This is a genomic window from Micrococcus sp. UYEF5, from assembly GCF_040546065.1.
In the GTDB taxonomy this organism is placed as follows: Bacteria; Actinomycetota; Actinomycetes; order Actinomycetales; family Micrococcaceae; genus Micrococcus; species Micrococcus luteus.
Genome location: NZ_JBEPNB010000001.1, coordinates 339,876 through 436,709 on the forward strand (window position 1 = coordinate 339,876; position 96,834 = coordinate 436,709).

Consider the following 96,834-nt stretch of genomic DNA (forward strand, 5'->3'; position numbering starts at 1 on the left):
GGCCCTGGGCCCGCTGGTGCTCGGGGTCGCCCTGGTCCTGATGATGGGCAACCCGATGTTCCTGCTGTTCGGCGTGCTGTCCGTGACGGTGGCGCTGGTCATGCTGGCGATGCAGCGCCGCACCCGGCTGCGGCATGCGCGGCTGCTCGCCGCCCGCGCGGACGCGGTCGTGCGGCGGCGGGCTCGGGCGACATTGAGCCCCGGTGCGGTGGCCCGCGCCGTCCGCTCCGGCGCGACGGATCGCTTCGGGCTGACGTCGGGGGCCGACGAGGCCGTGGCGGTCTCGTGGGGTTCCGGCGTCGGGGCGCTGTCCCTGTCGCGGGACGACCCGGACGAGGCATGGGTGGAGGCCGTCACGTCGCGGCGCACCGTGATGACGACGTCACCGCCGGAGTCGCGCGTCGTCGTGGTCGGGCCGCCGCGCGATGTGGCCGGGGCCTGCCGGTGGGCGGTGTTCCAGCTCCTGCGGCACGCGGTGGCCGCCGACGGCGCGTTCGTGGTGGAGGCCGGTGGAGTCCGCCGCACCTGGTGGTCGGGCGGGTCCGGCCCGCGGCTGCTGGTGTCGGCTCCTGAGGACGCGGCACTGGATCCGGCGTGGCGAGCGTGGCGGGCCGCCATCGGCGGCGACGCGGGGACGACGCCCACGGCCCGGGCGGATCTGCCCTGGACGCGGTACGACTTCACCGGGCCGTCGCCTGCGCCGGGGGACGCCGTCGTCGACCTGCGCGGGCGCACCGTCGTGGTCCCGGCCGAACAGCAGCGCTTCGAGGACGTGACCGCCGACGGCCTCGCCGACGGCACCCTGGTCGCCTGGCTGACCGAGCTGGCCGACGACGTCGTGGACCTCGGCCTGCTGCCCACCGACGACGGCGACGGCACGCTCACACCACCGGGGCAGGTGGGCGCCCGCGATGCCGTCGACGGGCTCACCGTGACCCTCGCCCGTAGCGGCGACGAGACGGGCGTCGTCGAGATGGACCTGGCCGCCGACGGGCCGCACCTGCTCATCGCGGGCACCACGGGATCCGGGAAGTCGGATCTCCTGCTGTCCCTCCTGCTGGGGGCTGCGGCGCACCACCCGCCGGCCGAGGTCGCGTTCCTGCTGCTGGACTTCAAGGGCGGCGCGTCGTTCGGTCCGCTGGGCGCGCTCCCCCACACGATGAGCCTGGAGACCAACCACGTGGGAACGGCCTCGTTGCGGGCGCTGAGCGCCATCCGGGCGGAGCTGCATCGCCGCGAGGCCCTCTTCGCAGAGGCCGGGGTCAGCGACTATCCCGGTTTCCGTCGCCGCCATCCGGACGCGGCGCTGCCTCGGCTCGTCGTGGCGATCGACGAACTGCGCGTGCTCGTGGACGACCACCCGGACGCGGCCGCCGTCCTGCAGCGTCTGGCCGCCACGGGCCGTTCCCTGGGCTTCCACCTCATCCTGGCCACGCAGCGGGCCACGGGTGCGGTGGGCTCGGACCTGCGCTCGAACCTGGGCAGCACGATCGCCCTGCGCACCGCGACGGAGCAGGAGTCGTGGGATCTCGTGGGCACGGCCGCCGCGGCCCGGCTCGACCCGCGTCGCCCCGGCTCCGCGATCCTCTCGACGGCGGGGCGCCCGACGGTCCCGTTCCGCGCGTCCCAGTGGACGGTCGACGGCGGCACGCCCGTGTGGCGACGGCTGGGCGAGGCCGCGGCCGCCCCGGCCGTCGCCCCCTGGGAGGCCGTCGTCTCGGTCCTGGTGGAGAAGTACGCGGCGGGTGACTGGCCGACACCCCCGCCCGTGGTCACCCCCGCCCTGCCGGAGCGCTGGGTGCCGGACCGCGCTCGCCGGGCGGAGGCCACGGCCCTGGCCCTGCTCGACGACGCGGCCCACGGCCGGCACCGTCCCTGGCGGTGGCCGACCGGCGCGGAGGGACGCACCGCATGGATCGTCGAGGCCGCGGGCGGTCGCGCGGAGACGCTGGCCGCCGTCGTCGAAGTGGCGCTGCGCAGCGGCCGGCCGGTGGCCGTGCTGGACGGCACCGGGGAGGCCGCGGCGGCCGCGCGGTCCGGGTGGCCGGTGCTGACCCCGGACTCCGAGGGTGCCGGGGAGGCCGTCCTGGCCCGCCTGCGCGAGCTCGCGGCCGCCGGCGGCACGGCAGTGATCACGGGCTGGAACGCGTGGTCCGGCCTGCGCGTCGGGGACACCTACCGCACGGTCGAGGAGGACGTGCACGACTGGCTCGGCCGTCCGACCGCCGCCGGCCTGCGGTTGGCGGTGTTCGGCGGCCGAGAGCTGGCGACGGGCCGGCTGCTGCTGCACCTGCCCCACCGCTTCTTCGTGCCGGCCGGGACGAACGCCGAGCACCGGCTCATCTGGCCACGGCTGACCGAGGTCGAGCCCCTGCCGGGGCGGGCCGTGCACATCAGTCCCGCCGTCCCCGAACCCGGCATGCCCTGCCAGCTCGCGTCTCCCGCCCCGGCGTGACCGCACTGACGGCGATTCCCGTGTGACCGCAGCGGAACGGTGGACTCAGCTCCGACGTCCACCCGGCGAGACGTTCTCCCGTCCTCCGTCGAACGTGGATGCCGTGGTCGAGGTCGCCAGGAGCAGTCGGACAGGGCGCCCCTTCGTCGCCGTCCGTCCAAAGGGGACGCCGCATCGTCCGGCGAAGACGTCCCGAAGGTCGCAAGACGGATGAAGCGAGGAGGCTGCTGTCCGGTCCTGCCTCGAGTAGCCCCGTGACCGTTCGCACGAGTGCCTCGGCACTCATGCAGAAGATTCCTCGCCGCTCGCTCGCGCAGTCTCCGGTGGGCAGGAGCCTCCTTTCCGCATCCGCACCGACAGCATGCGTCCCCGAGTCTCGCCCCCACCCAGCAGAGCACGCCCGGGGAGGAGCGCTGCAACGAGAACCCAGGGCACCGGTCGGAGAAACACTGCGCTTGCCCTCCACGCAATGAGCGGCAACTCACCCGTGGCGACAGACGCGAGCCACCTCACTTCTTCGCCCCGATCACCCACCCGCACTCTGGGGCAGCCGCTCACCGCGGTCTACGCTCTGACCCATGGCGCAGATCGTCCTCTTCCACCACGCCCTCGGTCTCACAGACGGCGTGCGCGCGCTCGCCGAACAGATCGCCAGCGGCGGTCACACCGTCCACACCCCTGACCTCTACGACGGCCGCACGTTCGCCACCGTGGACAAGGGTGTCGCCCACGCCCAGCAGATCGGCTTCGAGGAGATCGGCCGACGCGGCATGCGGGCGTGTGCCGAGCACCAGGAGGCCTCCGTCGTCGCGGGCGTCAGCATGGGCGTGATGCCCGCCTGGCGTGCCGCCCAGGTGGTGCCCGGCTTCCGCGCGTGCATCGCCATGGCCGGCGCCCTGCCCCTCGATGCCTACGCCCCGCTCTGGCAGCCCCACACCGCCCTGCAGATCCACCTCGGCACCCGCGACCCCTGGGCCCTCGAGGGCGACCTCGAGACCGCCCGTTCCTACGCGGCCACCGCCGAGCACCCGGACCGCCCCGCCGACCTCTTCGAGTACGACACGGACCGGCACCTGTTCATGGACCCCTCCACGGCGGACTTCGACGCGGACCTCACCGCCGTGCTGGTCCGCCGCATCCACGAGCTCCTGGCCTGAGTCGCGGAGCGGGCCCGGCTCAGGCGGGACGCCGCCCGCGCATCACCGTCGCCAGGGCGGCCAGCAGCACGAGCACGAAGCCCGCGGCCGCCGCGAACACGTAGCCCGCGGACGGGGCGACGCCGTCGATGAACACGCCGGCCAGCGGGGCGCCCATGGCGGCGCCCGCGGTCATGGCCGAGCCGTAGAAGCCCATCGCCTCGCCGCGCCGCTCCTCCACCACGAGATGCGAAAGCCGGGACGAGGCCGAGGCCAGGGTCGGCGCCGTCAGCAGACCCGAGGGGATCGAGGCCAGCGCGAGCGCCCACACCCCGTCCACGAGCGCGAGCGGCACCGTCGCCACGGCGAACAGCGCCATCAGCAGGTACGGGTGCACCTGGCGGCCCCACGCCCCGTAGAAGAGCCCGCCCACGGCGGAGGCGCCGCACCAGAACGCATACACCAGACCCACCGACGCCGCGGCGCCCTGCGACTCCAGCTCGGCCACCATCGAGACCTCGGTGCCGACCATGACGATCCCGGCCGCCATCGACACCACGAGCACCCCGAGCACCTCCGACCCGACCCAGGAGAAGTGGGTCCGCCGCCACTGCCGCAGCCGCTCGGCCCGGGCCCGGCGCGGCGCCGTCGTCGGCCCGGAGCCGTCCGCGGCGATGACGGGCAGCGCCCCGGTGACCAGGGGGATGGCCTCCGTGATGGCCGGAAGCGCGCCGGTCGCCAGGCTGGGGGCGGCCATCTCCACGTGCATGGGCGCGGCGGTCACCGCCTGGGCGATCGCCTCCTGACGGTCCTGCTCCTCGGTGTACGGGTCCTCGGTCGCCGGTCCGACGACGGCCAGCTGACTCGACCGTGTCGGCGGGTTGAACCACATCAGCAGGATGCCGCCCAGCGCGCTGGAGAGGCCGACGATGGTCAGGCCGAGGGCACTCGACCACGTGGCCGCGACGACGGCGCCCAGCGCCGGGCCCATCATGAAGATCGTCTCCGTGACGATGGAGTCCAGGGCAAACGCCGTCTGCCGGTCCTTGCCGTGGGTGAGCACGCCGAGTCCCTGCCGGACGACGGAGAAGATCGGCAGCGAGAACACGCCGCCCAGGAACACGGCCAGGAGCATCGGCCAGAACGGCAGCCACGGGACGATCGGCCAGATCACCGCCTCCGCGATCACGGAGGGCAGCAGTGCACGGCGCAGCCCCTTCGCGTCCACCACGCGGCCCCGCCACGGCGAGCCCACCGCGATGCCCAGCGTCATCGCCGCCCCAGCCAGGCCGGCCTGGCCGTAGCCCAGGCCCAGCGTGAGCGCCACGTGCAGGGTGAGGATCACCCCGGCCGCAGTGTGCGGGAAGCGGGCGATGAACCCCACCGCCAGCAGATGGCGGATCCGAGGGTCCTGCAACAGCCGTCCGTACGCTCCGAAGTCCACCGTCGAATCCTACGGGAGGGGTCAAGGCACGCCCCGGAGGCGCCGTCGAGACGGCCGCGCGCTCGGCGGACTCAGCCGTTGCTGCGCCGGTCCTTGGCCCGGATCAGGTCGAGGGCGATGGCCGTGCCGAGCACGGCGCAGCGCACCACGGGCGGCATGCCGGGGTCCAGGCGCATCTCGTACCGCGAGCGCCCGGCCAGGGCGTTCATGACACCTCCGAATTGCGCGGTCACGCGGGCGATCGGCCGCTGCCCCACGGTCATGGCGTAGTCGTGGTCCCACAGGTCGCCGGTCACCGCGAAGCACGTGCCGTCCACAACCTCGACGCTCACGGACGTCCGCAGGAACGCGAACTGGCGGACGAGGTGGGCGAAGGGCAGCCCGTCGGCGTCCAGGATCGCGAAGCGGTCGCGGCCGAACGTGGCCGGGTCGGCGAGGCGGAAGAGCACGCGGCCGTCGTCACCGTCGACCACGTCGAAGCTGCGGTTCCCCATCAGCATTCGGCCCAGGCCCCCGCCCGTAGTGACCACCGAGACGACGGTGCGCCCGTCCGGGTCCGTCACCTGGATGTCGTTGGACAGGAAGCTCGTCACCTGCTGCAGGATGAGGACGTCCGTGTGGGCGAGGCGACCGGCGTCGAAGGCGGGGCTCATGGGACCAGTCTGCCGTGTCGGGCCCTGCGGAATATTCAGGACGGGGCGGCTCGTTGTGCGGTATAGTTCATTTTTGAAGAACACGGCGACGGCGCGGCCGGCACCGTGAGACCCGCCCCCGGGCACACTGAGGAGCACACCATGCAGTTCGGCGTCTTCACGATCGGCGACATCACCGCCGATCCGACGAACGGGACCGCCCCCACCGAGCATCAGCGGATCAAGGACACCGTCAAGATCGCCCGCCACGCCGAGCAGGCGGGCTTCGAGGTGTTCGCGACCGGCCAGCACCACAACCCGCCCTTCGTGGCCCCGGGCAACCCGCCCACGCTGCTGGCCTACCTGGCCGCGCAGACCGAGACCCTCCAGCTCTCCACGGCGACGACCCTGATCACCACCATGGACCCGGTGCGTCTGGCCGAGGACTACGCGTACCTGCAGCACCTCGCCGACGGTCGCGTGGACCTGACGATGGGCCGCGGCAACACCGGCCCCGTGTACCCGTGGTTCGGCAAGGACATCCGCCAGGGCATCCAGCTCGCCGTGGAGAACTACAACCTCCTCCACCGCCTGTGGCATGAGGAGACCGTGGACTGGAGCGGCACGCACCGCACCCCGCTGCAGGACTTCACCCTCACCCCGCAGCCCCTGGACGGCGTCGCCCCCTTCGTGTGGCACGGCTCCATCCGCTCCCCCGAGATCGCCGAGCAGGCCGCCTACTACGGCGACGGCTACTTCCACAACAACATCTTCTGGAACAAGGAGCACGTCATCCAGATGGTGCGCCTGTACCGCCAGCGCTACGAGTACTACGGCCACGGCAAGGCCCATCAGGCGTACGTGGCCCTGGGCGGCCAGGCCTACATGGCGAAGAAGTCGCAGGACGCCGTGGCGGAGTTCCGCCCCTACTTCGACAACGCGCCGGTCTACGGCCACGGCCCGTCCCTCGAGGACTTCTCGAGGATGACGCCCCTGACGGTCGGCTCGCCGCAGCAGGTCATCGAGCGCACGCTCACGTTCCGCGACTGGGTGGGCGACTACCAGCGTCAGATGTTCCTCATCGACCACGCCGGCCTGCCCACGGACACCGTCCTGCGGCAGATCGACCTCTTCGGCGAGGAGGTCCTGCCCGTGCTGCGCAAGGAGTTCGACGCTCTGAAGCCGGACGACGTCCCGGCGGCCCCGACCCACGAGTTCCTCGTGGCGCGCGCCCGCCGCGGCGAGGCTCCCGTGCCCGGCGGCAAGGAGGGATCGCCGGCCCAGCTCGACCGCGCTGCGGCCGCCGAGCAGCGCGCCGCCGCCGATGCCGCGAAGGGCGGTGCCGCGAAGTGACCACCCCCGGCGCCTTCGATGCCTCCGACCCGTTCACGCCGCAGGCCCGGCACCTCGCCGTGGTCTCCGGCGGGTCCGGGGACCCGTCCCAGACCCGCATGCTCGCCGAACGCATGGCGGAGTCCGCCTCGGCGGCGCTCTCCGAGCACGGCGTGGTCCCGCAGATCCACCTGATCACGCTGCGGGAGCTCGCCGTGGACATCGCGCAGGCCCTGGTGACCTTCGCATTCTCCCCGGCCCTGCGCGCCGCCCTGGACGAGGTCGCCCAGGCCGACGCCGTCATCGCGGTCTCGCCCACGTACAAGGCCTCCTACTCGGGCCTGTTCAAGTCCTTCTGGGACCTCGCGGAGCCCACGTCCGTCGTCGGGGTGCCCGTGCTCCTCGGCGCCACCGGCGGCACCGCCCGCCACTCGCTCATGATCGACACCGCCATGCGGCCGCTGTTCGCCTACCTCAAGGCCCGCATCGTGCCGACCGCGGTCTTCGCGGCCTCGGACGACTGGGGCGAGGCGGCCGGCGTGCAGGCCTCGATGCGGACCGACCCGCTGCAGTCCCGCATCCGGGCCGCCGGACGCGACCTGGCCGAGATCACCCTGAGCCGCCCCCCGCGGGCACGCGCCGCCGCGCCCGCGGACCTCGACCTGGAGGTGACCCCCTTTGAGCAGCTCCTCAACCCCGGCCCCTGAGCCCGCCGCGCAGGACGCGGCGCCGGCGGAGCCCGACGGCGGCTGGTTCGGCTCCGCATCGGAGGCGCACCGCCCGGTGGACCCGCCCAAGCGCGCCTGGCGCGCCTACTTCGAGGCCACCCAGATGCTCACGGAGGTGGTGGAGCGCCGCCTGAAGCAGGACTGCGGCATGTCGCTGGCCGACTACAACCTGCTGCTGCTCCTCTACGAGTCCCCCGAGGGCCGGCTCCGGCTGGGAGAGCTGGCGTCCCGGATGGTCTTCTCCCCGTCGCGCATCACCTACCAGGTGAAGACGCTCGTGGCCCGCGGCCTGATCGACCGCCGCCCGGTGGCCTGTGACCGGCGGGGCTTCGAGGCCGTCCTCACCGACGAGGGCCGGTCCGCCTTCCGGCGCGCCGCGATCGAGCACGCCCGGCAGGTGGACGAGCTCTTCCTCGGCGACCTGGCGCCGGGCGAGGCGGAGTCCCTCACCCGGATCTTCTCCCGCCTGGGGCGGCGGCTCGAGGGGCTGTGCTGACCGCGTCCCCACCTGGCCGGGGCCGCCCCGGGACGTGACGAGGCCCGGTGATCCGTGCGGGATCACCGGGCCTCGTCGTGTCGTTCGGGGCGGAATCGATCAGCCGACCAGCTGACCGCCCAGGGTCACGGTGGCGTCCGTGGCGGCGCCGGCGGCGTCGACCACGGTGACCACCACGGAGCCGCCCGCGGGCACCTCGGCCGGCACGGGCAGCCAGGCGCGGTACTCGCCGGTGAGGTCCAGGCCGTCCTGGCCGAGGACCGTGCCGTCGGCGTCGTAGGCCGTGACGGTGACGGAGGCGAAGCCGCCCTGATCCGTCTGCGCGACCACCTGGGTGCCGTAGGCGACACCCTCGGCGGGCGCGGCCACGACGTCGGTCACGCCCGGCGCAGCGGCCTCGGCGACCGGGGCCTCAGCAGCGGGGGCCGCCTCGGCGGCCTCCTCCTCCGCGGCGGCCTCGGCGCGGGCCTTGAGCTCGGCCGCGATGGCCTCCTCCTCAGCCGGCGTGAACTCGGTCAGCTCGGACTCGTCCACGGCGGGCTCGCCGCCGGTGGGCAGGTCCTCGTCGGCCACGGGGCCCGCGACGTCGGCGATCGCCGGGGCGGTCTCGGCGGCCGGAGCGGTCTCCGCGGCCGCGGCGGTCTCGGCGGCGGGCGCCGCGGAGGCGTCCAGCGCGTCGAGGGACTCGACCGGGACCATGATCGAGGACATCGCCTGGGCGTCGCAGCCCACCACGTTGCCCTCGGCGTCGAAGGTCACCGGGGCGATGCCCGAGATGACCCCGACCACCCGCTGCTGGGCGTCATAGACGGCCCCGCCCGAGTCGCCGGCGTAGGTCGAGGCGGTGTCGAGGGCAACCTGATCCGCGTACGCGTCGTCGCAGACCGTGGCGGCCTCGAAGGTCTGCGTGTGGGACACGGTGTTCGGCGCGCCCAGCGGCACGGACGAGCCGTGGGTGTAGACGGTCTCGCCCACACCGATGGACGAGGCCGGCCGCGTGGACCAGTCGCCCACGACGTCGACGTCGTCGGCCAGGGCCACGCGGACCGCGTCCACGCCCGAATCGCCGGGCAGTGCCGAGACGGTGCCGATCGCGGTGCCGTCGACGTCGCGGACGGTCGAGCCGATCTGCCATTGGCCCGCACCACAGTGGGCCGCGGTGTAGGCGGTGGCGTCGTCGACGATGGTCAGACTGCACGCCCCGGCCGGCGCGGTGATCGCCGAGCCCTGGGTGAGCGTGGTCTGCGCGAGGGCGGGGCCGGCACCGGCCACCACCACCGCGCCCAGCGCCGCGGTGGCGACGCCGGTCAAGGTTCTGGTTCTCATGGGTACTCCTCGGAGGATGGGAGGCATGGGGCCGGCGCGCGGCGCACGGCCTCCAGGATGGGGTGGGGCCACCACGGGCCCTCCCCTCCCCCTCAACGGTACCGGACAGGCCGGGCGACCGATCAGGGTCGGCGGACCGTGATCTCCACGGAGTCGGCCCGCTCGGCCAGCAGCGGCAGGTCTGCCAGGAGGGTCTTGAGCGTGGCCGTCATCAGGCGCACCCCGGCCGCGTCGGCGTCCCGGGTGGGCATCGCGACGATCTGCAGCTCGGGCCCGGCCCCGCCTCCGTTCATCACCGCGCCGGAGCCCGTGTGCGTGGCCACCCCCGACCCGGGTGCGAGGCCCAGGTTGAGCAGGTTCGGGACCAGGTCGGCGACCTCGGCGATCTCGTCCGCGATCTCCTGGTCCCGATAGGCGGGGGTCCACTCCCTCTGCTGGGCGAGCGACCACACGGCCGGGCGTCGCACCACGTACGTGTGCTCGGCGCCGGCGTCGATGACGACGAGCTCACAGCCCTCGTCCACGGCGGACAGGCAGGCACGCGGCAGCCACACGGCCACGGGTCGGGCGACCGGGTTCCATGCCGTCAGCGCGGGCACGTTCGTGAACACCGGCAGCGCCTGCCGGCCGTCCGGCGCGCGCATGGTCACGAGGGCCACGTCCGCGGCCTTGTCCCCGTGCGCCGCGACGTCGTGCTCGTGACCGGTGTGGTCGGCGTGGTCGTGGACGTCGTCCTCGTCCACGGCAAGGGTGGGCACGACGGCGGCGAACACGCGGATGCGCGCGAGCACCTCCGTCACCTCCCGCTCACCGGCGGAGCCGTCCGTCAGGGCCGACATGACGGCGGTCCACTCGGCCGGGCTGGTGCCGTCGTCCTCGTCGAACACGTGCAACGGGTTCGCGGAGCCGTCCACGCCGGGGCCGGAGAGGTCACGGCCCTGCCACGGGACGCCCGCGGTGTCCGCGGTGTTCTCGCCCGCGGTCTTCTCCCGCATGCGGTCGAGTGCGGCCCGGATGTGCCCCGGCAGCTCCCGGGCCGCCGGATGCGGCACCGCGACCGTCTCGTCGATCGGACCGAGCCCGTCGTCGCGGGCCAGGCCGCCGTCGTCGTGCGAGCCCGTCACGGGGCGACCGGGCCGGGCTGCTCGGAGCGCGCCTGCTCCACCGTGGCGCCGCCGGCGACGGCCAGCGCCTGCTCCAGGCTGAAGCGGCCGGCGTACAGCGCCTTGCCCATGATCGCGCCCTCGACGCCCTGGCCGGTCATGGCCGCGAGCGCGGCAACGTCCTCGAGGGAGGAGATGCCGCCCGAGGCGACGACCGGCTTCGCGGTCTTCGCGCAGACCTGGGCGAGCAGCTCCGTGTTCGGCCCCTTGAGCGTGCCGTCCTTCGTGACGTCGGTGACCACGTAGCGGGCGCAGCCGGCATCCTCGAGGCGGGCGAGCACCTCCCAGAGGTCGCCGCCCTCCTTGGTCCAGCCGCGGGCGGCGAGCGTGGTGCCGCGCACGTCGAGGCCCACGGCCACCCGGTCGGCGAAGCGCTCGATGACGCGCGCGGTCCAGTCCGGGTCCTCGAGGGCGGCGGTGCCCAGGTTCACGCGCGCCGCACCCATCTCGAGGGCGTTCTCGAGCGAGGCGTCGTCGCGGATGCCGCCGGACAGCTCGATCTTCACGCCGATCTCCTCCACCACACGGCGCATGACCTCGCGGTTGTCACCGCGACCGAAGGCCGCGTCCAGGTCCACGAGGTGGATCCACTCCGCGCCGGCGCGCTGCCAGTCCAGGGCGGCGGTGACCGGGTCGCCGTACGAGGTGGCGCTGCCGGCCTCGCCCTGGACGAGGCGGACGGCCTGGCCGTCCTGGACGTCGACGGCGGGCAGCAGCTCGAGGGCGGGGGCGTTCGGGGTCATGGGGTTCCTCTCGGGTGGGGCGGCCGGCGCGGTCAGGCGCCGACGGTCAGGAAGGAGGCGGCGATGGCCATGCCGGCCAGCACGAGGACGATCACGATGGCCCACAGCGGCGCCTTCTGCGTGCGCATGGACCAGGCGGCGCCGAGCAGCAGCCCGCCGAGGGCGAGGTAGAGGACGGACCAGTAGGGCATCAGAGGGTCTCCAGCCAGTTGCGCAGCAGCTGCAGCCCGGCGTCCCCGGACTTCTCGGGGTGGAACTGCGTGGCCGACAGGGGGCCGTTCTCCACGGCGGCGATGAAGTCCGCGCCGTGGTGCGCCCAGGTGACCTGGGGCGGACGCATGGCGGAGATCGTCTGGTCGAACTCCCATTCGAGCACGCCGTAGGAGTGGACGAAGTAGAACCGCTCGTCCTCGATGCCCGCGAAGAGGGCGCTGCCCTCGGGCGGCCGGACGGTGTTCCAGCCCATGTGGGGCAGGACCTCGGCGGGCAGCTCGGCGACGACACCCGGCCACTCCCCCATGCCTGCGGTGCGCTCGCCGTGCTCGACGCCGGCGTCGAAGAGGATCTGGTGGCCCACGCAGATGCCGAGGACGGGTCGGCCCCCGGCCACGCGGCGGCCGATCCAGCGGGTGCCGCCGACCTCGGTCAGTGCCCGCATCACGGACGCGTACGCCCCGACGCCGGGCACGAGCAGCCCGTCGGCCTCCTGCACGGCCTGCGGATCGCGCGTGAGCTCGACCTCCGCGCCGGCCCGCTCCACGGCACGCAGCGCCGAGTGCACGTTGCCCGAGCCGTAGTCCAGGACGGCGACGCGCGGCCGCACGCCGGGGACGGTGGTGGGGCGGGCCATCAGAGGGCGCCCTTGGTGGAGGGCACGCCGGTCATGCGGGGGTCGTCCTCGACGGCGGCGCGCAGGGCGCGGGCGAAGGCCTTGAACTGCGCCTCGACGATGTGGTGCGGATCCCGGCCTCGCACGACGTCCATGTGGAGGCAGATCGCCGCGTGGTACGTGATCGACTCGAACACATGGCGGGTCATGGAACCGGTGAAGTGCCCGCCGATGAGGTGGTACTGCTGGCCCTCGGGCTCGCCCTCGTGCACGAGGTACGGCCGGCCGGAGACGTCGACGACGGCGCGCGCCAGCGCCTCGTCCAGCGGCACGGACGCCTCGCCGAAGCGGCGGATGCCGGACTTGTCCCCGAGCGCGGTCTTGAGCACCTCGCCCAGGGTGATGGCGACGTCCTCGACCGTGTGGTGCACGTCGATGTGCGTGTCCCCGGTGGCACGGACCGTCAGGTCGATCTGGGAGTGCCGGGACAGCGCGGTGAGCATGTGGTCGTAGAACGGCACGGTGGTGGAGATCTCAGCGCGGCCGGTGCCGTCCAGATCCATCTCGACGTACACGTCCGACTCGCTCGTGGTGCGCGTCATGCGCGCACGGCGTCCGGAGATCAACTCGGCTGCCACGGGTCCTCCTCGGGCTGGGTCCGCACCGGTCCGGGACGGGTGCGGGGGGATGCGGGTGCGCGCGGCCGGTGCCGGCGGGCCGGGGCGCCGCGCGCGCTGTCCCTATCCTAGGGAGCCGGGCGGACGCCGAGACTCCGGTGACGCCTCAGGACCGGTCCCCGGTCTCGCCGAGGACCTCCGCGAGAGCGGTGAGGAACGCCGTCGTCTCCGCCTCGGTGCCGGCGGTGACGCGCAGGTGGTGCGGGATGCCGACGTCCCGCACGAGGACGCCGCGGTCGAGCAGGCGGCGCCACACGTCGGACGCGTCCTCGAGGTGACCGAAGAAGACGAAGTTCGAGTCGGACACCGAGGGCCTCAGTCCCAGGCCGCGCAGGGTGGAGACGATGCGGTCGCGCTGGGCCTTGATGTCCTCCACGGTGCGCAGCAGCGCGTCCACGTGATCGAGGGCGGCCTCCGCCGTGGCCTGCGTGACCGCGGAGAGGTGGTACGGCAGGCGCACCAGGCGCAGGGCGTCGGCGACGGCGGGGTCCGCGGCCAGGTAGCCCAGGCGCGCGCCGGCCAGGGCGAACGCCTTGGACATGGTGCGCGTGACGATCAGCCGCTCACGGCCGGGCAGGAGGGTGAGGGCGGAGCGGGTGCCGGCGAGGGCGAACTCCGCGTAGGCCTCGTCCACGACGACCATGGCGCCGGGCCCGCCGGCGGCCTCGTTCTGCGCCTGCGCGGCGTACACGGCCTCGATGGTCGCCAGGTCCAGGGCGGTGCCCGTCGGGTTGTTGGGCGAGGCCAGGAAGACGACGTGCGGACGGTGCTCCCGCACCATGGCCGCCGCGTGCTCGGCGCTGAGGGTGTGGTCTTCGGCACGGCCGCCGTCCACGAACACGGTGTCCGTGCCGCCGGCCAGCAGCGGGTACATGGAGTACGAGGGCAGGAAGCTCAGCAGTGTCCGCCCGGGGCCGCCGAAGGCCTGGAGGATCTGCTGCAGGATCTCGTTGGAGCCGTTGCCGGCCCACACGTGGTCCGCCGTGAGGCCGTGGCCGAGGTAGCCGGCGAGCGCACGTCGCAGCCCCGTGAACTCGCGGTCCGGGTAGCGGTTCAGCCCCCCGGCGACGGCCGCGACCCGCTCGGCGATGGCGGTGGCGACCTCCTCCGGCACCGGATGCGTGTTCTCGTTGGTGTTGAGCATGTACGGCACGTCCAGCTGGGGGGCGCCGTAGGGGCTCAGGCCGCGGAGGTTCTCACGCAGGGGCAGAGAGCTGAGGTCGGTCATGGCCGCCAGTCTAGGAAGCGTGGAGGGCGAGGCCCGCCGTGCGTCACCGCGTGGCCGGGACGAACAGCTCCTCGCCCGGCGCGGGGGCCCGGCCCTCGAGCCCGTTGAGCTCGTCGATCGTGGCGATCACCTCGTAGACGTCCGCCTCCGGAGCCACCGTGGTGGCGATGGTCCACAGGCTGTCCCCGGGCATGACCGTGACGGACTGGGTGGCGGGCCCCGCGGTGTCCGCGGACACCGCGGCGGGCGACAGCAGCACACCCAGGAAGAAGGCGGCCGCCAGCGTGGCGGCCACGGCCGCGGCGATCACGGGGATCCCCCGCAGCACGAGGCGGCCGCGGCGGGTCAGACGGATGGTGGCCGGACGCGGCCGCGCCGTCGCGGGCGAGCCGGCGAACTGGGCGGTGGTGAGCGTCATGGTGTCCTCCTCCGGGGCGGATGCCCTCCAGGTGATCGAACATGTGTTCGAATCCGTTCGAATGCCTTTCTAGCACAGGTGTTCGAGACATGCCACGACGAGATCGAACATATCTTTGAAGGAGAGGTGGCTCTCCTCTAGGCTCGAGGCCATGCACGGACGCCCCGGAACGCCCCGGGACCGCCAAGACACAGGCAACCAGCGGGGGCGGACACGGTAAGCGTCCGGACGGCAGCCGGACGCCGGAACACGAGTCCGGCCACCATCACCCCGGGAGAACGGACGGCAGCCATGAGCACCACCGACGATCAGCCGGCGGCGCGCGCGCCGCTCACCGACCGCCAGCGGCGGATCGTGCAGACCATCCGGGACGCGATCGCCGACCACGGCTACCCGCCCTCCATGCGCGAGATCGGCGACGCCGCGGGCCTGGCCTCGCTCTCCTCCGTCACGCACCAGCTGGGCCGTCTCGAGCGGCACGGCTACATCCGGCGCGACCCCGGACGCCCGCGTGCCCTCGAGGTGCTGCTCGACGTGGACGGCACCCCGCTGGGCGAGGCCGCCTCCCCCACCGCTGCGCCGTCGTCGCGGGTCTCCGCGATCCCCGCGTGGCACACCGGCACAGACGAGGCGGACAGCGTGCCGGTCCCCTGGGTCGGCCGCATCGCGGCGGGCGGCCCGGTCCTGGCTGAGCAGCAGGTCGAGGACGTCATGGCGATCCCGCGACGCCTCACGGGCGAGGGCGAGCTGTTCATGCTGCGCGTCACGGGCGACTCGATGGTGGACGCCGCGATCTGCGACGGCGACTGGGTGGTGGTGCGCCGGCAGGACACGGCGGAGAATGGCGACATCGTCGCGGCCCTCCTCGACGACGAGGCCACCGTGAAGACCTTCCGCCGCCGCGACGGGCACACCTGGCTCCTCCCCCAGAACACGGCCTACGAGCCCATCCTCGGCGATCACGCCACCGTGATGGGGCGGGTCGTCACGGTCCTGCGTTCGCTCTGACCCGCTCCCTCCGGCCGGGCCGACGGCCCGAGGCCGAGCGAGGTCAATCGCCCGAGGCGAGCCGTGCCAGCACCCCGCGGACGACGTCGCGGTCCGTGGTGCGCCAGAAGTCCGGCAGGGCGCTGGTGATGTAGCCGCCGTACCGCTCGGTGGCCAGGCGGGGGTCCAGCACGGCCACCACGCCGCGGTCCGTCACGGAGCGCACGAGGCGCCCGGCGCCCTGGGCCATGCGCACGGCCGCATGCGTGGCGGAGATCCGCATGAACCCGTTGCCGCCGTGCCGGGCGACGTCCCGGGTGCGGGCCTGGGAGAGCGGGTCGTCCGGCCGCGGGAACGGGATGCGGTCGATCACCACGAGCCGCAGCGAGTTCCCCGGCACGTCCACGCCCTGCCACAGGCTCATGGTCCCGAACAGGGACGTGTCCGGCTCCTCGGAGAACTGGCGCACGAGGGCGGAGAGGGTCGCGTCCCCCTGGCACAGGATCGTGGTCTTCGGCCCGAGCCGACGGCGCATCTCGGCGGCGGCGTCCTCGGCCGCCCGGCGCGAGGAGAACAGGCCGAGAGCCCCGCCCCGCGACGCCCTCAGGAGCGCCTCGAGCTCATCCAGGGACTCGGGCGAGGCCGTCCGGCCGGGCCGGGGCAGGTGCCGGGCCACGTAGAGCACCCCCTGACGCGGGTAGTCGAAGGGGCTGCCGACGTCGAGGGCCTCGAACTTCGGGGCGTCCGGGCCGGCCAGGCCCACGTCGCCGGCCACCGAGTCGAACCGGCGCTCCCCCGAGCCCACGGTGAGCGTGGCGGAGGTGAGCACCGTCGTCGCCTTGCCGAACAGGCCCTCCCGCAGCTTGCCGGCCACCGAGAGCGGGGCCACGTAGAGCTGGGGCGGGTCGGTCTCGTCCCCCGGCTGCCAGCCCACGCCGGGCTCGAAGTGGCCGGGGCGGGTGGCCCACAGCACCTCGGGGAAGTCGGCCTCGGGCCGGGCGGCGAGCATGCGCTCCACCACCTCGAGGACCTCGAGGATCCGCGAGCGCGCCATCTGCCGTCCGCCGTCGGCGTCGGCCTCCTTGTCCTTGTCCTGGCCGAGGTCGGACAGGCACTGGCGCGCGGCCGTGAGGACGCCGGTGAGGGCCTGCTCCTGGACCTCGTCCGGGCCCGCGGCGATCAGACCGGACGGAGTGTCCGTGAACGCGCGGTCCAGGGCCGCCCCGGCCTCGATCAGGTCCTCCACGGCCACGGTGGTGTGGCGGCGCAGCGAGGTGGCCGCGCCGTGCACGATCGACCCGGACAGCTGCCCGGTGACCGCACCGGTCACCCGGTCCTGCAGCTCGTGGGCCTCGTCCACGACGACGGCCGAGTACGCCGGCAGCACCGCGAGGCCCTCGAAGGCGCTGATGGCGAGCATCGCGTGGTTGGTGACCACGACGTCCGCGTCCGCCGCGTCCGCGCGGGCACGCTCGGAGAAGCACTCCTCGGCCTGGGGGCAGCGGGACGCGCCGAGGCAGTCGACCGCGGTGACGGAGACCTGCCGCCACGCGCGGTCGGTGACGGGGACCTCGAGGTCGTCGCGGTCCCCGGTCTCGGTCTGGTCCGCCCACGCCCGCAGGTACATGACCTCCTTGCCCAACAGGGAGGAGGGCCCGGCGGCGCCGTCCGTGGCGGAGCCGATCACCCCGCCGTCGTCGGCGACCGTGAAGAGGGCCTCCTCGCCCTCATCCCCGGGGTAGCCGCCGTCCACCTTGTGGCGACAGAGGTAGTTGGAGCGGCCCTTGACCAGGGCGACGACGGGCTCGCGAGGCAGCTCGTCCTTGAGCGCCTCGACCAGCCGGGGGGCGTCCCGCTTCATGATCTGGGCCTGCAGGGCGAGCGTGGCCGTGGCGACGACGACGGGGTCCTCCTGCGTCATCGCGTGCTGGATCGCGGGGATCAGGTAGGCCAGGGACTTGCCGGTGCCGGTGCCGGCCTGCACGAGCAGGTGGCGGCGCGACTCGAGGGCGCGCGCCACCTGCAGCACCATCTCCCGCTGGCCCGCGCGGTGCTGGCCGCCGGTGGCCTGCACCGCGGCGTCCAGCAGGCGCAGTGCCTCGCGCTCGTGCTCCGTGCGGGGCTGCGCGCCGCCTGCCCCGACTTCCTCCGCCCCGCCGCTCACAACGCGTCCGCCTCCACGACGAACTCGGCGAAGTCCGGCGCGATGTCCTGACGGACCAGCACGGACAGGCGGGTGCCGCCCTCCTCGTAGCCCTCGGCCAGGATCTCCGCGTCCGCCGAGTGCAGGCGGGAGACCAGCTCACCCCGGGTGAACGGGATCAGCAGTTCGAGCCGCACGTCAGGCCGCGGGATGGTGGCCGCGATGGCGCGCTCGAGCTCGTCGATGCCCTCGCCGGTGCGCGCCGAGACCACCACGGCGTGGGGCTCCTTGGCCCGGATCCGGGCGATGACGGCCGGGTCCGCGGCGTCCGCCTTGTTCAGCACGATGATCTCGGGGATCCGGTGCGCGTCCACCTCCGCGAACACGGAGCGCACCGCGGCGATCTGGCCCTCGGGGTCCGGGTGCGAGCCGTCCACGACGTGCAGGATGACGTCCGCGTCCGCGACCTCCTCGAGGGTGGAGCGGAACGCCTCGACCAGCTGCGTGGGCAGGTTCCGCACGAAGCCGACCGTGTCCGAGAGGGTGTAGCCGATGCCGTCCGGCGTCATGGCCTTGCGCACGGTGGGGTCCAGCGTGGCGAACAGGGCGTTCTCCACGAGCACCCCGGCGTGGGTGAGGCGGTTGAGCAGGGAGGACTTCCCGGCGTTGGTGTACCCGGCGATCGCCACGGACGGCACCCGGTTGCGACGACGGTTGGCGCGCTTGGCCTCGCGGGCCGGCTTCATCCCGGCGATGTCCCGACGCAGCTTCGCCATGCGGGTGCGGATGCGGCGGCGGTCCAGCTCGATCTTGGTCTCGCCGGGGCCACGGGAGCCGATGCCCTCGCCGGCGGCGGCACGGCCGCCGGCCTGCCGGGACATGGACTCGCCCCAGCCGCGCAGGCGCGGCAGCAGGTACTCGAGCTGCGCGAGCTCGACCTGGGCGCGGCCCTCACGCGAACTCGCGTGCTGGGCGAAGATGTCCAGGATCAGCGCGGTCCGGTCGATCACCTTCACCCGCACCACATCCTCCAGCGCGCGACGCTGGGACGGGGCGAGCTCGGAGTCCACCACCACGGTGTCCGCACCGGAGAGCGCCACGATCTCGGCGAGCTCCTGCGCCTTGCCCTTGCCGAGGAACGTGGCCGGGTCCGGGGTGGCGCGGCGCTGGATGACGCCGTCGAGCACCTCCGAGCCCGCGGTCTCGGCGAGCGCGGCGAGCTCCCGCAGGGAGTTCTCCGCATCCTCCGCGGAGCCCTCGGTCCAGACGCCCGCCAGCACCACGCGCTCCAGGCGCAGCTGGCGGTACTCGACCTCGGTCATGTCCTCGAGCTCGGTGGACAGGCCCTGCACTCGCTTGAGGGAGTGGCGCGCGGCGAGCTCGTCCTGGTCGCCGTCGGCGTCCGTGTGCCCGTCCTCGCCCTCGTCCAGGGCGAGTGCGCGGCCCGCGAGCGCGCCGGAGCGGTCCGGGGCGCCGGCGTCGGGGGCGTCCCGGTGCTCGGCGGCGGCGCCGTCCGCGGAGCCGTGCCCGGTCGCCTCGCGCTCGGAGGCCCGGCGGGCGTCGTCGGCCGCGAGGATGCGGTCGATCACGGCCTGGATCTCGTCCTCGGAGCCGTGGGCGCCCTGGGGGCCGGGGGTGTGCTGGTTCTTCTCAGTCATGGTCTCCTCTGGGCCGCCGCGGTCGGATGGCCCGATGGTCTCAGGGTAAAGGGGTGCGCGGACGCGTTAGGCGGCTGTCCGCAGGGGGCGGACGTGGCGGGTGACGCGCACGGCCGTGTGGGCAGGGGTCGGCGCCGCGCTGCGACGATCTCGCGGCGGCTCCGTTCGCGGGAGGAAGGTGAGCACGCAGCACCGCAGCCACGAGGTCTCGTCGGCGGGCGTGCAGGGGCGGACCACATCGTCCATGGTGGGATCTCCATCAGGTGCCGGGGCGCGCTCGACGGCCTCATCCGAGGCGGGCGCGCGAGGGGGCGGGGGCGGGCAGCGACGCGGGGGCGTCAGCGCAGGAAGATCCACATGGGCGTCGAGTGTACCGGGCGGCGCGCGTGCGCGACAGGGGCCCCGGCGCCCGGTCCGCTGACGACGCGCACGTATCCTGCGGGCATGACCGCGTCCCCCTCCCCCGCCCCGCCGCGGCCCGGCCGGACGGGCCGGGCGACCGTCGTCGTGATCGGCGCGGGCCAGGCGGGGCTGTCCGCCGCCTACCACCTGCGCCGCCGCGGTTTCGTGGGGCTGGGTCCGAACGACGACGGCGCCGCCGGCGTCCCCGACGACGCCCCCGGCACGTTCGTGGTGCTCGACGCGGAGACCGCCCCGGGCGGCGCGTGGCAGCACCGCTGGGACTCGCTCACGATGGCCACCGTCAACCACATCCACGAGCTGCCCGGCGACCCGGTGCCGCCGGCCGACCCGGCCGCGCACGCCAACACCCTGCTGCCGGCCTACTTCGCCGATTACGAGGCACGGTTCGCCCTGCCGATCCGGCGGCCCGTGCGTGTGAGGCGCGTCGAGCGGATCGGCGAGCCGGGACGTGCGCGCGGGTTCTTCGTCCGCACGGACGGGGCGCCGGGCACGTGGCGGGCGGACTTCGTGGTCAACGCGACCGGCACCTGGACGTCCCCACGGTGGCCCTCGGTGCCCGGGATGCGCTCGTTCCGCGGCCGGCAGCTGCACACCCGTGACTACGTGTCCAAGGACGAGTTCGCCGGGCAGCGGGTGGTGATCGTGGGCATGGGCGTCTCGGCGACGCAGCTGCTGGCCGAGATCTCCACGGTCGCGGACACCCTGTGGGTGACCCGCCGCGAGCCGCAGTGGCAGGACTCGGCCGCGCCCGGCGCCCTGGCCGAGTCGGTGCGCGGGGTGGACGAACGGACCCGTGCGGGCCTGCCGCCGGGCTCCGTGGTCGGGGCGACCGGGATGCACCGCTCGTCCTGGGTACGCGAGGCCGAGACGCGAGGCGTGCTGGTGCGCCACCCCATGTTCATGGCCGTCGAGCCGGACGGGGTGCGGATGCCCGACGGCTCGTTCGAACCGGCGGACGTGATCCTCTGGGCCACCGGCTTCCGGCCGGCGATCCGGCACCTCGCTCCGCTGCGGCTGCGCACGCCCGCCGGCGGCATCCGCGTGGCGGGCGGGCGCGCCCTGGACGAGCCGCGCCTGTTCCTGCTCGGCTACGGGCCCTCCCAGTCCACGGTCGGGGCCAACCGCGCCGGGCGCGACGCAGTGCGCGCGATCCTCGCGGACCTGGCCGGGCCGGCGTCGGGCTGAGGGCCGCGACGACCCGCTGGCTACCATGGTCGCCGTGAGCTCCGCATCCCACTACTTCGACGCCGACCCCTCCGCGCCCGAGCGGCGCCGCACCCTGCGGACACGCCTGGCCGGCCGCGACGTCGAGGTCCAGACGGCCAACGGGATCTTCTCCCCGGACGGTCTGGACAAGGGCACCGCGGCCCTGTTCTCGGCCGTGCCCGCACCGCCGGCGACGGGCCGGTTCCTCGACGTCGGCGCGGGCTGGGGACCGATGGCCCTCACGCTGGCGCTGCGGTCGCCCGAGGCGGAGGTGACCGCCGTCGAGGTCAACGACCGCTCCCTGCAGCTGACCCGCGACAACGCCGCAGCGCTGGGCCTCGGCAACGTCGTGGCACTGCGGCCGGAGGACGTCCCCGAGGGCGCGGAGTTCGACCTCATCTGGTCCAACCCGCCCATCCGGATCGGCAAGCCGGCACTGCACGCCCTGCTGGAGCGGTGGCTGCCACGCCTGGCCCCCGGCGGCGAGGCCTGGCTGGTGGTGCAGAAGAACCTCGGCGCGGACTCGCTGCTGCCGTGGATCGGCCGGATGCTCGAGGAGCGCGCGCCCAGCCGGTTCACCGCGGAGCGGGCGGACAGCGTCAAGGGCTTCCGGATCCTGCGGGTGGCGCGGGCGCGCTGAGGCGCCGTTTCCCGAACGACAGCGGTCCGTGGCCTGCCGTTTCCCGAACGACAGCGGTCAGGCGGTGAGTTCGCCGTCGAAGACCAGCTCGGCCGGGCCCGAGAGGACCACGTGCTCGGCCCCCTCCGGGCCCGGCACGACATCCACGGCCAGCACGCCGCCGGGCACCTCGACGAGCCACGAGTCGGTGCCCTGGTCGCCCGACCACGCGCGCATCGCCACGGCCACCGCGCACGCGCCCGTCCCGCAGGACTGGGTCTCGCCCACCCCGCGCTCGTGCACGCGCATCCGCACGCGGCCGACGCCCTCGCGCACGAGCGGCTCGTGCGCGGCCACGAACTCGACGTTCGTGCCGAGCGGCGGAGCGGGGTCCACCTCGGGGGCGCGGCCCAGGTCCAGGCCCTGGAGGTCGGCGAAGGAGGCCAGCGGGACCACGGTGTGGGGGTTGCCCAGCGACACGCTCAGCGCCGGACGCGGATCGGTGAGGCCGTGGGCGCGGACCATCGAGTCCGACGCCGCCTCCTCCGCCAGCTCGGGGTCGAGGTAGGACCAGGGGCCCATGTCGATCGCGTAGCCGTGCTCGAGCCGGGTCACGGCCTTCACGCCGGCGCGCGTGCCGATGGTGATCGCCCGGCCGGGGGCCAGGTCCACGAAGCCCTTCTCGACCAGGAAGTGCACGAAGACGCGCACCCCGTTGCCGCACATCTCGGCGATCGAGCCGTCGCCGTTGCGGTAGTCCATGAACCACTCGGCCTCGGGGTGCTCGGCGAGCAGCGCCTCACCCTCCGGCAGGCGTGCCGAGCGCACGGCGCGGATGACGCCGTCGGCGCCGACCCCCCGGTGCCGGTCAGCCAGCCGTGCGACGCGCTGGGCGTCGAGCTGCGTGTTGCCGTCCGGGTCGGCGATCAGCACGAAGTCGTTGCCCGTGCCATGGCCCTTCGTGAACGGCACGCGCGGCGCGCTCGCGTGGAGGGGGTCCTGGGCGGCGGGCGCCGCGGGCTGCTCGGTCATGGGCCCAGTCTAGGTGGCGTCCCCGGCGACGACGGCGAGCGCCTCCGCCACGATGTCCTCGCCCTGCGCGTCGAGCCAGACGACGCGTGGGTCGGCCCGGAACCAGGTCTCCTGGCGTCGGGCGAACCGGCGCGTGGCCACGACGGTCTGCTCGGCCGCCTCCGCCTCGGTGAGCTCGCCGTCGAGGACGGCGAGCATCTGGGCGTAGCCGATCGCGCGAGACGCGGTCGGTCCCTGCCGCAGCCCCTCCGGCCCGGGGACGTCGAGGCGGCGGACCTCGTCCAGCAGACCCTCGGCCAGCATGCGCTCCACCCGGGCCGCGATCCGCTGGTGCAGCTCGGACCGGTCCAGGCGCAGGCCGAGCTGCACCACGGGGGCGACCTCCGGGGCGTACGTGCGCTCCGGCATGAACGCGGAGAACGGACGGCCCGTCAGCCGGCACACCTCCAGCGCGCGCACGATGCGGCGGGCGTCCTGCAGCCGCTCCGCCGAGACCGGGTCCAGGGCGGCCAGCTCGGCCCTCAGCCCGGCCAGGCCCTCCCGCTGCGCGCGCGCCTCCAGTTCGGCCCGCAGCGCCGGGTCCGTGGGCGGGAAGTCGAGCACGTCCAGCGCCGCCCGCACGTACAGCCCGGAGCCGCCCACGAGGATCGGGGTCCGGTCCCGCGCGCGGATCTGGTCGAACAGGTCGCGGGCCGCGGACTGGAAGGCCGCCACCGAGGCCTCCTGGCCGACGTCGAGCACGTCCAGCAGATGGTGCGGGACACCCTCGCGTTCAGCCGGGGTGACCTTCGCCGTGCCCACGTCCATCCCCCGGTAGAACTGCAGGGCGTCCCCGTTGACCACCTCGCCGTCCAGCGCGTGCGCCAGGGCGACGGCGAGGGCGGACTTGCCCGTCGCCGTCGCCCCGACGACGGCGACGACGGGCGGCCGGGCCGCGGCGGCGGGCATCAGGACCGCGGGCGCAGGGTCGGCATGCCGAGGCTCGTGGCACCGGAGCCGCCCGCCGTGCCGGGGGCGGGCGCGCCGCACGATTCGGCCTGGGCGCGGTCCCACGCGTCGCCGGCGCGGGAGCGGCGCAGGACGTAGTCCTGTGCGGTCGGGTCGGCGACGGCGAAGAACGGGTGGGCCTCGGTGACCGTCACGGTGACGAAGTCGCCGGGGCGGGGGGTCTCGGCGCCGGCGGGCACGGAGAAGTGCACGAGCCGGTTGTCGGGTGCGCGCCCGGACAGGCGGCCGCGCTCCGCGGCCTTGGAGCCGGAGTCGGCGGTGACGAGCAGCTCCTGGCGGGTGCCGACGAGCGTGGCCATCTCCTCGGCCGAGATCCGGTCCTGCAGGGCCACGAGGCGCTCGAAGCGCTCCTGGACGACGGCCTTGGGCACCTGGTGGTCCATCTCCCCGGCCGGGGTCCCCGGGCGGATGGAGTACTGGAAGGTGAACGCGGAAGAGAAGCGGGAGGCCTCGACCACCCGCATCGTCTCGGCGAAGTCCTCCTCGGTCTCCCCGGGGAAGCCGACGATGATGTCCGTGGTGATGGCGGCGTGCGGGATGCGCTCGCGCACCTTCTCCAGGATCCGCAGGAACTTCGCGGACCGGTAGGAGCGGCGCATGTCCTTGAGCACCTTGTCCGAGCCCGACTGCAGGGGCATGTGCAGCTGCGGCATGACGTTGGGGGTCTCGGCCATCGCGTCGATGACGTCGTCCGTGAACGCGGCCGGGTGGGGGCTGGTGAAGCGGACGCGTTCGAGGCCCTCGATCTCCCCGCACGCGCGCAGCAGCTTGGCGAACGCGCCGCGGTCGCCGAACTCGACGCCGTAGGTGTTCACGTTCTGGCCCAGCAGCGTGACCTCGACGGCGCCGGCGTCGACGAGCGCCTGCACCTCGGCGAGGATCTCCCCGGGGCGGCGGTCCTTCTCCTTGCCGCGCAGCGACGGGACGATGCAGAACGTGCACGTGTTGTTGCAGCCCACGGAGATGGACACCCAGCCGGAGTGGGTGGAGTCGCGCTTGGTGGGCAGGGTGGAGGGGAACACCTCGAGCGACTCGAGGATCTCGATCTCGGCCTCGGCGTTGTGGCGGGAGCGCTCCAGCAGCACGGGCAGGGAGCCGATGTTGTGGGTGCCGAAGACGACGTCCACCCACGGGGCCCTGCGCTGGATGGCGGCCTGGTCCTTCTGGGCGAGGCACCCGCCGACGGCGATCTGCATGCCCGGGTGCGCGTCCTTCACCGCGCGCAGGTTGCCGAGGTTGCCGTACAGGCGGTTGTCCGCGTTCTCGCGGACCGCGCACGTGTTGAAGACCACGAGGTCGGCCTGGGCGTCCTCGGCGACCGGGGCGTAGCCGGTGGACTCGAGCAGGCCGGAGATGCGCTCGGAGTCGTGCACGTTCATCTGGCAGCCGAAGGTGCGGACCTCATAGGTCAGGCCCTCGTGCGGGCGCGCGGCGGCGCCGTCCTGCGCGAGCGGGGTGGTGCGGGGGGTGGGGTCCGTCAGAGTCACCGCACCATTCTAGGAACTCCGGGCGCGGCCCGGGTCCGCTCACTCCTCGTGCTCGGCGAGGACCTCCTTCACGACGGCGAACGCGAGGCCGCCGCCGTAGCCCTTGCGTCCCAGCATGCCGACGAGGCGGCGGGTCACCTTGTCCCGCTCGGCCCGGGCCTCCGGCGAGGCACCGCCGGGGACGGTGCGGCCCCGCAGCCGTCGGCGCACGAGGTCGAGGGCGGCGGCCCGTTCGTCCTCGCCGTCGATGGCCTCGAGCGCCTCGGCGGCGATCTCCCGGTCCACGCCCTTCTGCTGGAGCTCGTGCCCGAGGGCACGGCGCGCCAGGCCCTTGCTTCGGTGACGGCTGCGGACCCAGACCTCGGCGAAGGCGGCGTCGTCCACGAGGCGCACCTCCTCGAAGCGGTCGAGGACGCGCTCGATCAGCTCGGGCTCGGCCTGGCGCTCGGCGAGCTTGCGTTCGAGCTGGCCGCGGGAGCGGGGGCCCAGGGCGAGCTGGCGCAGGACGACCTCGCGTGCGGCCTCCTCGCGCTCACGCGGTGCGGTGGGCAGGGGCGCCGGGCCGGGGCGACGTCGGGGGCGGTCGGTCTCGACGGCGGGGCGGGGATCCACGGCCGGGCGTCCCTCGTCGCGAGGACGGCCACGCCGCGGGGGCGTGGTGGCCCGCTGTCGGCCCCGGCGCTCGGTGTCCGCCCGGGTGTCCTCGCGCCCGGACCAGGGCAGCGTCCGGGGCCCGGCGCCGGGCGCGGGGCTGGGCAGGTCGCTCGCGCGAGTCAGCAGGGCCCCGAGATCCGGTGCCACGCCGGGGGCGGGATCCGGGACGTCCCCCGCGGGGGTCCCGGCATCGTGCGCGGGCACGGCGTTCCGCGCGGCCTCCGTGGCGTCCGCGTCGGACGACGTCGGCTCCGGTGCGCCGGCCAGATCGAGCCACATCCGGCCCACGTCCGAGTCCCGGGCGTCGTCGAACGCGGACGCACCGGGAGCGGAGCCGCTCCGGCCGGTCGTCTCCGACCGGTGGGCGGCCCCGCCTCCGACGTTCCGGCGCGATCGGGTCATCCGGCCGCGGTGTCCCCCGGAACCGCGGTCAGGGCCGGGGCCTCGTCGTCCTCGGCCTCCGGGGCCACGCCGATGCCGAGCTTCGTGAGGATGCGCTCCTCGATCTCGTTGGCGAGGTCCGGGTTGTCCTTGAGGAAGCGACGGGCGTTCTCCTTGCCCTGCCCGAGCTGGTCCCCGTCATAGGTGAACCACGCGCCGGACTTCTTGACGATGCCCTCCTCGACACCCATGTCGATCAGGCCGCCCTCGCGGGAGATGCCGACCCCGTAGAGGATGTCGAACTCGGCCTGCTTGAAGGGCGGGGCCATCTTGTTCTTGACGATCTTCACGCGGGTGCGGTTGCCGACGGGGTTGCCGGCCTCCTTGAGGGTCTCGATGCGGCGGACGTCGATGCGCACGGACGCATAGAACTTGAGCGCCTTGCCGCCCGTGGTGGTCTCCGGGGAGCCGAAGAACACGCCGATCTTCTCGCGCAGCTGGTTGATGAAGATGGCCGTGGTCTTGGTCTGGTGCAGGCGGCCGGTCACCTTGCGCAGCGCCTGGGACATGAGGCGGGCCTGCAGGCCGACGTGGGAGTCGCCCATCTCGCCCTCGATCTCGGCGCGCGGGGTCAGCGCGGCCACGGAGTCGATGACGACGATGTCCAGGGTGCCCGAGGAGACGAGCATGTCCATGATCTCCAGGGCCTGCTCGCCGGTGTCCGGCTGGCTGACCAGCAGGGCGTCCGTGTCCACCCCGAGCTGGCGGGCGTAGACCGGGTCCAGGGCGTGCTCCGCGTCGATGAAGGCCGCGATGCCGCCGTTGCGCTGCGCGTTGGCCACCGCGTGCAGGGCCAGGGTGGTCTTGCCCGAGGACTCCGGGCCGTAGATCTCCACCACGCGGCCGCGCGGCAGGCCGCCGATGCCCAGGGCCACGTCCATGGCCACCGAGCCCGTGGGGATGACCTCGACGGGTGCCTGGGTCTGGTCCCCCAGCCGCATGACGGAACCCTTGCCGAACTGCTTGTCGATCTGGGCGAGAGCGGCCTCGAGGGCCTTCTCGCGATCCGTCACCTTGCTCATCCTTCACCCCTAGCTCTGGTGGTGCTGCCGCGGACGCTGGAGCGCCCGCCTCGGTCATGTCCGTGAATCTACGGGGGGCGGCGGACACGATAAGCGTGGCCGGCCCCGCCTGTGCACGAGATCACCCCGTCGCACTGCTGTGCAGGACTCTACCGCATTCTTCGAACACGTGTTCGAACAGGGGCAGTGCCCCGCCAGCGCGTCGCGGCGTCAGCGTTTCGGCGGCACGTCCCGACCGAGACGCCGCTCCTGCGGGATCTCATGCAGGTCGCAGACCGCCAGCCAGACCCGCCGCGGGTCCACGCCGGCGGCGAGCGCCGCCGTCGCGGTGGTGTCCAGGCCGGGCAGGTGCAGGGAGTCGGCCACGAGGCCGGCCCGGGCGGGGCCGAACTCCTCGTCCATCAGTCGGCGGAACTCGCTCTCGCGCACGGGCGGTCCTCTCTGTGGTCGGTCGCGGGGACGGGGACGCAGACGGCGCGGGCGCCCCGAGACGGGGCGCCCGCGCCGTGGGGGTGGCGGGGTCAGCGGCCGGCCAGCGAGCCCAGGCTGGGGTCCGTGAGATCGTCCGGCAGGGTGTCCGGGACGACCATGCCCTCCTGCTCCACGAGCCGGTCCGAGACCTCCCGCAGCAGGTAGGACAGCGGGATGTCCAGCGCCTGGCAGATCGAGGCCAGCAACTCGGAGGAGGCCTCCTTCTGGCCGCGCTCCACCTCCGACAGGTAGCCGAGCGAGACACGGGCGTCGTGCGAGACCTCGCGCAGGGTGCGGCCCTGGAGCTGCCGGACGTCGCGCAGGACGTCGCCGATCTCGTGGCGGAGGAGGGGCATGCTGCGCTCCTTGATGTCGGGGGCGGCCGCGCGGGGACGGGGCTGGTCATCGACCCAGCGCGTGATTCCGTGGGAATGGACGGGATGTCGCATCATGTCTATCGCCTGCTCCTGGACTTTTCCTGAAGGGCGCCGGGCCGCGAGCCTGATCCCGCGAGGCACTCTTCTTGACTCGTTACATTCAACGTCGGGCGGGGTCGCGTTCATTCCCGAGACATGGTCTCCCCCGCCGTCGGGCCCTCGGCGGCCCCGTCGCCCTCGTGCCGCTCCGAGCGCCGATGCCGTTCCCGCAGGGAGTAGGTGGCGTTCCGGATGCGGTCGGAGTCGTCCAGGCTCGAGCCGACGGCTCCGGCCATCGTGCCCATCGACGCCGCGAGCCACACGAGCCGCACGTAGTCGCCCACGCCGCCGGGCTGGTCGAGCTCCTCCTCCAGATACTCCACGGGGATGATCATGAGCGCGACCAGCAGCAGCGTGACGAAGAGCAGGACGTAGACCACGGTGCAGGCCAGACCGACGGTGAGCACGGTGGAGAGGTTGTCCAGCCGCGAGCTGTGCCGGTGGGTCGCACCGTGCGTCCACAGGCCGTTCGTGGTGACCAGCCACGCCACCAGCAGCACCACGGACAGCACGCTGACCGCCGCGAGCCGCACCGGGGACATCACGCTGGAGAGCACCCAGATGGAGCCGAAGAACACGCCGTAGGCACCGGCCGCGCTGGCCGAGGCGATCGTGAACGTCATGTCCCGCGGCATGAGCAGCGGCCGGTTGGCCATCACCATCCCGGCCAGCAGGCGCAGCGTGCCCGTCCAGCCCTTCACGTACACCGTGGACGTGCGCCGGGACCCGCCGCCCATCCCGGTGGTCGTGGTCACGTCCGCGTCGACGTCGCCCAGTGGGGCGATGCCCCGCAGCGCGGCCGTGTCGGGCTCGGGAGGCTCGTCCGCCGGGGACCGGCCGCCGTCCTCCTCCACCTCGCCGGACTCGTCGGAGGACTGCACGTCCAGCTCCCCGTCCGGCGGGTCCACGTGCGGGGCGGTGTCGATGTGCTCGACGATCCGCAGCACCGTCTCCCGCAGCCGGCGGGCCGGGGTGATGACCCCCAGCGCCGGGACGCACACGACGCCGACCCGCAGCTGCGGCACGACGTCCGCCACCACGCCGCGCCGGTCGTCGAACCGGGGCAGGTCGACGACGGCGACCACCGTGTCCCATCCCCGCCCGTCCGCGAGTGAGCGGACCGGCTCCTCCAGGACCATGCCCCCGGTCGCACCGACCGGCAGCGACTCCTGCCGTGTCTCGACCCGCCAGCCGCCGGGCTGCGGCAGGCGGTCGTCGAGCCGGTCCTCGACATCCCCGGCGATGCGGCGCACGAGGGCCCACGGGGTGCCCGGGTCGGCCACGAGGCCGATGACGCGGGGGCCCGGGGCGTCGTCGCCGTCCTGCGGCGCATGCTCGGGCGGGGTGGGAGGCGATGCGGTCTCCATCGCGCCGAACCTACGCGGCGGGGCGGGCCGGCACCAGGGACGGGGCGCCGAGGCGGGTCGGTCGGCGCCCCCATGCAGCCTCAGTGGCCGCGGCCGGCGAGCAGGCGCGTCAGGGCCTGCAGCGCCGCGGCGACGGTGGCCTCCCGGATCGCGGCCCGGTCGCCGTCGAGCCGGAGGAGGATCGCGGTGGCCGCGCCGTCGCGCTCGCCGCCGAACACGTCCAGCGCGCTCGCGTCCGCGTCGGGCACGGCCAGGCCGAGCCACACGGTGCCCACCGGCTGGCCCTGGTGCGGCTCGGGCCCGGCGACGCCCGTGGTGGCCACACCGACGTCGGCGCCCAGGGCCGCCCGGGCGCCGAGGGCCATCCGCCGGGCCACGTCCGCGTCCACCGCCCCGACCCGCGCGAGCAGGTCCTCCGGCACACCCAGCAGGCCGGTCTTCACGGCGTTCTGGTAGGCCACCACGCCCCCGTGCAGCACGGCCGACGCCCCGGGGACGTCGGCCAGGCGCGCGGCCACCAGACCGGCGGTGAGGGACTCCCCCGTCGCCACCGTGAGGCCCGCGTCCGCGAGCGCGTGCACCACGTCCCGGGCCGCCGCCATGGTCATCGCCTCAGGCCCCCCGCTGGGCGGCGAGCGCGTCCCGCCGCAGGACCCACGCGTCCTTGACGTACTCCAGGCCGGTCAGCACCGTCAGCACGGTGGCGGCCCCGATGACCACCCATCCGGCCCACGGCCACCAGCCGCCCACGAGCGGGGCCAGGGGCAGGAGCAGCAGGCCGATGCCCACGGTCTGCAGCACGGTCTTGAGCTTGCCGCCGCGGCCGGCCGGCATCACGCCGTAGCGGATCACCACGAAGCGCATCAGGGTGATGCCCCATTCGCGCACCAGGATCACGATGGTCACCCACCACCACAGCTCGCCCAGCAGGGAGAACAGCACGAGGGCCGTGCCCGTGAGCAGCTTGTCCGCGATGGGGTCCGCGATCTTGCCGAAGTCGGTGATCAACCCGCGGGCGCGGGCGATGTCCCCGTCGAGCTTGTCGGTGTACATGGCCGCCGCGAACAGCGCCAGCGCGACCCAGCGGGCGACGAGCGAGTCGCCGCCCCACGGCCCGCCGGCCCACAGCGCCCAGGCGAAGAAGGGCACCATCAGGATGCGCACCGAGGTCAGGATGTTCGGCAGGTTCCAGGCGGACACGTGCTGCGCCCCACCCGCCGTGCTCATCTGCCCGTCAGCTGCCACGCGTCCTCCGATCCCTCGTCGTCGTCCTCATCGTTCCAGTCCACGGCGGCCGGGCGCGAGTCCAGATCCTCCTGCACCAGGTCGCGCGGACCGGCCGACGCCGAGGCGTCGCCGTCGCCGGAGGTGGCCGAGGGCGGGGTGTCTCCGGAGATGGTGGCGAGCACGTCCGCGAGGTCGTCGGGCTTGACCAGCACGTCGCGGGCCTTGGAGCCCTCGGAGGGGCCCACGACGCCGCGGGACTCCATGAGGTCCATGAGGCGGCCGGCCTTCGCGAAGCCCACCCGCAGCTTGCGCTGCAGCATGGACGTGGAGCCGAACTGCGTGGTGACCACGAGTTCGACGGCCTGCAGGAGCAGGTCCAGATCGTCGCCGATGTCCTCGTCGATGACCTTCTCGGTCTTCTCGGGGATCACGTCCTCGCGGTACTGGACCTGCATCTGCGACTTCACGTGCTCCACGACGGCGTGGATCTCGGACTCGTTGACCCACGCCCCCTGCACGCGCATGGGCTTGGACTTGCCCATCGGCAGGAACAGGGCGTCGCCCTGGCCGAGCAGCTTCTCCGCGCCGGGCTGGTCCAGGACCACGCGCGAGTCCGTGACCGACGACGTCGCGAACGCCATGCGCGAGGGCACGTTGGCCTTGATCAGGCCCGTGACCACGTCCACGGACGGCCGCTGCGTGGCGAGCACGAGGTGGATGCCGGCCGCACGGGCCAGCTGGGTGATGCGCACGATCGCGTCCTCGACGTCGCGCGGGGCGACCATCATCAGGTCCGCGAGCTCATCCACGATGACCAGCAGGTACGGGTACGGGCGCAGCACGCGCTTGGAGTCCGGCGGCAGCTTCACCTGGCCGGCCCGGACGGCCTTGTTGAAGTCGTCCACGTGCTTGTAGCCGAACGCCGCGAGGTCGTCGTAGCGGGTGTCCATCTCCTTGACGACCCACTGCAGCGCCTCGGCCGCCTTCTTCGGGCTCGTGATGATCGGGGTGACCAGGTGGGGCACGCCCTCGTACGCGGTGAGCTCGACGCGCTTGGGGTCCACCATCACCATGCGCACCTCGTCCGGGGTGGAGCGCATGAGGATCGAGGTGATCATCGAATTCACGAACGAGGACTTGCCGGCGCCGGTGGCGCCCGCCACGAGCATGTGGGGCATCTTCGCGAGGTTGGCCACCACGTAGCCGCCCTCCACGTCCTTGCCGACGCCCATCACCATCGGGTGGTCGGTGCGCTGGGCGGCCTGCGAGCGCAGGACGTCGCCGAGGGCCACGACCTCCTTGTCCGTGTTGGGGATCTCGATGCCGATCGCGCGCTTGCCCGGGATGGGGCTGAGGATCCGCACGTCCGAGGAGGCCACCGCGTACGCGATGTTCTTCTCCAGCGCCGTCACCTTCTCCACCTTGGTGCCGGGGGCGACCTCGACCTCGTACCGCGTCACCGTCGGCCCGCGGGAGAACCCGGTGACCTGGGCGTCCACCTTGAACTCGGTGAACGTGGTGGTCAGCGCGGCGACGACCCGGTCGTTGGCCTCGGAGCGCTCCTTCGGCTGGGGCCCGGCCGGGAGCAGGGCCGACTGCGGCAGCGTGTAGGACACGTCCCCGCCCAGCTCGGACTGGGTGCCGCGGGCCGGCTCGGCGGTCACCGGCGGCACCGGTGCGGGGGTGCGGGCGGGCACGGCGGAGGACGACGACGGCGCGGCGGCCCCGGAGCCCTGACGTGGGGCGTCGTCCAGGGCGAACGGGGTGTCCTCCCCCGCGTCCTCCTCCGGGGCTGCGGCGGCCGGGGCGGCGGCCCCGCGCTGGGCGCGGGCGTGCTCGCGGACCTGCTCGAGGGCACGGTCCGCGGCCGTGGGCCGGCGCACTCCGGCGGGCGGCTGCGGCTCGGCGTCCGCGTCCTCGGGCGCGTCGTCCTCGTCCACCCACGGGTCGAAGTCGTCCGAGGCGTCCCGGCCCGCATCCCGCGCGTCCGCGGCGGCCTGCTCGGCGTCGAACACGCCCTGCTCCCCGCGAGCGGCTCGCCGGGGGGCGGGCCGGGGCAGGACCTGGGTGGTCTCCGCCTCGGGGGCGGCGTGGGAGCCGGCCTCGGCCTCGTGGATCACCGGGGAGTCGTAGGCGGTGCTGGCGGTGTGCTCCGGGGCGGCGTCGGCGGCCTGCTCCTCGCGTGCCCGGCGCCCGCCGAACAGGCGCGCGAACAGGCCGGGGCGGGAGGCCCCGGCGGCGTGGGCGCCGGCGGCCGGGCCGTCCAGGTAGGACTGGTCGTGGTCCGGGTGGGTGCGCCCGGTCTCCGCGTCCACGGAGAGCGGGGCGGCGAGGTCCTCGGCCTCGCGGCGCTCCTCCCGGGCCCGGCGCCGCTCGGCACGGCGGGCGGCCCGCTGCTCGGAGGCGCCCTCGGGGTCCTGGCCCGTGAGCCAGTCGTAGCCGCCCGCGATCCGCTGCGGGATCGAGCCGACGGGCGTCGCGGTGAGCACGAGCACCGAGAAGAAGGCCAGCAGGATCATGAGGACCCAGACGGGCACGGGTGTCAGCAGGGAGGCCAGCGGCGCCGTCGCCAGGTAGCCGACCATGCCCCCGGCGCCGAGCATGTCCTCGAAGGCCTCGGCGGCCGAGGGCACGCCGCCCACGAGGTGGGCGATGCCGGAGCCCGCGACGGTGGCCATGAGCAGGCCGATGATGATGCGCCCGTTGGCGCGATGGTCCGTGGCGTGGCGGAAGCAGCGCACGGCCACGACGAGCAGCGCGATCGGCACCAGGAGGGCGAACCACCCGACGGTGCCGCCCACCACCCCGTGCACCACGCGGCCGACGGCGGTGCCGCGCAGGCCCCACCACTCCACGGCCGCGATCAGCGCGGCGAGCAGCAGCAGGAGCAGGCCGGTGCCGTCACGGCGTTCCTCGCGGTCGATGCGCACGTCCGGGCCGAGCTTGCGGAAGCCCGCGCCGACCGGTGTGGCCAACCCCATCCACAGGGTGTGCAGGGCGCGCAGGGGCGCGGCGGGCCGGTCGGCCTCGGGGACGGTCGCGGTCGACCCCTTCCGTCCGGAGCCTCGGCGTCCGGCGGAGCCGGAGCGGGACGTGGCGGAGGAGGACGACGAACGCGTGGGGGAAGTACGGGTCGCCATGCCCACCAAACTACCGCGAACCGCGGACACGGCAGGCATGGCGACCCGGAGGGGTCAGGCCTCCAGGACCACCGGGATGATCATCGGGCGGCGGCGCAGCTTGCGGTTGACCCACGTGCCGACGGTCCGGCGGACCACCTGCTGGAGCTGGTGGGCGGTGTGGTCCTTGCTGGACTGCACGGCCTCCTCGAGCGCCCGGACGATCTTCGGCTTGATCTCCTCGAACACCTTCTCGTCCTCGGCGACGCCGCGGGCGTGGACGTCCGGGCCGGACACGATCGTGCCGGTCTGCCGGTTGACCACGGTGATGATCGAGATGAAGCCCTCCTCGCCCAGGACACGGCGGTCCTTGAGGTCCGAGTCGGAGATCTCGCCCACGGAGGAGCCGTCCACGTACACGTAGCCGCACTCCACCTCGCCGACGACCTTCACGAGGCCGTCGGTCATGTCCACCACGGTGCCGTTGCCGGCCAGGATGACGTTCTCGGCCGGCACGCCGGTCTTCTCCGCGATCCGGCCGTTGGCGATCAGGTGGCGGGTCTCGCCGTGCACCGGCATCACGAACTCGGGCTCGACGATGTTGTAGCAGTACAGCAGCTCACCCTCGGAGGCGTGACCGGAGACGTGCACCTTGGCCATGCCCTTGTGCACCACGGTCGCGCCGAGCTTCATGAGCCCGTTGATCACGCGGAACACGGAGTTCTCGTTGCCCGGGATCAGCGAGGAGGCCAGCACGACGAGGTCGCCCTCCTCCAGCTGCACCTGATGGTCCCCGTTGGCCATGCGGGACAGGGCCGCCATCGGCTCGCCCTGCGAGCCGGTGACCATGAGCACGATCTCGTCGTCGCGGTACTTGTCCACCTTGCGGATGTCCACGAGGATCCCGTTCGGCACGTTGAGGTAGCCGAGCTTCGCCGCGATGGTCATGTTGCGGATCATGGAGCGCCCGCCGAAGGCCACCTTGCGACCGTGCTTGTGGGCGGCGTCGAGGACCTGCTGGACGCGGTGCACGTGGGAGGAGAACGAGGCCACCACGATGCGGCGCTTCGCCGTGGCGAAGTAGCGCTCGAGGGTGGGGCCGATCTCCGCCTCCGTGGTGGTGAACCCCGGGACCTCGGCGTTCGTGGAGTCGGTCATGAACAGGTCCACGCCCTCCTCGCCGAGACGGGCGAAGGCGCGCAGGTCCGTGATGCGGCCGTCGAGCGGCAGCTGGTCCATCTTGAAGTCGCCGGTGTGCAGGATGGTGCCGGCGTCCGTGTGGATGGCGACGGCGAGCGCGTCCGGGATCGAGTGGTTCACGGCCACGAACTCGCACTCGAACGGGCCGAACTCGACGATGTCGTCTTCCTTGACCACGCGGGTGCGCGGCTTGATCCGGTGCTCCTCGAGCTTGGCCTCGATCAGGGCGAGCGTCAGCTTGGAGCCGATCACGGGGATGTCGTCGCGCAGGCGCAGCAGGTACGGCACGGCGCCGATGTGGTCCTCGTGGCCGTGGGTCAGGACGATGCCGACGACGTCGTCCACCCGGTCCCGGATGTAGTCGAAGTCCGGCAGGATCAGGTCGACGCCGGGCTGGTGCTCCTCGGGGAAGAGGACGCCGCAGTCGACGATGAGGATCTTGCCGTCGATCTCGAAGGTGACCATGTTGCGGCCGACCTCCTCGAGGCCGCCCAGCTGGACGATGCGGCAGGTGCCCCGCTTGAGCTTGGGCGGGGTGGACAGGCGGGTGCCTGCGGTCATGGAACGGGTCCCTTCTAGAAGGTGATGCCGGCCTCCGCGAGGTCGGCTCGGATGACGGAGAGCTCGTCCGGCGTGGCCTGGACGAGGGGCAGCCGCACGGCTGCGGACGGGATGACGCCCTGGGCGGCGAGGACGGCCTTCGCGGCCACCACGCCCTGGACGTGGGTCATGATGCCGCGCTGGACGGGGTCCAGCGCGAAGTGGTGATCACGGGCACCGGCCAGGTCGCCGGCGTGGACGGCGTCCACGAGCTGGCGGTACAGCTCGGGCGCCGCGTGCGCGGCCACCGAGACGACCCCGACGGCGCCGAGCGCCATGAGCGGCAGGGTCGCGCCGTCGTCGCCGGAATAGAGGTCGAGGTCCGTGTGCGCCAGGACGGTGGTGGTGGACTGCAGGTCCCCCTTCGCGTCCTTGAGCGCACGGATGTTGGGGTGCTGCGCGAGCGCGATGATCGTCGCGGGCTCGATCGGCATCACGGAGCGGCCCGGGATGTCGTAGAGCATGATCGGCAGGTCCACGCCGTCGGCCACGGCCTCGAAGTGCGCGCGGATGCCGGCCTGGTTGGGCTTGTTGTAGTACGGGGTGACGAGCAGCAGCCCGTCCACGCCCGTCTCGGCCGCGCGGCGGGACAGCTCGAGGGTGTGCGCCGTGTCGTTGGTGCCGGTGCCGGCCACGACCCGGGCGCGGTCCCCCACGGCCTCGACGACGGTGCGGAACATCGCCACGTTCTCCTCGTCCGTGAGCGTGGAGGTCTCGCCGGTGGTGCCGGTGACCACGAGGCCGTCGGCCCCACGGTCCACCAGGTGCTCGGCCAGCGCGGCGGCCGCCTCGAGGTCCACGGCGCCCTCGTCCGTCATGGGGGTGACCATGGCGGGCACGACCGTGCCGAAGAGCAGCTCGGAGGGGATGACGGCGGAACGGACGGCACTCATGGGCCCCACCCTACCTGCGAGACTGGGGGCCCGCGCCGTCCGTGGCCCCTCCGCGACGCGCGGCGACCCGAGAGGAGCCCGCCCTGCGTCCCGCCCTGCCCCCCGCCGCCGTCCGCCCGGACCGGCCCGCGCGTCGCCGGCTGCCCGGCGTCGACGCGGCCCGCGGGATCGCCCTGCTCGGCATGATCACCGTCCACGTCGTCGACCCGGCGACGGCGGACGGGGCGCCGCACCCGGCGTTCCTGTGGTTCGCCGGACGCGCCTCGGTGCTGTTCGTCCTGCTGGCCGGAGTCGGGCTGGCCCTGTCCACGGGGGGCGCGACGCCGGCCACCGGGGTCCGGCGCGCGGCGCTGCGCCGCCGGATCGCCCGACGCGCGGGCCTGCTGTTCGTGCTCGGGCTCGCGTGCGGGACGCTCGGCGTCCCCGTGGCCGTCATCCTGTGCCACTACGCCCTGCTCTTCCTGCTCGCGCTGCCCCTGCTGGGCCTGCGCGCCCGCGCCCTGGGCCTGATCGCGGGGGCGTGGCTCGTGCTCGGGCCGGTGCTGGTGTTCGCGGTGGTCGCGGCCGCGCAGTCCGCCGTGGGGCGCCAGGAGTTCTTCGTGGGCGGGCGGCTCTGGCTCTCCCCCGGCCCCGCAGACCTGCTGCGTCCCGGGCTGCTGCTGGCCGATCTCACGGTCACGGGCTACTACCCCGTCCTGTCCTGGGGCGCGTTCCTCGTGCTGGGGCTGGCCCTGGGGCGGCTGCCGCTGGACCGGCCCCGCGTGGCCGCCGGGATCCTCGGCGGCGGGGCCGCGGCGTGGGCGGCGGCCGGCGTCGTCGGCGCGGCGGTGCTGCGGGCCCCGGGCACGCTCGAGCGCGTCGCCGCGGCGATCGGCACGGACCCGGCCGAGACGGCGCTCACGCTGCGCACGGGCGAGCCGCGGCTCACGCTGCTGATCCCGGATCCGCTGTGGCTCGCCCTGCCGACCCCGCACTCCGGGTCCGTGGTGGCCGCCGTGCTCGCGGCGGGCTGGGCCGGCGCCGTGCTGGGCACCTGCCTGCTGGCCCGGCCGCTGGTCGGGCACGCCGCGCTGCGCCCGCTCGTGGGTGCGGGGCGCATCCCGCTCACGCTCTACGTGGGGCACCTCGTGGTGCTCGCGCTCGTGGACGCGACCGGACTCGACCCGGCCGACGGGGCGCTGCTCGCCGCCCTCGTCGTGCTGAGCCTCGCGGCCGGGCTGGCCGCCGAGCTCAGCGGCCGACGGGGTCCGCTCGAGGCCGTGATGGCCCGGCTCTCCCGGGCGGGTGAGGAACGGGAACGGGCCGTCGGGGGGCGCTGAGCGACGCGTGGGTAGCGTCAGCCGGCGCGGTGCAGGCGGACGGCCTCCCGGGCCGCCTCGCGGGCGCGGCGGCGGTCGCCCGAGGCGTCGTAGGCCAGGGCGAGGCGGTAGCGGGCGCGCCAGTCGCGTGGTGCGGCCTCGGCCTCCACGCGGTACAGCTCGAACTGGGCGTCGGCGGCCTCCCGGTCGATCCGGCCGCCCGGCGAGCGCGGCAGGTCGTCCTCCGGCAGCCCGCCCTCGGCCTCGAGCTGGTCCGCCAGGCGTTCGGTCTGGCGGCCGAACCACACCTCGCGGGCCAGGACGGCCACGGTCACCAGCACCACGAGGATGACGCCCACGCCGATCGCCTTGGCCAGCGGCTGCGGGGCGCGCACCAGCGCGACGGACGCGTTGAGGGCGAACCCGGCGAACAGCAGCACGAGCAGGCAGACGAAGCCGACCCACACCTTGCTCATCACGGTCGAGCGGCGGGCACGGGCGGCGGGCTCGGTCGGGCCCACGGCGCCGTCGTCGGGAGTGCGGGAGGGCTCAGCCAAGGTCCAGGTATCCGTCCAGTCCGTAGGTCAGACCCGGGCGGGAGGCCACGGTCCGCAGGCCGAGGACGACGCCGGGCATGTAGGCGCCGCGGTCGAACGCGTCGTGCCGGACCACGAGCTGCTCGCCCGGCCCGCCCAGCAGCACCTCCTGGTGCGCCTCCAGGCCACGCAGGCGCACCGCGTGCACGTGCACGCCGTGGACGACGGCGCCGCGCGCGCCGTCCGGGTCGTGCTCGGTGGCGTCCGGGGAGACGGGCACGCCGGCCGCCTCCCGGGCCGCGCCGATGAGCTCGGCGGTCCGCACGGCCGTGCCCGACGGGGCGTCCACCTTGTCCGGGTGGTGCAGCTCGACGAGCTCGACGGACTCGAAGTACCGCGCCGCCTGCGCGGCGAACGCCGAGGCCAGCACCGAGCCGACCGAGAAGTTCGGGGCGATCAGCACGCCCACCCCCGGGTGCTCAGCCAGCTGCGCCTCGAGGCGCTCGCGGCGCTCGGGCACCCAGCCCGACGTGCCGACCACGGTGTGCAGCCCGTGCTCCACGGCGAAGGCCACGTTCTCAGGCGAGGCGTCCGGCACCGTGAGGTCCAGGACGTGCGTGGCGCCGGCGTCGAGCACCGCGTCCAGGCGGTCCTGCGAGCCGAGCTCGGCCACGAGCTCCAGCCCCTCGGCCGCTCGCACCGCGGGCACCGCGTGGCGGCCCATGCGGCCACGGGCGCCCAGGATCGCGACGCGCGGGACGTCGTCGGGAGCGGACACGGCGGAGGGGGTGCGGGTCTCGGTCATGGCCTCCAGCCTACGCGGCCCGCCCCGGCGGCCGTGGCCGAGGTCAGGCCGGGGCGACGACGACGCGCGCCCGGTCCCCCGCGGCCAGGCGCGCGGCCACGGCCCGGACCTGGCCGGCGTCGACCTCGCGGACCCGGGCGAGGGAGGCCGCCAGGTCCACGTACTCCCCCGTGACCAGCTCGGCCCGTCCCAGCCGGGACATGCGGGCGCCCGTGGACTCCATGCCCAGCACGGTGCCGCCGCAGATCTGCCCGTGGGCGCGCGCGAGCTCCTCCTCGGTGACGTCGGCCTCGGCCATCCGGTCCAGCTCGGCCTCCATCAGCGCGGCCACCTCCTCCACCCGGTCCGGCTGGCAGCCTGCGTACAGGCCCCAGTAGCCGGCGTCGGAGTACCCGGCGGAGAACGAGTAGGTGTTGTAGGCCAGGCCGCGGCGCTCGCGGATCTCCTGGAACAGCCGCGAGGACATGCCCCCGCCCAGGACGGACTGCATGACGCCCAGGGCGAAGCGGTCCGGGTCCGTGGTGGACAGCGAGCGGCCGCCGACGAGGACGTTGGCCTGCTCGACCGCCTTGGTGACGGTGTGCGTGCCGGTCCGCACCCGCGAGGCCGCGGCCCCGGCGGTGTCCACGGCACGGCGCGGGGCGGGCAGGGCCCCCGGGGTGAGCTCCCAGCCCGAGGCGCGCAGGGCGGCGAGGACGAGGCGGCAGACCTCGTCGTGGTCGAGGTGGCCGGCGGCGGTGACGACGAGCTCGTCCGGGCGGTACCAGTGCGTGTAGTGCCCCACCACATGGTCGCGGGTGACGGCCCGGATCGTCTCGGGCGTGCCGCCGATCGGCCGGCCGAGGGGGTGGCCGTCCAGCATGACCTCGGCGAGCTTCTCGTGGGCCACGTCCACGGGGTCGTCCGCGTCCATGGCGAGTTCCTCGAGGATCACGCCGCGCTCGGTCTCGAGCTCGTCCGGGTCGATCAGGGAGGAGGTGAGCATGTCCGTGAGGACCTCCACGGCCATCGGCAGGTCCTCGTCCAGCACGCGGGCGTGGTAGACGGTGGACTCCTTGGCCGTGCCGGCGTTGGACTCCCCGCCCACGCGGTCGAAGGCGGCCGCGATGTCCATCGCGGTGCGCGTGGGAGTGCCCTTGAAGAGCAGGTGCTCGAGGAAGTGCGTGGCGCCGTAGCCCTCGGGCGACTCGTCACGGGACCCGACGGCCACCCAGTAGCCGATGGTCACCGAGCGCTGGTCCGGCATGGCCTCGGTGAGCACGCGGACGCCGCCGGGCAGCACGGAGCGGCGCACCACGGAACCGTTGCCCTCGTCCGCCAGCACGCCGTCGAAGTCCAGGGGGATCTCACGGTGAACACTCATGACGGCCATTCTCGCCCATGCGCGACGACGGCGCCGCACCACTCGCGGGGAGGGTGCGGCGCCGTCGTGGTCACCGGGCCGGGCGGGGCGGATCAGGCCTCGATCTGCGAGGACTCGATCGCGTCCGCGGTCTCGGCCAGGGCGTCGGACTCCGCCACCACCGGGGAGAGGGACAGCTTGCCGCGGTCGTCGATCTTGGTGATCTCGACCTGGACCTTCTGGCCCACGCCGAGCACGTCCTCGACGTCGTCCACGCGCTTGCCCTCGTTGAGCTTGCGCAGCTCGGAGATGTGCAGCAGGCCGTCCTTGCCCGGGGTGAGCGAGACGAACCCGCCGAACGTGGTCAGCTTCACCACGGTGCCGAGGTAGCGCTCACCGACCTCGGGGACCTGCGGGTTGGCGATCGCGTTCACCGCGGAGCGCGCGGCCTCGGCCGAGGCGCCGTCGGTGGCGCCGATCAGCACGGTGCCGTCGTCCTCGATGGTGATGTCCGCGCCCGTGTCGTCCTGGATCTGGTTGATCATGGCGCCCTTGGGGCCGATGACCGCGCCGATCTTGTCCACCGGGATGCGCACGGAGATGATCCGCGGGGCGGTGGGGGCCATCTCGTCCGGGGCGTCGATGGCGGCGTTCAGCACGGACAGGATGTGCAGGCGCGCCTCGCGGGCCTGCGTCAGGGCGGCGGCCAGCACGGAGGCCGGGATGCCGTCCAGCTTGGTGTCCAGCTGGATCGCGGTGACGAACTCCGCGGTGCCGGCCACCTTGAAGTCCATGTCGCCGAACGCGTCCTCGGCGCCGAGGATGTCGGTCAGGGCCGCGTACTGGGTCTGGCCGCCCACCTCGGCGGAGACCAGGCCCATGGCGATGCCGGCCACGGGCGCACGCAGCGGCACGCCCGCGTTCAGCAGGGACAGGGTGGAGGCGCAGACGGAGCCCATCGACGTCGAGCCGTTGGAGCCGAGGGCCTCGGAGACCTGGCGGATCGCGTAGGGGAACTCCTCGCGGGCCGGCAGCACGGGCACGAGGGCGCGCTCGGCGAGGGCGCCGTGGCCGATCTCGCGGCGCTTCGGGGAGCCCACGCGGCCGGTCTCGCCGGTGGAGTACGGCGGGAAGTTGTAGTGGTGCATGTACCGCTTGGTCGTCTCCGGCGCCAACGAGTCGATCTGCTGCTCCATCTTGAGCATGTTCAGCGTGGTGACGCCCATGATCTGGGTCTCGCCGCGCTCGAAGATGGCGGAGCCGTGCACGCGGGGCAGGACCTCCACCTCCGCGGTCAGCTTGCGGATGTCCGTCAGGCCGCGGCCGTCGATGCGCACCTGGTCGGTGAGGATGCGGCGGCGCACGATCTGCTTGGTGAGGGAGCCGTAGGCCTTGGCGATCTCGCCCTTGCGCTCGGCGAAGTCCTTGCCCTCGCCGGCGAGCTCCTCGAGCACCTCGAGCAGGTAGGCGTCCGAGGCCGACTCGCGCTCCTGCTTGTCGCCGATGGAGAAGATCTCGGTCAGGCGGTCCGTGGCGAGCTTCTCGACGGCGGCGTAGGCGTCGTCCTGGTAGTCCTGGAACACGGGGACGTCCACCGGGTCCTTGCCGGCGCGCTTGACCAGGTCGGCCTGGGCCTCGCACAGGGCGCGGATGAAGGGCTTGGCGGCCTCGAGGCCCTCGGCCACGATCTCCTCGGTGGGCGCCTGCGCGCCGCGCTCCTTGACCAGGGTCCAGGAGTCCGGGGTCGCCTCGGCCTCGACCATCATGATGGCGACGTCGTCGCCCACCACACGGCCGGCCACGGCCATGTTGAACACGGCGCCCTCGAGCTGGGAGTGCTTCGGGAACGCGACCCACTGGCGCGTGCCGGAGCCGTCGTCCATGAGGGCCATGCGCACGCCGCCGATGGGGCCGGAGAACGGCAGGCCGGACAGCTGCGTGGACAGGGAGGCGGCGTTGATGGCCACCGTGTCGTAGATCTCGTCCGGGGCGATCGAGGTGACGGTCACGACGACCTGGACCTCGTTGCGGATGCCCTTGACGAACGCCGGGCGCAGCGGGCGGTCGATCAGGCGGCAGGTGAGGATCGCGTCCGTGGACGGGCGGCCCTCGCGGCGGAAGAACGAGCCGGGGATGCGGCCCGCGGCGTACATGCGCTCCTCGACGTCCACGGTCAGCGGGAAGAAGTCGAAGCCCTCGCGGGGCGACTTGCCGACGGTGGTGGCGGACAGCATCGACGTCTCCTCGTCGATGTAGACCATGGCGGCGCCGGCGGCCTGCTGGGCGAGGCGCCCGGTCTCGAAGCGGACGGTGCGCTTGCCGTACGAGCCGTTGTCGATGACGGCCTCGGCGAAGGTGATCTCAGGACCCTCCATGAGGGCCTCCTTTCAGGTGGACGGCGCCGCAGGCGTCCCTGTCCCCCTGGTCTTCGATCGAGGCCCTCGGCATCCCGCCGTGCGGCGGGGTCCGGGAGCCACTGTCGAGGACCGCGAGCGATGGGCGCGGAGCCGTCGGGTGTGTCGATGATGCGGGGATGCGCGCCATGGCGCGCCGGAGTGCCGCAGGCTGCGGCGATCTCTCCCCCGGGACACACTACGTGCGTCCGGGGGCAGACGAAAGGCGGCGCCGGCGCTCGCGGGTCTCCCGCGGGCTCCGGCGCCGCCTCCTCAGGTCACTTGCGCAGGCCGAGGCGCTCGATCAGCGCGCGGTAGCGCTCGATGTCGACCTTCTGCAGGTAGCCGAGCATGCGACGACGGCGACCGACCAGGGCCATCAGGCCGCGACGGGTGTGGTGGTCGTGCTTGTGCTCCTTGAGGTGCTCGGTCAGGTCCTTGATGCGGCGGGACAGGACCGCGATCTGCACCTCGGGGGAGCCGGTGTCGCCCTCGTGGGTGGCGTACTCCTTGATGATCTGCTGCTTGACAGCGGGATCCAGGGCCATGGTGGGCCTCCTTCACTTCGGTACCGCGAACACGGGCCGCGCCCCGCCGGGGCGGACGACGCGGGGCCCACCCCACCGCGGACTGCAGGGAGGCCGAGGGTCGAGTCTACCGCATCGCCTACCCTGGCCCGGTGAGCACCCCACCGGTCCCCCACTCCCCGGCCCCGCCCTCGTTCCCCCTCCGGCCGCCCGCGCCGCCCCTGGATCTGCCGCTGATCGGCCACGGCTACCCCGCGCTGCTGCGCACGCCGCGGGCCCGATGGTGGAACCCGCTCGCGTCCTTCGGCCTCGTGCTGGCCGGCCTGGTGGGCCTCCTCGTGCTCGGGGGCGTGCTGGGCGCTCTCGCCCTGATCGCCACGTCCGGGCCCGCGCTGCTCGGCGCGGCCGACCCGACGGACGTGACCGACCTCGACCTGTACTCCGCGCCCATGGTGCTGCTGAACAACCTCCTGCTCGCCGCGCTGATCGGGGTCGCGCTGCTGGCCGTGGCGCTGGGCCACCCCGTCGCCGCGCGCTTCGTCCACTCGGTCGAGGGCCGCGTGCGCTGGCGCTGGCTGGCGCGCTGCGTCGTCGTGCTGACGCCGCTGTTCCTCGCCTACGTGCTGGGCACGTGGGCCCTCGACGGCGCCCCCACGGCCCCGCGCGCGCAGGACTGGGTCTGGCTGCTCGTCATGGCGTTCGTGCTCACCCCGTTCCAGGCCGCGGGCGAGGAGTACCTGTTCCGCGGGTGGCTGCTGCTGGCCGTCGGCACGTGGATCCGCCGGCCGGTCGTGGCTGCCGCGGTCACCGCGGTGCTCTCGGCGGCGACCTTCTCGCTCGCCCACGGCTCGCTCGACCCGTGGATCCTGCTGGACCTCGCCGCGTTCGCCGTCGCCGCCGTCCTGCTCACGTGGCGCACGGGCGGGCTCGAGGCCGCCGTCGCCCTGCACGTGGTCAACAACGTGGTGATCATCGCCGTCGGCACGCTCGTGGGCACCGTCGAGGACAGCTACGTGGGCGCGGAGACCGCCGGCTCCCCGGCGGCCACGCTGCTCTCGGTGGCGGTGGTCGCGGTGGCCACGGCGCTGCTGCTCTGGCAGGCGCGGCGGGCCGGGATCGCCCGGACGGTCCCGGTCACCGTGGGCGCCCGCCCCTGACCGGCGCCGCCCACCAGGCCACCGTCACGTAGGGCACCTGCAGGACCGCGTCCGCCGCATGGCCCAGGTGCTCGTGCAGGTACCAGTCGAGGTTGGCCGTCATCCGGGACCGGATCCGCTCGTCCGCGCGCAGCCAGTACGAGCGCGAGGCCATGAGCCCGTGCAGCCCCGCCGCGGTCATGGGCTGCGTCCACGCCCAGCGCGCGTGCTCCTCCGCCCCGAACGGGGCGGCGAACCGGCGCTGCTCCGGCCGGGCGGCGTGCACGTCCCCGGCGTGCATGATCCGGGTGAGACGGTGCACCCACGGCACCGCCGTGTCGAGCTGGTTCCACACCGCGGCCAGGCGCCCGCCCGGGCGCAGCACCCGTGCGGCCTCCGCGCTCGCCGCGGCCGGGTCCATCCAGTGCCATGCCTGGGCCGCCACCACGACGTCGGCGCTCGCCGCCGGCAGGCCCGTGGCCTCGCCCGTGCCCGGCACGGCGCGCACCCGCCCGCCCGTGCCGGCCGCGACCTCGCGTTCCAGGACGGCGCGCATCGACGCCGACGGCTCGAGGGCCGTCACCGTCCGCACCCGGTCCGCCGGGCGGGCCGCGAGCAGCCGGGTGAACAGTCCCGTCCCGGCCCCGAGCTCCACCACGTCCGCGCCGTCGGCGGTGCCCGCCAGGACGCGGTCCACCGCGGCGGCCGGGTAGGAGGGGCGGACGGCGTCGTAGTGCTCCCCGCCGGTCTCGAAGGGGTTGGGCCCGGCCCGACGGGCCCGGGCCGGGCGCCCCGGCAGGTTCGGCACAGCGGGGGGAGCGCCCGGCTCCGGGGCGCTCACCGGTCGGAGGGGGTCGTGGCCAGGATCGCCCGGGCCTCGTCCACGTCCTGCGTGATCTGCGCCACGAGCTTCTCGACGCCCTCGTAGGCGACCATCCCGCGCAGCCGGGCCACGAACTCCACCTCGATGTGCTGGCCGTACAGGTCGAAGTCCTCCACCCGCTCGTCGTGGCGGTCGATCACGTGTGCCTCCACCACGCGGGAGACGTCCTCGAACGTGGGGTTCGAGCCGATGGAGATCGCGGCCGGCCACACCCCGCCGTGCGCGTCGTGCACCCAACCGGCGTAGACGCCGTCGGCCGGGATCATGCCCTGCACATCCGTCTCGAGGTTCGCCGTGGGGAAGCCGAGCTCGCGGCCGCGCGCGAACCCGTGCACCACCTCGCCGGCGAGCACGTGGTGCCGACCGAGGACCGCCGCGGCCTGAGCGACGTCGCCCGCGGCCAGGGCCTCGCGCACCCAGGTCGAGGAGCAACGGCGCTCCGGCTCGGCCCCGTGCTCGGCGGGGAACTCCTCGACGGCCTCGACCTCGAAGCCGTAGCGGGCCCCCAGGCGCACCATCTCCGCGACGTCGCCGGTGTTGCCTCGGCCGAAGCGCACGTCGTGCCCCACGACCACGACGGCGGCGTGCAGCCCGTGCACGAGCATGCCGCGGACGAACTCCTCCGGGGACTGGTCCGCGAACTCAAGGGTGTAGCGCTGCAGGAGCACCGCGTCCAGACCCGCCTCGTCCAGGAGGACGACCCGCTGCTCGGGGCTGATGATGTCCACGTGGGGCACCTCGGGATGGTGCACGGCGCGCGGGTGCGGGGTGAAGGTCACGGCCACGGCCAGGGCGTCGCGGGCCCGCGCCAGCTCGACGACCCGGCGCAGCACCTCCCGGTGGCCGCGGTGCACGCCGTCGAAGTTGCCCAGGGTGACCACGGTGCGCGGCAGGTCCGTGGGGACCTCGTCCAGGCTGTTCCAGACCCGCATCAGAGCGCCCCCGCCTCGGCCGGGCGGGCGGGGCGGTGCGTCAGCAGCCAGATCAGGCCGACCACCGGCAGCACGAGCGGCACATAGCCGTAGCCCGCGCCGAACCGGGACCACACGGTGTCGTGGGCGAACATCCCCGGATCCAGGACGGTCCACAGGCCCACGCCCACCACGCCGGCCAGCTCCACGAGCACGGCGCCCAGCGCCACGGCCCAGGCGCGCGCGCCGGAGCGGGCGAGCGCGAACGTCGCCACGATGTACACGACCGCCGCGACCGCGGAGAGCGTGTACGCCACGGGGGCGGCGTCGAACTGCGTGAGGATCTGGAAGAGGCTGCGCGCGCTCGCCGAGAGGGCGAACACCGCGTAGACCATGACGATGATCCGGCCGAGACCCTGGTTGCGCGCGGGGGCGCCGTCGCTGGGTGCCATGTCCATCCTCCTCACCACTGCCCGAACCAGATGACCTGCATGCGATGCAGCATCACGGCGATCGTGGGCCCGACCACGGCCAGCACGAGGTTGGACCACCGGGTCTTGTCCGTGACGGCCCAGCCCACGGCGATCACCGGCACGATCAGGGCGGTGAGGATGTAGCCCCAGAACTCCCAGCCGGGGCCGTTCAGGGTGTCCCCGCCGAGCTGGCGGACGGCGGCGGCCGCCGCATAGACGAGCGTGAACAGCTCGACGGCGGCCACCGAGAGGATCGAGGCGTCCGCGGGGTGGCGGCGGATCGCCGTCATCACCACGCAGACCACGAACGAGACGGCACCGATCACCAGTCCCGTCCAGAACCAGGCGTCGAGGATCATGCGGTCCTTCCCTGTCCCGGCCCCTCGGCCGGGGCGAACACGAGCTGGGGCTTGGCGACGTCGGCGCCGCGGCGGCGCACGTCGGAGACGAGGGCGATGACGCGGCCGTCCGGCGCGCGCCCGGCGACGAGCGTCTCACCCGTGCCGGTGGGCGCCACGACCCGCCCGAAGGCGAGCTCGTGGGCCTCGTGCTCCGTCAGCTCGCGCACCGGGAAGAGCCCGGCGGCGGCCTCGGAGAGCTCGGTCATCGCGAAGCGCTCCGCGAGGGCCTCGAGCGAGAGCGCGTCGGCCACGTCGAACGGGCCGACGGCGGTGCGGCGCAGCGCCGTGAGGTGCCCGCCGGTCTCGAGGGCCTCGCCCAGGTCGCGGGCGAGCGCCCGGATGTAGGTCCCGGACGAGCAGCGCACGGTGACGTCGAGGTCGACCAGCCGGCCGCCGTCGAGCCGGCGCAGCTCGTGCACCGTGAACTCGTGCACGGTGACGGGGCGGGCGTCGAGGGTGACGTCCTCACCCGCTCGGACGCGGTCGTAGGCGCGCCGGCCCGCCACCTTGACGGCGGAGACGGCCGAGGGCGCCTGCAGGATCTCGCCCGTGAGGGCGGCGACCTGCTCGGCGACGCGCTCGGGCGTGACGGCGTTGGCCAGCCGGGTCTGCACGACCTCTCCCTCGGCGTCGTCCGTGACGGTCGACTGCCCGAGGCGGATCGTGGCCGTGTACGTCTTGTCCGTGCCCGTGATGGCGGTCAGCAGGCGCGTGGCCTTGTTGACGCCGACCACGAGCAGGCCCGTGGCCATGGGGTCCAGGGTGCCGGCGTGGCCCACCTTGCGGGTGCCCGCCAGCCGGCGGACCCGCCCGACGACGTCGTGCGAGGTCCACCCCTGCGGCTTGTCCACGAGGACGACCCCCGACGCCTCCGTTCCCGGCGCGTCGGGGGCCTGTCCCCCGGTGCTGCGAGCGCTCACCGTGCCGCGGGCCTCAGGCGCGCGGGGCGTCGTCGGCGTCGGCGTCCGGCTCCGCGCTGCGGTACGGGTCCGCGTCACCGGCGTACGACGCGCCCTCGCGCGCCTTCGCCAGCTCGGCGTCCCGCTCCTTGGCCGCGCGGAGGACGTCCTCCAGGTGTGCGGCCGCCTCGGGGACGGTGTCCGCCACGAACTCGAGCGTGGGCACCAGGCGGATGGTGAGCCCGCGGCCCACCTCGCGGCGCAGGATGCCGCGGTTGTCCTGGATGCCCTCGTGGGCGGCGGCCACCGTGGCCTCGTCGCCCAGGACGGTGTAGTAGACGGTGGCGTGCTGCAGGTCGTTGGTCACGCGGACCTCCGTCACGGTGACGGGCTCCACGCGGTCGTCCTTGACGCCGCGGCGCAGCGCCTCGGCCACGAGGACCTTGATGCGCTGGGCCAGGCGGCCGGCGCGTGCCGGATCGGCCATGGTGCGGTTCCTTCCGGTGGTGATGGTTCAGAGGGTGGGACGCGGAGGGCGGGGGCCCGTGCGGGCCCCCGCCCCGGCCGTCAGACGCGCGGCTTCTCCTGCATCTCGAAGGTCTCGATCACGTCGCCCTCCTTGATGTCGTTGAAGCTGCCCAGGCCGATGCCGCACTCGTAGCCCTCGCGGACCTCCGTGGCGTCGTCCTTGAAGCGGCGCAGCGACTCGATCTTGAGGTGATCGGAGACCACCACGCCGTCGCGCACCAGGCGGGCCTGGGCGTTGCGGCGGATGAGGCCCGAGCGCACGAGCGAACCGGCGATGTTGCCCCACTTGGAGGAGCGGAACACCTCGCGGACCTCGGCCGAGCCGAGCTCGACCTCCTCGTACTCCGGCTTCAGCATGCCCTTGAGCGCGTTCTCGATGTCATCGATCGCGTCGTAGATCACGCTGTAGAAGCGCATGTCCACGCCCTCGCGGTCGGCCAGGTCGGCGACCCGCTCGGCGGGGCGCACGTTGAAGCCGATGATGATGGCGTTGTCCACGGTCGCCAGGTTCACGTCATTCTGCGTGATGGCGCCGACGCCGCGGTGGATGACGCGCAGCTGCACCTCGTCCTCGCCGACCTCGATCTTGAGCAGCGAGTCCTCGAGCGCCTCGACGGCACCGGACGCGTCGCCCTTGATGATGAGGTTGAGCGTGTCCAGCTTGCCCTCGGCCACGGCCTGGTCGAAGTCCTCCAGGGTGATGCGCTTGCGGCGCTTGGCCAGCTGGGCGTTGCGGTCCGCGGCCTCGCGCTTCTCCGCGATCTGGCGGGCGGTGCGCTCGTCGTCGGTGACGAGGAACGAGTCGCCGGCACGCGGCACCGCGGACAGGCCGAGCACCTGGACGGGACGCGACGGATCGGCCGCCTCCACGGCGTTGCCGTTCTCGTCGAACATGGCGCGCACACGGCCGTGGGCGGAGCCCACCACCATGGTGTCGCCCACGCGCAGCGTGCCGGTCTGCACCAGCACGGTGACGACGGCGCCGCGGCCCTTGTCGAGGTTGGCCTCGATGGCCACGCCGCGGGCGGCCTTGTGCGGGTTCGCCGTGAGCTCGAGGGCGGCGTCCGCGGTGAGCAGGATCGCCTCGAGCAGCTGGTCGATGTTGATGTTGTTGCGCGCGGAGACGTCCACGAACATCGTGTCGCCGCCGTACTCCTCGGGCACGAGGCCGTACTCGGTGAGCTGACCGCGGATCTTGTCCGGGGCGGCGGTGTCCTTGTCGATCTTGTTGACCGCCACCACGATCGGCACGCCGGCCGACTGGGCGTGGTTGAGCGCCTCGACGGTCTGCGGCATGACGCCGTCGTCGGCCGCCACCACCAGCACGGCGATGTCGGTGACCTTCGCACCGCGGGCACGCATGGCGGTGAACGCCTCGTGACCCGGGGTGTCGATGAAGGTGAGGCGACGCTGCTCGCCCTCGTGCTCCACGGGCACCTGGTAGGCGCCGATGTGCTGCGTGATGCCGCCGGCCTCGCCCTCGATGACGTTCGAGGAGCGGATGGCGTCCAGCAGACGCGTCTTGCCGTGGTCCACGTGGCCCATGACGGTGACGACCGCGGGGCGCGGCTCGAGGTCGGCCTCGTCCTCGTTGGCCGCCTCGGCCTCGAGGTCGATGTCGAAGGCCTCCAGCAGCTCCTTGTCCTCGTCCTCCGGGGACACGATCTGGACCTTGTAGCCCAGCTCGTCGCCGAGCAGCTGGAAGGTCTCCTCGTCGAGGGACTGGTTGGCCGAGGCCATCTCGCCGAGGGTGAAGAGCACCTTCACCAGGTCGGCGACGTCGGCGCGGATCTTCTCGGCGAAGTCGGCCAGGGACGCGCCGCGGCGCAGGCGCAGAACGGTGGTGCCGTCACCCTTGGGGACCTTGACGCCGCCGATCTCACGCGTGTGCTGCTGCTCGAACTCCTGGCGCTTCGCGCGCTTCGACTTGCGTCCCTTGCGCGGGCCGCCGCCGCGCCCGAAGGCGCCCTGGGCGTTGCCGCGACCGCCACGGCCGCCCGGGCCGCCGGGACGACCCGGGCCGCCACCGGGGCCGCCGCCCGGACGGCCACGGCCGCGGGCCGGCTGCGGGGCCGGGGTGATCTGCTTGGGCATCATGCCCGGGTTCGGACGCGGCCCACCGGGGCGGGGACCGCCGGCGCCCGCGGCCGGGCGCGGACCGCCCGGACGGGGACCGCCGGCACCGGCCGGCGGACGGGGGCCGCCCGGACGAGGCGCGCGGTCCTCACGACCGGAGCGCATGCCCTGCGAGGGGGCGAACGGGTTGTTGCCCGGACGCGGAGCACCGCCACGGCCGCCCGGGCGGGCGCCCGGGCGAGGCCCGGCGGAGCCGCCCTTGGGGCTGAACGGGTTGTTGCCGGGACGCGGGGCGCCCGGCTTGGGCGCGGAGGCACCCGGCTTGGGCGCGGCGGCGCCCGGCTTCGGCGCGGCCGACCCCGGCGTGGCCGGCGGCTGCGGGGCCTTCGGCTCGGCCGGGGCGGCCGGCGTCGGTGCGGCGGGGCCGGGGGTCGGGGCGGCGCCCGGCTTGGGCGCGGCGGTGCGGCCCGCGGCGGGACCGGGCGCCGGGGCGCCGGCATTCGACGTGGGGGCCGCGGCGCGCGGCGACGGGGCGGCCGCCGGCTTCGGCGCGGCGGAACGGCCCGGGGCGGCGGGCGTGGAACCGGGCTTGGCGGCGGACTTGCCGGCACCCGGGTAGGCGTTGCGCAGCTTCTTGACCACCGGGGGCTCGATGGTGGACGAAGCCGAGCTGACGAACTCGCCGAGGTCCTTGAGCGTGCTCAAGGCCTCCTTCGAGGTGATGCCGAGCTCCTTGGCGAGCTCATGGACGCGGACCTTGGCCACGGTTCTCCTGTTCTGGCCCCACGGGCCGGAACGGAGCCGCTCGGGCTGTCCGTCTCAGCGCGTCCTGGGACCGTTGACGTTGCTCCAGGCCGTCGCGCGCGCCACCAGGGCACGCGCACCACGGCCTGCCTGATAGCAGGGGGTGAAGTTCATCGCTGGGCACTCATGCTTCAGTGCTCATCGGGTACGCATCAGATCTCTGACCCGCCTTCATCTGTCGGTCTGTCAGCCGGTGCCTCCGCGGTGCGGCCCAGCGCGTCGGCGTCGACGGCGGACCGGAAGGCCCGCCCGAACGCGCGGCGGCGCAGGGCGAGGTGGAGGCAGTCCTCGCCGGGATGCAGCCACGCACCCCGGCCGGGACGGCGTCGTTCCGGGTCCCAGACGACGGATGGGGGTTCCGTCGAGGAGTCCAGGGCGACGCGCACCAGCTCTTGCTGGTCCGCCCTCGATCGGCATCCGATGCAGGTGCGCACGACCGTCCGAGACGTCATGCGTTCACCCCTCACGGGCGTCGGATCGAGAAAGGACCTCATCCATCCTAGCGCGTCCGGGCCCGGATCTGTTCCCGGGGACGGTCAGCGGCCCGGGGCGGAGGTGGTGACCCCGTCGCCGACGATGTCGATCCGCCAGCCCGTGAGCTTGGCCGCGAGGCGGGCGTTCTGGCCCTCCTTGCCGATGGCCAGGGACAGCTGGTACTCCGGCACCACGGCGCGGGCCGAGTGCTGGTCCGCGTCGAGGATCTCCACCGAGACGGTCGTGGCGGGCGAGAGGGCGTTGGCGATCATCGCGGCGGGGTCGTCCACGTGGTCGACGATGTCGATCTTCTCGTCGTTGAGCTCCGTCATGACGGCGCGCACGCGGCTGCCCATCTCCCCGATGGAGGCGCCCTTGGCGTTCACCCCGGGGCGGGTGGCGCGCACGGCCATCTTGGTGCGGTGGCCGGCCTCGCGGGCCAGCGCCGTGATCTCGACCGAGCCGTCCGCGATCTCCGGGACCTCGAGCTCGAAGAGCTTGCGCACGAGGCCGGGGTGCGAGCGGGACACCGTGACGGACGGGCCCTTGGCGCCGCGCGTCGCGGAGACCACGTAGGCGCGGATCCGGCGGCCGTGGGCGTAGTCCTCGCCGGGCACCTGCTCGGGCGGCGGGAGGACGGCCTCGAGGGTGCCGAGGTTCACCTGGACCATGTGGCGGTTCAGGCCCTGCTGGATGACGCCGGAGACGAGCTCGCCCTCCTTGTCCTTGAACTCGCCGAGGACCTTGTCGTCGTCCTCCTCGCGCATGCGCTGGATCATCACCTGGCGCGCCGTGGAGGCGGCCACCCGGCCGAAGCCGTTCGGGGTGTCGTCGAACTCGCCGATGGGCGTGTCGTCCTCGTCCAGCTCCGTGGCCCACACGGTGACGTGGCCGGTCGCGCGGTCGATCTCCACGCGGGCGCGCTTCAGGGCCCCCGGGGTGCGGTGGTACGCCATGAGCAGGGCCTGCTCGATGGTGGGGATGAGGCGGTCCATCGGGATCTCCCGCTCCGCCTCCAGCATGCGCAGCGCGCTCATGTCGATGTCCAACTCATGCCTCCGTGTGCTCGGCCGTGTCCTCGCCCGCGGCGGCGTCGGCGTCGCCGGCCTGCTGAGCGGGGCTCCACTCTACCTGCACGATCGCCGGACCGAGGCGGTCGAGGGCGACCCGCTCGGCGGGCAGCTCCTTGGCCTTCATGCCCTTCTTCGCGGGCGGGCGCACCACGGCCAGCTCGACGTCGTCGTCCGTCACGTCCTTCAGGCGGGCGGTCACGGGCGCGGCGCCGTCGACCGAGACCTCGACGAGACGGCCGACGTTGCGGGCGAAGTGGCGGGGCTCGGTGAGCGGGCGGTCCACGCCCGCGGTGGTGACCTCCAGCAGGTACTCCCCCGCGCCGACGCCGGGCACGTGGTCGCCCAGGGCGTCGAGGGCGGCGGAGACCCGGCCGGAGAGGCGGGCGACGTCGTCCAGGCTCAGGCCCTGGGTGCCCGAGGCGCGGTCGAGGACCACCTCGACGGTGCGGTGCTCGGCGGTGCCCGTGGCGCGCACCTGCTCCACCACCACGTCGTCGGCCGCCAGGGCCTCCTCGACGCGGGTGCGCAGCTCGGCGAGGTCGTCGCGGCGGTCGGTGCTGTCCATGGGGTGCCTCACTCGTCGGGTCGGGGCCGCCGCGCCACGCGGGCGGGGGCCGGGGTCGGGATCCGGGGCCGAGCCTACCGGCGGCCCACGGCGGGGCCGAGTGCTCCCGACCGGGTTGGACGGGGCGAGCTCAGCGCAGCAGCGGGGCGAGGGTGTCCGCGCCGACCTTGACGATGAGCGCGGTCACCACCATGAGGTACACCACGCGGATGAAGCCGGTGCCGCGGGCGATCGCCATGCGGGCCCCCACGTAGCCGCCCATGAGGTTGGCCGCGCCGAGCAGCAGCCCCAGGCCCAGCACCGCGTGCCCCGAGGGCACGAAGTACGCGAGCGCGCCGAGGTTGGTCGCGAGGTTGACCACCTTCGCCTGTGCCGAGGCGTGCAGGAAGTCGAACTTGAGCAGCAGGACCAGCCCCAGGATGAGGAACGTGCCCGTGCCGGGGCCGAGGACGCCGTCGTAGAAGCCCACCGCCGCGCCGAGCGCCACGGCCCGGGCCAGCGCGGTGCTCCGCCGCGGCCCCACGCCGGCGACCTGTCCGAGGCCCGGGCGCACGGCCGTGAACACGGCGACGGCGATCAACGCCGCCAGGATCACGGGCCGGATCACGCCGGCCGGCAGATGCGCGGCGACCACGGCCCCGCCCAGGGCCGCCGCGAAGGCGACGGCGGCCATCGGCAGTGCGGTGGACAGATCCTGCCGCAGGCGCCGCCGGTAGGTGAGCGCCGACGTCGCCGTGCCGAACACCGAGCCGAGCTTGTTGGTGGCCAGGGCCTGGATCGGGCTCAGCCCGGGCACGAGCAGCAGGGCCGGCAGCTGCAGGAGCCCGCCCCCGCCCACGACGGCGTCGATCCAGCCCGCCGCGAAGCCCGCGGCGAGCACGAGGACGAGCAGCCCGGCGGTCAGCTCGACGGCGCCGAACCACTCAGCGCCCGTCGCGCACCTCCGCGAGCACCGCCGCGACGGCCCCGTCCACGGGCACGGGGCGCGCCTCGCCGGTGGCACGGTCCTTGAGCTCGAGCTCGCCGTCCGCCAGGCCGCGGCCGATCACCACGGTGGTGGGCACGCCGATGAGCTCGGCGTCCTTGAACTTCACGCCGGGGCTGACCTTCGGACGGTCGTCCACGAGCACGGTCAGGCCCTCGGCCTCGAGGCCCGCGGCGAGGGTCTCGGCGGCGGCGAGGCCGTCCTCGCCCTTCGTGGCGACGACGACGTGCACGTCCGCCGGGGCCACCGCGCGCGGCCACGCCAGGCCCTTGTCGTCGTGGTAGCGCTCGGCGATCGCGGCGACGGCGCGCGTGATGCCGATGCCGTAGGAGCCCATGGTCACCACGACCTGCTTGCCGTGGACGTCGAGGACCTTCAGGTCGAGGGCCTCGGCGTACTTGCGGCCGAGCTGGAAGATGTGGCCCATCTCCATGCCGCGGCGGGTGTGCAGCGGGCCGGAGCCGTCCGGGGCCTGGTCGCCCTCGCGCACCGCGGTGGCCTCGAGCACGCCGTCCCACGTGAAGTCGCGGCCGGCCACGAGGCCGAACACGTGGCGCTGGTCCGCGTTCGCGCCGGTGATCCACGCGGTGCCGGGGGCGATGCGCGGGTCCACGAAGAAGGGCAGGCCCGAGACGGAGCCCTCCGCGCCGAGGACCGGGGTGCCCTCGACCGCGTCGGCCGCCGCGGGGCCGATGTAGCCCTTGACCAGGGCGGGGTGCGCGGCCAGGTCCGCGGCGGTCGCGGCCTCGAGCGTGGGCTCGCCGACCACGCCGAGCGCCGGGCCCACGGAGGCCTCGAGACGCTTGAGGTCCACCTCACGGTCGCCGGGCACGCCCACGACGAACGGGCGGCGCTCGCCGCCGTCCACCACCGCGGTGACCACGACGCACTTGAGCGTGTCCGCGGCGGTCCACGGCTCGCCGTCGCGCGGGGCCAGCCGGTTGGCGACGTCCACGAGCGCGGCGATGGTGGTGGAGACCGGGGTGTCCTTGACCTCGGCGGCGGGCAGGACCGCCATGGCCGCCTCGTCCAGCGGGGCGGGGGCCACCGTGGTGACGGCCTCGACGTTGGCGCGGTAGCCGCCGTCGGACTCGACGAAGGTGTCCTCGCCCACCTCGGTGGGGTGCAGGAACTCCTCGGAGCGGGAGCCGCCCATCGCACCGGAGGTGGCCCGCACCGGCACGACCTCGAGGCCGAGGCGGTCGAAGATCCGCAGGTAGGCGGCCCGGTGGGCCTCGTACGCGGCGTCCAGGCCGGCGTCGTCCACCGTGAAGGAGTAGGAGTCCTTCATGATGAACTCGCGCCCGCGCAGCAGGCCGGCGCGCGGGCGGGCCTCGTCCCGGTACTTGGTCTGGATCTGGTACAGGTACGCGGGCAGGTCCTTGTACGAGGAGTACAGGTCCTTCACCAGGAGCGTGAACATCTCCTCGTGTGTGGGGGCCAGGAGGTAGTCGTTGCCCCTGCGGTCCTGCAGGCGGAACAGCCCGTCGCCGTACTCATCCCAGCGCCCCGTGGCCTCGTAGGGCTCCCGCGGCAGCAGCGCCGGGAAGTGCACCTCCTGGGCGCCGATCGCGTCCATCTCCTCGCGCACGATCCGCTCCACCTTGGCCAGCACCTTGAGGCCCAGCGGCAGCCACGAGTAGATGCCCGGGGCCGCGCGACGGATGTAACCGGCACGGACGAGGAGCCTGTGGCTCGCCACCTCGGCCTCCGCCGGGTCGTCGCGCAGGGTGCGCAGGAACAGGGTGGACATGCGCAGGGGCATGACGGGGCCTCCTCGGACGGGCTCGCGCGGTCGGGGCGGCGCGCGGGACGGGACGACGCCGGCACGGGGTGCCCGGCGTCCTGACCGCCGATCCTATCGCCCGCGCAGGGCCCGCCGGGTCAGTACAGGACGGTCGCGAACGTGCCGCGCCGCTCGAACCCCACGCGCTCGTACGTGCGCAGCGCGGGGGTGTTGTACGCGTTGACATAGAGGCTGACCACGGGCGCCTGGAGTCGCACGTAGTCCACGACGGCGGCCATCGCCGACGCCGCCAGTCCTCGGCCGCGCGCGGCGGGGGCCATCCACACGCCCTGGATCTGGGCGCACCGGGAGGAGAGCAGCCCGATGTCCGCCTTGAAGCGCAGCGGGCCGCCCGCGTCGCGCGGTCCCGGGTCGATGAAGACGCGTCCGGTGTGGATCAGCCGCTCGACGCGGTCCCGGTACTGGGCCGCGCCCCCGGCGAATGGGGAGAAGCCGAGCTCCTCCTCGAACATCGCCGCGCTGGCCGGCAGGACGCGCGCGAAGTCGTGTGGCTGCGCCTGCACCACGTGCGGGTTCGGGTCGATCCCCCCGGCCGTGCCCAGCACGAGCAGCGGCTGGTCGGGGCGCACGGACCGGGACCGGTGGCCCGCGGCGGCGAGGGCCTCGCCGGCGGCCAGCACGGGACCGGCCGGGCCGTAGATCGACCCGTACCGGCGGCGCAGCGCGGCGGCCGCCGCGCCGAGCGCCTCCGCGTCGCCCGGCGCCCAGCCGGCGTCCGGGGCCTCGGACGCGGCGACCGGCACCACGTTCGAGCCGATCCAGACGGCCGCGCGCAGCGCGCCGGCGCCCGGGGCGTCGTCGTCGATCCCGAGGAACAGGGTGCCCGCCGCTCCCCCGCGCGGGCCGGCCAGGCGGCCCGCCTCGAGCAGGGAGTCCACGAACACGTTGGACACGGGGGCACGGGCGGACAGGGCCGCGAGCGCGGCGGTGTCCGCGTCGGTCAGCAGGCGGACGCGGTCACCCGTGGCGGCCCGGACCTCCCGGTCAGTGGACGGAGACCACCGGGGCACCGGCGGCAGCCTGGTCACCGCCGTCCTCCCCCAGGTCCATCTCACCGGCGATCCGGTTGGCCTCCTCGATGAGGGTCTCCACGATCTGGTCCTCGGGCACGGTGCGGATGACCTCGCCCTTGACGAAGATCTGGCCCTTGCCGTTGCCGGAGGCGACGCCGAGGTCGGCCTCGCGGGCCTCGCCCGGCCCGTTGACGACGCAGCCCATGACGGCCACCCGCAGCGGGACCTCAAGGTCCTGGAGGCCCTCGGTGACCTGCTCGGCCAGCGTGTACACGTCCACCTGGGCGCGGCCGCACGAGGGGCAGGAGACGATCTCGAGCTTGCGCTCACGCAGGTTCAGGGACTGCAGGATCTGCAGGCCCACCTTGACCTCCTCGACCGGCGGCGCGGAGAGGGAGACGCGGATGGTGTCACCGATGCCCTGGCCGAGCAGGTAGCCGAAGGCGGTAGCGGACTTGATGGTGCCCTGGAAGGCCGGGCCGGCCTCGGTGACCCCGAGGTGCAGCGGCCAGTCACCCTGCTCGGCGAGCAGCTCGTAGGCGCGGGCCATGATCACCGGGTCGTTGTGCTTGACGGAGATCTTGAAGTCCTTGAAGCCGTGCTCCTCGAAGAGGGAGGCCTCCCAGACGGCGGACTCGACGAGGGCCTCCGGGGTGGCCTTGCCGTACTTCTGCAGCAGGCGCGGGTCCAGGGAGCCGGCGTTGACGCCGATGCGGAGGGAGGTGCCGTGGTCCGAGGCGGCCTGCGCGATCTCCTTGACCTTGTCGTCGAACTTCTTGATGTTGCCCGGGTTCACGCGCACGGCGCCGCAGCCGGCCTCGATCGCCGCGAACACGTACTTCGGCTGGAAGTGGATGTCCGCGATCACGGGGATGGTGGACTGCTGGGCGATGACCTTGAGGGCCTCGGCGTCCTTGTCCGTGGGGCAGGCCACGCGGACGATGTCGCAGCCGGCGGCCGTGAGCTCGGCGATCTGCTGCAGGGTCGCGCCGATGTCGTGCGTCTTGGTGGTGGTCATCGACTGCACCGAGACGGGGTGCTGCGAGCCGACGCCCACCGAGCCCACCTGGATCTGCCGGGTGGTGCGGCGCGGGGCCAGCACGGGCGGCGGGGCGGACGGCATTCCAAGGCTGACGGGCACGGGGGCGCTCCTCATGGGTTCTCGGGGTCGACGGCGCGGGGCCGCCGGGTTCTCCGGTCCATCCTAGGCGCGCGGGCGCCCCGGGGCGCGGGGCGACCGCCCACGGCGAACGGGCCGGGCTCAGAACAGCCGGACCGGCTCCACGATGTCCGCCACGATCAGGATGACGCCCATGAGCAGCATCGCCGCGCCCACCGCGTAGGTCAGCGGCAGCATGCGGGCCAGGTCGAACGGCCCCGGGTCCGGGCGGCCCGTGATCCGGGCCCAACCGCGGCGCACCGCCTCCCACAGGGCGCCGGCCACGTGGCCGCCGTCGAGCGGGAGCAGCGGGATGAGGTTGAACACCATGAGCGCCACGTTCACGCCCGCCAGCAGGGACAGCAGCAGGGCGGCCTTGTCCGTCAGCGTGGCCTCCTCGAGCGCCGCCGCCTCCCCGGCGATCCGGCCGACTCCCACCACGGACATCGGGCCGTCCGGGTCGCGCTCGGCCGGGGTCACCACGGCGACGGCGGTGTCCCACAGCCGCTGCGGCAGCACGAGGACGACGTCGACGACGCCCCGCACCTGCTGGGTGACGAGCGGGCCGGCGTCGAGCGGGGTGCCGCGGACCGTCTTGAGCTGCGCGCCCATGCCGATGAACCCGACCTCGTGGGTCGCCACGGTCCCGTCCGGGGCCCGCTCGGGCCGGCCCAGCGCGTCCGTCACGGGCCGTTCCGTCAGGCGCGGGGTCAGGGTGGCGCTCATCCGCTCGCCGTCGCGCTCCCACTCGATCCGGGTGGGCTGTCCGGCGCGGTCACGGATCGCGGCGGAGAGGGCGTCCCAGTCGGAGACCGGCCGCCCGTCGAAGGCGAGCACGGTGTCCCCGGGGCGCAGTCCCGCCTCGTGGGCGGGCGCGGCGGGATCGCCCGGGCGGCAGTCCTCTGTCCCGCCGGAGGCGGCGCGGGCCTGCTGCTCCTGCATCGTGACCACGCACCGGTAGACCTCGGCGACGGTGGTGCTGGGCTGCGAGGTGCCCACCGTGGTGACCAGCAGGGCGGTGGCGCCCAGCGCGATGAGCAGGTTCATGAACGGCCCGCCGAGCATGATCACCACCCGCTTCCACACCGGCAGGGCGAGGAAGCGGCGGTGCTCGTCGCCGGGGCGGACCTCCTCGGCGGCCTGGGCCCGCGCGTCGTCGGCCATGCGGCCCAGCTGCTGGACGAAGCCCGTGGACGCCGCGCGGGGCGTCTGCCCGGGCCGCGGCGGGGGCAGCATCCCGATCATCGCGACGTAGCCGCCCAGCGGCACGGCCTTGAACCCGTACTCCGTCTCGCCGCGGCGCCACGAGACGAGCGTCGGGCCGAAGCCGATCACGTACTGCGTGACGCGCACGCCGAAGAGCTTGGCCGGGACGAGGTGGCCGACCTCGTGCAGGGCGATCGAGACCGCCAGGCCCAGCGCGACCGCGAGGACGCCCGCGACGTACCAGAGGATCTCCACGACGGTCACCAGCGGGCCCGCGCCGCACGGCGCGCCCAGGCCTCGGCGGCGAGCACGGCATCCACGGTGAGCGCCGCGGGTGCGGGGTCGTGGCCGGCCTCGGCGAGCACGTGCTCGGGGGCGTAGTCGGCGACGACGGCGCGGACCGTGTCCACGATCCCGTCGAAGGGCAGGGCGCCGGCGTGGAAGGCGTCCACCGCCTCCTCGTTGGCGGCGTTGAACACGGCCATGTGGGTGGGCGAGGCGGCCGCCGCCTCCTTCGCGGCCCGTACCGCGGGGAAGGCCTCCTCGTCGAGGGGCTCGAACGTCCAGGTGGCCGCCCGCGTCCAGTCGCAGGCCGGGGCTGCGCCCGGGAGACGGCGCGGCCAGCACAGCCCCAGGGCGATGGGCAGACGCATGTCCGGCGGGGAGGCCTGGGCGAGCGTGGACCCGTCGACGAACTCGACCATCGAGTGGACCACGGACTGCGGGTGGACCACGACGTCGATCCGGTCCAGGGGCACGTCGAACAGCAGGTGGGCCTCGATCACCTCGAGGGCCTTGTTCACGAGGGAGGCGGAGTTGGTGGTGACGACGCGGCCCATGTCCCACGTGGGGTGGGCGAGGGCCTGGGCCGGCGTGACGGCGTGCAGGGCGGCGCGGTCCAGGCCGCGGAACGGCCCGCCCGAGGCCGTGAGCACGAGGCGGCGGACCTCGTCCGCCGTGCCCCCGCGCAGCGCCTGCGCGAGCGCGGAGTGCTCGGAGTCCACCGGCACGAGCTGGCCCGGGCGGGCGGCCGCCTTCACGAGGGCCCCGCCGACGATGAGTGACTCCTTGTTGGCCAGGGCCAGGCGGTGGCCGGCGTGCAGCGCGGCGAGGGTGGGCCGCAGGCCGATCGAGCCCGTGATCCCGTTGAGCACGGTGTCGGCGCCGGGCCACGCCGCGATCTGCTCGGCGGCGCGTGGCCCGGTGAACAGCACGGGTCGGGGGGCCGGGCGCCCGAGGCGGGCGGCGGCGTCGGCGAGGGCGGCGCGCAGCTCCTCCTCCCCCGCCGCGGCGGAGCCCACCGCCTCGACCTCGAAGCGCACGGCCTGCTCGGCCAGCAGGGTCGTGTTCGCCCCGCCCGCGAGCGCGACGGCCCGGAGCCGGGCGGGGTCCTGGGCGATCACGTCGAGGCCCTGGGTGCCGATCGAGCCCGTGGAGCCGATCAGGGCGACGGCGCGCGGGGCGCCGTCGTCGTCCGCCGGGGCGGGGGCGGGCAGCGTGTAGTCGGTGAGGGATCCGTGCGTCACCCCGCCATGATGCCAGTCGGGCCTGGACACGGACGGGGGGCCGGCCGGACGGACGCCGCACCCCGACGTCCCGCCCCGCCGGCCCCCGTGGGACCGGGTCAGCCGCGGATCAGTGCTGCACCGGCTTCTCGGCGCCGATGCCGGTGAGGGAGCGGACCTCCATCTCGGCCTGCTTGTCGGGGTCCTCGGCGCGCGACGAGGTCACCGAGCCGAGCCAGCCGAGGAAGAAGGCCAGCGGGATGGAGACGATGCCCGGGTTCTTCAGCGGGAACACCGCGAAGTCCGCGCCCGGGATCATCGAGGTCGGCGTCCCGGACATCACCGGGGACAGGACGATCAGGATGATCGCGGAGAGCAGTCCGCCGTACATCGACCACACCGCGCCGCGGGTGGTGAAGCGCCGCCAGAACAGGGAGTAGAGGATGGTCGGCAGGTTCGCCGAGGCCGCCACCGCGAAGGCGAGCGCCACGAGGAACGCCACGTTCTGGCCCTGGGCGGCGATGCCGCCGACGATCGCCAGGACGCCGATCACCACCACGGTGATCTTGCCGATCCGCACCTCCTCCTGCGGGGTGAGCGGGTGCTTGGCGATCACGGAGCCGTACACGTCGTGGGCGAAGGACGCCGCCGCCGTGATGGCCAGGCCCGCGACCACCGCAAGGATGGTGGCGAACGCGACCGCCGAGATCAGGCCCAGCAGGATGGAGCCGCCGAGCTCGAACGCCAGGAGCGGGGCCGCGGAGTTCTGCCCGCCGGGCGCGGCCGTGATGCGCTCGGGGCCGATCAGCGCGCCGGCACCGTAGCCCAGCACGAGGGTGAACAGGTAGAACGCGCCGATGAGGACGATGGCCCACACCACGGACTTGCGCGCCTCCTTGGCGGTGGGCACCGTGTAGAACCGCATGAGCACGTGCGGCAGGCCGGCGGTGCCGAGCACGAGCGCGATGCCCAGGGACACGAAGTCGAGGCGGGTCAGGGCGCTGGCGCCGTACTGCAGGCCCGGCTCGAGGATCGCCTCACCCTTCGGGTTCATCTCAATGGCGGCCCCCAGCATGGCGTTGAAGTCGAAGCCGAACAGGGCCAGCGACCACACGGTCATGATCCCCGCGCCGGCGATCAGCAGGATCGCCTTGATGATCTGCACGTAGGTGGTGCCCTTCATGCCGCCGATCAGCACGTAGACGATCATCAGCACGCCCACGATCACGATCACGAGGGCCTGGCCGGCCCGGTCGTTGATGTTCAGCAGCAGGGACACCAGGCCGCCGGCGCCGGCCATCTGGGCCAGGAGGTAGAAGAGGCAGACGGCCATGGTGCCGAAGGCGGCGGCGATGCGCACGGGACGCTGCTGCAGGCGGAAGGACAGCACGTCCGCCATGGTGAACTTGCCGGTGTTGCGCAGCAGCTCGGCCACCAGCAGCAGGGCCACGAGCCACGCCACGAGGAAGCCGATCGAGTAGAGGAAGCCGTCGTAGCCGTAGAGGGCGATCGCGCCCACGATGCCCAGGAACGAGGCCGCGGAGAGGTAGTCACCCGCGATGGCCGTGCCGTTCTGGGTGCCGGAGAAGCCGCGGCCGCCGGCGTAGTAGTCGGCCGAGGACGCGTTCGTCTTGGACGCGCGGATCACGATCACGAGGGTGACCACCACGAAGGCGACGAAGATGCCGATGTTCACGGCGGGGTTGCCGACCGTCTGCGGGGCGGCCTGGAGCAGGGGGGTGAGCGCGCTCATCGCGTGGCCTCCGGGTTCTCGTGGGCGCCGGCGGCCTCGCGCTCGAGGCGCTCACGCAGCGCGGTGGCGCGGGGGTCCAGGGTCCGGTTGGAGAAACGGACGTAGGCGAAGGTGATCAGGAACGTGGTGACGAACTGGAGCAGGCCGAGGATCAGGCCGAGGGTGATGTTGCCACCGAGGCGGATCGCCATGAACTCGGGGAAGAACGCGCCGACGATCACGAACACCAGGTACCAGACGAAGAACGCCACGGTCATGGGGAAGGCGAAGGATCGGTGGGTGCGCCGGAGCTCGATGAACTCCTCGGACTGCTGCGCGGCGCGGAACTGCGCGGCCGTGGGGACCGGCGCCGTGGGCTCGCTGGATGACATGGGCCCTCCGGGGGTGCGTAGGACGGATCAGTGTGAGACAGATCACTGTGATGACAACCACACTCTGGCGGGCGGAGGGGTGCGCCGTCAAGCGCGCCCCGGGGCCGTGCGCCCGTGTGACAGCCCCGGGGCGCAGCCGTGCGGACGCGGACGCGCCCCGACGGCACGGAGCCGCCGGGGCACGGGGCCGCCGAGGAGCCGGTCAGGGACTCGCGGGCCGGGCCGCGTCCGCGCGGCGCAGGACCGCGCGGGCCTGGGCGAGGACCACCTCGTCGACCATCGTCCCGTCCAGCTCGAAGGCCCCGTGTCGGCCCTCGGCCGCGGCGAGGACGCGCCGGGCGCGCTCGACGGCCTCCGGGGCGGGCGTGTAGGCGGAGCGCACGACGGGCACCTGGCGCGGGTGCAGGCACACGGTCGCGGTGCAGCCCAGGGCGACGGCGTCCTCGGCCTCGGCGGCCAGCCCGGCCTCGTCGCCGAGGTCCAGGTGGACGGCGTCCCATGCGGCCGCGCCGTGGGCGGCCGCCGCCAGCAGCACCGTCGCGCGGGCGTGCTGGACCACGGAGCGGTAGGCGCCCTCGGGGGTACGGGAGGAGCTGCCGCCCATCGACGCCACGAGGTCCTCGGCGCCCCACATCAGCGCACCCACGTGCGGGTGGGCGGCCAGTTCGGCGGCGGCGAGGATCCCGGCCGCGGTCTCGCACAGGGCGACGACGCGGGTCTGCGGTCCGAGGGCGGCGACGACCCCGTCCACCTGCGCGGCGGACTCGGCCTTGGCGAGCATGAGCGTGCGCCAGCCCGTCCCGGCGAGCATGGCCAGGTCGGCGTCGTGGTCCGCGGTGCCCGCGGGGTTCACGCGCACCACCACGCGGTCCTCGTCCAGCGGGCCGCCGTCGACCCCGCCCGTCGCCCGCCCCGCCCAGGCCGCCGCGACGGCGTCCCGCGCGGCGGGCCGGGCCTCCGGGATGACGGCGTCCTCGAGGTCGAGGATCACCGCGTCCGCGCGCTCGAGCGCCGTGGCGTACCGCTCGGGGCGGTCCGCCGGGGTGAACATGACGGCCGGTCCGAGGCTCAGCGCGCTCATGCCCGCTCTCCCGTCCCTGCGGCGTCGGCGGCCTTCGCCTTGGCCTCCGCGTGCGCCTGCGCGGTCCACATCAGGCACGTGCGCTGGGCGCGGACGACGACGTCGCCGTGCTGGTTCTCCCCCGTCATCGCGAACGTGACGACCCGCTGCCCCGGTCGCGAGGAGGATTCGCGGATCGCGGTGACCTCGGAGCGCCCGTAGAGCGTGTCCCCGTGGAAGACCGGCTTCGGGAACGCGATCTCCCCCAGGCCGAGCTGGGCCACGAGCGTGCCCTGCGTGGTCTGCCCGACGGCGAGGCCCACCAGGGTGGACAGCGTCAGCATCGAGTTGACCAGCGGCCGGCCGAACGGCTGGGCCGCCGCGTACGCGTGGTCCAGGTGCAGGGCCTGCGGGTTCATGGTGAGGGTGGTGAACAGGACGTTGTCCGCCTCGGTGAGCGTGCGGCCGGGCCGGTGCAGGTAGACCTGGCCGACCGCCAGCTCGTCCGCGTAGCGGCCCCGCTGCTCGATCTCGACGCGCTCCGTCACGTCAGAGGCCCAGCTCGCGGGCGATCAGCATGAGCTGCACCTCGGTGGTGCCCTCGCCGACCTCGAGGATCTTGGAGTCGCGGTAGTGACGGGCCACGAGGGTCTCGTTCATGAAGCCGTAGCCGCCGAACACCTGGGTGGCGTCCCGGGCGTTGTCCATGGCGGCCTCGCCGGCGATCAGCTTGGCCATGGCGGCCTCGGTCTTGAACGGCTTGCCGGCCAGCATCTTCTGGGCGGCCTCGTAGTAGGCCAGGCGGGCGGCGTGCGCGCGGGCCTGCATGCGGGCGATCTTGAAGGACACGGCCTGGAACTGCCCGATCTTCTGGCCGAACGAGGTCCGCTGCTTGGCGTAGGCGACCGACTCGTCCACGCAGCCCTGGGCCGCTCCGGTGGCCAGGGCCGCGATGGCGATGCGGCCCTCGTCGAGGATCTCGAGGAAGTGGGCGAAGCCGCGGCCGCGGGCGCCCAGCAGGTTCTCCTCCGGCACGCGCACGTCCGAGAAGTGCAGGGCGTGGGTGTCCGAGGAGTTCCAGCCGACCTTGTCGTAGGCCTTGGCCACGGAGAAGCCCTCGGTGCCGGCGGGCACGAGGATCGTGGAGATCTCCTTGGCGGGGCGGCCGTCGTGGCCGGTCCTGCCCTCCACGGTGCCGGTCACGGCGGTGACGGTGACGAGCGAGGTGATGTCCGTGCCGGAGTTGGTGATGAACTCCTTGGCGCCGTTGATGCGCCACTGGCCGTCCTCGAGCGCGGCGGTGGTCTGGGTGCCGCCGGCGTCGGAGCCCGCGCCCGGCTCGGTGAGGCCGAAGCCGGCCAGGTGCGTGCCGGCCACGAGGTCCGGCAGCCAGCGCTGCTTCTGCTCCTCGGTGCCGAACTTCAGCAGCGGCATGGCGCCCAGGGAGACGCCGGCCTCGAGGGTGATGGCCACGGACTGGTTGACGCGGCCGAGCTGCTCGAGCGCCAGGGCCAGGGCGAAGTAGTCGCCGCCCATGCCGCCGTACTCCTCGGGGAACGGGAGGCCGAACAGGCCCATCTCGCCCATCTGGGCCACGATCTCGTACGGGAACTCGTGCTTGGCGTCCAGCTCGGCGGAGACCGGGGCCACGACCTCGTCGGCGAACTCGCGGACGGTGTCGGAGAGGACCTGGTAGTCCTCCTCGAGGGCGGGCAGGGTGCGGTGCTTGGTGCTCATGGTCCTCTCCTGTTCTCAGGTGTTCTCTGCGGGTGCTGCGTGCTCGGTGGGCTCGACGACGGCGATCAACGCCTGCGCGGCCACGGCGTCGCCCTCGGCGACGTGGACGGTCACGACGCCGGCGACGGCGGCCGTGACGGGGTGCTCCATCTTCATGGCCTCGACCACCGCCAGCTCCTGGCCCGCGGCCACGGTGTCGCCGGTGGCCACGGACACGGCGACGACGGTGCCCGGCATGGGCGTGCGTGCCTCGGGCGACGCTGCGCCGGCCGGGGCACGGCGCGCGGCCGCGGCCGCGCGGGCGGCCTCGACCACCTCGGCCCGGGTGAGGCGGCGGACCTGCCACGCGGCGCCGTCGCGGTGCAGCCACGCTGAGCGCGGGTCCCGCGGGTCACCGGCCAGGAGGTTGACGCCCGCCAGGGCTCCGGCGTCCTCGTCCACCTCGGCGTCGGCGGCGGGGGCGGTGAGGATGCGGTCCTCGTCCCCGACCCGGACGCGCATCCCGGGCTGCGGGGCGCCCGCGCCGCGCCAGCCGTCCGCCCGGGCCCACGCGGTGCCGGCCGCGCGGTGCTCGGCGGCGGCCGCGTCCTCGGACACGTCGGCCAGGGCCTCGGCCGCGAGCGCGGCGAGGTCCTCGGGCAGCGCGGGGGCGGTCCACGCCTCGAGGCCGTCGATCAGCTCGGTGGTGAGCCGGCCGGCCCGCACGTCCGCGCGGGCCGCGAGCTCGCGCAGCCAGCCCAGGTTGGAGCGGACGCCGAACAGCACGGTGTCCGCGAGCGCGGCGTCGAGCCGGTCCAGGGCCTCGGCGCGGTCGGCGCCACGGGTGATGAGCTTGGCGATCATCGGGTCGTAGAAGCCGGTGATCTCGGGCTGTGCGCCGTCGACGTCCACGGGGTCCACGGCGCCGACGGCGGGGCCAGTCTGCGGTCCGGAGCCGAACGCGCGCTCCTCGGCCGGCCGGGAGGGCAGCAGGAGGGTGTCGACGCGGACGCCCTCGCCGGCGGGCTCGCGCCAGCGCAGCACCGGCCCGGTGGAGGGCAGGAAGCCGTTCGCGGGGTCCTCCGCGTAGACGCGGGCCTCGACGGCGGCGCCGTCGAGGGTCACGTCCTCCTGGGCGAAGCCGAGCGGCCCCCCCGCGGCGATGCGCAGCTGCAGCTCCACGAAGTCCAGGCGCTGTCCGCGCACCCGGACGACCTCCTCGGAGACCGGGTGCTCCACCTGCAGGCGGGTGTTCATCTCCATGAAGAAGAACTCGTCCGGGTTCTCGTCCGAGACGAGGAACTCGACGGTGCCGGCACCGCGGTAGCCCACGGACACGGCCGCGTCCACGGCGGCCCGGCCCAGGCGCTCGCGGAGCTCGGCCCCGTGCGCCAGCCCGGTCAGCAGGGGCGCGGGGGCCTCCTCGATCACCTTCTGGTGGCGGCGCTGCAGGGAGCACTCGCGCTCGCCCAGGTGCACGGTGGCGCCGTGGGCGTCCGCGAACACCTGCACCTCGATGTGCCGGGGCGCGGTGATGAGCCGCTCGAGCAGCAGGGTGTCGTCGCCGAACGCGGAGCGCGCCGTGCGCCGGGCCGAGGCGAGGGCGCCGGGCAGCTCCTCGGCGGCGCGCACGGCCACCATGCCCTTGCCGCCGCCGCCCGCGGAGGGCTTGATCAGCAGCGGGAAGCCGACGCGCTCGGCCTCGGCCGTGATCTGCTCGTCGGTGAGCGTGGGGTCCTGGATGCCGGGGACCACCGGCACGTCGTACGCGGCCACGGTCTCCTTGGCGCGGATCTTGTCCGCCATCGCGTCGAGCGAGGCCACGGGCGGGCCCACGAACACGATGCCGGCCGCGTCCAGCGCGCGGGCGAAGTCGGCGTTCTCGGACAGGAAGCCGTAGCCGGGGTGCACGGCCTGGGCGCCGGTGCGGCGCGCGGCGTCGACGACGGCGTCGATGTCCAGGTAGGACTCGCGGGCCGGAGCCGGGCCGAGGCGGACCGCCGTGTCCGCCTCGCGGACGTGCCGCGCGTCGGCGTCGGCGTCGGAGTGCACGGCCACCGAGCGGATGCCGAGGCGGCGCAGGGTGCGGATGACGCGCACGGCGATCTCGCCGCGGTTGGCCACCAGCACGGTGTCGAACAGGGGCGTCCCCTGGGCGTGGTTCTCGGTCACGGGTGCCTCACATGCGGAACAGGCCGAACCGGGAGTCCGGCAGCGGGGAACGGGAGATGACGTCGAGGGCCAGGGAGAGCACCCGGCGGGTCTGGCCGGGGGTGATCACTCCGTCGTCCCAGAGGCGGGCGGTGGAGTACAGGGGGCTGCCCTGGTCCTCGTACTGCCGGCGGACCGGCGCCTGGAAGGCCTCGACCTCCTCGGGGGACATCGGCTCCTCCCCCGCGGCGGCCCGCTGGTCCTGCTTGATCTGCGTGAGCACGGAGGAGGCCTGCGGGCCGCCCATCACGGAGATGCGCGCGTTCGGCCACATCCACAGGAAGCGGGGTGAGTAGGCGCGGCCGCACATCGCGTAGTTGCCGGCGCCGAACGAGCCGCCGATCACCACGGTCAGCTTGGGCACGCGGGCGGTCGCGACGGCGGTGACCATCTTGGCGCCGTCGCGCGCGATGCCGCCGGCCTCCGCGTCCCGACCCACCATGAAGCCGGAGATGTTCTGCAGGAACAGCAGCGGGATGCCGCGCTGGTCGCACAGTTCGATGAAGTGCGCGCCCTTGCGGGCGGAGTCTCCGAACAGGATGCCGTTGTTGGCGAGGACGCCCACGGGGTGGCCGTCGATCCGCGCGAACGCGGTGACCAGGGTGGTGCCGTAGAGGGGCTTGAACTCGTGGACGGAGCCGCCGTCCACGAGGCGGTCGATCACCTCGCGCACGTCGTAGGGGGTGTTCACGTCCACGGGCACGACGCTGGTCAGTTCGGCCGGGTCCTTGGCGGGCTCCGCGGCGGGGGCGACCTCCCAGGCCGGCGCCTCGGCCGGGGGCAGGGTGGCCACGATGTCCCGGAGGATCTGCATGGCGTGCAGGTCGTCGTCCGCCAGGTGGTCCGCGACGCCGGAGCGCTCGGCGTGCAGCCGGCCGCCGCCGAGGTCCTCGGGCGAGACGTCCTCCCCGATCGCGGCCTTCACGAGCGGGGGGCCGCCGAGGAAGATGGTGCCCTGCTCGCGCACGATCACGGTCTCGTCCGACATGGCCGGCACGTACGCGCCGCCCGCCGTGGAGGAGCCGCACACCGCGGCCAGCTGCGGGATGCGCCGCGAGGAGAGCAGCGCCTGGTTCCGGAAGATGCGGCCGAAGTGCTCGCGGTCCGGGAAGACCTCGTCCTGGCGGGGCAGGAACGCGCCGCCGGAGTCCACGAGGTAGATGCACGGCAGGCGGTTCTCCAGGGCGATCTCCTGGGCCCGCAGGTGCTTCTTCACCGTCATGGGGTAGTAGGTGCCGCCCTTCACGGTGGCGTCGTTGCCGACCACCATCACGAGGCGGCCGTGGACCAGGCCGATGCCCGCCACGACGCCCGCGGCGGGGCTGTCCCCGTCGTACAGGCCGTGCGCGGCCAGCGCGCCGACCTCGAGGAAGGGCGAGCCCTCGTCGAGCAGCGCGTCGATGCGGTCCCGCACCAGCAGCTTGCCGCGGCCGGTGTGGCGCTCGCGCGAACGCTCGGGCCCGCCGAGCGACGTGCGGGCGACGAGGTCGGCGAGCTCCTGCTCCAGCCGGGCGTGGCCGGCCGCGTTGCGCTCGGCCACGGTGGGCGCGGACTGCGCGGCCGGGGCCGGGGTGCTGGCGGTCATGAGACCCCCTTCAGTGAATGACGACTAACTGAACCGAGCCTCAGTGTAGTGACGATCGTCACTGACGTCGACCGGGCGCCCGGCGCGCCTCGTCCCGTCCTACAGTGGATCCCATGCCCGCCGTCGATCCCGCGTCCCCCACCGCCCCGGCGACCCCGCCGACCGCCCGGGAGGCCGCCAAGGCCCGACGCCGGGTGGACCTGCTCGCGGCCGCGGCGCGACTGTTCGCGGCCCGGGGCTTCGACGCGGTCCGCCTCGAGGACATCGGCGCCGCGGTCGGGATCAGCGGCCCCGCCATCTACCGCCACTTCGCCGGCAAGGCCGCCGTGCTCACGGCGATCCTCGACACGGCCTCGCAGGACCTGCTGGACGGCGGGCTGGCCGCCGAGGCGCAGCACGCGCCGGGGGCGGAGACCCTGCGGGCCCTCATCGGTTTCCAGGCGGACTTCGCCCTCGCCCAGCGCGACGTGATCCGTGTGCAGGACCGCGACATGTCCGCCCTGCCCGACGGCGCGCGCACGGCCATCACGCGCACCCAGCGCGCCTACATCGACGTGTGGGCGCGCCAGCTGCAGGTCGTCCACCCCCACGAGGACCAGGCCACCGCCGTGTTCCGCGCCCAGGCCGTGCTGGGCCTGCTCAACTCCACCCCCCGCTCGGTGCGGCGCACCGCGGCCGACCGCGCGGCTCGCCGCGCGACCCTCGTGGCCATGGCCTGGGCCGCGGCCACGGCCCCCGGGCCGCTGCCCGGCGGGGACTGAGCGGGCGGCACCGGCCCGGCGGGCCGGCGTCGTGCCCGGTGATACGGTGGCCGGTACCCGCGACGGCGACGCCGTCGAACCCCGCCCCGAGAGGTCCACCGCCGTGCTTCTTCGTGACGTCCGACCCGAGGATCTGGACGAGTTCTTCCTCCACCAGCAGGACGAGCAGGCCAACCTGATGTCCGCCTTCGCCCCCCGCAACCCCCGGGACCGCGGTGTCTTCGACTACCACTGGGCCCACCTGCTCGGGGACGAGGACACCGTCGTGCGGACCATCGAGCACGAGGGCCGCGCCGTGGGTGCGCTCGTGTGCACCCAGCAGGACGGCGTGGGCGAGCTGTCCTTCTGGACCGCGCAGGACTACTGGGGCCTGGGGCTGACGACCGCGGCCGTGGACCGGTTCCTGGAGGAGCACACCGCCCGCCCGCTGCGGGCGCACGTGCCCGAGGACAATGTGGGCTCCGTGAAGGTGCTCTCCCGCCGCGGCTTCGAGACCGTCGGCGAGGAGAAGGTCTTCTCCAACGCCCGTGCCGAGGTCATCACCGAGCTCGTGATGGAGCTGCCCGCCGCCGACTGAGCGCGCCCCGCGGCCCCCGCCGTGCCGGCGGCCGCACCGGCCTGCCACGACGACGGCCCCGCCTCCCGGTGCCCGGGTGGCGGGGCCGCGGCGCGTCCGGGGCCGTCAGACCATGGTCAGGGTCAGACCCGGGCGGCGCAGGATCGCGCCGACGTCCGCGAGGAAGCGCGAGCCCTGCTCGCCGTCCACGAAGCGGTGGTCGAACGAGAGGGACAGCGTCATGACGTCCCGCAGGGCGATCTCGCCGCGATGCTCCCACGGCATCCTCCGGACCTGGCCGATCGCGATGATCGCCCCCTCACCCGGGTTGATGATCGGGGTGCCCGCGTCCACGCCGAACACCCCGACGTTCGTGAGCGTGAAGGTGCCGCCGGCCAGATCCGCCGGGGACAGCCGCCCCTCGCGGGCGAGGCCCGTGAGATCGCGGATGGCGTCGGCCAGCTCCCTCAGGCTCATCGCCTGGGCGTCCTTGACGTTCGGCACCATCAGCCCGCGGGGGGTGGCGGCGGCGAAACCGAGGTTCACGAAGTTCTGCTGGACGATCGTCCCGGCGGCCTCGTCCCACCGGGCGTTGACGTCCGGGGTGCGCTCCATCGCCACGAGGCACGCCTTGGCGGCGAGCGTCATGGGCGTGAGCTTGACGTCCCGGAACTCGCGGGAGGCCTTGAGCTCGGCGAGCAGCTCCATGGTCTCGGTGACGTCCACCTGCAGGAACTCGGTCACGTGCGGGGCGGTGAACGCGGACTGCACCATGGCCGCCGCGGTCGCCTTGCGCACGCCCTTGACCGGCACGGCCTCCGTGCGCGGGCGGCCGCCCAGGGTGCGGACGCCCCCGGTCGAGCCCGACTCGGCGCCGGACTGCGGCGGCGCCGCCGCGGCCGCGGGCTGCCCGCCCCCGGCCAGGAACGCCTCGACGTCCGCGCGGGTGATGACCCCGCCCACACCCGTGCCGGTGACCTGCTCCAGATCCACGCCCGCGCGGCGCGCGTACAGGCGCACGGGCGGAGTGCACCGGGGTCGCTCGCCCGGGGCCGGCTCGTGGGCCGCGTCCGCGCGGTCCGGCTCGGCGGCCTCGGGCTGCGGGCGCCCGGCGCCGGCGGGGGCCGCCTCCGACGTGGACGGCGCCTGTCCGCGGGCGGGCTCGCCCGCCGGGGCGGCCGACGTCGCCGGGGCCGCGGAGCCGCGCCGCGCACGGCGGCCGGGCTTGCCGGTGTCCGGCGCGGCGCCGTAGCCGACGAGGGTGGGCACGCGGCCGTCACCCTCGGCGGGCCCGCCGACGTCGGGCTCGGCGCCCTCGAGGGTGAAGGTCACCAGGGGCGCACCGACCTCGAGGGTCTCACCCTCGGCGCCGTGCAGGGCCGCGACGACGCCCGCGAACGGGCTCGAGACCTCGACCACGGCCTTGGCCGTCTCGACGTCGGCGAGCACCTGGTTCACGCTCACCGCGTCGCCCTCGGCCACGCGCCACGTCACGATCTCGGACTCGGTCAGGCCCTCGCCGAGGTCGGGCAGGCGGAAGGTCTTCTGGCTCATCGGGTCTCCTCCCCGGCGTTCTGGGCCGCGAGGAACTGCTCGGCGGTCTCGGGGGCGGCGAACGCGTCCACGGAGTCCAGCGAATTCGGTCGGCCCAGAGCACGGTCCAGGCCGTCGAGGATGCGGTCGAGGTCCGGCAGGTGCAGGTGCTCGAGCTTGGACGGCGGGTAGGGCACGTCCATGCCGGTGACGCGCACCGGCGGGGCCTCGAGCCAGTGGAACGCGCGCTCGGCCACCGTGGCCACGAGCTCGGCGCCGAGGCCGCCGGTGCGGGAGGCCTCGTGCGCCACGACGAGCCGGCCGGTGCGCCGCACCGAGGACTCGACGAGGCCGGTGTCCAGCGGGGACAGGCTGCGCAGGTCGACCACCTCGACCTCGACGCCCTCCTCGGCCGCCACCTCGGCGGCCTGCAGGGCGGTCTTCACGAGCGGGCCGTAGGCCACGAGCGTGGCGTCACGGCCCTCGCGCAGGATGCGGGCCGGGCTCATCGGCGGGATCGCGACGTCCAGGTCCACGTCGCCCTTGTCGTGGTAGCGACGCTTGGGCTCGAGGTAGACCACCGGGTCCTCCGAGGCGATCGCGGCGCGGATGAGGTCGTACCCCTCCTGTGGGGAGGACGGGGAGACCACGCGCAGGCCCGCGGTGTGCAGGAAGTAGGCCTCGGGCGACTCGGAGTGGTGCTCCGGGGAGCCGATGCCGCCGCCGAAGGGGATGCGGATGGTGACCGGCATCGGCACGGCGCCGCGGGTGCGGGCACGCAGCTTGGCCAGGTTCGCCACGATCTGGTCGAACGCCGGGTACACGAAGCCGTCGAACTGGATCTCGACGACGGGCCGGTAGCCGCGCATCGCCAGGCCGATGGCCGTGCCCACGATGCCGGACTCGGCCAGCGGGGTGTCGAGCACCCGGTCCTCGCCGAACTCGGCCTGCAGGCCGTCGGTGATGCGGAACACGCCGCCGAGGGCGCCGATGTCCTCGCCCATGAGCAGGACCTTGGGGTCGTCGGCCAGGGCACGGTGCAGGCCGCGGTTGATCGCACGGCCGAAGGTCATGCGCTCGCTCACGCGCCCGCCTCCTCGTCGTCGAACTGCTGCAGGTAGAGGGCGTGCTCGCGGCGCTGCCGCTCGAGCTCCTGGTGGGGCTCAGCGTAGATCTCGTCGAAGAGCCTGTCCGCGCCGTCCTCCTCGAGCGCCTCGAGGGCGCGGCGGACCTCGGCCGCCAGCTCGTCGGCCTCGGCCTGGGCCTGTGCGAGCACGGCGTCCACGTCCACATCGAGGGTGCGCAGGTGCGCCTCCACGCGGGTCAACGGGTCACGGGCCTTCCAGGCCTCGAGCTCGGCGTCGTCCCGGTAGCGGGTGGGGTCGTCCGCGGTGGTGTGCGGGCCCATGCGGTAGGTGACGGCCTCGATGAAGGTGGGACCGCCCCCGTCGGCCGCGCGCTCGACGGCGGCGCGGGTCGCGGCGAGCACGGCCAGGACGTCGTTGCCGTCCACGCGCATCGACGGGATGCCGAAGCCCCACGGGCGGTCCGCGATGCTGCGGCGGGTCTGCAGGCGCACGGGCTCGGAGATGGCCCAGTGGTTGTTCTGGCAGAAGAACACCACGGGCGACTGGTACGAGGCGCTGAAGACCATGGCCTCGTTGACGTCTCCCTGGCTCGTGGCGCCGTCGCCGAAGTAGACGATCGTGGCGACGTCCGCCTGGTCCCGCTGGACGCCCATCGCGTAGCCGACGGCGTGCAGGGCCTGCGCGCCGATGATGATCTGCTGGGTGGCCACGCGCGTCTCGTTCGGGTCCCAGCTCGAGAACGTGGAGCCGCGCCACACCCGCAGCAGGTCCAGCGCGGGGACGCCGCGCAGCAGGGCCACGCCGTTCTCGCGGTAGGACGGGAAGACGAAGTCGTCCGGGCGCAGCGCGACGGCGGAGCCCACCTGGGCGGCCTCCTGGCCCAGCAGCGGGGGCCACAGGGCCAGCTCGCCCTGACGCTGCAGGTGCGTGGCCTCGACGTCGAGGCGCCGGACCACGGCCATCTGGCGGTACAGCGCGGCGAGGGCGTCGGCGTCGACGTCCTCGATCCACGGGGCGAGCTCCGGCTGCGGACGGCGGCGGCCCTCCGCGTCGAGCACCTGGAGCATCACGGCCTCAGCCGGGCCCGCCGGGGGCGGAGAGCCGGCGGATCGGCCGCCGGTGGGACGGGTGTGGTCCACGAGGGTCACTGCACTGCCTTCCGATCGACGCCCACGGTGCGGGGCGAGGGAGTTGTACGCATGCGCGAGCAGGGGTGGAGCGCGCGGCGTCTCGGTGGTGTGATTGTAATCACTTCAGTGTGATCTGCGCCACTCTCCCGGGGCCGCCGCGCGAGGGCCGGGTGTCAGGCGCGGCGCAGCAGCACGTCGACGGCGGCGTCAAGGTAGGCGTCGACCTGGCCCTCCTCGTAGCCGGCGGCACCCTCGGCCTCGCTGAACGCCGCGCGGCGCACGTCGTCCGCGGTCAGCCCGCCTTCGGCGTCGGGATCCGTCGAGTCCTCCGCACCGGCCAGGGTGACGCGCAGGCGGTCCACGAGCGCGTCCACCTGGTCCACGTCGTAGCTCACGGCGTCCGCGCGGGAGGGGCGGCGGAAGCGCTCCGCCGGGGCCCGGTCGGCACGGGCCACGAGCTCGGCCACGCGCTCCTCGAGGTCTGCGGCCCAGTCCTCGTCCCCGCGCTCGGCGACGAAGGCCTGACGCTCGGCGGCGGCCAGCTCCTCTTCGAGGCGGTCCAGCTCGTCGTCCACCTCGTCCGTGGCGTAGCCGCCGTTGACGGTCGCGAAGCGGGCCTGGCGCACCTCCTCCGCCGTCAGCGGGGCACCGCCGTCGCGTGCCTCACGGGCACGCGCCATGAAGGCGTCCACGTGGGTGGTCTCGTAGCCGATCTCGTCCTGCTCGACGAGCTCGAAGACCGGCTCGGCGTCCGGGGTGGTGCGGGGGGTCATGGGCGTCTCCTGCGGTGCGGGTCCCGGACGTGCCGGGTCGAGGGGTGGATCAGGTCAGGGGCAGCGCCAGCACGGTGTAGGCCACCGGCGAGGCGAACACGAGGGAGTCCAGGCGGTCCATCACGCCGCCGTGGCCGGGCAGGGCGGAGGACATGTCCTTGATGCCGAGCTCACGCTTGACCATGGACTCGGAGAAGTCCCCCGCGGTGGCGGCGGCGACGGTGGTCACGCCGAGGACGGCGCCGATCCACCACGGCTGGCCGACCAGCAGGGGGACGGCGACGACGCCCACCAGCACCGAGCCCGCCAGGGAGCCGGCCAGGCCCTCCCAGGACTTCTTGGGGCTGATGCGCGGGGCGATCGGGGTGCGGCCGAGGCGGTAGCCCACGATGTAGCCGAACGTGTCGTTGGAGACCACCATCAGCAGCAGGATCGCCACCATGCGGTGCCCCAGCGGCTCGTCCAGGAGCGCAGCGGCGAAGGAGAGCAGGAACGGCGCCCACAGCACGATGAACACGCCCGCGAGCATGAACTGGCCCGCCGGGCGCCGGCGCGTCAGCGCCGTCCACACGGCCACCAGCGCCAGGCATGCCACCAGGGCGATGAACAGCGCGGGCACCCCCCACCGCCACGCGGTGAGCGGCAGGACCGCCGCGGCCACCCAGAGCGGGGGCCGCGGCACGTCCAGGCCGATGCCGCGTACCGCCGTCGCGATCTCGGACACCGCGCCGACCAGCAGGGCGACCACGAGCACGACCAGCAGCCAGTCGAGCCAGAAGAGGCCGACCAGGGCCGTCGCCAGCAGCCCCACCCCCACGAGGACGGCGGACTTGAGGTCGCGGCCGCCGCGCGGGGGTGCGGGCGAGGTGGGCACGGCGGAGGTCATGGGACGAGCGCGGACGGCGGGAGGCTCAGACCTCCAGCAGCTCCTGCTCCTTGTTCTTGGCCATCTCGTCGATGAGCTCGACGTGGCGCTTGGTGAGCGCGTCCAGCTCCTTCTCGCCGCGGGCGCCCTCGTCCTCGCCGACCTCGCCGTCCTTGACGGCCTTGTCCATGGCCTCCTTGGCCTTGCGACGGGCGTTGCGCACGGAGATCTTGTGCTCCTCCGCCTTGGACTTGACCAGCTTCACGTACTCCTTGCGGCGCTCCGCGGTCAGCTCCGGCATCACGATGCGGATGACCTTGCCGTCGTTGGACGGGTTCGCGCCGACCTCGGACTCGGACAGGGCCTTCTCGATGTTGCGCAGGGCCGACTGGTCGAACGGCGTGATGAGCAGCGTGCGGGCGTCCGTGGTGGTGAAGGACGCCAGCTGCTGCAGCGGGGTGAACGAGCCGTAGTAGTCGACCATCACCTTGGAGTAGAGGCCCGGGTTGGCGCGGCCGGTGCGCACGGAGGCGAAGTCCTCACGCGTGGCCTCGATGGTGCGGTCCATCTGCTCTTCGGCGGACTGCAGGGTCTCCTGGATCACGGTGTCTCCTCGGTGTGGTGGATCAGGTCTGCCGCCATCCTACGCGGCGGGCCTCAGACGGTGACGGTGGTCCCGATCGGCTCGCCGAGCAGGGCGCGGGTCACGTTGCCCGGGCCCTCCATGCCGAACACGCGCATGTCCAGGTCGTTGTCCTTGCACATGGTCATGGCGGTCAGGTCCATCACGCGGATGTTCCGCAGCAGCGCCTCATCGTAGGTCAGGTGCGTGAGGCGCTCGGCGGTGGGGTCCTTCTTGGGGTCCGCGGTGTAGACGCCGTCCACGCCGGACTTGGCCATCAGGACCTCGTCTGCCCCGACCTCCAGGGCGCGCTGGGCCGCCACGGTGTCCGTGGAGAAGTAGGGCAGGCCGGTGCCGGCGCCGAAGATCACGACGCGGCCCTTCTGCATGTGGCGGATGGCGCGCAGCGGGATGTAGGACTCCGCCACCTGCTCCATGTGGATGGCGGACTGCACGCGCGTGGTGACCCCGGCCTGGATGAGGAAGTCCTGCAGGGCCAGGCAGTTCATCACGGTGCCGAGCATGCCCATGTAGTCGGCCCGACGGCGGTCCATCCCGTTCTCGGACAGCTCGGCGCCACGGAAGAAGTTGCCGCCGCCGACGACGATCGCGATCTCCACCTGGTCCGCCGCGGCGGCGATCTGCTCGGCGATGCCGCGGACGGTCTCCGGGTCCACACCGATCTTGCCGCCGCCGAACACCTCGCCCGAGAGCTTGAGGAGCACGCGACGGCGGCCGGTGTCGTCCGAGGTCTGCGGGGCGTGGGCGGTGGTCGGGTCCTCGGGGGCGCGGTTCGTCTCCATGGGAAGCATCTCCTGGTCGGTGGGGGGTCGGGCCGGGGACGGCCGTCCCGGGGGCGGACACGCGGACGGGGTGGCCGCCCGGTCGGGGCGGCCACCCCGTCATGCGATGGTCGTCGGCGCCGTCCGGCGCCGGAGTGGACCTCGGGTCGCTCCCGATCCTACGCCCCCGCGGGGCGTGGACCGGGAGCGGCCGGTCCGGGTGCGGCGGTCAGTTGCCGACGCGGAAGCGGGCGAACCCGGTGACGTTGGTGCCGGCGTCGGAGGCGACCTTGCCGACGGTCTGCTTCGGGTCCTTCGCGAACGGCTGGTCCACGAGCACGATCTCCTTGAAGAAGCCGGTCAGGCGGCCCTCCACGATCTTCGGCAGGGCCTGCTCCGGCTTGCCCTCGGCACGGGCGGTCTCATCGGCGATGCGACGCTCGTTCTCGACGGTCTCGGCCGGCACGTCCTCACGGGTGAGGTACGTGGGCGAGTAGGCCGCGACGTGCACGGCGATGTCGTGCGCGGCGGTCTTGGCCTCGGCGGAGTCGGCGTCCACGGCGAGGAGCACGCCCACCTGGGCCGGCAGGTCCTTGGAGGTCTTGTGCAGGTAGGCGTCCACGTAGGCGCCCTCCACGCGGGCCAGGCGGCGCACGGCCACCTTCTCGCCCAGCAGGGCGCCCTCCTCGGTCACGTAGTCGCCCAGGGTGCGGCCCTCGTAGTCGGAGGCCAGCAGGCCGTCGACGTCGGTGGCGCCGGAGGCGACGGCGGCGCGCAGCACCACGTCGCCCAGGGCGATGAACTTGTCGGCCTTGGCCACGAAGTCGGTCTCGCAGTTGAGCTCGATCATGACGCCGACGCCGTTCTCGACGGTCGCGGCCACGAGGCCCTCGGCGGCCGAGCGGCCCTCGCGCTTGGTGGCGCCCTTGAGGCCCTTCACGCGGATGATCTCGATGGCCTTCTCGGCGTCGCCGTCGGCCTCGTCCAGAGCCTTCTTCACGTCCATCATGCCGGCGCCGGTGCGCTCGCGCAGGGCCTTGATGTCAGCAGCGGTGTAGTTCGCCATGCTCGTTCGGTCCTTCCCGTGGTGTGGGTTGTGCGGGATGTTCGGGGTCTGAACCGGCCCGTCGGCCCGGCCGGGTGGGGCCGGGCGGACGGACCGGCCGGGATCACTCGCCCTGCGGGGCGGCCTCGGCGGCGGGGGCCTCGGCCTGCTCGGCCGGCGCCTCGGCGGCGGGGGCCTCGGCCTGCTCAGCCTGCTCGGCCTGCTGGGCGTTGTGCTGCTCGAGCAGCTCGCGCTCCCACTCGGCCATCGGCTCGGCGGCCGCCTGGCCGGACTTGCCGCCCTGACGGGCGATCAGGCCCTCGGCGACGGCGTCCGCGACCACGCGGGTCAGCAGGTTCACGGAGCGGATGGCGTCGTCGTTGCCCGGGATCGGGTAGGCGACCTCGTCCGGATCGCAGTTGGTGTCCAGGATGGCGACGACCGGGATGCCGAGCTTCTGGGCCTCGTCGACGGCCAGGTGCTCCTTCTTGGTGTCCACGACCCACACGGCGGAGGGGGTCTTGGCCATGTTGCGGATGCCGCCGAGGTTGGCCTGCAGCTTCTCGAGCTCACGGTTGAGCAGCAGCAGTTCCTTCTTGGTGAACTGCGAGCCGGCCACGTCCTCGAAGTCGATCTCCTCGAGCTCCTTCATGCGCTGCACGCGCTTGGAGACGGTGGAGAAGTTGGTCAGCATGCCGCCGAGCCAGCGGTGGTTCACGTAGGGCATGCCCACGCGGCCGGCCTGCTCCGCGATGGCCTCCTGGGCCTGCTTCTTGGTGCCGACGAACAGGATGGTGCCGCCGTGGGCGACGGTCTCCTTGACGAACTCGTAGGCGCGGTCGATGTAGGACAGCGACTGCTGGAGATCGATGATGTAGATGCCGTTGCGCTCGGTGAAGATGAAGCGCTTCATCTTGGGGTTCCAGCGGCGGGTCTGGTGGCCGAAGTGGACACCGGAGTCGAGGAGCTGGCGCATGGTCACGACGGGCATGACGTTCCCTTCTGTGGCAGCCGTGGCACCCCGCGCTTCACGCGCGGGCGGTCTGCCGGTCGATTTCTTGACGGTTGGCGGCCGGCCCGGTCGGGCGGCCCCTGGCATCACGACGGCGGGCTGCCGGGCCCCACGAGCACCCGCGCCGACGTCCTCTCCAGGAGGACGGCGGGGACGGGACCGAGCGTGGGGGCTGGGCCGCTGAAGCGACCCACCGCGATGCGCGGAGTCGGCGTCCGGGGCACAGCACAGGGCCGGCCACAGGACACCGCTGAGGTGAATCCTACCCCAGGTGGGCGACCGCTCCCATCGCCGACTCCTGCACAGGGGCCGGTGCGGCGGGCGCTCTCCACGATGGGACTGCGGGCCCGCCACGCGGCCGCCCGGGACGCCAGGCTGACGCCATGACCCCTCGCACGCTCCTCCCCCGTCCGCTCCCGCGTCCGCGCATCGCGGGGTGCGTCGCGGCAGCCCTGCTCGCCTGGCTCGTCCTCGCCCTGGGGATGGGCGACCTCGGCCCCGTGTCCCGGGCCACGCCCGCACCGTCCACGCGCGACGCGCTGCTCCTCGTCGCGGCGTCCCCGGCAGGTCCGGGCGCGACGGCCGCGCCGGTCGCGTGGCACCCGCCCGTCGCCGGCGCCGCCCCGGATGACGTGCTCCGCGCGTTCGTCGCACCCGAGCGACCGTGGAGTCGGGGGCACCGGGGCGTGGACCTCGCCGTGCAGACCGGGGCTCCGATCCAGGCGCCGGCGGCGGGCCGGGTCGTGTTCGCCGGGGTCGTGGTCGACCGCCCCGTGCTGACCCTCGAGCACGCGAACGGGACCCGCAGCTCCCTCGAGCCGGTGGAGGCCGACGTCGCGGTGGGGGCCGTCGTCGACGCGGGCGACCCCGTGGGGCGACTGGCCGGGGCGCCACCCCACTGCCCGCGGGCGTGCGTGCACTGGGGCGTGCGGGAGCCCGATGGCTGGCGGGTGGGGGACGCGGCCTTCGACCGCTACCTCGACCCGCTGGTGCTCATCGGCTGGAGCGGCCCGTCCGTGCTCTGGCCGCACGCCGCGCCACACCCAGCGCGGCCGTGAGGTCCAGAAGCCGGCGGGCGGACTCGTCCCAGCTGAACCGGGCCGCCTGGGCGACGCTCGCCCGGGAGGCCGCGGCGAACTCGGCGGGGTCCTCGAGCTCCCGCACGCGGGCCGCGAGCGCGGCCGCCCGGTCCCCCTCGAGCGGGACACCCCGGAAGGACGGGGTGCCCGCGCCGGCGATCTCGCGGAAGATCGGCAGGTCCGAGCACACCACCGGCGTGCCATGGGCCATCGCCTCGGCCACGGGCAGGCCGAAGCCCTCGGCGCGGGAGAGGGTGACGGCCGCGGTGGCCCGGCGGAGCAGGCGCACGTACTCGGCCTCGTCGGTGCCGTCGTGGAAGACCACGTCCGCGCCGGCGGCCCCTGCGCCGGCGCGGCGCGCGGCCAGCCGGGCCTCGAGCTGCCCGCGGCGCTCCGGGCTGATGCGGGAGAGCAGGTGCAGCGCGTAGCCCGGCAGCAGGGGCGCGGCCGCCACGAGGGACTCGACGTCCTTGTAGTCCATGAACGAGCCCATGTAGAGCAGCGTGCGGTCCGGGGTCTCGTCCGGGTCACGCGGCTCCGGTACCGTCTGCGCCGCATTGGCGATGACGTGGACCGGACGCCGGGTGAGGCGGTGCCGGTCGATGAGCTCCGCCGTCGTCCGGGAGACCGTGGCGACCGCGTCCGCGCGGTCGAGCAGGAGCCGCTGCGGGGTCTTGGTCAGGTGGTAGGCCCGCCACAGCCAGCGGATCGGCTCGGGCAGGTTCCGCGGCGGGGTGCGGTGCTCGTAGTAGATGAGGTCGTGGAGCGTGAGGATCAGCGCGTAGTCCCGCCCCCACGACCCCATGGTCTGCATGGGCGAGAAGACGACGTCCGGTCGCAGGCGCGCGACCTGACGGGCCACGAACGGCTCGCGTGGGGAGGTGGGGCCGGAGACGAGGTGCCACGGCACGCCGTCCGGGAGCAGGGCCAGCTGTCGTTCGTCCGAGATCAGCATCGCGACTTCGACCTCGACGTCGGCCCCCTCCGGGCCCGGCGCGTCGGTCCGGCGGGCGACCGCCTCGATGAGGCTCGCGCCGTAGCGGGAGATGCCGTCGTGGAAGTCGGTGCGGGTGTAGCGGGCGTCCATCAGCAGGCGCAGGGGGCGGGAGGGGCTCACCCGCACCACGCTAGCGCCGCGCCGGAGAGGGGCGGGGACAGCCGCGCACGGTAGGTGCCGACCGGGGCGCGTCGAGCGCCGATCGGCCACCTGGACGTCATCCGAATTTCTGATTGCGTTTCGATAACGATCGTGTATCTTGATCACGGATCGGTTACAGCCGATCCGCCACACCGGGGCTTCCTCCGCGTCCTCGCGTACCCGGTCATCCGCACTGCTCGTCAACTCGCACCCGCGGTCCGGCCTCGTTCCGGGCATCGCCCGGAGGCACCGCCCTCACGGGCCGCAGGTCCTGTCCGGGAAGAAGATCCGATGTCCGTGACCTCCTCGCACGCCGCTGTGCGTCGCGCCCCCCGCACCGCCGCCGCCTCCGTGGCCCTCGCCCTGGGCGCCGCCGCCCTGACCGGCGTCGGCACCGTGTCCGTCGCCGAGACCGCCCAGGCCGCCGAGACCGCCTACACCGTCCGCTCCGGCGACGGCTGGTGGATCATCGCCCAGCGCACCGGCGTCTCCATGTCCAGGTTGCAGTCGCTCAACGGCATGACCGCCGCGACCGTGCTGCATCCCGGCATGGTCCTCAAGACCTCCGGCACTGCCACCCCGACCCCGGCCCCGGCGCCGTCCACCTCGGGCTCGACCTACACCGTGCTGGCCGGCGACGGCTGGTGGATCATCTCCTACCGCACGGGGGTGTCCGCCTCGATCCTGCAGTCCATCAACGGCATGAGCTCCTCGACCATGCTCCACCCGGGGATGGTCCTGAAGACCACCTCGGTCTCCACCTCCAGCGCCCCCGCCGTCGCCCCTGCGCCGGCGCCCGCGTCCAAGCAGGCTGCCGTCGACTACGTGCGCTCCGCCGTCCGGAACCCGTCCTCCTATTACGTGTGGGGCGGCAACGGCCCCTCCGGCTTCGACTGCTCCGGCCTCACCCAGCAGGCCATGGCCCGGGCCGGCATCTCCATCCCGCGCCGCGCCGGCGACCAGTACCTCGCCGCGAAGTCCTACGTGCCGATCTCCCAGGCCCAGCCCGGCGACCTCGTGTTCTATGCGAACCAGTCCACCGGCCGCATCTACCACACGGCCATGTACATGGGCGGCGGCCAGCTCGCCCACGCCCTCAACGAGGACGCGGGCCTAGTGTTCACCTCCACGACGATCATGAAGTCCGACATGCTCGCGGTGGCCGCCCGCTACTGAGCACCGGCACGACGACGGCCCCCGGCCCGCGCCATACCGCGCGGCCGGGGGCCGTTTTCTGTAGGGCGTGCGGGACTTGAACCCGCGACCCAGGGATTATGAGTCCCCTGCTCTGACCGACTGAGCTAACGCCCCTCCCCCGCGGCATCGCGCGGGACCCGCCCATCCTACCGACGGGTCTCAGAGCATCGCGCGGACCTCGGCGGCCGTCGCGCCGCGGTAGAGGCGCTCGAAGATGTCCACCGTCTTCTGGGCGGAATGATGCAGGGCCTTCGCGTGGGACGCCTCGCCCATGGCGGCGCGGTCCGCGTCCGAGAGGTCGAGGATCCGGGCGATCCGATCGGCCAGGGCCACGTGGTCCCCGGGCGGGAAGAGGTGGCCGTTGACGCCCTCGTCCACGAGGTGGGGCAACGCGAGGGCGTCCGCGAGGACCACCGGGGTGGACGCGCTGAGCGCCTCGAGGGTCACGAGGGACTGCAGCTCCGCCGTGCCCGGCTGGCAGAACACGTCGGCGCGCAGGTAGGCCGCCCGCAGCTCCTCCTCGGAGACGTGGCCGCGCAGCAGGACGCGGTCGGCCACCCCCTCCTCGTCCACCGTGGCACGGATGCGGTCGCGCTGCTCGCCGTCGCCGACGATCTCGGCGTGCACGTCCAGGTCGGGGCGGGTGCGGGCCAGGTGCGCGATCGCACGGATCAGCACCTCCACGTTCTTCTCCACGGCCAGCCGCCCCACGAAGAGCACGACCGGATGGCCGGGATGGTCCACCCTCTCCCCCGGCTGCAGCTCGTAGGCGCTCGCGTCGATGCCGTTGGAGACCGGGAGAACGTTGTCCAGGCCGGCGTGCTCGGCCATGGCCTGCGCGGCGAGGGCCGTGGGGGTGGTGACCACCGCGCCCTTGCCCATGAGTCGACCCATGTCCTTCCACGACACCCGGGAGACGGTGTCCAGGAACCACTGCGGGAACGGCAGGAACGGCTCGAGGTTCTCCGGCATGAAGTGGTTCGTGGAGACGATCCGGATGCGGCGCCGCTCGGCCTCGTTGATGGCGGCCTCGCCGATCATGTAGTGGCACTGGGCGTGCACGACGTCCGGCTGGACCTCGCGGTAGATGCGGCGGAAGGAGATCTTGGCATGCCGCGGGAGCACCACACGGTAGTACTCGTGCGTCGGCGCCGGCAGGGAGCGCAGCAGGTGCACGGTGGCCTCCGGCCGGTGCTCCACGGTGTCCGGGCCGGCGTCACTGCGCGGCATCACGACGTGGACCTCGTGGCCGCGCGCGTGCAGCGCCGTGGCGAGGCGGTGGCCGAAGGTGGCGGCCCCGTTGACGTGCGGCGGATAGGTGTCTGCGGCGATCAGCACCTTCAGGGGGCGGTCGGCGGCGATCCCGGGACGGTCGGACACGGCGGTCCCTCTCTGTGGTGGCGATGGCACGACGGCGCCCGGCCCGTGCCGTGAGGATCGGCCGCGGGCACGGCGCGCGTCCCACGGTAGCAACCGTCGGCGCCGGCACGAGGATGCGCGAGGGGGTCAGCCCCGGCGGGACGGGTGCTCGCGCGGGTCCTGACCGTCCGCCCGCAGGCCGCGGGCCTTGCCCACCGCGCGCACGAGGTAGTCCCCCGCGGCGAGGATGTGCAGCAGGCAACCGGCGCCGACCAGAGCCAGGGCCACGCCGCTCCACGGGCCGCCGTCGACCCCCGGCACACGGGCGAGCAGCAGCAGGGGCGTGCCCACCAGCAGCAGCGCGGTGCGCACCTTGCCCAGGACCGTGACCGGCAGATCCGGGCTGCCGCCGAACAGCCACAGGCACACGGCGGCGAGCACGAGGTCCGGGATCGCGATGGCCAGGGCGAGCCAGAGCGGGGCGATGCCGGTGGCCACGAACGTCACGGCCACCACCAGCAGGGAGAGGCGGTCCGCCACCGGGTCGAGCCACCGCCCGACCGTGGAGATCATGTCGAACCGGCGCGCCACGTAGCCGTCCACCCAGTCCGTGCCGGAGAGCACCGCCAGGATCACGAACGCGTCCAGGTGCCGGCCGTCGACGGTGAGCCACACGAACACCGGGACCAGGGCGAAGCGGGCCAGGGTGATGAGGTTCGGCACGGTCAGCCAGGTGTCGCGGACGCGGTACTCGTGGCCCTCGCGCAGGCCGACGTCGATCACACGCATGGGTCGCTCCTCCAGGGTCCGCGGGCGGACGCCCCCGCCGGGCGCCCCACACGCCCAGCCTACCGACGCCGTCGCCCCTGCCCGCAGACGACGAGGCCCCGATCCGTGGGGATCGGGGCCTCGGGGGCTGGGGAGGGCGGGCGCCCCCGGGTCAGCGGCGGCGCAGGCGGCCGGCGAGCGCCACGAACGCGGCGGAGGAGGCGCCGAGCAGCGCGAGCGGCTGCCAGTGGTCCTTCACGTAGTCCTCGGCCTCGGCGGTCCGCTCCCCCGCGCGGGCGGCACCGGTGAACGGCGCGGTCTGCTCGGTGGCGTGCGTGGTCTCGGGGGTGACGCCGCGACCCTTGCGCTGGGCGGCGAAGGCCGCGAGCTGGCCCTTCACGTTGGTCTTCTCGTCCAGGCCGGAGCGGATGTCGCCCAGGTGGCGGCGGCGCAGGTCGGCACGGCGACGGATCTCGGCCTCGGTGGCGTCGTCGCGGTCCGGGTGGGGAGCGGCCTCGCCGTTCTTGCGGGCCTTCTTGTTCTCCTCCTTCTCCACCTTCTTCCGCTCGGCCTCACGGGCGGCCTCGACACGCTTGGCCTCGGCGCGCTCCGCCTTGAGGCGGTCGTACTCGGCCGGGTCGAAGGCGTTGCCCTCCTTGAGGTAGCCGAGGTCGTACTCGAGGTTGCGCACGGTCTCCTGCGGCACGAGCGGCATGGCGCCCTTGACCATCACGAGGCCGACGCCGGCGAAGATCAGGCCGAGCACGAGAAACGCGAGCGCCACCATGAGCGCCGGGAACCAGAAGCTCGGGTCGGCGAAGGCGCCGACCAACGTCACCACGAGGGCGACCACCATGAGCGCGAGGAAGAACAGGCCCACCACCGCGACGCCGGCGCCGATGCCGGCCTTCTTGCCCTTCGCGGCCACGTGTCCCTTGGCGAGCGCGAGCTCGTCCTTCATCTGCAGGGGCAACAGGCGCACGACGGCGCCGAGCAGGTCGGTCAGCGAGCTCGCGCGGGTCTGCGGGGTCACCGGGACGGCGGTCCGCGGCGCGCGGGCCTTCGACGCATCGGCGGGGGGAGCCTGGTGGGACATGGTGCATGCCTTCCGTGGAGTGCCTGGACAGATGCGCCCGGGCGGCGCGGCGGCCACCGGGCATTCTCGAGCAAAACTATCACCGGCCCGCCCCCAGGGGGACGGGCCGGGTGCGCGCGGTGGCGGCTGGATCAGAAGTCGATGACCGCCGGGTCGGGGCCGAGGCGGCCGTCCTCGCGGTCGAGGGCGTCGATCCGGGCGACGTCGTCGGCGGTCAGCTCCACCCCCGCGGCCTCGAGGTTCGAGACGATGCGCTCGGGCGTCACGGACTTGGGGATGACCACGAAGCCCTGGGCGAGGTGCCACGCGATGACCACCTGGGCCGGCGTCGCGCCGCGGACCTCGGCGATCTCCGTGACCACGGGATCGGCGAGGAGGTCGCCGCCCTGACCGAGCGGGGACCAGGACTCGTGGACGATGCCGTGGCGGCCCTCGACCTCGCGCAGCTCGCGCTGCTGCCAGTACGGGTGGGTCTCGACCTGGTGGATCGCGGGCACCACACCGGTGGCCTCGATGATCTCCTCGAGCTGGGCGGCCGGGAAGTTGGAGACGCCGATCGAGCGCACCTTGCCCTGCTTCTGCGCCTCGATCAGGGCCTTCCAGGTGTCCACGTACTTCCCCTGCGCAGGCTTGGCCCAGTGGATGAGGTAGAGGTCGACGTAGTCGGTGCCGAGCTTGTCGAGCGAGGCGTCGAGGGCGGCGAGCGCCTCCTCGTAGCCCTGGTCCGAGTTCCACACCTTGGTGGTGAGGAACAGCTCCTCGCGGGCGACACCGGACGCGGCGATGCCGCGGCCCACGCCCTCCTCGTTCCCGTAGATCGCGGCGGTGTCGATGTGGCGGTAGCCGGCGCGGATCGCCTGCTCGACGACGTCGGCGGCGACGTCGTCCTCGACCTGCCACACGCCGAGCCCGAGCTGCGGGATCTGCTGGCCGTCGTGGAAGGGGACGGTGGGCACACTGGTCATGAGGGAGCTCCTGCAAGGTCGGGGTCGGGCGGATGCGTCGGATGCAACCGCGCGCGGGCGGCCGGCATTCCCGACGGCGGTCACCGGGCCGGGGCGCCGCCGTCGGACGTCCGCTCCCCCGCGACGACGGCGCCCACCGCGCGGGCGAAGGCCGCGAACACCTCAGCGGGGTCATTGGCCGTGACGAGCCGGGCGTTGGGGCGCCTGCCCCAGATGTCCCGCGTGTCGTGGACGGTCGTGCCGCGCAGCAGCTCCGAGTCCGCCTCGACGTCGACGACGGTGGCCCGCGTGGCGATGCGGGCCTGGCCCGCGGCCACCTGGGCGGCGAAGAGGTCGTGCAGGTGGGCGATGTAGCCCTGGTCGTAGTCGTGGTGGAACTCGAAGTAGAAGCGCAGCGCGTCGGCGAGCACGTCCAGGACGGGGCTGCCGGTGGCGGCGTCCGGCCCGGCGACCCGCGGTCGGTCCGCGGACCAGCCGACGGGGTGGGCCCCGGCGTCGGCCAGGAGGCCGTCCAGCAGGGCCGGCGTGTACTCGATCCGCTCCGTGGTCTCGAGCGCGCAGACCACCGGCAGGCGATCCTCGGGCAGGCCCTCGAAGGCCGTGAACACCTCCTTCGCGGCGTCCGGGTCCACCCAGGTGTTCCACTCGGCGGTGGGCGTGGTGTTGCCCGGATGATAGAAGGAGCCGCCCATGATCACGATGCCGCGGGCGAGGAACGGCAGGCGCGGCTCGGCGCGCAGAGCGAGGGCCAGGTTCGTCAGCGGCGCGGTGCAGAGGATCGTCGTCTCCCCGGGGTGGGCCCGCAGCTCGTCCAGCCACACGTCCACGGCGGGCCGGGACGAGAGCCGCTCGGGGCGCCGAACGATCCGGGCATGGCCGAGACCGCCGTCGCCGTGGGTCTCCGGGGTGGTGACCGCAGGGCGGCGCAGCGGGGTCTCGGCACCGACGGCCACCTCGACGTCGGCCCGACCGGCCAGGTCCAGCACCGCGGCGGTGTTGAGGGCGCAGTCCCGGGCGGTCGCGTTGCCGCCCGTGGTGGTGACGGCCGCGAGCTCGGGACCGGCGCCGAGGCGGTGGGCGCCCACGAGGTAAAGCAGGGCGCAGGCATCGTCGATGCCGGTGTCGACGTCGGCGAGGAGGCGGGCGGTCACGGGGTGGGCGTGCCGCCGTTGGCGTTGAGGGTCTCGCCGTTGACGTAGCTGGACTCGCCCGAGGCAAGGAACACGTAGGCGGGCGCCATCTCCACGGGCTGGCCGGCGCGGCCGATGGGGGTGCTGTGGCCGAACTCGGGCAACTTCTCCTCGGGCTCACCGTAGGACACGTGCTGCACCGTCCAGATGGGCCCGGGCGCCACCGCGTTGACACGGATGCCCTTCGGGCCGAGCTGCTCGGCCAGGCCCTTGGTGAAGTTGTTGATGGCGCCCTTGGTGGCCGCGTAGTCGAGGAGCCTCGGGTTGGGGTTGTAGGCCTGCACCGAGGTGGTGTTCACGATCGTGCTGCCCGGGCCCATGTGCTTCAGCGCGGCGCGGCTGAGCGTGAACATGGACATGATGTTGATCTGGAACGTCTCGTGGACCTGCTCGTCGGTGAGATCGGTCAGGTCATCGGAGATGAACTGCTTGCCCGCGTTGTTCACGAGGATGTCCAGGCCGCCGAGGCGCTGCGCGGCCTCGTCCACGAGGGAGGCACGGTAGTCGGCGTCCATCAGGTCGCCCGGCAACGCGACGGCGGTGCGCCCGGCCGCCTCGATCGCCGCCAGGACGCGGTCGGCGTCGGGCTGCTCCTGAGGCAGGTAGGCGATGGCGACGTCCGCGCCCTCACGGGCGTAGGCGATGGCGACCGCGGCACCGATGCCGGAGTCGCCGCCGGTGATCAGGGCCTTGCGGCCGGTCAGCCGGCCCATCCCCCGGTACGAGTCCAGACCGATGTCCGGGACGGGATCCGTCTTCACGTCCAGGCCCGGCTCGGGCTGGCGCTGCTTGGCGACGCGGAGCTTCGGGTGGCGGGTGCGCGGGTCGTCGTGGGCCAGCTGCGAGTCCCGCACGGGGATCGCGGGGGCGTCGTCCTTCTTCTCTGGAGTGGTCATGGGCCCGATGCTACGAGGCGAGCGCCAGAGGGTGACAAGGGACGGGGCGCGGCGTCGTCGGCGGCGTGGCCCACGCGACGACGGCGCCGCGGCGGCTAGGCGTCAACGCGGGGTCAGCGGGGCCCGCTGAGGCCGCGCAGGGCGCCACGGTGCTGGAGCACGTGCAGGTCCCAGCGTGCGCTGAGCCCCTCGAACAACCCGATGCCACGCCGGGAGTTACCTTGCTCGTCCAGGCGCGGCGACCACGTGGCGATGCCCAGGGCCCCGGGCACGGCGCCGAGCAGCGCGCCCGAGACGCCGGACTTCGCGGGCACGCCGACCTCGGCCACCCACTGGCCGCTGGCGTCGTACATGCCGCAGGTGAGCATCACGGACATCGCCTGCTGCGCTACCCACTCGTCCAGCACCCGCTCCCCTGTCACGGGGTTCGTGCCGCCAGCGGCGAGGGTGGCGCCCATGACGGCCAGCTGGGGTGCGGTGACCAGGACCGAGCACTGCGCGAGGTACCCGGCCACGGCCTCGCGGGCCGAGATGGGCAGCCGGCCGGCGTCGGCGAGCAGGTGGGCCAGGCCCAGGTTGCGGTCGGCGCGGGTGCGCTCGGCGTCGAGGACGTCCTCGCTGACCTCCAGCTCGACGCCGGCCAGCGCGCTGTAGCGGCGCAGCAGCAGGGCCGTCCGCTCGTCCTCGTCCCCGGCGGGCAGGAGGGAGTGGACCAGGATGGCGCCGGCGTTGATCAGCGGGTTGCACGGCCGGCCGTCGTCGTGCAGGGACAGGTGGTTGAACGACTCACCGGAGGGCTCGACGCCCACGTGCTCCAGCACGTGGTCCAGGCCGATCTCCTGCAGCACCACCGCGTAGGTGAGGGCCTTGGAGACCGACTGCAGCGCGAAGGCGTGCTCGGTCTCCCCGGCGGCGGCCTGGTGGCCGTCCACCGTGCACACCGCCACGGCGAGGCCGTCCACATGCTGGCCAGCGACGTCCTCGAGGTAGTCGGAGGGCTCGCCGCGGCGGTCGGACTCCACCTCGTCGAGCATCGCGCGCAGGTCGTCGTCGAATCGCGTCGTGTCCATTCCTGGTCACAGTAGTGGACGGGCAGGCGGGCGGGCGCCGGGCCGGTCACGGCGTTCACTGGACCGGGGCATTCGGGCCCATCGGCAGGTCCAGCCGCATCCAGCCGATGACCATGCCGGTGCACGCGGGCAGGAAGGCGATCGAGGACGGGAGCATCGTGGCGATCAGGGAGCCGATGCCCATCTTCCGGTCGTACCTCTGAGCCACCGCGATGATCAGCGGGACGCTACGCCTGCCGCGGCGGGTCAAGGCAAGACCCGGGAACCCGTGCCGGGGCTATCGTCGGGGGATGGACGTGCGGATCGGGACCTCCGGCTGGACCTACAGGCACTGGCGCGGGACCTTCTACCCGCAGGGGCTGCGGATCGCCGATCAGCTCGACCACTACACGGAGCGATTCCGGACGGTCGAGCTCAACGGCTCCCACTACCGCTGGCCGGCGGACAGCACCGTCGAGGCCTGGCGCGAGCGCCTGCCCGCCGGCTTCGAGATGGCCGTCAAGGCCTCCCGCTACCTGACCCACTACCGCAAGCTCAACGAGCCGCAGGACTGGGTGGAGCGCATCGTGCACACGCTGGACCTGCTCGGTGACCACGCCGGGCCGCTGCTGCTGCAGCTGCCGGCCAACCTGCACCGCGACGACGACCGACTCGCCGGGTTCCTCGGCCTGCTGCCCGAGCGGGTGCGCGTGGCGGTGGAGGTCCAGCACGAGTCCTGGCTGGACGAGGACGTGTTCGACCTCCTCGACCGGCACGGGGCGGGGTTCGTGGTCTCGGTGATCGCCGGGCGGGAGCCGGTGCTGCGCGCGACCGGGCGCCTCGCCTACGTGCGCTTCCACAACGCGGACCCGGACTGGCGCTACGGCGGCTCGTTCTCCGACGCCGAGCTCTCCCCCTGGGTGAAGCGGCTGCGGGAGCTGACCGGCGCGGACGCGGCGGGCGCGCGCCCCGCCTACGTCTACTTCAACAACGACAACCACGGCCACGCCGCGTTCAACGCGCTGACGCTGCGCAGGATGGCGGAGACCGAAGCCTGACACGTGCCGAGCGCGTGCCTAGCGTGAGGAGGAAGCGGCGGCCGAGCGCCGCCGTCGTCCCCCGAGAGCACAGGAAGGCAGACGCACATGACCCTCATGCAGATCCCCACGGACCACGGCACGATCGGACTGAACGTGGAGGAGGCCGGCCACGGGCGTCCCGTGGTCCTCATCCACGGCTGGCCGCTGACCCTCGACTCGTGGAAGGACCAGGTCGCAGCCCTGTCCCCGCACTACCGCGTGATCACCTATGACCGGCGGGGCTTCGGTGCCTCGGAGAAGCCCGCCGGCGGGTACGACTACGACACGATGACCGCCGACCTGCACGGTCTGCTCACCGAGCTCGACCTGCGTGACGTGACGCTCGTGGGCTTCTCGATGGGCGGTGGCGAGGTGGCGCGCTACATGTCCCGGTTCGGCGCGGACCGGATCCACTCGGTGGTGTTCGCCGGCGCGGTGCCCCCGTACCTGCTGAAGACCGACGACAACCCCGACGGCCCGCTGACCGAGAAGCAGGCCGCCGAGATGCGCGCGGGTCTCGAGAAGGACCGCGAGTCGTTCTTCGACGACTTCACGACGACGTTCTTCTCCACCCCCAAGCTGGCCGGCCTGACCAGCAGCCTCAAGGTCACCGAGGAGCAGCGCCAGGAGGCCATCCGGATGGCGCTGCAGTCCGACCAGACGGCGGCGCTGGCCTGCATGGACGCGTTCGGGGCCACCGACTTCCGCCGCGACCTGCCGGCAGTGACCGTGCCGGCCCTGGTCCTGCACGGCGACGCCGACCAGATCGTGCCGTTCAAGGGCTCCGGCAAGCGGACGCACAAGGCGATCGACGGCAGCCGCGTCGAACTCGTCAAGGATGCCCCGCACGGCTTCAGCATCAGCCACTCCGAGGAGTTCAACCGGATCCTGCTGGAATTCCTGGCGGAGTGAGGGGGCAGGTAGGCCCACCAGAGTGCTGAACGCGACACGGCGCTCGTGGGGGTGGTGCATGCCATCCACCACGGCGCCGACGCTGACCTGTCAGGCTCGATCCGACGCCGTGATCACCCGGAGCGCGGGATCAGGCCGACCGGCCGGCAGAACCGCGCGTCAGGACGTCGAGTACGAAGCCGATCAGCCCATGACGGGTGCGCGCGTCCTGAAATAGGCCAGATCGGAACTGCGAGCCCCGGTCCTCGTGCACCAGGCACCCAGCCACCACGGCTGCACCGCCGCGGCCTGCGACGGCCTTGTTCGCGCAGAGACAGAGCTTCTCCTCAGCCGTGAAGTGCTTCCTGATGTCGGTCAGTCAGAGCCTGCGCGGCGCTTCTGGAGCGGGCTGGCGCACAGACCGAGGTGCTGTCGATCCATGACGGCGAGATTCAGGCGCGTGAGAAGGGTCTGCCATGAGTTTGCTTGACACGAGTTATCAGGCGGCGGCAGCCGCCTGGACTGATTGAACCATCTCGAACTCGACAGGGGTGAGCTTCCCGAGACGGGCCTGCCTACGACGGCGGTGATAGGTCCGCTCGATCCAGCTCACGATCGCGAGCCGGAGCTGGTCGAAGGACTGCCAGCGACGCCGGTTCAGCACGTTCTTCTGCAACAGCGCGAAGAAGGATTCCATTGCCGCGTTGTCCCCAGCAGCACCGACCCTGCCCATCGACCCGACCAGGCCGTTGACCCGGAGCGTCTCCACGAACCGCCTGGCTCGAAATTGCGATCCTCGATCCGAATGCACCCGGCAACCCTGCACCTCGGCCTTGCCTCCACGCCGGCCCAGAGCCATCTGCAGGGCGTCCACGGCCAGCTGCGAGCTCATCCGCCGATTGATCGAGTAGCCCACGATCCGGTTCGAGAACACGTCCTTGACCGCGCAGAGATAGAGCTTGGAATCCCCGGCCCAATGCTCTGAGATGTCCGTGAGCCACAGCTGGTTCGGCTTCTCAGCGGCGAACTCACGACGAACCAGATCATCATGAACGGCAGGGCCAGGACGCTTGCCCGAGCCGCGACGGATCGAGTGGCAGCAGCGGACCTTCACGAGCCGACAGGCCTTCAACACCTGATGGTCCGACACGGCCAGGCCACGGCCGCGGAGCTCATCAGCCAGGAACCGGTATCCGAACTCCGGGTCATCGGCATGGGCATCGAGGACGGCGTTGGCGGCATGCGCGTCGGACCATTCCCGCTCGCTGACAGGTTCGGCCAGCCACTGGTAGTAGGCCTGACGGGAGAACCCGAGGACCCGGCAGGAGAGTTTCACGGCAATCCCGTCGCGGGCCAGGTCCTTCACGACGGGATAGGTCATTTTGGGGACTGACCCAATTTCAGGTTCGCCTGGGACAGATACGCGGCCGCACGCCGTAGGACCTCGTTCTCCATCTCCAACTCGCGGTTGCGGCGCTTGAGAGCCTTCAGCTCCTCGTTCTCAGCCTTGGTGATGCCGGGCCGGATCCCGGCCTCGACATCATCCTGGGCCAGCCAGCGCCGTAGGCAGGACTCGGCGATGCCGAAGTCCTTCGCGACCTGCGCGATCGGCATCTGACCCTTACGGGCGATCGCGACCACGTCCTGGCGGAACTCTCGGGGGTATGCAGCGGGCATGGGGTCATCCTTCCAGCAGTCCCTCCCGGGACCACAGATCAGATGTCAACCAAACTCACGGCAGACCCTTTCCTCCTACGGGTCAGGACGGGGGTGCCGGGCCAGAGGTCTCGGGCGGGCTGGGCACGGTGGGTGGGGGTGAGCGATAAAGGCATGTTCTTTCCTGGGCGGCCACCGTGCGATGCCCCCGTGGATGGAGGGGTGTGGGCCGGGCGGGAGGGTCAGTGGATGTAGGAGAAGACGCCCATCATCCCGGCCTCGGCGTGGTAGGCGTTGTGGCAGTGGGTTAGCCACTGGCCCGGGTTGTCCGCCTCGAAGTCGAAGACGATGGTTTGCCGGGGTTTGATGATGACCGTGACCTTGCGGGCGCCATGGTCGGCCAGCTGGAAGGTGTGGCCGTGCAGGTGCATGGGGTGCCACATGTCGGTGTCGTTGGTCATCGTGACCCGCACGCGTTCGTCCAACCGGAGTTCGAAGGCGCCCTCGAAGGGGTTGGCCGGGTCGAAGCGTCGCCCGTTGATGCCCCAGTCGTACTCCATCATCGATCCGGTGAGGCGTACCCCGTGGGTCGTGGTCGGGTCCTTGGGTGGGAGCAGGACGGATTCGTGTGCCTTCAGTCGGCTGCCATCGAGCACGGTTCCGCCCAGGGTCTGTGGGAGCCGACCGGAGAGCGTGGTCTTTGGACCGGCTGCGATGATGCCGTAGGCGTGGCCGGTCTTGCCCTCGGGCAGGGCCAGTACGGGCACCGCCTGGTCGCCGAGGGTGATCAGCACGTCCAGGCGTTCGCCCATCCCCAGGACGACGGCATCGGCCTGGCGGGGCTGGACCGGGAACCCGTCGGTGTGGGTGATGGTCAGTTCCTGGCCGGGGATCCCGACCCGGTAGGCGGTGTCTCCGGCCGCGTTGATCAAGCGCAGGCGGATCCGGTTGCCCGGGGTGCTGGAGAAGGTGTCCGGGTCGGATGGGGGGCGGCCGTTGAACAGGTGCACGGGGATCTTCACGTCGCCGGCGTCCCCGCCCAGATAGTCGCTCTCAGCGCCCATGAGCATGTGCTTCATGGGCATGCCCGAGGAGCTGTCCTGGCTCATGGACCCGTGGTCCATGCCCGCCATGCCGGCCATGCCCTCCATGTCGCCGGACATGTCCATCCCGGCGGAGAGTTCCTCGACGACGTCCTGCGGTGTTCCGGTGATCCCGTCGAGCCAGTCGTCCAGGATCACGACCCATTCCTGGTCGTAGCTGAGGGGCTCGTTGGGGTCCTCGACGATCAGGGCCCCGTACAGGGCGCGTTCGCGCTGGGTGTCGAAGTGGGAGTGGTACCAGTACGTGCCCGGATGGGACAGCCGGAAGCCGTACGTATAGCGTCCTCCGGCGGCGATGGGGTCCTGGGTCACCCCCTGGACTCCGTCGGCGTCGTTGCGCAGGGCCAGCCCGTGCCAGTGCACGCTCGTGTCCTCGGGCAGGTCGTTGGCGACGCTGACCTTGAGCAGGTCCCCGGTCTGGGCGCGCAGCAGCGGCCCGTTGAGGCCGTCGTTGTATCCCCAGGTGGTCAGGCCCCGACCCTGGAGGGAGGTCTCGAGGGGTGCGGCGGAGAGCCGGTGGGTGACGGTGGTGCCCGAGGCGGCGCGTCGTTTCTCGTACTCGGCGACCAGCGGGTCGGTGGGCAGGATGCGCCCTGACGGTTGGGGGCTGATGACGGGATCGGCGCAGGCGGCCAGCCCGGCCAGCGCCAGGGCCCCGACGGAGGCGCCCAGGAAGGTGCGGCGGGTGGTCAGTGAGGAGGTCATCGGTTCTTCTTTCCGTCATCCGGCCCCGTGTCGCAGGCGGGCGCGACGGGGCCGGGCATGGCTGATCAGTTGCTGGGTGAGGCCGGTGGCGTACCGGGGCTGCGTGCCGCTGTCACCCGGAGGTATTGGCGGACCCTGCGCTCACCGGTGGGGCGCGGCCGGGGGCTTTAGGTGCGGCTGACGGCCAGTTGAGCCAGTGAAGGGTCCACGGGGGCCGGAAATGGGCAACCCAGGGCAGGGGTGGTGCGGTCAGTCCCCCACCGGGGCTAGGGCGTGTCTGAGAATAGATGCACGAGTCAGCTGAGACCCTGGGGACATGTCCCGGTTCCAGATGCTCTCTGACACCCAATGGGAGTTGATC

Annotated in this window: 88 protein-coding genes, 1 tRNA gene and 1 pseudogene (1 of these 90 cut by a window edge); 16 read left to right on the plus strand and 74 right to left on the minus strand. The window is 73.5% G+C overall.

Annotation, left to right across the window (positions count from 1 at the left end; translation table 11 throughout):
* A protein-coding gene (locus ABIB16_RS01635; protein WP_170720470.1) for an FtsK/SpoIIIE domain-containing protein crosses the window boundary here: on the plus strand, positions 1-2,455 show its 3' portion. The gene continues 545 nt to the left of window position 1, outside the view; only the last 2,455 of its 3,000 coding nucleotides appear in the window; its start codon lies off the left edge, out of view; it ends in the stop codon at positions 2,453-2,455.
* A gap of 578 nt (positions 2,456-3,033) precedes the next feature.
* Positions 3,034-3,612 carry a dienelactone hydrolase family protein gene (locus ABIB16_RS01640; RefSeq protein ID WP_170720473.1) on the plus strand — a complete coding sequence of 193 codons (579 nt, stop codon included), beginning with the start codon at positions 3,034-3,036 and terminating at the stop codon, positions 3,610-3,612.
* A 19-nt stretch (positions 3,613-3,631) separates the two neighbouring features.
* Here the strand turns inward: ABIB16_RS01640 and ABIB16_RS01645 are convergent, their stop codons facing one another.
* Positions 3,632-5,035 carry an MFS transporter gene (locus ABIB16_RS01645; protein ID WP_170720476.1) on the minus strand — a complete coding sequence of 468 codons (1,404 nt, stop codon included), beginning with the start codon at positions 5,033-5,035 and terminating at the stop codon, positions 3,632-3,634.
* 71 nt (positions 5,036-5,106) lie between these two features.
* Positions 5,107-5,688 carry an LURP-one-related/scramblase family protein gene (locus ABIB16_RS01650; RefSeq protein WP_102708356.1) on the minus strand — a complete coding sequence of 194 codons (582 nt, stop codon included), beginning with the start codon at positions 5,686-5,688 and terminating at the stop codon, positions 5,107-5,109.
* Positions 5,689-5,829: 141 nt separating this feature from the next.
* Here ABIB16_RS01650 and ABIB16_RS01655 point away from each other — a divergent pair, with 141 nt between their 5' ends.
* From ABIB16_RS01655 to ABIB16_RS01665, 3 genes are read left to right on the plus strand one after another with little or no spacing between them, the layout of a single operon-like run.
* Positions 5,830-7,020, plus strand: a complete 1,191-nt coding sequence (locus ABIB16_RS01655; RefSeq protein WP_354436011.1) for an LLM class flavin-dependent oxidoreductase — start codon at positions 5,830-5,832, stop codon at positions 7,018-7,020.
* On the plus strand, positions 7,017-7,706 hold the full coding sequence (locus ABIB16_RS01660; RefSeq protein WP_113913924.1) for an FMN reductase: 690 nt from the start codon (positions 7,017-7,019) through the stop codon (positions 7,704-7,706). The genes ABIB16_RS01655 and ABIB16_RS01660 overlap by 4 nt, the downstream gene beginning before the upstream one ends.
* Positions 7,678-8,223, plus strand: a complete 546-nt coding sequence (locus ABIB16_RS01665; protein WP_020628146.1) for a MarR family winged helix-turn-helix transcriptional regulator — start codon at positions 7,678-7,680, stop codon at positions 8,221-8,223. Before ABIB16_RS01660 ends, ABIB16_RS01665 begins: the two co-directional genes overlap by 29 nt.
* Positions 8,224-8,322: 99 nt before the next feature.
* On the opposite strand, the gene ABIB16_RS01670 is transcribed toward ABIB16_RS01665, so the two are convergent.
* The 8 genes from ABIB16_RS01670 to ABIB16_RS01705 form a co-directional block, all read right to left on the minus strand.
* A complete protein-coding gene (locus tag ABIB16_RS01670) occupies positions 8,323-9,549 on the minus strand; it encodes a trypsin-like serine protease (RefSeq protein WP_223247523.1) in 1,227 nt (408 codons plus the stop codon).
* A gap of 122 nt (positions 9,550-9,671) precedes the next feature.
* Positions 9,672-10,673: an SseB family protein gene (locus ABIB16_RS01675; RefSeq protein WP_020628148.1), complete on the minus strand. Its 1,002-nt coding sequence runs from the start codon at positions 10,671-10,673 to the stop codon at positions 9,672-9,674.
* On the minus strand, positions 10,670-11,455 hold the full coding sequence (gene priA / locus ABIB16_RS01680) for a bifunctional 1-(5-phosphoribosyl)-5-((5-phosphoribosylamino)methylideneamino)imidazole-4-carboxamide isomerase/phosphoribosylanthranilate isomerase PriA (RefSeq protein ID WP_036313998.1): 786 nt from the start codon (positions 11,453-11,455) through the stop codon (positions 10,670-10,672). Before priA ends, ABIB16_RS01675 begins: the two co-directional genes overlap by 4 nt.
* 32 nt (positions 11,456-11,487) lie before the next feature.
* Positions 11,488-11,646 (minus strand): CG2302 family histidine operon protein, encoded by a 159-nt coding sequence (locus ABIB16_RS01685; protein WP_004167696.1) that lies wholly within the window; start codon positions 11,644-11,646, stop codon positions 11,488-11,490.
* Entirely contained in the window at positions 11,646-12,305 is a 660-nt protein-coding gene (gene hisH, locus ABIB16_RS01690; RefSeq protein ID WP_004167703.1) for an imidazole glycerol phosphate synthase subunit HisH, read from the minus strand. The genes ABIB16_RS01685 and hisH overlap by 1 nt, the downstream gene beginning before the upstream one ends.
* Entirely contained in the window at positions 12,305-12,886 is a 582-nt protein-coding gene (gene hisB, locus ABIB16_RS01695) for an imidazoleglycerol-phosphate dehydratase HisB (RefSeq protein WP_152743305.1), read from the minus strand. The genes hisH and hisB overlap by 1 nt, the downstream gene beginning before the upstream one ends.
* A 181-nt stretch (positions 12,887-13,067) precedes the next feature.
* Positions 13,068-14,189, minus strand: a complete 1,122-nt coding sequence (locus ABIB16_RS01700; RefSeq protein ID WP_020628150.1) for a histidinol-phosphate transaminase — start codon at positions 14,187-14,189, stop codon at positions 13,068-13,070.
* A gap of 43 nt (positions 14,190-14,232) precedes the next feature.
* Positions 14,233-14,607: a LysM peptidoglycan-binding domain-containing protein gene (locus ABIB16_RS01705; protein ID WP_020628151.1), complete on the minus strand. Its 375-nt coding sequence runs from the start codon at positions 14,605-14,607 to the stop codon at positions 14,233-14,235.
* A gap of 291 nt (positions 14,608-14,898) precedes the next feature.
* Between ABIB16_RS01705 and lexA the strand changes: the two genes are divergently transcribed.
* The gene (gene lexA / locus ABIB16_RS01710; protein ID WP_158184566.1) at positions 14,899-15,615 is read left to right on the plus strand and encodes a transcriptional repressor LexA; all 717 of its coding nucleotides are present in this window, start codon (positions 14,899-14,901) and stop codon (positions 15,613-15,615) included.
* Positions 15,616-15,658: 43 nt separating this feature from the next.
* On the opposite strand, the gene ABIB16_RS01715 is transcribed toward lexA, so the two are convergent.
* Entirely contained in the window at positions 15,659-17,758 is a 2,100-nt protein-coding gene (locus ABIB16_RS01715; RefSeq protein ID WP_036383346.1) for an ATP-dependent DNA helicase, read from the minus strand.
* Entirely contained in the window at positions 17,755-19,395 is a 1,641-nt protein-coding gene (hflX, locus tag ABIB16_RS01720) for a GTPase HflX (protein ID WP_354436012.1), read from the minus strand. The genes ABIB16_RS01715 and hflX overlap by 4 nt, the downstream gene beginning before the upstream one ends.
* A gap of 444 nt (positions 19,396-19,839) precedes the next feature.
* Here hflX and ABIB16_RS01725 point away from each other — a divergent pair, with 444 nt between their 5' ends.
* Together ABIB16_RS01725 and ABIB16_RS01730 are read left to right on the plus strand one after the other, a co-directional pair.
* On the plus strand, positions 19,840-21,003 hold the full coding sequence (locus ABIB16_RS01725) for an NAD(P)-binding domain-containing protein (protein WP_036315046.1): 1,164 nt from the start codon (positions 19,840-19,842) through the stop codon (positions 21,001-21,003).
* Between the two features lie 25 nt (positions 21,004-21,028).
* Positions 21,029-21,664 (plus strand): class I SAM-dependent methyltransferase, encoded by a 636-nt coding sequence (locus ABIB16_RS01730; RefSeq protein ID WP_271437799.1) that lies wholly within the window; start codon positions 21,029-21,031, stop codon positions 21,662-21,664.
* A 57-nt stretch (positions 21,665-21,721) separates the two neighbouring features.
* On the opposite strand, the gene dapF is transcribed toward ABIB16_RS01730, so the two are convergent.
* The 13 genes from dapF to dapA form a co-directional block, all read right to left on the minus strand.
* Positions 21,722-22,675: a diaminopimelate epimerase gene (dapF, locus tag ABIB16_RS01735; RefSeq protein ID WP_113913929.1), complete on the minus strand. Its 954-nt coding sequence runs from the start codon at positions 22,673-22,675 to the stop codon at positions 21,722-21,724.
* 9 nt (positions 22,676-22,684) lie between these two features.
* Positions 22,685-23,623, minus strand: coding sequence for a tRNA (adenosine(37)-N6)-dimethylallyltransferase MiaA (gene miaA, locus ABIB16_RS01740; protein ID WP_095346647.1), 939 nt, complete (start codon positions 23,621-23,623; stop codon positions 22,685-22,687).
* Positions 23,623-25,170, minus strand: a complete 1,548-nt coding sequence (miaB, locus tag ABIB16_RS01745) for a tRNA (N6-isopentenyl adenosine(37)-C2)-methylthiotransferase MiaB (protein ID WP_020628159.1) — start codon at positions 25,168-25,170, stop codon at positions 23,623-23,625. The genes miaA and miaB overlap by 1 nt, the downstream gene beginning before the upstream one ends.
* Positions 25,171-25,209: 39 nt before the next feature.
* Complete coding sequence (locus tag ABIB16_RS01750; protein ID WP_145950913.1) at positions 25,210-26,226, minus strand: regulatory protein RecX; 1,017 nt, start codon at positions 26,224-26,226, stop codon at positions 25,210-25,212.
* Entirely contained in the window at positions 26,223-27,287 is a 1,065-nt protein-coding gene (gene recA / locus ABIB16_RS01755; RefSeq protein ID WP_041104259.1) for a recombinase RecA, read from the minus strand. Before recA ends, ABIB16_RS01750 begins: the two co-directional genes overlap by 4 nt.
* A 210-nt stretch (positions 27,288-27,497) precedes the next feature.
* A complete protein-coding gene (locus ABIB16_RS01760) occupies positions 27,498-27,716 on the minus strand; it encodes a DUF3046 domain-containing protein (RefSeq protein WP_002856506.1) in 219 nt (72 codons plus the stop codon).
* A 92-nt stretch (positions 27,717-27,808) separates the two neighbouring features.
* Positions 27,809-28,210, minus strand: a complete 402-nt coding sequence (locus tag ABIB16_RS01765) for a helix-turn-helix domain-containing protein (RefSeq protein ID WP_036315027.1) — start codon at positions 28,208-28,210, stop codon at positions 27,809-27,811.
* A gap of 107 nt (positions 28,211-28,317) precedes the next feature.
* Complete coding sequence (locus tag ABIB16_RS01770) at positions 28,318-29,601, minus strand: hypothetical protein (RefSeq protein ID WP_170721018.1); 1,284 nt, start codon at positions 29,599-29,601, stop codon at positions 28,318-28,320.
* Between the two features lie 80 nt (positions 29,602-29,681).
* Positions 29,682-30,203 (minus strand): CinA family protein, encoded by a 522-nt coding sequence (locus ABIB16_RS01775; RefSeq protein WP_170721021.1) that lies wholly within the window; start codon positions 30,201-30,203, stop codon positions 29,682-29,684.
* A gap of 10 nt (positions 30,204-30,213) precedes the next feature.
* Positions 30,214-30,828, minus strand: coding sequence for a CDP-alcohol phosphatidyltransferase family protein (locus ABIB16_RS01780; protein WP_060974316.1), 615 nt, complete (start codon positions 30,826-30,828; stop codon positions 30,214-30,216).
* Entirely contained in the window at positions 30,825-33,968 is a 3,144-nt protein-coding gene (locus ABIB16_RS01785) for an FtsK/SpoIIIE family DNA translocase (protein ID WP_354436013.1), read from the minus strand. The genes ABIB16_RS01780 and ABIB16_RS01785 overlap by 4 nt, the downstream gene beginning before the upstream one ends.
* A gap of 54 nt (positions 33,969-34,022) precedes the next feature.
* Positions 34,023-35,708 carry a ribonuclease J gene (locus tag ABIB16_RS01790; RefSeq protein ID WP_002856517.1) on the minus strand — a complete coding sequence of 562 codons (1,686 nt, stop codon included), beginning with the start codon at positions 35,706-35,708 and terminating at the stop codon, positions 34,023-34,025.
* Positions 35,709-35,722: 14 nt separating this feature from the next.
* Positions 35,723-36,640, minus strand: a complete 918-nt coding sequence (gene dapA, locus ABIB16_RS01795; protein WP_135019725.1) for a 4-hydroxy-tetrahydrodipicolinate synthase — start codon at positions 36,638-36,640, stop codon at positions 35,723-35,725.
* Between the two features lie 41 nt (positions 36,641-36,681).
* Between dapA and ABIB16_RS01800 the strand changes: the two genes are divergently transcribed.
* Positions 36,682-37,959 carry a heparan-alpha-glucosaminide N-acetyltransferase domain-containing protein gene (locus ABIB16_RS01800; protein ID WP_354436014.1) on the plus strand — a complete coding sequence of 426 codons (1,278 nt, stop codon included), beginning with the start codon at positions 36,682-36,684 and terminating at the stop codon, positions 37,957-37,959.
* Positions 37,960-37,976: 17 nt separating this feature from the next.
* Here the strand turns inward: ABIB16_RS01800 and ABIB16_RS01805 are convergent, their stop codons facing one another.
* The 5 genes from ABIB16_RS01805 to rpsO form a co-directional block, all read right to left on the minus strand.
* Positions 37,977-38,495, minus strand: coding sequence for a hypothetical protein (locus tag ABIB16_RS01805; RefSeq protein ID WP_036315008.1), 519 nt, complete (start codon positions 38,493-38,495; stop codon positions 37,977-37,979).
* Entirely contained in the window at positions 38,488-39,279 is a 792-nt protein-coding gene (gene dapB / locus ABIB16_RS01810; RefSeq protein ID WP_135019790.1) for a 4-hydroxy-tetrahydrodipicolinate reductase, read from the minus strand. The genes ABIB16_RS01805 and dapB overlap by 8 nt, the downstream gene beginning before the upstream one ends.
* A gap of 43 nt (positions 39,280-39,322) precedes the next feature.
* Positions 39,323-40,651, minus strand: coding sequence for a M16 family metallopeptidase (locus tag ABIB16_RS01815; RefSeq protein WP_036336783.1), 1,329 nt, complete (start codon positions 40,649-40,651; stop codon positions 39,323-39,325).
* An 83-nt stretch (positions 40,652-40,734) separates the two neighbouring features.
* Positions 40,735-42,996, minus strand: coding sequence for a polyribonucleotide nucleotidyltransferase (locus ABIB16_RS01820; RefSeq protein WP_061866726.1), 2,262 nt, complete (start codon positions 42,994-42,996; stop codon positions 40,735-40,737).
* A 296-nt stretch (positions 42,997-43,292) separates the two neighbouring features.
* Positions 43,293-43,562 (minus strand): 30S ribosomal protein S15, encoded by a 270-nt coding sequence (gene rpsO / locus ABIB16_RS01825; protein WP_017488396.1) that lies wholly within the window; start codon positions 43,560-43,562, stop codon positions 43,293-43,295.
* A 131-nt stretch (positions 43,563-43,693) separates the two neighbouring features.
* Between rpsO and ABIB16_RS01830 the strand changes: the two genes are divergently transcribed.
* Complete coding sequence (locus ABIB16_RS01830) at positions 43,694-44,698, plus strand: CPBP family glutamic-type intramembrane protease (RefSeq protein WP_144819961.1); 1,005 nt, start codon at positions 43,694-43,696, stop codon at positions 44,696-44,698.
* On the opposite strand, the gene ABIB16_RS01835 is transcribed toward ABIB16_RS01830, so the two are convergent.
* From ABIB16_RS01835 to ABIB16_RS01945, 23 genes are all read right to left on the minus strand, one after another.
* The gene (locus ABIB16_RS01835; RefSeq protein WP_044658602.1) at positions 44,676-45,518 is read right to left on the minus strand and encodes a class I SAM-dependent methyltransferase; all 843 of its coding nucleotides are present in this window, start codon (positions 45,516-45,518) and stop codon (positions 44,676-44,678) included. The two genes, ABIB16_RS01830 and ABIB16_RS01835, sit on opposite strands and share 23 nt — an antisense overlap.
* Entirely contained in the window at positions 45,515-46,492 is a 978-nt protein-coding gene (locus ABIB16_RS01840) for a bifunctional riboflavin kinase/FAD synthetase (RefSeq protein ID WP_041104239.1), read from the minus strand. Before ABIB16_RS01840 ends, ABIB16_RS01835 begins: the two co-directional genes overlap by 4 nt.
* Positions 46,492-46,923 carry a hypothetical protein gene (locus ABIB16_RS01845; protein ID WP_036314984.1) on the minus strand — a complete coding sequence of 144 codons (432 nt, stop codon included), beginning with the start codon at positions 46,921-46,923 and terminating at the stop codon, positions 46,492-46,494. The genes ABIB16_RS01840 and ABIB16_RS01845 overlap by 1 nt, the downstream gene beginning before the upstream one ends.
* Before the next feature lie 11 nt (positions 46,924-46,934).
* Complete coding sequence (locus tag ABIB16_RS01850; protein ID WP_002855305.1) at positions 46,935-47,303, minus strand: hypothetical protein; 369 nt, start codon at positions 47,301-47,303, stop codon at positions 46,935-46,937.
* Positions 47,300-48,265 carry a tRNA pseudouridine(55) synthase TruB gene (gene truB / locus ABIB16_RS01855; protein ID WP_078026112.1) on the minus strand — a complete coding sequence of 322 codons (966 nt, stop codon included), beginning with the start codon at positions 48,263-48,265 and terminating at the stop codon, positions 47,300-47,302. The genes ABIB16_RS01850 and truB overlap by 4 nt, the downstream gene beginning before the upstream one ends.
* Positions 48,266-48,278: 13 nt before the next feature.
* Positions 48,279-48,731 (minus strand): 30S ribosome-binding factor RbfA, encoded by a 453-nt coding sequence (gene rbfA / locus ABIB16_RS01860; RefSeq protein ID WP_073116937.1) that lies wholly within the window; start codon positions 48,729-48,731, stop codon positions 48,279-48,281.
* Between the two features lie 80 nt (positions 48,732-48,811).
* The gene (gene infB / locus ABIB16_RS01865; protein WP_134376966.1) at positions 48,812-51,613 is read right to left on the minus strand and encodes a translation initiation factor IF-2; all 2,802 of its coding nucleotides are present in this window, start codon (positions 51,611-51,613) and stop codon (positions 48,812-48,814) included.
* A gap of 191 nt (positions 51,614-51,804) precedes the next feature.
* A complete protein-coding gene (locus ABIB16_RS01870; RefSeq protein WP_078025530.1) occupies positions 51,805-52,146 on the minus strand; it encodes a YlxR family protein in 342 nt (113 codons plus the stop codon).
* Between the two features lie 42 nt (positions 52,147-52,188).
* Positions 52,189-53,175, minus strand: a complete 987-nt coding sequence (nusA, locus tag ABIB16_RS01875) for a transcription termination factor NusA (protein ID WP_036314069.1) — start codon at positions 53,173-53,175, stop codon at positions 52,189-52,191.
* A 1-nt stretch (position 53,176) separates the two neighbouring features.
* Positions 53,177-53,764, minus strand: a complete 588-nt coding sequence (gene rimP, locus ABIB16_RS01880; RefSeq protein WP_036314068.1) for a ribosome maturation factor RimP — start codon at positions 53,762-53,764, stop codon at positions 53,177-53,179.
* A 130-nt stretch (positions 53,765-53,894) separates the two neighbouring features.
* Positions 53,895-54,644, minus strand: coding sequence for a sulfite exporter TauE/SafE family protein (locus tag ABIB16_RS01885; RefSeq protein ID WP_169577818.1), 750 nt, complete (start codon positions 54,642-54,644; stop codon positions 53,895-53,897).
* A 43-nt stretch (positions 54,645-54,687) separates the two neighbouring features.
* Positions 54,688-56,514 carry a proline--tRNA ligase gene (locus ABIB16_RS01890; protein WP_061866730.1) on the minus strand — a complete coding sequence of 609 codons (1,827 nt, stop codon included), beginning with the start codon at positions 56,512-56,514 and terminating at the stop codon, positions 54,688-54,690.
* A gap of 119 nt (positions 56,515-56,633) precedes the next feature.
* The gene (locus tag ABIB16_RS01895; RefSeq protein ID WP_061866742.1) at positions 56,634-57,566 is read right to left on the minus strand and encodes a GNAT family N-acetyltransferase; all 933 of its coding nucleotides are present in this window, start codon (positions 57,564-57,566) and stop codon (positions 56,634-56,636) included.
* Positions 57,541-58,725: a flavodoxin-dependent (E)-4-hydroxy-3-methylbut-2-enyl-diphosphate synthase gene (gene ispG / locus ABIB16_RS01900; RefSeq protein ID WP_061866731.1), complete on the minus strand. Its 1,185-nt coding sequence runs from the start codon at positions 58,723-58,725 to the stop codon at positions 57,541-57,543. Before ispG ends, ABIB16_RS01895 begins: the two co-directional genes overlap by 26 nt.
* Before the next feature lie 105 nt (positions 58,726-58,830).
* Positions 58,831-60,198 (minus strand): M50 family metallopeptidase, encoded by a 1,368-nt coding sequence (locus ABIB16_RS01905; protein ID WP_354436015.1) that lies wholly within the window; start codon positions 60,196-60,198, stop codon positions 58,831-58,833.
* Positions 60,195-61,430 (minus strand): 1-deoxy-D-xylulose-5-phosphate reductoisomerase, encoded by a 1,236-nt coding sequence (gene dxr / locus ABIB16_RS01910; protein ID WP_354436020.1) that lies wholly within the window; start codon positions 61,428-61,430, stop codon positions 60,195-60,197. The genes ABIB16_RS01905 and dxr overlap by 4 nt, the downstream gene beginning before the upstream one ends.
* A gap of 139 nt (positions 61,431-61,569) precedes the next feature.
* Positions 61,570-63,192: a monocarboxylic acid transporter gene (locus ABIB16_RS01915; protein WP_135039871.1), complete on the minus strand. Its 1,623-nt coding sequence runs from the start codon at positions 63,190-63,192 to the stop codon at positions 61,570-61,572.
* Entirely contained in the window at positions 63,189-63,563 is a 375-nt protein-coding gene (locus ABIB16_RS01920) for a DUF485 domain-containing protein (protein ID WP_041104222.1), read from the minus strand. The genes ABIB16_RS01915 and ABIB16_RS01920 overlap by 4 nt, the downstream gene beginning before the upstream one ends.
* A gap of 202 nt (positions 63,564-63,765) precedes the next feature.
* On the minus strand, positions 63,766-64,644 hold the full coding sequence (locus ABIB16_RS01925; protein ID WP_010079142.1) for an HpcH/HpaI aldolase/citrate lyase family protein: 879 nt from the start codon (positions 64,642-64,644) through the stop codon (positions 63,766-63,768).
* Positions 64,641-65,171, minus strand: coding sequence for a MaoC family dehydratase (locus ABIB16_RS01930; protein ID WP_063190287.1), 531 nt, complete (start codon positions 65,169-65,171; stop codon positions 64,641-64,643). Before ABIB16_RS01930 ends, ABIB16_RS01925 begins: the two co-directional genes overlap by 4 nt.
* A 1-nt stretch (position 65,172) precedes the next feature.
* A complete protein-coding gene (locus ABIB16_RS01935; protein WP_354436016.1) occupies positions 65,173-66,360 on the minus strand; it encodes an acyl-CoA dehydrogenase family protein in 1,188 nt (395 codons plus the stop codon).
* A 15-nt stretch (positions 66,361-66,375) separates the two neighbouring features.
* Positions 66,376-68,511, minus strand: coding sequence for an acetyl/propionyl/methylcrotonyl-CoA carboxylase subunit alpha (locus ABIB16_RS01940; protein ID WP_354436017.1), 2,136 nt, complete (start codon positions 68,509-68,511; stop codon positions 66,376-66,378).
* A 7-nt stretch (positions 68,512-68,518) separates the two neighbouring features.
* Positions 68,519-70,135: a carboxyl transferase domain-containing protein gene (locus tag ABIB16_RS01945; RefSeq protein ID WP_084776529.1), complete on the minus strand. Its 1,617-nt coding sequence runs from the start codon at positions 70,133-70,135 to the stop codon at positions 68,519-68,521.
* A 113-nt stretch (positions 70,136-70,248) separates the two neighbouring features.
* Between ABIB16_RS01945 and ABIB16_RS01950 the strand changes: the two genes are divergently transcribed.
* Entirely contained in the window at positions 70,249-70,896 is a 648-nt protein-coding gene (locus tag ABIB16_RS01950; protein ID WP_061866734.1) for a TetR/AcrR family transcriptional regulator, read from the plus strand.
* Positions 70,897-70,999: 103 nt separating this feature from the next.
* Positions 71,000-71,473 (plus strand): GNAT family N-acetyltransferase, encoded by a 474-nt coding sequence (locus tag ABIB16_RS01955; protein ID WP_051995227.1) that lies wholly within the window; start codon positions 71,000-71,002, stop codon positions 71,471-71,473.
* A gap of 105 nt (positions 71,474-71,578) precedes the next feature.
* Here the strand turns inward: ABIB16_RS01955 and ABIB16_RS01960 are convergent, their stop codons facing one another.
* The 9 genes from ABIB16_RS01960 to rpsB all read right to left on the minus strand — a co-directional run bounded on the left by ABIB16_RS01960 (position 71,579) and on the right by rpsB (position 80,281).
* A complete protein-coding gene (locus ABIB16_RS01960; RefSeq protein WP_036314052.1) occupies positions 71,579-73,006 on the minus strand; it encodes a dihydrolipoamide acetyltransferase family protein in 1,428 nt (475 codons plus the stop codon).
* On the minus strand, positions 73,003-74,058 hold the full coding sequence (locus ABIB16_RS01965; RefSeq protein WP_044659478.1) for an alpha-ketoacid dehydrogenase subunit beta: 1,056 nt from the start codon (positions 74,056-74,058) through the stop codon (positions 73,003-73,005). The genes ABIB16_RS01960 and ABIB16_RS01965 overlap by 4 nt, the downstream gene beginning before the upstream one ends.
* 8 nt (positions 74,059-74,066) lie before the next feature.
* The gene (gene pdhA / locus ABIB16_RS01970) at positions 74,067-75,221 is read right to left on the minus strand and encodes a pyruvate dehydrogenase (acetyl-transferring) E1 component subunit alpha (RefSeq protein WP_061866735.1); all 1,155 of its coding nucleotides are present in this window, start codon (positions 75,219-75,221) and stop codon (positions 74,067-74,069) included.
* 155 nt (positions 75,222-75,376) lie between these two features.
* Positions 75,377-75,976, minus strand: coding sequence for a DivIVA domain-containing protein (locus tag ABIB16_RS01975; RefSeq protein WP_049147668.1), 600 nt, complete (start codon positions 75,974-75,976; stop codon positions 75,377-75,379).
* Positions 75,977-76,025: 49 nt separating this feature from the next.
* Positions 76,026-76,862: a phosphatidate cytidylyltransferase gene (locus tag ABIB16_RS01980; RefSeq protein ID WP_061866736.1), complete on the minus strand. Its 837-nt coding sequence runs from the start codon at positions 76,860-76,862 to the stop codon at positions 76,026-76,028.
* A gap of 25 nt (positions 76,863-76,887) precedes the next feature.
* Positions 76,888-77,445 carry a ribosome recycling factor gene (gene frr / locus ABIB16_RS01985; protein ID WP_002857704.1) on the minus strand — a complete coding sequence of 186 codons (558 nt, stop codon included), beginning with the start codon at positions 77,443-77,445 and terminating at the stop codon, positions 76,888-76,890.
* Positions 77,446-77,498: 53 nt separating this feature from the next.
* On the minus strand, positions 77,499-78,266 hold the full coding sequence (pyrH, locus tag ABIB16_RS01990) for a UMP kinase (RefSeq protein WP_002857706.1): 768 nt from the start codon (positions 78,264-78,266) through the stop codon (positions 77,499-77,501).
* Positions 78,267-78,474: 208 nt separating this feature from the next.
* Complete coding sequence (gene tsf, locus ABIB16_RS01995) at positions 78,475-79,311, minus strand: translation elongation factor Ts (protein WP_061866737.1); 837 nt, start codon at positions 79,309-79,311, stop codon at positions 78,475-78,477.
* A 103-nt stretch (positions 79,312-79,414) separates the two neighbouring features.
* Positions 79,415-80,281: a 30S ribosomal protein S2 gene (gene rpsB / locus ABIB16_RS02000; protein ID WP_061866738.1), complete on the minus strand. Its 867-nt coding sequence runs from the start codon at positions 80,279-80,281 to the stop codon at positions 79,415-79,417.
* A 404-nt stretch (positions 80,282-80,685) separates the two neighbouring features.
* Between rpsB and ABIB16_RS02005 the strand changes: the two genes are divergently transcribed.
* A complete protein-coding gene (locus ABIB16_RS02005; protein ID WP_060974055.1) occupies positions 80,686-81,360 on the plus strand; it encodes a M23 family metallopeptidase in 675 nt (224 codons plus the stop codon).
* Here ABIB16_RS02005 and ABIB16_RS02010 read toward each other — a convergent pair.
* Positions 81,296-82,498 carry a glycosyltransferase gene (locus tag ABIB16_RS02010; protein ID WP_081097755.1) on the minus strand — a complete coding sequence of 401 codons (1,203 nt, stop codon included), beginning with the start codon at positions 82,496-82,498 and terminating at the stop codon, positions 81,296-81,298. The two genes, ABIB16_RS02005 and ABIB16_RS02010, sit on opposite strands and share 65 nt — an antisense overlap.
* A 312-nt stretch (positions 82,499-82,810) precedes the next feature.
* Between ABIB16_RS02010 and ABIB16_RS02015 the strand changes: the two genes are divergently transcribed.
* A complete protein-coding gene (locus ABIB16_RS02015) occupies positions 82,811-83,695 on the plus strand; it encodes a LysM peptidoglycan-binding domain-containing C40 family peptidase (protein ID WP_036339471.1) in 885 nt (294 codons plus the stop codon).
* Positions 83,696-83,756: 61 nt separating this feature from the next.
* Here ABIB16_RS02015 and ABIB16_RS02020 read toward each other — a convergent pair.
* The 9 genes from ABIB16_RS02020 to ABIB16_RS02060 all read right to left on the minus strand — a co-directional run bounded on the left by ABIB16_RS02020 (position 83,757) and on the right by ABIB16_RS02060 (position 91,310).
* Positions 83,757-83,830: transfer RNA gene (locus ABIB16_RS02020), tRNA-Ile, on the minus strand.
* Between the two features lie 45 nt (positions 83,831-83,875).
* The gene (locus ABIB16_RS02025) at positions 83,876-85,096 is read right to left on the minus strand and encodes a glycosyltransferase (RefSeq protein ID WP_060974056.1); all 1,221 of its coding nucleotides are present in this window, start codon (positions 85,094-85,096) and stop codon (positions 83,876-83,878) included.
* Positions 85,097-85,222: 126 nt separating this feature from the next.
* Positions 85,223-85,864: a CDP-alcohol phosphatidyltransferase family protein gene (locus ABIB16_RS02030; RefSeq protein WP_020624488.1), complete on the minus strand. Its 642-nt coding sequence runs from the start codon at positions 85,862-85,864 to the stop codon at positions 85,223-85,225.
* 151 nt (positions 85,865-86,015) lie between these two features.
* Positions 86,016-86,939 carry a phage holin family protein gene (locus tag ABIB16_RS02035; RefSeq protein ID WP_061866739.1) on the minus strand — a complete coding sequence of 308 codons (924 nt, stop codon included), beginning with the start codon at positions 86,937-86,939 and terminating at the stop codon, positions 86,016-86,018.
* A 131-nt stretch (positions 86,940-87,070) separates the two neighbouring features.
* Positions 87,071-87,904: an aldo/keto reductase gene (locus ABIB16_RS02040; protein ID WP_060973449.1), complete on the minus strand. Its 834-nt coding sequence runs from the start codon at positions 87,902-87,904 to the stop codon at positions 87,071-87,073.
* Positions 87,905-87,984: 80 nt separating this feature from the next.
* Positions 87,985-89,055 carry a nucleoside hydrolase gene (locus tag ABIB16_RS02045; RefSeq protein WP_061866740.1) on the minus strand — a complete coding sequence of 357 codons (1,071 nt, stop codon included), beginning with the start codon at positions 89,053-89,055 and terminating at the stop codon, positions 87,985-87,987.
* The gene (locus ABIB16_RS02050) at positions 89,052-89,990 is read right to left on the minus strand and encodes an SDR family oxidoreductase (protein ID WP_036314031.1); all 939 of its coding nucleotides are present in this window, start codon (positions 89,988-89,990) and stop codon (positions 89,052-89,054) included. The genes ABIB16_RS02045 and ABIB16_RS02050 overlap by 4 nt, the downstream gene beginning before the upstream one ends.
* 113 nt (positions 89,991-90,103) lie before the next feature.
* Positions 90,104-91,060 (minus strand): glutaminase A, encoded by a 957-nt coding sequence (gene glsA / locus ABIB16_RS02055; protein WP_060974229.1) that lies wholly within the window; start codon positions 91,058-91,060, stop codon positions 90,104-90,106.
* A 55-nt stretch (positions 91,061-91,115) separates the two neighbouring features.
* Complete coding sequence (locus tag ABIB16_RS02060; RefSeq protein WP_255351321.1) at positions 91,116-91,310, minus strand: AbgT family transporter; 195 nt, start codon at positions 91,308-91,310, stop codon at positions 91,116-91,118.
* A 40-nt stretch (positions 91,311-91,350) separates the two neighbouring features.
* Between ABIB16_RS02060 and ABIB16_RS02065 the strand changes: the two genes are divergently transcribed.
* Entirely contained in the window at positions 91,351-92,097 is a 747-nt protein-coding gene (locus tag ABIB16_RS02065) for a DUF72 domain-containing protein (RefSeq protein ID WP_044659465.1), read from the plus strand.
* 87 nt (positions 92,098-92,184) lie between these two features.
* Positions 92,185-93,030, plus strand: coding sequence for an alpha/beta fold hydrolase (locus ABIB16_RS02070; RefSeq protein WP_010079170.1), 846 nt, complete (start codon positions 92,185-92,187; stop codon positions 93,028-93,030).
* Between the two features lie 478 nt (positions 93,031-93,508).
* Here the strand turns inward: ABIB16_RS02070 and ABIB16_RS02075 are convergent.
* Positions 93,509-94,686, minus strand: a pseudogene (locus ABIB16_RS02075) (IS3 family transposase).
* Positions 94,687-94,907: 221 nt separating this feature from the next.
* Complete coding sequence (locus ABIB16_RS02080) at positions 94,908-96,473, minus strand: multicopper oxidase family protein (RefSeq protein ID WP_060974119.1); 1,566 nt, start codon at positions 96,471-96,473, stop codon at positions 94,908-94,910.
* Positions 96,474-96,834 lie beyond the last annotated feature (361 nt).

Excerpts from the sequence above, each read along its gene's own strand:
- ABIB16_RS01945 (WP_084776529.1), bottom strand. The coding sequence starts at position 70,135 with ATGACCGCCAGCACCCCGGCCCCGGCCGCGCAGTCCGCGCCCACCGTG.
- ABIB16_RS01920 (WP_041104222.1), bottom strand. The coding sequence starts at position 63,563 with ATGTCATCCAGCGAGCCCACGGCGCCGGTCCCCACGGCCGCGCAGTTC.
- ABIB16_RS02040 (WP_060973449.1), bottom strand. The coding sequence starts at position 87,904 with ATGACCAGTGTGCCCACCGTCCCCTTCCACGACGGCCAGCAGATCCCG.
- ABIB16_RS02065 (WP_044659465.1), top strand. The coding sequence starts at position 91,351 with ATGGACGTGCGGATCGGGACCTCCGGCTGGACCTACAGGCACTGGCGC.
- lexA (WP_158184566.1), top strand. The coding sequence starts at position 14,899 with ATGAGCACCACCGACGATCAGCCGGCGGCGCGCGCGCCGCTCACCGAC.
- ABIB16_RS01765 (WP_036315027.1), bottom strand. The coding sequence starts at position 28,210 with ATGATGCGACATCCCGTCCATTCCCACGGAATCACGCGCTGGGTCGAT.
- ABIB16_RS01870 (WP_078025530.1), bottom strand. The coding sequence starts at position 52,146 with ATGAGGTCCTTTCTCGATCCGACGCCCGTGAGGGGTGAACGCATGACG.
- ABIB16_RS01685 (WP_004167696.1), bottom strand. The coding sequence starts at position 11,646 with ATGCCCTACTGGTCCGTCCTCTACCTCGCCCTCGGCGGGCTGCTGCTC.
- pyrH (WP_002857706.1), bottom strand. The coding sequence starts at position 78,266 with ATGGAGACGAACCGCGCCCCCGAGGACCCGACCACCGCCCACGCCCCG.
- rimP (WP_036314068.1), bottom strand. The coding sequence starts at position 53,764 with ATGGACAGCACCGACCGCCGCGACGACCTCGCCGAGCTGCGCACCCGC.
- hflX (WP_354436012.1), bottom strand. The coding sequence starts at position 19,395 with ATGACTGAGAAGAACCAGCACACCCCCGGCCCCCAGGGCGCCCACGGC.
- ABIB16_RS01770 (WP_170721018.1), bottom strand. The coding sequence starts at position 29,601 with ATGGAGACCGCATCGCCTCCCACCCCGCCCGAGCATGCGCCGCAGGAC.
- ABIB16_RS02030 (WP_020624488.1), bottom strand. The coding sequence starts at position 85,864 with ATGCGTGTGATCGACGTCGGCCTGCGCGAGGGCCACGAGTACCGCGTC.
- miaA (WP_095346647.1), bottom strand. The coding sequence starts at position 23,623 with ATGCCCGCCGCCGCGGCCCGGCCGCCCGTCGTCGCCGTCGTCGGGGCG.
- dapA (WP_135019725.1), bottom strand. The coding sequence starts at position 36,640 with ATGAGTGCCGTCCGTTCCGCCGTCATCCCCTCCGAGCTGCTCTTCGGC.
- ABIB16_RS01850 (WP_002855305.1), bottom strand. The coding sequence starts at position 47,303 with ATGATCCTCGACGCCTGGTTCTGGACGGGACTGGTGATCGGTGCCGTC.
- ABIB16_RS01845 (WP_036314984.1), bottom strand. The coding sequence starts at position 46,923 with ATGGCACCCAGCGACGGCGCCCCCGCGCGCAACCAGGGTCTCGGCCGG.
- recA (WP_041104259.1), bottom strand. The coding sequence starts at position 27,287 with ATGAGCAAGGTGACGGATCGCGAGAAGGCCCTCGAGGCCGCTCTCGCC.
- rbfA (WP_073116937.1), bottom strand. The coding sequence starts at position 48,731 with ATGGCCGATCCGGCACGCGCCGGCCGCCTGGCCCAGCGCATCAAGGTC.
- ABIB16_RS01925 (WP_010079142.1), bottom strand. The coding sequence starts at position 64,644 with ATGAGCGCGCTGAGCCTCGGACCGGCCGTCATGTTCACCCCGGCGGAC.
- ABIB16_RS01725 (WP_036315046.1), top strand. The coding sequence starts at position 19,840 with ATGACCGCGTCCCCCTCCCCCGCCCCGCCGCGGCCCGGCCGGACGGGC.
- dapF (WP_113913929.1), bottom strand. The coding sequence starts at position 22,675 with ATGACCGAGCAGCCCGCGGCGCCCGCCGCCCAGGACCCCCTCCACGCG.
- ABIB16_RS02050 (WP_036314031.1), bottom strand. The coding sequence starts at position 89,990 with ATGACCACTCCAGAGAAGAAGGACGACGCCCCCGCGATCCCCGTGCGG.
- hisB (WP_152743305.1), bottom strand. The coding sequence starts at position 12,886 with ATGACGCGCACCACGAGCGAGTCGGACGTGTACGTCGAGATGGATCTG.
- ABIB16_RS02005 (WP_060974055.1), top strand. The coding sequence starts at position 80,686 with ATGACCCCTCGCACGCTCCTCCCCCGTCCGCTCCCGCGTCCGCGCATC.
- ABIB16_RS01640 (WP_170720473.1), top strand. The coding sequence starts at position 3,034 with ATGGCGCAGATCGTCCTCTTCCACCACGCCCTCGGTCTCACAGACGGC.
- ABIB16_RS01655 (WP_354436011.1), top strand. The coding sequence starts at position 5,830 with ATGCAGTTCGGCGTCTTCACGATCGGCGACATCACCGCCGATCCGACG.
- ABIB16_RS01890 (WP_061866730.1), bottom strand. The coding sequence starts at position 56,514 with ATGCCCCTGCGCATGTCCACCCTGTTCCTGCGCACCCTGCGCGACGAC.
- dapB (WP_135019790.1), bottom strand. The coding sequence starts at position 39,279 with ATGACCGAGACCCGCACCCCCTCCGCCGTGTCCGCTCCCGACGACGTC.
- ABIB16_RS01820 (WP_061866726.1), bottom strand. The coding sequence starts at position 42,996 with ATGGAGGGTCCTGAGATCACCTTCGCCGAGGCCGTCATCGACAACGGC.
- ABIB16_RS01980 (WP_061866736.1), bottom strand. The coding sequence starts at position 76,862 with ATGACCTCCGCCGTGCCCACCTCGCCCGCACCCCCGCGCGGCGGCCGC.
- ABIB16_RS01780 (WP_060974316.1), bottom strand. The coding sequence starts at position 30,828 with ATGAGCACGGCGGGTGGGGCGCAGCACGTGTCCGCCTGGAACCTGCCG.
- ABIB16_RS01670 (WP_223247523.1), bottom strand. The coding sequence starts at position 9,549 with ATGAGAACCAGAACCTTGACCGGCGTCGCCACCGCGGCGCTGGGCGCG.
- ABIB16_RS01775 (WP_170721021.1), bottom strand. The coding sequence starts at position 30,203 with ATGGCGGCGGCCCGGGACGTGGTGCACGCGCTCGCGGACGCGGGCCTC.
- priA (WP_036313998.1), bottom strand. The coding sequence starts at position 11,455 with ATGACCCCGAACGCCCCCGCCCTCGAGCTGCTGCCCGCCGTCGACGTC.
- ABIB16_RS01975 (WP_049147668.1), bottom strand. The coding sequence starts at position 75,976 with ATGACCCCCCGCACCACCCCGGACGCCGAGCCGGTCTTCGAGCTCGTC.
- ABIB16_RS02015 (WP_036339471.1), top strand. The coding sequence starts at position 82,811 with ATGTCCGTGACCTCCTCGCACGCCGCTGTGCGTCGCGCCCCCCGCACC.
- ABIB16_RS01815 (WP_036336783.1), bottom strand. The coding sequence starts at position 40,651 with ATGGCCGTCATGAGTGTTCACCGTGAGATCCCCCTGGACTTCGACGGC.
- ABIB16_RS01965 (WP_044659478.1), bottom strand. The coding sequence starts at position 74,058 with ATGACCTTCGGCCGTGCGATCAACCGCGGCCTGCACCGTGCCCTGGCC.
- ABIB16_RS01650 (WP_102708356.1), bottom strand. The coding sequence starts at position 5,688 with ATGAGCCCCGCCTTCGACGCCGGTCGCCTCGCCCACACGGACGTCCTC.
- ABIB16_RS01705 (WP_020628151.1), bottom strand. The coding sequence starts at position 14,607 with ATGACGCTCACCACCGCCCAGTTCGCCGGCTCGCCCGCGACGGCGCGG.
- ABIB16_RS01950 (WP_061866734.1), top strand. The coding sequence starts at position 70,249 with ATGCCCGCCGTCGATCCCGCGTCCCCCACCGCCCCGGCGACCCCGCCG.
- rpsB (WP_061866738.1), bottom strand. The coding sequence starts at position 80,281 with ATGCCCGTCGTGACCATGCGCCAGCTCCTCGACTCCGGTGTCCACTTC.
- ABIB16_RS01960 (WP_036314052.1), bottom strand. The coding sequence starts at position 73,006 with ATGAGCCAGAAGACCTTCCGCCTGCCCGACCTCGGCGAGGGCCTGACC.
- ABIB16_RS01935 (WP_354436016.1), bottom strand. The coding sequence starts at position 66,360 with ATGAGCACCAAGCACCGCACCCTGCCCGCCCTCGAGGAGGACTACCAG.
- ABIB16_RS01785 (WP_354436013.1), bottom strand. The coding sequence starts at position 33,968 with ATGGCGACCCGTACTTCCCCCACGCGTTCGTCGTCCTCCTCCGCCACG.
- glsA (WP_060974229.1), bottom strand. The coding sequence starts at position 91,060 with ATGGACACGACGCGATTCGACGACGACCTGCGCGCGATGCTCGACGAG.
- rpsO (WP_017488396.1), bottom strand. The coding sequence starts at position 43,562 with ATGGCCCTGGATCCCGCTGTCAAGCAGCAGATCATCAAGGAGTACGCC.
- ABIB16_RS01750 (WP_145950913.1), bottom strand. The coding sequence starts at position 26,226 with ATGACCCGATCGCGCCGGAACGTCGGAGGCGGGGCCGCCCACCGGTCG.
- ABIB16_RS02080 (WP_060974119.1), bottom strand. The coding sequence starts at position 96,473 with ATGACCTCCTCACTGACCACCCGCCGCACCTTCCTGGGCGCCTCCGTC.
- ABIB16_RS01730 (WP_271437799.1), top strand. The coding sequence starts at position 21,029 with ATGGTCGCCGTGAGCTCCGCATCCCACTACTTCGACGCCGACCCCTCC.
- tsf (WP_061866737.1), bottom strand. The coding sequence starts at position 79,311 with ATGGCGAACTACACCGCTGCTGACATCAAGGCCCTGCGCGAGCGCACC.
- ABIB16_RS02070 (WP_010079170.1), top strand. The coding sequence starts at position 92,185 with ATGACCCTCATGCAGATCCCCACGGACCACGGCACGATCGGACTGAAC.
- ispG (WP_061866731.1), bottom strand. The coding sequence starts at position 58,725 with ATGAGGAGCGCCCCCGTGCCCGTCAGCCTTGGAATGCCGTCCGCCCCG.
- ABIB16_RS02035 (WP_061866739.1), bottom strand. The coding sequence starts at position 86,939 with ATGTCCCACCAGGCTCCCCCCGCCGATGCGTCGAAGGCCCGCGCGCCG.
- hisH (WP_004167703.1), bottom strand. The coding sequence starts at position 12,305 with ATGGCCCGCCCCACCACCGTCCCCGGCGTGCGGCCGCGCGTCGCCGTC.
- ABIB16_RS01840 (WP_041104239.1), bottom strand. The coding sequence starts at position 46,492 with ATGCGGGTCTGGAACAGCCTGGACGAGGTCCCCACGGACCTGCCGCGC.
- ABIB16_RS01790 (WP_002856517.1), bottom strand. The coding sequence starts at position 35,708 with ATGACCGCAGGCACCCGCCTGTCCACCCCGCCCAAGCTCAAGCGGGGC.
- ABIB16_RS01915 (WP_135039871.1), bottom strand. The coding sequence starts at position 63,192 with ATGAGCGCGCTCACCCCCCTGCTCCAGGCCGCCCCGCAGACGGTCGGC.
- ABIB16_RS01700 (WP_020628150.1), bottom strand. The coding sequence starts at position 14,189 with ATGACCGACCTCAGCTCTCTGCCCCTGCGTGAGAACCTCCGCGGCCTG.